This is a genomic window from Rhizobium sp. 01L410, from assembly GCF_056400165.1.
On the sequence record NZ_JBFTST010000002.1, the window covers coordinates 448842 to 538592 of the forward strand.

The 89751-nt window shown below is 60.6% G+C and carries 90 protein-coding genes, 2 tRNA genes and 3 pseudogenes (1 of these 95 cut by a window edge); 52 read left to right on the forward strand and 43 right to left on the reverse strand.

From position 1 onward, the window contains the following. The 5 genes from AC1DV9_RS06725 to AC1DV9_RS06745 all read left to right on the forward strand — a co-directional run. Positions 1-641 carry the 3' portion of an HAD-IA family hydrolase gene (locus tag AC1DV9_RS06725; protein ID WP_477946839.1) on the forward strand. The gene continues 10 nt to the left of window position 1, outside the view, so 641 of the gene's 651 nt are visible here — the last part of the coding sequence; its start codon lies beyond the left edge, outside the window; the stop codon is at positions 639-641. Positions 642-650: 9 nt separating this feature from the next. Next, positions 651-1436 (forward strand): ATP12 family chaperone protein, encoded by a 786-nt coding sequence (locus AC1DV9_RS06730; protein WP_477946841.1) that lies wholly within the window; start codon positions 651-653, stop codon positions 1434-1436. 71 nt (positions 1437-1507) lie between these two features. Next, complete coding sequence (locus AC1DV9_RS06735) at positions 1508-1966, forward strand: hypothetical protein (protein WP_477946843.1); 459 nt, start codon at positions 1508-1510, stop codon at positions 1964-1966. Between the two features lie 32 nt (positions 1967-1998). After that, positions 1999-3531 carry an acyl-CoA carboxylase subunit beta gene (locus AC1DV9_RS06740; RefSeq protein WP_477946845.1) on the forward strand — a complete coding sequence of 511 codons (1533 nt, stop codon included), beginning with the start codon at positions 1999-2001 and terminating at the stop codon, positions 3529-3531. A 126-nt stretch (positions 3532-3657) separates the two neighbouring features. Next, positions 3658-4053, forward strand: a complete 396-nt coding sequence (locus AC1DV9_RS06745) for a DoxX family protein (protein WP_477946847.1) — start codon at positions 3658-3660, stop codon at positions 4051-4053. 38 nt (positions 4054-4091) lie between these two features. Here the strand turns inward: AC1DV9_RS06745 and sugE are convergent, their stop codons facing one another. From sugE to lipB, 10 genes are all read right to left on the reverse strand, one after another. Continuing rightward, complete coding sequence (gene sugE / locus AC1DV9_RS06750) at positions 4092-4406, reverse strand: quaternary ammonium compound efflux SMR transporter SugE (RefSeq protein WP_112387309.1); 315 nt, start codon at positions 4404-4406, stop codon at positions 4092-4094. Between the two features lie 156 nt (positions 4407-4562). Continuing rightward, entirely contained in the window at positions 4563-5396 is an 834-nt protein-coding gene (gene fghA, locus AC1DV9_RS06755) for an S-formylglutathione hydrolase (protein ID WP_477946848.1), read from the reverse strand. Then, positions 5393-5860, reverse strand: a complete 468-nt coding sequence (locus AC1DV9_RS06760) for a YaiI/YqxD family protein (protein ID WP_477946962.1) — start codon at positions 5858-5860, stop codon at positions 5393-5395. Before AC1DV9_RS06760 ends, fghA begins: the two co-directional genes overlap by 4 nt. Before the next feature lie 96 nt (positions 5861-5956). After that, positions 5957-6535, reverse strand: a complete 579-nt coding sequence (gfa, locus tag AC1DV9_RS06765) for an S-(hydroxymethyl)glutathione synthase (RefSeq protein ID WP_112387312.1) — start codon at positions 6533-6535, stop codon at positions 5957-5959. A gap of 104 nt (positions 6536-6639) precedes the next feature. After that, entirely contained in the window at positions 6640-7767 is a 1128-nt protein-coding gene (locus AC1DV9_RS06770) for an S-(hydroxymethyl)glutathione dehydrogenase/class III alcohol dehydrogenase (protein WP_477946850.1), read from the reverse strand. A gap of 122 nt (positions 7768-7889) precedes the next feature. After that, on the reverse strand, positions 7890-9152 hold the full coding sequence (locus AC1DV9_RS06775; RefSeq protein WP_477946852.1) for a zinc metalloprotease: 1263 nt from the start codon (positions 9150-9152) through the stop codon (positions 7890-7892). 111 nt (positions 9153-9263) lie between these two features. Then, the gene (locus AC1DV9_RS06780; protein ID WP_477946854.1) at positions 9264-11273 is read right to left on the reverse strand and encodes an acetyl-CoA carboxylase biotin carboxylase subunit; all 2010 of its coding nucleotides are present in this window, start codon (positions 11271-11273) and stop codon (positions 9264-9266) included. A gap of 101 nt (positions 11274-11374) precedes the next feature. Further along, positions 11375-12067: a hypothetical protein gene (locus tag AC1DV9_RS06785; protein ID WP_477946856.1), complete on the reverse strand. Its 693-nt coding sequence runs from the start codon at positions 12065-12067 to the stop codon at positions 11375-11377. 98 nt (positions 12068-12165) lie between these two features. Then, on the reverse strand, positions 12166-13092 hold the full coding sequence (locus AC1DV9_RS06790) for a DMT family transporter (protein WP_477946858.1): 927 nt from the start codon (positions 13090-13092) through the stop codon (positions 12166-12168). A gap of 57 nt (positions 13093-13149) precedes the next feature. Then, positions 13150-13863, reverse strand: a complete 714-nt coding sequence (gene lipB, locus AC1DV9_RS06795) for a lipoyl(octanoyl) transferase LipB (RefSeq protein ID WP_112516204.1) — start codon at positions 13861-13863, stop codon at positions 13150-13152. A 170-nt stretch (positions 13864-14033) separates the two neighbouring features. On the opposite strand from lipB, the gene AC1DV9_RS06800 reads away from it, so the two are divergent. After that, positions 14034-14118, forward strand: a tRNA-Leu gene (locus AC1DV9_RS06800). Between the two features lie 157 nt (positions 14119-14275). Beyond that, positions 14276-14920 (forward strand): metallophosphoesterase family protein, encoded by a 645-nt coding sequence (locus AC1DV9_RS06805; protein WP_477946860.1) that lies wholly within the window; start codon positions 14276-14278, stop codon positions 14918-14920. Positions 14921-14978: 58 nt separating this feature from the next. Here AC1DV9_RS06805 and AC1DV9_RS06810 read toward each other — a convergent pair whose 3' ends face one another. The 3 genes from AC1DV9_RS06810 to AC1DV9_RS06820 form a co-directional block, all read right to left on the reverse strand. Beyond that, complete coding sequence (locus AC1DV9_RS06810; RefSeq protein WP_112387320.1) at positions 14979-15332, reverse strand: hypothetical protein; 354 nt, start codon at positions 15330-15332, stop codon at positions 14979-14981. A 274-nt stretch (positions 15333-15606) separates the two neighbouring features. Then, positions 15607-16104, reverse strand: coding sequence for a BON domain-containing protein (locus tag AC1DV9_RS06815; protein ID WP_477946861.1), 498 nt, complete (start codon positions 16102-16104; stop codon positions 15607-15609). Between the two features lie 71 nt (positions 16105-16175). Beyond that, positions 16176-16670 (reverse strand): peptide deformylase, encoded by a 495-nt coding sequence (locus AC1DV9_RS06820; RefSeq protein ID WP_477946863.1) that lies wholly within the window; start codon positions 16668-16670, stop codon positions 16176-16178. Between the two features lie 243 nt (positions 16671-16913). Here AC1DV9_RS06820 and mgtE point away from each other — a divergent pair, with 243 nt between their 5' ends. Together mgtE and AC1DV9_RS06830 are read left to right on the forward strand one after the other, a co-directional pair. Then, the gene (gene mgtE / locus AC1DV9_RS06825; RefSeq protein ID WP_477946864.1) at positions 16914-18329 is read left to right on the forward strand and encodes a magnesium transporter; all 1416 of its coding nucleotides are present in this window, start codon (positions 16914-16916) and stop codon (positions 18327-18329) included. Between the two features lie 70 nt (positions 18330-18399). Then, positions 18400-18792 (forward strand): MerR family transcriptional regulator, encoded by a 393-nt coding sequence (locus AC1DV9_RS06830; protein WP_112387324.1) that lies wholly within the window; start codon positions 18400-18402, stop codon positions 18790-18792. A gap of 4 nt (positions 18793-18796) precedes the next feature. Here AC1DV9_RS06830 and AC1DV9_RS06835 read toward each other — a convergent pair whose 3' ends face one another. Both AC1DV9_RS06835 and AC1DV9_RS06840 read right to left on the reverse strand, forming a co-directional pair. After that, the gene (locus tag AC1DV9_RS06835) at positions 18797-19798 is read right to left on the reverse strand and encodes a heparan-alpha-glucosaminide N-acetyltransferase (RefSeq protein WP_477946866.1); all 1002 of its coding nucleotides are present in this window, start codon (positions 19796-19798) and stop codon (positions 18797-18799) included. Then, positions 19799-20566 (reverse strand): DUF599 family protein, encoded by a 768-nt coding sequence (locus AC1DV9_RS06840; protein ID WP_112516293.1) that lies wholly within the window; start codon positions 20564-20566, stop codon positions 19799-19801. 234 nt (positions 20567-20800) lie between these two features. Here AC1DV9_RS06840 and AC1DV9_RS06845 point away from each other — a divergent pair, with 234 nt between their 5' ends. Next, a complete protein-coding gene (locus AC1DV9_RS06845) occupies positions 20801-22207 on the forward strand; it encodes an L-serine ammonia-lyase (RefSeq protein WP_477946867.1) in 1407 nt (468 codons plus the stop codon). Between the two features lie 62 nt (positions 22208-22269). Then, positions 22270-22707: a DUF1489 family protein gene (locus AC1DV9_RS06850; RefSeq protein ID WP_112387328.1), complete on the forward strand. Its 438-nt coding sequence runs from the start codon at positions 22270-22272 to the stop codon at positions 22705-22707. Between the two features lie 4 nt (positions 22708-22711). Here AC1DV9_RS06850 and AC1DV9_RS06855 read toward each other — a convergent pair whose 3' ends face one another. From AC1DV9_RS06855 to AC1DV9_RS06870, 4 genes are all read right to left on the reverse strand, one after another. Further along, the gene (locus AC1DV9_RS06855) at positions 22712-22987 is read right to left on the reverse strand and encodes a hypothetical protein (protein ID WP_112387329.1); all 276 of its coding nucleotides are present in this window, start codon (positions 22985-22987) and stop codon (positions 22712-22714) included. A gap of 112 nt (positions 22988-23099) precedes the next feature. Beyond that, entirely contained in the window at positions 23100-24626 is a 1527-nt protein-coding gene (locus AC1DV9_RS06860; protein ID WP_477946868.1) for a D-alanyl-D-alanine carboxypeptidase, read from the reverse strand. Between the two features lie 121 nt (positions 24627-24747). Next, positions 24748-25500, reverse strand: coding sequence for a hypothetical protein (locus AC1DV9_RS06865; protein WP_477946870.1), 753 nt, complete (start codon positions 25498-25500; stop codon positions 24748-24750). A gap of 240 nt (positions 25501-25740) precedes the next feature. Beyond that, the gene (locus AC1DV9_RS06870; protein WP_112387332.1) at positions 25741-26340 is read right to left on the reverse strand and encodes a transglutaminase-like cysteine peptidase; all 600 of its coding nucleotides are present in this window, start codon (positions 26338-26340) and stop codon (positions 25741-25743) included. 636 nt (positions 26341-26976) lie between these two features. Here AC1DV9_RS06870 and AC1DV9_RS06875 point away from each other — a divergent pair. After that, positions 26977-28017 (forward strand): hypothetical protein, encoded by a 1041-nt coding sequence (locus AC1DV9_RS06875; protein ID WP_477946871.1) that lies wholly within the window; start codon positions 26977-26979, stop codon positions 28015-28017. 57 nt (positions 28018-28074) lie between these two features. Here AC1DV9_RS06875 and AC1DV9_RS06880 read toward each other — a convergent pair whose 3' ends face one another. After that, the gene (locus tag AC1DV9_RS06880; protein ID WP_112387334.1) at positions 28075-28683 is read right to left on the reverse strand and encodes a PilZ domain-containing protein; all 609 of its coding nucleotides are present in this window, start codon (positions 28681-28683) and stop codon (positions 28075-28077) included. 124 nt (positions 28684-28807) lie between these two features. Next, a complete protein-coding gene (locus AC1DV9_RS06885) occupies positions 28808-29443 on the reverse strand; it encodes a PAS domain-containing protein (protein ID WP_310299848.1) in 636 nt (211 codons plus the stop codon). A gap of 278 nt (positions 29444-29721) precedes the next feature. Here AC1DV9_RS06885 and AC1DV9_RS06890 point away from each other — a divergent pair, with 278 nt between their 5' ends. Continuing rightward, positions 29722-30492, forward strand: a complete 771-nt coding sequence (locus tag AC1DV9_RS06890; RefSeq protein WP_477946873.1) for a rhomboid family intramembrane serine protease — start codon at positions 29722-29724, stop codon at positions 30490-30492. Positions 30493-30596: 104 nt separating this feature from the next. After that, complete coding sequence (locus AC1DV9_RS06895; protein ID WP_112387337.1) at positions 30597-31031, forward strand: CBS domain-containing protein; 435 nt, start codon at positions 30597-30599, stop codon at positions 31029-31031. Positions 31032-31046: 15 nt separating this feature from the next. Here the strand turns inward: AC1DV9_RS06895 and AC1DV9_RS06900 are convergent, their stop codons facing one another. From AC1DV9_RS06900 to folE, 3 genes are all read right to left on the reverse strand, one after another. Further along, entirely contained in the window at positions 31047-32021 is a 975-nt protein-coding gene (locus tag AC1DV9_RS06900) for a patatin-like phospholipase family protein (protein ID WP_112387338.1), read from the reverse strand. Between the two features lie 117 nt (positions 32022-32138). After that, positions 32139-32591 carry a phosphoribosyl-AMP cyclohydrolase gene (gene hisI, locus AC1DV9_RS06905; RefSeq protein WP_112387339.1) on the reverse strand — a complete coding sequence of 151 codons (453 nt, stop codon included), beginning with the start codon at positions 32589-32591 and terminating at the stop codon, positions 32139-32141. Positions 32592-32618: 27 nt separating this feature from the next. Then, positions 32619-33233, reverse strand: coding sequence for a GTP cyclohydrolase I FolE (folE, locus tag AC1DV9_RS06910; RefSeq protein WP_112387340.1), 615 nt, complete (start codon positions 33231-33233; stop codon positions 32619-32621). 301 nt (positions 33234-33534) lie between these two features. Between folE and AC1DV9_RS06915 the strand changes: the two genes are divergently transcribed. From AC1DV9_RS06915 to thrS, 4 genes are all read left to right on the forward strand, one after another. Beyond that, complete coding sequence (locus tag AC1DV9_RS06915; RefSeq protein ID WP_477942963.1) at positions 33535-33981, forward strand: iron-sulfur cluster assembly scaffold protein; 447 nt, start codon at positions 33535-33537, stop codon at positions 33979-33981. Between the two features lie 4 nt (positions 33982-33985). Beyond that, positions 33986-34381 (forward strand): membrane protein insertion efficiency factor YidD, encoded by a 396-nt coding sequence (gene yidD / locus AC1DV9_RS06920; RefSeq protein ID WP_477946875.1) that lies wholly within the window; start codon positions 33986-33988, stop codon positions 34379-34381. Next, complete coding sequence (locus AC1DV9_RS06925; RefSeq protein WP_477946877.1) at positions 34378-34902, forward strand: DUF1697 domain-containing protein; 525 nt, start codon at positions 34378-34380, stop codon at positions 34900-34902. Before yidD ends, AC1DV9_RS06925 begins: the two co-directional genes overlap by 4 nt. Before the next feature lie 128 nt (positions 34903-35030). Further along, complete coding sequence (gene thrS, locus AC1DV9_RS06930) at positions 35031-37037, forward strand: threonine--tRNA ligase (RefSeq protein WP_477946879.1); 2007 nt, start codon at positions 35031-35033, stop codon at positions 37035-37037. A 72-nt stretch (positions 37038-37109) separates the two neighbouring features. Here thrS and AC1DV9_RS06935 read toward each other — a convergent pair whose 3' ends face one another. Together AC1DV9_RS06935 and AC1DV9_RS06940 are read right to left on the reverse strand one after the other, a co-directional pair. Further along, the gene (locus AC1DV9_RS06935; protein WP_112387345.1) at positions 37110-37322 is read right to left on the reverse strand and encodes a hypothetical protein; all 213 of its coding nucleotides are present in this window, start codon (positions 37320-37322) and stop codon (positions 37110-37112) included. Positions 37323-37503: 181 nt separating this feature from the next. Beyond that, positions 37504-38604, reverse strand: coding sequence for a hypothetical protein (locus AC1DV9_RS06940; protein WP_477946881.1), 1101 nt, complete (start codon positions 38602-38604; stop codon positions 37504-37506). A 113-nt stretch (positions 38605-38717) separates the two neighbouring features. Between AC1DV9_RS06940 and AC1DV9_RS06945 the strand changes: the two genes are divergently transcribed. The 3 genes from AC1DV9_RS06945 (at position 38718) to AC1DV9_RS06955 (ending at position 41168) form a co-directional block, all read left to right on the forward strand. Further along, on the forward strand, positions 38718-39302 hold the full coding sequence (locus AC1DV9_RS06945) for a nitroreductase family protein (RefSeq protein WP_112518320.1): 585 nt from the start codon (positions 38718-38720) through the stop codon (positions 39300-39302). Further along, complete coding sequence (locus AC1DV9_RS06950) at positions 39302-39907, forward strand: flavin reductase family protein (protein ID WP_477946883.1); 606 nt, start codon at positions 39302-39304, stop codon at positions 39905-39907. The genes AC1DV9_RS06945 and AC1DV9_RS06950 overlap by 1 nt, the downstream gene beginning before the upstream one ends. Positions 39908-40028: 121 nt before the next feature. After that, positions 40029-41168 (forward strand): DUF2336 domain-containing protein, encoded by a 1140-nt coding sequence (locus AC1DV9_RS06955; protein ID WP_477946885.1) that lies wholly within the window; start codon positions 40029-40031, stop codon positions 41166-41168. On the opposite strand, the gene AC1DV9_RS06960 is transcribed toward AC1DV9_RS06955, so the two are convergent. Next, positions 41165-41578: a hypothetical protein gene (locus AC1DV9_RS06960; protein WP_477946886.1), complete on the reverse strand. Its 414-nt coding sequence runs from the start codon at positions 41576-41578 to the stop codon at positions 41165-41167. The two genes, AC1DV9_RS06955 and AC1DV9_RS06960, sit on opposite strands and share 4 nt — an antisense overlap. Positions 41579-41690: 112 nt before the next feature. Here AC1DV9_RS06960 and AC1DV9_RS06965 point away from each other — a divergent pair. Then, positions 41691-42149 (forward strand): annotated as a pseudogene (locus AC1DV9_RS06965) (GNAT family N-acetyltransferase). Here AC1DV9_RS06965 and AC1DV9_RS06970 read toward each other — a convergent pair. Both AC1DV9_RS06970 and parE read right to left on the reverse strand, forming a co-directional pair. Then, on the reverse strand, positions 42150-43346 hold the full coding sequence (locus tag AC1DV9_RS06970) for an AI-2E family transporter (RefSeq protein WP_477946888.1): 1197 nt from the start codon (positions 43344-43346) through the stop codon (positions 42150-42152). It abuts the pseudogene before it with no gap. A gap of 298 nt (positions 43347-43644) precedes the next feature. Continuing rightward, the gene (gene parE / locus AC1DV9_RS06975) at positions 43645-45717 is read right to left on the reverse strand and encodes a DNA topoisomerase IV subunit B (protein WP_112387353.1); all 2073 of its coding nucleotides are present in this window, start codon (positions 45715-45717) and stop codon (positions 43645-43647) included. 215 nt (positions 45718-45932) lie between these two features. Here parE and AC1DV9_RS06980 point away from each other — a divergent pair, with 215 nt between their 5' ends. The 7 genes from AC1DV9_RS06980 to AC1DV9_RS07010 all read left to right on the forward strand — a co-directional run bounded on the left by AC1DV9_RS06980 (position 45933) and on the right by AC1DV9_RS07010 (position 52867). Beyond that, entirely contained in the window at positions 45933-46817 is an 885-nt protein-coding gene (locus AC1DV9_RS06980) for an alpha/beta hydrolase (RefSeq protein WP_477946889.1), read from the forward strand. A gap of 135 nt (positions 46818-46952) precedes the next feature. After that, entirely contained in the window at positions 46953-47723 is a 771-nt protein-coding gene (gene tpiA, locus AC1DV9_RS06985) for a triose-phosphate isomerase (RefSeq protein WP_477946891.1), read from the forward strand. Positions 47724-47813: 90 nt separating this feature from the next. Continuing rightward, complete coding sequence (secG, locus tag AC1DV9_RS06990) at positions 47814-48338, forward strand: preprotein translocase subunit SecG (RefSeq protein WP_477942941.1); 525 nt, start codon at positions 47814-47816, stop codon at positions 48336-48338. Positions 48339-48479: 141 nt separating this feature from the next. Next, positions 48480-50108, forward strand: a complete 1629-nt coding sequence (locus AC1DV9_RS06995) for a CTP synthase (RefSeq protein WP_477946893.1) — start codon at positions 48480-48482, stop codon at positions 50106-50108. A gap of 68 nt (positions 50109-50176) precedes the next feature. After that, positions 50177-50398 (forward strand): antitoxin MazE family protein, encoded by a 222-nt coding sequence (locus AC1DV9_RS07000; RefSeq protein WP_477942937.1) that lies wholly within the window; start codon positions 50177-50179, stop codon positions 50396-50398. Beyond that, the gene (locus AC1DV9_RS07005) at positions 50395-50718 is read left to right on the forward strand and encodes a type II toxin-antitoxin system PemK/MazF family toxin (RefSeq protein ID WP_112387359.1); all 324 of its coding nucleotides are present in this window, start codon (positions 50395-50397) and stop codon (positions 50716-50718) included. Before AC1DV9_RS07000 ends, AC1DV9_RS07005 begins: the two co-directional genes overlap by 4 nt. A gap of 310 nt (positions 50719-51028) precedes the next feature. Further along, positions 51029-52867, forward strand: a complete 1839-nt coding sequence (locus AC1DV9_RS07010; RefSeq protein ID WP_477946894.1) for an ABC transporter ATP-binding protein — start codon at positions 51029-51031, stop codon at positions 52865-52867. 38 nt (positions 52868-52905) lie between these two features. Here AC1DV9_RS07010 and AC1DV9_RS07015 read toward each other — a convergent pair whose 3' ends face one another. Further along, complete coding sequence (locus tag AC1DV9_RS07015) at positions 52906-53994, reverse strand: citrate synthase/methylcitrate synthase (RefSeq protein ID WP_477946896.1); 1089 nt, start codon at positions 53992-53994, stop codon at positions 52906-52908. 84 nt (positions 53995-54078) lie between these two features. Here AC1DV9_RS07015 and AC1DV9_RS07020 point away from each other — a divergent pair, with 84 nt between their 5' ends. The 5 genes from AC1DV9_RS07020 (at position 54079) to AC1DV9_RS07040 (ending at position 60509) form a co-directional block, all read left to right on the forward strand. Beyond that, on the forward strand, positions 54079-55215 hold the full coding sequence (locus AC1DV9_RS07020; RefSeq protein ID WP_477946898.1) for a citrate synthase: 1137 nt from the start codon (positions 54079-54081) through the stop codon (positions 55213-55215). Between the two features lie 135 nt (positions 55216-55350). Next, on the forward strand, positions 55351-55872 hold the full coding sequence (locus AC1DV9_RS07025) for a FecR domain-containing protein (protein ID WP_477946901.1): 522 nt from the start codon (positions 55351-55353) through the stop codon (positions 55870-55872). Positions 55873-55878: 6 nt separating this feature from the next. After that, positions 55879-57741 carry a CHASE2 domain-containing protein gene (locus tag AC1DV9_RS07030; RefSeq protein WP_477946902.1) on the forward strand — a complete coding sequence of 621 codons (1863 nt, stop codon included), beginning with the start codon at positions 55879-55881 and terminating at the stop codon, positions 57739-57741. A gap of 112 nt (positions 57742-57853) precedes the next feature. Then, complete coding sequence (locus AC1DV9_RS07035; RefSeq protein ID WP_112518501.1) at positions 57854-59818, forward strand: DEAD/DEAH box helicase; 1965 nt, start codon at positions 57854-57856, stop codon at positions 59816-59818. Between the two features lie 46 nt (positions 59819-59864). Further along, a complete protein-coding gene (locus tag AC1DV9_RS07040; protein WP_477946903.1) occupies positions 59865-60509 on the forward strand; it encodes a class I SAM-dependent methyltransferase in 645 nt (214 codons plus the stop codon). 33 nt (positions 60510-60542) lie between these two features. Here AC1DV9_RS07040 and AC1DV9_RS07045 read toward each other — a convergent pair whose 3' ends face one another. Then, on the reverse strand, positions 60543-61247 hold the full coding sequence (locus tag AC1DV9_RS07045) for an SDR family oxidoreductase (RefSeq protein ID WP_477946905.1): 705 nt from the start codon (positions 61245-61247) through the stop codon (positions 60543-60545). Between the two features lie 101 nt (positions 61248-61348). Continuing rightward, complete coding sequence (locus AC1DV9_RS07050; protein WP_112387367.1) at positions 61349-61537, reverse strand: hypothetical protein; 189 nt, start codon at positions 61535-61537, stop codon at positions 61349-61351. Between the two features lie 519 nt (positions 61538-62056). On the opposite strand from AC1DV9_RS07050, the gene AC1DV9_RS07055 reads away from it, so the two are divergent. Both AC1DV9_RS07055 and AC1DV9_RS07060 read left to right on the forward strand, forming a co-directional pair. Then, the gene (locus AC1DV9_RS07055) at positions 62057-62515 is read left to right on the forward strand and encodes a MarR family winged helix-turn-helix transcriptional regulator (protein ID WP_477946906.1); all 459 of its coding nucleotides are present in this window, start codon (positions 62057-62059) and stop codon (positions 62513-62515) included. Then, positions 62512-63753, forward strand: a complete 1242-nt coding sequence (locus tag AC1DV9_RS07060; RefSeq protein ID WP_477946908.1) for a multidrug effflux MFS transporter — start codon at positions 62512-62514, stop codon at positions 63751-63753. Before AC1DV9_RS07055 ends, AC1DV9_RS07060 begins: the two co-directional genes overlap by 4 nt. On the opposite strand, the gene AC1DV9_RS07065 is transcribed toward AC1DV9_RS07060, so the two are convergent. Genes AC1DV9_RS07065 through AC1DV9_RS07085 form a run of 5 tightly spaced genes read right to left on the reverse strand, consistent with a single transcriptional unit; the run spans position 63722 to position 69190 of the window. After that, positions 63722-64945, reverse strand: coding sequence for a molybdopterin molybdotransferase MoeA (locus AC1DV9_RS07065; protein WP_477946910.1), 1224 nt, complete (start codon positions 64943-64945; stop codon positions 63722-63724). The two genes, AC1DV9_RS07060 and AC1DV9_RS07065, sit on opposite strands and share 32 nt — an antisense overlap. Beyond that, positions 64942-65442, reverse strand: a complete 501-nt coding sequence (gene moaC / locus AC1DV9_RS07070) for a cyclic pyranopterin monophosphate synthase MoaC (RefSeq protein WP_477946912.1) — start codon at positions 65440-65442, stop codon at positions 64942-64944. Before moaC ends, AC1DV9_RS07065 begins: the two co-directional genes overlap by 4 nt. A gap of 1 nt (position 65443) precedes the next feature. Continuing rightward, positions 65444-66256, reverse strand: a complete 813-nt coding sequence (gene trpC, locus AC1DV9_RS07075; protein ID WP_477946914.1) for an indole-3-glycerol phosphate synthase TrpC — start codon at positions 66254-66256, stop codon at positions 65444-65446. 9 nt (positions 66257-66265) lie between these two features. Further along, positions 66266-67282 (reverse strand): anthranilate phosphoribosyltransferase, encoded by a 1017-nt coding sequence (gene trpD, locus AC1DV9_RS07080; protein WP_477942907.1) that lies wholly within the window; start codon positions 67280-67282, stop codon positions 66266-66268. Positions 67283-67297: 15 nt separating this feature from the next. Then, on the reverse strand, positions 67298-69190 hold the full coding sequence (locus tag AC1DV9_RS07085; protein ID WP_477946915.1) for a peptidylprolyl isomerase: 1893 nt from the start codon (positions 69188-69190) through the stop codon (positions 67298-67300). Between the two features lie 220 nt (positions 69191-69410). Here AC1DV9_RS07085 and AC1DV9_RS07090 point away from each other — a divergent pair, with 220 nt between their 5' ends. Beyond that, a complete protein-coding gene (locus tag AC1DV9_RS07090) occupies positions 69411-69692 on the forward strand; it encodes a hypothetical protein (RefSeq protein ID WP_477946917.1) in 282 nt (93 codons plus the stop codon). Positions 69693-69759: 67 nt separating this feature from the next. Here AC1DV9_RS07090 and AC1DV9_RS07095 read toward each other — a convergent pair whose 3' ends face one another. Continuing rightward, a complete protein-coding gene (locus AC1DV9_RS07095; RefSeq protein WP_112387376.1) occupies positions 69760-70014 on the reverse strand; it encodes a GlsB/YeaQ/YmgE family stress response membrane protein in 255 nt (84 codons plus the stop codon). A gap of 393 nt (positions 70015-70407) precedes the next feature. Here AC1DV9_RS07095 and AC1DV9_RS07100 point away from each other — a divergent pair, with 393 nt between their 5' ends. Further along, positions 70408-70563 carry a hypothetical protein gene (locus AC1DV9_RS07100; protein ID WP_477942903.1) on the forward strand — a complete coding sequence of 52 codons (156 nt, stop codon included), beginning with the start codon at positions 70408-70410 and terminating at the stop codon, positions 70561-70563. Between the two features lie 216 nt (positions 70564-70779). On the opposite strand, the gene AC1DV9_RS07105 is transcribed toward AC1DV9_RS07100, so the two are convergent. Continuing rightward, positions 70780-71136, reverse strand: a complete 357-nt coding sequence (locus AC1DV9_RS07105; protein WP_477946919.1) for a hypothetical protein — start codon at positions 71134-71136, stop codon at positions 70780-70782. Between the two features lie 158 nt (positions 71137-71294). On the opposite strand from AC1DV9_RS07105, the gene AC1DV9_RS07110 reads away from it, so the two are divergent. From AC1DV9_RS07110 to AC1DV9_RS07135, 6 genes are all read left to right on the forward strand, one after another. Further along, a tRNA-Ser gene (locus tag AC1DV9_RS07110) sits at positions 71295-71384 on the forward strand. Between the two features lie 283 nt (positions 71385-71667). Beyond that, positions 71668-72936, forward strand: coding sequence for a hypothetical protein (locus AC1DV9_RS07115; RefSeq protein WP_477946920.1), 1269 nt, complete (start codon positions 71668-71670; stop codon positions 72934-72936). A 364-nt stretch (positions 72937-73300) separates the two neighbouring features. Beyond that, the gene (locus AC1DV9_RS07120) at positions 73301-73651 is read left to right on the forward strand and encodes a hypothetical protein (RefSeq protein ID WP_477946922.1); all 351 of its coding nucleotides are present in this window, start codon (positions 73301-73303) and stop codon (positions 73649-73651) included. A gap of 749 nt (positions 73652-74400) precedes the next feature. After that, positions 74401-74724, forward strand: a complete 324-nt coding sequence (locus tag AC1DV9_RS07125; RefSeq protein ID WP_477946924.1) for a plasmid mobilization protein — start codon at positions 74401-74403, stop codon at positions 74722-74724. Next, positions 74721-75908 carry a relaxase/mobilization nuclease domain-containing protein gene (locus AC1DV9_RS07130; protein ID WP_477946926.1) on the forward strand — a complete coding sequence of 396 codons (1188 nt, stop codon included), beginning with the start codon at positions 74721-74723 and terminating at the stop codon, positions 75906-75908. The genes AC1DV9_RS07125 and AC1DV9_RS07130 overlap by 4 nt, the downstream gene beginning before the upstream one ends. Before the next feature lie 849 nt (positions 75909-76757). Next, complete coding sequence (locus AC1DV9_RS07135; protein WP_477946928.1) at positions 76758-78239, forward strand: Eco57I restriction-modification methylase domain-containing protein; 1482 nt, start codon at positions 76758-76760, stop codon at positions 78237-78239. Here AC1DV9_RS07135 and AC1DV9_RS07140 read toward each other — a convergent pair. Both AC1DV9_RS07140 and AC1DV9_RS07145 read right to left on the reverse strand, forming a co-directional pair. Then, a complete protein-coding gene (locus AC1DV9_RS07140) occupies positions 78217-79071 on the reverse strand; it encodes a hypothetical protein (RefSeq protein ID WP_477946930.1) in 855 nt (284 codons plus the stop codon). The genes AC1DV9_RS07135 and AC1DV9_RS07140 overlap by 23 nt on opposite strands. Continuing rightward, positions 79055-79300 (reverse strand): helix-turn-helix domain-containing protein, encoded by a 246-nt coding sequence (locus AC1DV9_RS07145; RefSeq protein WP_477946931.1) that lies wholly within the window; start codon positions 79298-79300, stop codon positions 79055-79057. The genes AC1DV9_RS07140 and AC1DV9_RS07145 overlap by 17 nt, the downstream gene beginning before the upstream one ends. Positions 79301-79555: 255 nt before the next feature. Here AC1DV9_RS07145 and AC1DV9_RS07150 point away from each other — a divergent pair. After that, positions 79556-79663 (forward strand): annotated as a pseudogene (locus AC1DV9_RS07150) (hypothetical protein); the annotation flags it as partial. Between the two features lie 38 nt (positions 79664-79701). Here AC1DV9_RS07150 and AC1DV9_RS07155 read toward each other — a convergent pair. Beyond that, a complete protein-coding gene (locus tag AC1DV9_RS07155; protein WP_477946933.1) occupies positions 79702-80778 on the reverse strand; it encodes a tyrosine-type recombinase/integrase in 1077 nt (358 codons plus the stop codon). 348 nt (positions 80779-81126) lie between these two features. On the opposite strand from AC1DV9_RS07155, the gene AC1DV9_RS07160 reads away from it, so the two are divergent. The 4 genes from AC1DV9_RS07160 (at position 81127) to AC1DV9_RS07175 (ending at position 85313) form a co-directional block, all read left to right on the forward strand. Continuing rightward, positions 81127-82215 carry a septal ring lytic transglycosylase RlpA family protein gene (locus AC1DV9_RS07160; protein ID WP_477946934.1) on the forward strand — a complete coding sequence of 363 codons (1089 nt, stop codon included), beginning with the start codon at positions 81127-81129 and terminating at the stop codon, positions 82213-82215. A gap of 67 nt (positions 82216-82282) precedes the next feature. Continuing rightward, the gene (locus tag AC1DV9_RS07165) at positions 82283-83476 is read left to right on the forward strand and encodes a D-alanyl-D-alanine carboxypeptidase family protein (protein WP_477946936.1); all 1194 of its coding nucleotides are present in this window, start codon (positions 82283-82285) and stop codon (positions 83474-83476) included. A gap of 144 nt (positions 83477-83620) precedes the next feature. Beyond that, positions 83621-84295, forward strand: coding sequence for a dTMP kinase (gene tmk / locus AC1DV9_RS07170; protein WP_477946937.1), 675 nt, complete (start codon positions 83621-83623; stop codon positions 84293-84295). Then, on the forward strand, positions 84288-85313 hold the full coding sequence (locus AC1DV9_RS07175; RefSeq protein ID WP_477946939.1) for a DNA polymerase III subunit delta': 1026 nt from the start codon (positions 84288-84290) through the stop codon (positions 85311-85313). The genes tmk and AC1DV9_RS07175 overlap by 8 nt, the downstream gene beginning before the upstream one ends. Here AC1DV9_RS07175 and AC1DV9_RS07180 read toward each other — a convergent pair whose 3' ends face one another. Next, entirely contained in the window at positions 85314-86108 is a 795-nt protein-coding gene (locus AC1DV9_RS07180; protein WP_477946963.1) for a sulfite exporter TauE/SafE family protein, read from the reverse strand. It lies immediately after the preceding gene. Positions 86109-86290: 182 nt separating this feature from the next. Between AC1DV9_RS07180 and metG the strand changes: the two are divergent. The 3 genes and pseudogenes from metG to AC1DV9_RS07195 form a co-directional block, all read left to right on the forward strand. Further along, positions 86291-87889 (forward strand): annotated as a pseudogene (gene metG / locus AC1DV9_RS07185) (methionine--tRNA ligase); the annotation flags it as partial. A 9-nt stretch (positions 87890-87898) separates the two neighbouring features. Continuing rightward, positions 87899-88681, forward strand: coding sequence for a TatD family hydrolase (locus tag AC1DV9_RS07190; RefSeq protein WP_477946940.1), 783 nt, complete (start codon positions 87899-87901; stop codon positions 88679-88681). A 4-nt stretch (positions 88682-88685) separates the two neighbouring features. Further along, a complete protein-coding gene (locus tag AC1DV9_RS07195) occupies positions 88686-89507 on the forward strand; it encodes an MBL fold metallo-hydrolase (protein WP_477946941.1) in 822 nt (273 codons plus the stop codon). Positions 89508-89751: the final 244 nt, after the last annotated feature.

Below are 89751 nucleotides of genomic sequence, written 5' to 3' on the forward strand. Positions count from 1 at the left end.
CCCTGTTCGATTGCGACGGCACGCTTGTCGACAGTGCTGCGCTGATCCATGAAGTTATGGCCCGGACTTTCGTGGCCTTCGGCCATCCAAGGCCTGGGATCGAAAGCACCAAGTCGATCATCGGCCTGACGCTCGATATCGCCATTGCCCGGATGCAGGGCAAACCGCATGTCGATGACGAGGCGGTGGCGATGACCGCGCATTACAAGAAAATCTACATGGACGTGCGCGGCGAACCCGGCATGGATGTGCCGCTGTTCGACGGTATCAAGCCCGTCATCGCTGCGCTTGCGGCGCGCGACGATATCCTGATCGGTGCCGTGACCGGCAAGTCCCGGCGCGGCCTCGTCAGCGTTCTTGAGACGCATGGCTTTACCCCGCTTTTCATCGTTTCGCGCACCGCCGACGACTGCCCGTCGAAGCCGCATCCGGCCATGGTGACGGAATGCTGTGACGAAACCGGGATGAATGCTGCGGATACCGTTGTCATCGGCGATGCGATTTACGATATGCAGATGGCGAAGGCCGCGGGCGCCAAAGCGATCGGTGTATCCTGGGGATATGCCAGTGTCGATGAGCTGATTGCTGCAGGTGCCGATGCCATCGCCCATCATCCGAACGACGTGCTCGACCATTTTTGAGGTGACGCCATGCGCGACCTGTTGAACGACCTTTCCGAAGGACTCAGCCATCCCGATCCGATCCGCCGCGCGCAGATCCAGATGAAGAAGCCGCTGCCGAAGCGCTTCTACAAGGACGTTGCCGTTGCCGAACAGGACGCCGGATTTGCGATTCTGCTCGACGGCCGGCCTGTCCGCACGCCCGCCAAGCAGATCCTTGCCGTGCCGACCAAGCCGCTTGCCGATCTGCTCTCTGCCGAATGGCAGGCGCAGGCCGAGGTGATTGATCCGGCGACCATGCCTGTGACGCGGCTGGTGAACACGGCGCTCGACGGTGTGGCGACCGACACACAGGCGGTATTCGACGATATCGTGCGCTTTTCCTCCACCGATCTTCTCTGCTACCGCGCCGACCAGCCGGAGCTGCTGGTGCAGCGGCAGGCCGAGCGCTGGGATCCGGTGCTCGACTGGGCAGCCGGCGATCTCGGTGCGCGCTTCCTGCTGATCGAGGGCGTGATCCATCATGAGCAGCCGCGTGACGCCATCGCGGCTTTCGACGTGACGCTTCGCCGCCATAATAGCGCGCTGGCGCTTGCCGCGTTGCATACGATGACGACGCTGACTGGATCGGCAATTCTGGCGCTGGCTTTTGCCGAGCGGCACCTGACGATGGACGAAGCCTGGTCGCTTGCGCATCTTGACGAGGACTGGACGATCGAGCATTGGGGCAGCGACGAGGAAGCCGAAGAGCGCCGCGCCAAGCGCTTCGAGGACTTCAAGGCGTCGGCGGATGTTTTTTTGGCGCTAAGGGCCTGAAACATATTGCTTTGACCGCCATAATGACGAACTCTGCGACTCCTGATTGGGGATGGGTGCAGGGTTTTTCAATGAAGTGGCTGCGGTTGTGTTTTTGCCAGATAGCGACCATCTGCGCTGCCTTGACCGGCTGCGCCGGCATGGGTTCGAGCGAGCCGCCAGCCCCTGTATATGACGTCAGAAGTGCCGTGGTCCTCGGTGGCCCCGGGATCGCCGGGCCTCTGCTGTCAGGCATCAGTGACCGCGTCAATGCTGCCATCAATGCCACGGTCCGCACCGACGTCTATCCGCGCGTCGTGCTGACGATCCGCATTGTTTCCGTCACCAAGGGGCAGGGCTTCGACAACAACCGCAACGTCGCGAAGATCACCGCCGATGCTGCCTCTGTCGACGACGGGTCGGTGATCGGTGTCTCGGCCTTCGACGTGTCGAGCTTCGCCAACGATCCTGCGATGGCCGATCAGATTCTCGCAGAAGATATTGCCGCGCGGCTTCGCTCGGCATTCAAGCTGACGGCCGGGCGCGGCTGATCAATGCCGCGCTGGCGGCAGGAGGCGTTTTCATGAAGGAAATTCTCGAGGAGCTTGAGCGCCGGCGCGACGAAGCGCGGCTTGGCGGCGGGCAGGCGCGCATCGATGCGCAGCACAAGCGTGGCAAGCTGACGGCCCGCGAGCGAATCGACCTGATCCTCGATGAAGATTCCTTCGAAGAATTCGACATGTTCGTCGAGCACCGTTCCACCGATTTCGGCATGGAGAAGACCCGCTTTGCCGGCGACGGTGTCGTCACCGGCTGGGGCACGGTCAACGGTCGTACCGTCTTCGTCTTCGCCAAGGATTTCACGGTCTTCGGCGGCTCGCTTTCGGAAGCGCATGCCGAGAAGATCATGAAGGTGCAGGACATGGCGCTGAAGAACCGCGCGCCGGTCATCGGTATCTATGATGCAGGCGGCGCACGCATCCAGGAGGGCGTTGCGGCGCTTGGCGGCTATGCGGAAGTGTTCCAGCGCAACGTCCTGGCATCGGGCGTCATCCCGCAGATATCCGTCATCATGGGGCCTTGCGCCGGCGGCGATGTCTATTCGCCGGCGATGACCGATTTCATCTTCATGGTGCGTGATACGTCCTACATGTTCGTCACCGGGCCTGACGTCGTCAAGACGGTGACCAACGAGACAGTCACAGCCGAAGAGCTCGGCGGCGCCTCCGTGCATACGACGCGCTCGTCGATTGCCGACGGCGCCTATGACAACGACGTCGATACACTGCTGCAGGTGCGCCGCCTGATCGATTTCCTGCCCTTGTCGAACACATCGCAGATCCCGGAAATCGAATGTTACCAGCCGGTGACAGAGGCGGACGAGTCGCTCGATACGCTTGTGCCCGCCAACGCCAACAAGCCCTATGACATCAAGGAACTGATCCTGAAGGTCGCCGATGAGGGCGATTTCTTCGAGATTCAGGCGAGCTTCGCCAAGAATATCGTCTGCGGATTCGGGCGCATCGAGGGCTGTACGGTCGGTTTCGTGGCCAACCAGCCGATGGTGCTGGCGGGCGTGCTCGATAGCGATGCATCGCGCAAGGCGGCGCGTTTCGTGCGCTTCTGCGATTGCTTCAACATTCCGCTGGTGACCTTTGTCGATGTGCCGGGATTCCTGCCTGGGACGGCGCAGGAATATGGTGGCCTGATCAAGCATGGCGCAAAGCTGCTGTTTGCGTATGCCGAAGCGACGGTTCCGAAGTTGACGGTGATCACCCGCAAGGCTTTCGGCGGCGCTTATGACGTGATGGCGTCGAAGCATCTGCGCGGCGACCTGAATTACGCCTGGCCAACGGCGCAGATCGCCGTCATGGGAGCCAAGGGCGCGGTCGAGATCATCTTCCGCAAGGATATTGCCGATCCCGAGAAGATCGCGGCGCATACGAAAATGTACGAGGACCGGTTCCTGTCGCCTTTCGTTGCCGCCGAGCGTGGTTACATCGACGAGGTGATCATGCCGCACTCGACGCGCCGTCGTCTGGCGCGCGGATTGAAGATGCTGCGAAACAAGGATCTCTCCAATCCCTGGAAGAAGCATGACAACATTCCGTTATGAGCGAATAAAACTGTCCTTTCAGCTGTTTACGCACTGTCGAAGAAGTGAATAGACGTTGGCATTCCGTGATTTTTCTTGGGAATGGCGACGCGCTAACGCTCTTGCGCCCCTAAAAGGAGAGTCCTTATGTCTGGTATTTTTGATCGCCTGAACGCCTACCAACCCTTCGCGCTGGCTGCGCTCAGAATTTTCACCGCTTTGCTTTTTATCGAGCATGGCACGATGAAGCTTTTGGCTTTTCCCATCCCGCAAGGCGAGGGTGGTTCGCTGCCGCCGCTTTTCCTCGTTGCCGCATTGCTTGAGGTTATCGGTGGCCTGCTCGTTCTCGTCGGCTTCCTGACGCGCCCGGTTGCCTTCCTGCTGTCCGGTGAGATGGCGATCGCCTATTTCATGGCGCATTTCCCGCGCGGCTTCTATCCGGCGGTGAACGGCGGCGGTGAAGCCATCCTGTTCTGCTTCATCTTCCTGTTCCTGGTTTTCGCCGGAGCTGGCGCGCTATCGGTGGACAAGCGCAACGCCTAAAGAAGACGCCGCGGGTTTTGGCCCGCGGCGTTTTTATCTCATGCGGTGAGCTTCAGCCCCGCGATGCCTGCGACGATCAGTGCGATGCAGGCAAGGCGCGATGCGGTGGCGGGATCGCCAAGCAGCCAGATACCAAGAAGGACCGTGCCGACCGTGCCGATTCCGGTCCAGATCGCGTAAGCCGTGCCGATCGGCAGTGTCTTTACCGCCAGCCCCAGAAGCACGACGCTGATCACCATCGAGATAACGGTGAAAATCGTCGGCATGGGTTTGGTGAAGCCATCGGTGTATTTCAGACCGATCGCCCAACCACATTCAAAAAGTCCGGCTAGAAACAGCAGGAACCAGGCCATCTTACTCTCCTTTTCAAGAGCGAGGCCGTCCCCGCGACATTTGCGCCCGAGGGATCGGACGCCGCAGTCGTCTGCGTTGATTTCTATATGCGCGGAGTAACGGCCGAGTTCAAGGTAGGGATTGGCATAGCTGCCATGCCACCCGTTTCTTGCGCCTTACCCAAGCCGCTCGGCATGCCACTTCAAATGGTCGTCCATGAAGGTCGAGATGAAGTAGTAGGAGTGGTCGTAGCGCTCGTGCATGCGGAGCGTCAGACCGATGTCCGTGCCTTTGATCGCCTCTTCGAACAGCCAGGGGCGCAGGCCTTTTTCCAGGAAGCCGTCGGCCTTGCCCTGATCGATCAGGAACTCCGGGAACCGTGCGCCATCGCTTACCAGCGCGCAGGCGTCATACTGGCGCCATTTGGTCTCATCCGTGCCGAGATATTTTCCGAGCGCAGGGGCCGACCAGTCGGCCGTCGAAGGTTCAACGATCGGCGCGAAGGCCGAGCAGCTCCTGAAACGCTCCGGGTTCTTCAGCGCGATGGTCATCGCACCATGGCCGCCCATCGAATGGCCGAAGATGCCCTGACGGCGCATGTCGGCGCGGAACTGTTCGGCGATCAGGGCAGGGAGCTCTTCGGTGATGTAGGTGTACATCTGGTAGTGCTCGGCCCAAGGCGATTCCGTTGCGTCGAGATAGAAGCCGGCGCCTTTGCCCATCTGCCAATTTGTCAGCTCGTCGGCGACATCGTTGCCGCGCGGGCTGGTGTCGGGGCAAACGATGATCAAGCCAAGTTCTGCAGCCATGCGCCGGTATTCACCCTTTTCCATGACGTTGGCATGGGTGCAGGTGAGGCCGGAGAGATACCAGAGCACCGGGCAGGGCTCCTTGATCGCCTTCGGCGGCACAAAGACCGCAAAGGTCATGTCGCAGTTGCAAGCTTCCGAAGCGTGGCTGAATACGCCCTGCATGCCGCCGAAGGCGGTCGCCTGGGAAATGATGTTCATGGCTGATTGTCCGTATTGGGGCTGGCGGCCTTGGCGCGCCGGCAGAGACGATCGAATGTTTCCAGGAACCGTGAGCGGTCCTTGGGGCTGAAGGCGGCGTTGTAGCCCTTGCTCTCGCCGGTCTCGCGAAGATGGGCGCCGAGGTCGCGCATGGCACTCGCCATACCGATATTGGTGTCGTCGAAGATGCGTCCGGTCGGGCCGCTGACGAGCGCGCCGGTTGCGACACAGCGCACGGCAAGCGGTACATCGGCGGTGACGACGACGTCACCTTGACCTGCATGCTCGGCGATCCAGTTGTCAGCCGCGTCGAACGCATTGGATACGATGACGTTCTTCACCATCGGATCGCGCGACGGGCGCAGGCCCGAGTTGGCGACGAAGGTGACCTCGATGCCGAGGCGCTCGGCAACCTTCAGGATTTCCGGTTTGACCGGGCAGGCGTCTGCATCGACATAGATCATGAAGTTCAATCTGTTCTTGCTGGAACGCCACGCGTTACCGCGTAGCGTTCTTTCTTTCGGCTCTCATAGTCCGGCGGCTGCCATCGGTTCAAGATGTCAGGCTTCTTTCAGTGTGCCGGCCTTCTTTGCCACCCAGGTGGCAATGACGTCCATCAGCGTCGGATTGAGGCAGTCGTAGGTCTCCAGGCCGATCTCCCTGAACTTGCCCCGCACGCCCGCCATCGCTGAAGGCGGCGTGCCGGTTTCAATGATCGAGGAGACGAAAGCCGCAAAGCCCGGTTCAGGCCAGCCGCTTTCCTGGAAGCGTTCGGGATGGACGAAATCCAGCCCCTTGAACGCGTGATCGCGCTCCACCGGTCCGTACATGTGAACGCCGCACTGCTTGCAGGCATGGCGCTGGATCAGCGCTTCGGGATCGACGACGTGAAGCTTGTCGCCATTCTCCAGCACCGAGACATTCTCATGCGCCGCCACTGCCACGATCGAGAATGCGGCGCCCTTGGGCTTCCAGCACTTGCTGCAGCCACAGGCGTGGTTGTGCAGCACGGTGCCCTTGACCGCCACCTTCACGGGCTTGTCCGTACAGGCGCAGACAAGCGTTCCGCCGTTGAAATTCGCCTGCCCCTTCTTCACCCCGCCATCGAGCAGCGGGTGTATCGATACCTGGTTTGCCATGTTCAGCTTCTCCTCCTCAGCTGCCCACGGCTCCCAAATCAGGATCGATTTGCGACAAAGCCGCAGGCGATTTCAACGTCGAACCGCATTCCGCATCACTCTCCTCAGTAGACCACGACGCCCCGGATGCTTTCGCCCTTGTGCATCAGCTCGAAGCCCTTGTTGATGTCTTCGAGCGGCATCGTATGGGTGATCATCGGGTCGATCTGGATCTTGCCCTGCATGTACCAGTCGACAATCTTCGGCACGTCGGTGCGGCCGCGCGCGCCGCCAAAGGCCGTGCCCATCCAGTTGCGGCCGGTGACCAGCTGGAACGGACGCGTCGAGATTTCCTGGCCGGCGCCGGCAACGCCGATGATAACAGACTTACCCCAGCCGCGATGCGATGACTCGAGGGCCTGACGCATGACCTTGGTGTTGCCGGTGCAATCGAACGTGTAATCGGCGCCGCCGATCAGGTCGCCGTTGCGCTTCGTCAGGTTGACGAGATAGGGCACGATGTCGTCGCCGACTTCCTTCGGATTGACGAAATGTGTCATGCCGAACTTCTCGCCCCATTCCTTGCGGTCGGGGTTGATATCGACGCCGATGATCATATCGGCGCCGGCAAGGCGCAGGCCCTGCAGCACGTTCAGACCGATGCCGCCGAGACCGAAGACGATCGCCGTGGAGCCGATTTCGACCTTGGCGGTGTTGATGACGGCGCCGATGCCGGTGGTGACGCCGCAGCCGATGTAGCAGATCTTGTCGAAGGGGGCGTCGGGGTTGACCTTGGCGAGCGCGATCTCCGGCAGAACGGTGAAGTTCGAGAAGGTCGAGCAGCCCATATAGTGGTGGATCTTGTCCTTGCCGATCGAGAAGCGCGAGGTGCCGTCGGGCATCACGCCCTGGCCCTGCGTTGCACGGATCGATGTGCAGAGGTTGGTCTTGCGCGACAGGCAGGAATAGCACTCGCGGCATTCCGGCGTGTAGAGCGGAATGACGTGGTCGCCCTTCTTCACCGAGGTGACGCCGGGGCCGACATCGACGACGATGCCTGCACCTTCGTGACCGAGAATTGCCGGGAAGAGGCCTTCCGGATCGGCGCCCGACAGGGTGAAATCATCGGTATGGCAGATGCCAGTCGCCTTCACCTCGACCAGCACCTCTCCGGCGCGTGGTCCCTCTAGCTGAACTGTCATGACCTCAAGCGGCTTGCCGGCCTGAACGGCGACTGCGGCGCGAACGTCCATCGTCTGATCTCCCTCACATGATTTGATGGCGGACATTGGCACGCCGGGTGAGGGAGGCTCAAGCAAAAAGCTTGATCAAAAGACACTTTGTCCGGGATGCGGCAGCGAGTTTGCCGCAAACGTCAGAAGAGGTTTTCGCTCGCGAAAATAATGGCATAGCCGTGCATGGCGATTGCCGCATAGAGCCCGAACGCCACAAGCATCCGCTCGCCGTCATTCATCTCATCAAGCTTCTGGCGCGGCTTGACGGATCCCGAGCCGATCATGCTCAGCAGGATGAAGACAACAAGGCCGGCGATCAGCAGATTGTTCGACAGTCCGATCTCCCAGCCGATCGCCAGAATGCAGCCTGTGACCGCGAAACTTGCCACCATCAGCGAATGACGGGTGCGGAAGATCTGCCGCAGAACCTGTCCGCCGTCGAAGCGATGCATGGGCAGGAGGTTCAGCAGATTGAAGGCGCCGAGGATCAGCAGAAAGACAAGCAGTGGCCGTCCGAAACTGGCAGGCAAAAGGCCATGACCGATCCCCTGGTATGCGGTGATGACGATCTGCACGAGGAAAGCCGACATGCCGGCGCCCATCAGCGCGCAGGCTGCGACCTCGAAGAGATTCTTGTACGGCCGCCCGCCAATGGCGATACCGCCGAGCAGGGGGACGAAGATCATCCGCACTGACTTGTGTCCAAAGGCGCGATAGGCAGCCATATGGCCAAGCTCATGGAGCACGATGACCAGCGTGAGAAAGGTGGAGATCATCAGGCCGCTGACGTTGAGCCCGAAGAATGGCCAGAGCAGCAGCGTCGAGAGGATCGCCAGGCTTGTCTGCACCAACGGACCTTCGAAGTAACCCTGTGGCTTCGAAATGCCGGTTTCCAGCCAGCCCTGCAGCGACCTTACCTCCCGCTGCAGAACGAAATAGCGGAAGAGCAGAAAAGCAAGACCGCGATAGTGGTCGGTCTGACTGATCTCTAGTGTGGACCCTTGGGGCGTTGCCCTGATGATGCGGCTCTCGGTGTAATGCGTCCAGAACTGCGGATCGAGCGTGCTGTCGTCGGTAATCCGGGAGCGGAAGGCATGAACGCCGCCAGCCGGGAGCGGGTCGAGTGCCAGGACGCGGCGCAGCGGCTCTCCATTGCGGTCGAGATGACTGTAAACCTGCTCGACGGATCCAGGACGATGTGCGATCGGCCGGCTGCTGATGACGGCGTGATGCCAATCAGCGGCTTCCCCAGCGGGATTGATCGCCTTCCAGAGCGTGTCAGGCGGACAACGGAGGGTTCTGATGACGCTGATCGTGCGCTGCCCGAGTGGCATACGCATCAACAGCCACAGCAAGCCAAGATTGATCGATAGCAGCAAGCCTGCCGATTGAAGGGCCGTCATTCGCAACTCCGGCCCCAGCCACAGGACGAAAACGGCTCATCATAGAGCGGGCGTCTTAACAAAAATCCTTGGCTTTCAGGCCGTCAGAGGCTGCGGCTGTCCCGGAATGGGTCAGGCGAATTCCATGATGACGGCATCGACGGCCAGGCTTTCACCCGGCTTCGCCTTGACCTTGCCGACGACAAGGTCGCGCTCGGCGCGCAGGACGTTTTCCATCTTCATGGCTTCGACCACCGCCAGCGTTTCGCCGGCCTTGACCTCTTGGCCTTCGGACACCGAGATCGACACGACGAGGCCGGGCATCGGGCAGAGCAGGAGTTTCGACGTATCGGGCGGCAGCTTGACCGGCATCAGCCTGTCGAGTTCCGCGTGGCGGGGGGTAAAGGTCTTTGTGCGGACAGAAAGCCCCTGCCAGTCGATCCGCAAGCCATTCAGGATGGGGCGGATTTGGGCGATGACTTTGACGCCGCCGATCGTTCCGGACCAGACGGGCTCGCCCGGTCTCCAAGTGGTGACAACCTGGATTTCGCTGCCACCTGCATTCATCCCCATGTCGAAGGGGATGGTGACATGGCCTTCCGTCAGCGAGAGGCCTACATAGTCCTTGCCAATCCTGACCACCCAGTCGCTGCGCAGATCGCTGCTGGCCGCACGCAGGCGGTCGGCGTGGCGCTCGCGGCGGCTCGTTTCGATCAGCGATGCCGAGAGCGCGATGGCTGCGAGAGCAGTCTGCTGCCAGCCGTCAGGTTCGGACGGGGCAAAGCCATCGGGATATTCCTCGGCAATGAAGCCGGTCGACAGGCGGCCCTCGCGCCAGCGTGGATGTTTCATCAGTGCCGAAAGAAACGGGACGTTATGTTCGATCCCGTCGACGACGAAGGCGTCGAGCGCCTCGGCCATCGCATCGATAGCCGCCAGCCGGTCCGGCGCCCAGGTGCAGAGCTTGGCGATCATCGGGTCGTAATACATGGAAATCTCGGCACCCTCATAAACGCCGGTGTCGTTGCGGACGATCACGTCGCCCTGCTTGCCTTCTTCAGGCGGGCGGTAGCGCGTCAGGCGGCCGATCGAGGGCAGGAAGTTGCGATAGGGGTCTTCGGCGTAGAGACGGCTTTCTATCGCCCAGCCGTTGAGCTTGATGTCCTTCTGCACGAAGGGCAGCTTTTCACCGGCAGCGACGCGGATCATGTGTTCGACGAGATCGATGCCGGTGACGAGTTCGGTCACCGGATGCTCGACCTGCAGCCGGGTGTTCATTTCCAGGAAATAAAAGTTGCGGTCGCGATCGACGATGAATTCGACGGTTCCCGCACTCTGGTAATCGACGGCCTTGGCAAGCGCGACAGACTGCTCGCCCATGGCCTTACGGGTCTTTTCATCGAGGAACGGCGAGGGCGCCTCTTCGGCGACTTTCTGATTGCGGCGCTGGATCGAGCATTCGCGCTCGCCGAGATAGACGGTGTTGCCGTGCCCGTCGGCGAGTACCTGAATCTCGATGTGGCGGGGATCGACGACGTATTTCTCGATGAAGACGCGGTCATCGCCGAACGAACTCTTTGCTTCAGAGCGTGCCCGGTCGAAACCGTCGCGGACTTCGCTCTCGCTCCAGGCGATACGCATGCCCTTGCCGCCGCCACCGGCAGAGGCCTTGATCATGACGGGGTAGCCGATCTCGCCGGCGATCTTTTCGGCATGGACGGCATCTTCGATGACGCCGAGATAGCCGGGGACCGTGGATACCTTCGCGGCGTTGGCGAATTTCTTTGATTCGATCTTGTCGCCCATGGCGAGGATCGCTTTGGGCTTCGGTCCGATGAAGACGATGCCTTCCTTCTCCAGCGCTTCGCAGAAGGAGGCGCGTTCGGAGAGGAAGCCGTAGCCGGGGTGTACGGCTTCGGCGCCTGTTTCCTTGCAGGCAGCGATGATCTTCTCGGCCACCAGATAGCTTTCCGAGGCCGGGGCGGGGCCGATATGGATGGCTTCGTCCGCCATTTCGACATGAAGCGCGTCCCGATCCGCGTCGGAATAGACTGCGACCGTCAGGATACCCATGCGCCGCGCAGTCTTGATCACGCGGCAAGCGATCTCGCCGCGATTCGCGATCAGGATTTTCTTGAACATGCAGACTCCACCCGAAAAATGCGTCCTGAAGTTCTACGCAGAAACTTCAGAACGCACAATCGTGCGAAAGCCTTGCAGATATTCAGCTTTATGGCGTGGGGTCAGGCGACCGCCTGCTCGTCGTCGACAATTCGTAGCCAGCGGCTGGTGCGCGGCTGGTGATAGTCGCGAAGTTCGAGCGCCCGCATGATTTCCACCCAGCGGGGATGGTTCGAGGCGGGAAGGGTCTCCGTCTCGATCCGCCTGAGAACGCCATGAGTCACCGGAGAAACCGGAATGACACCGCCTTCGCTGACATTGCGCAGCACGCGCATGACGAAATCGATATCCTGGCGGGTGATGCCCTTGCGATCGACGGCGCGCGAAAGCTTGTAGCCGCCGACATTATCGGTGATCGCAAGGCGCAGCTGATCGAGGGCGAAGGCGCGCAGCTCGTCCGGCACATGGGAGGAAATCTCCATGATGTGCAGCACGAGCTCCAGCTCGAGCGCGGAATTGACGACGCCGTCAGTCGCAAACATGCGCATGATCCAGGCAACGTTGATCGCGTCGAGCGAGCCCTGCGGATAGGTGTAATTGACGATGAATCCTGCCAGGTTCTCGACGAAGAACGCGTTCCATTCCTGGCATTTTTCGGGGCAGGAATTGTTGAGAGCAAGCATGACGACGACGTCGTCGGATGTCCGGACGCCGTCCGGAAAGCTGTGCTTGCGCAAAAGGCCGATATCGTCGGCGGCAAGCCGATGCTTTCCGGCGATGACATATGCCGGGAAAGCGAGTCGAAATTCGCTCATTTTTTGTCTCCAGAACCTCATCATGAGGCCGGAGACGGTTCTAGCGCGGGCGAATTGAAGATCCCTGAACAACGACAGTTAACGAAATGCCGCGCCGTTCAGACGGAATTGACAGACTTCGACTGCGCCCGCTCGCGCCAGATGATGAAAAGCCCCGAGGCCACAATGATAGCGATGCCGATCCACTTGGAAAGTGTGGGAAAATCATTGAACAGCGCGTAGCCGAGAACCGTTGCCGAGATGATCTCGAAGTACTGAAATGGAGCAAGCAGCGAGAGCGGCGCCAGGCGGAAGGCGCGCACGATCAGCATATGGGCGTAGCCAGAGATCGTTCCGAGAAGCAGAAGCAGGACCAGACCGAGGACGGACGAGGGCAGCGAAATCTCGAAATCCGGAATGCCTGCGGCTGCACCGCCCGCAAGTGCCACGGACATGAACAGCGTGCCGCCGATGCCGGCCATGGTCTGCATCGTCAGCGGCGAATCGGCATCGCCGATCGCCCGATTCAGGAACAGGTAGAGTGAATAAAGAAAGGCGCAGAATACCGGCAGCAGCGCCTTCAGGCCGAAGATCTCGTAGCTCGGCTGGATCACGATCATCGCGCCGCCGAAGCCGACGACGATGGCCGTCCAGCGCCGCCAGCCGACCTTGTCACCCAGGAACATCGCCGACATCGCCGTCAGCATGAACGGCTCGACGAAATAGATGGCGAAGACATCGGCGAGCGGCATGTATTTGACGGCGACGAAGAACAGCAGGCTGGCTGCGCCGTGTAGCGCGCCGCGCAACAGGTTCATCCACGGACGCTTGGCCGACAATGCCTTCCAGCGGAAGATATAGAGAAGCAGGGGCAGCGTGCAGACCAGCTGGAAGAAGAAGCGGTAGAACGTGATCTGGCCCGGCGACATCGATTCGAACGTCGCCATATATTTGGCGATCGCATCCATGGCCGGCAGGACGATCATGGCGCTGGCCATGATGGCCATGCCTTGGAGCGGGTTCTGGTATGATTGTGGCTGAGACATGCTGCGCTTTCGGAAACACAGCCATCAACCACAGGAACCGCGCCGGATCAATATCACCTAGGCGTCCGAGATGGTTTCTCCGAAAACCGATTCGAACGACTGACGCAGACGGATGTCGACATCTGACATCATCACCGGCAGGCCGAGATCGACGAGGCTTGTGACGCCATAGGCGGAGATCCCGCAGGGGACGATGCCGGTGAAATGATCGAGATCGGGCTCGACGTTAAGCGACAGCCCGTGAAAGGTCACCCAGCGGCGCAGGCGGATGCCGAGGGCGGCGATCTTGTCCTCGCTCATCGTGCCATCCGGCAGCAACGGCTTTTCCGGCCGCCGCACCCAGACGCCAACGCGGTCCTCGCGCCGCTCGCCGCGGACATTCATCGAATCGAGCGTGCGGATGACGACGTCCTCGAGGGCTGCGACAAAGGCGCGAACGTCCTGACGGCGTCGCTTGAGATCGAGCATCACATAGGCAACGCGCTGACCGGGGCCGTGATAAGTGTATTCACCGCCGCGGCCGGTCGCAAAGACCGGAAACCGGTCGGGCTGCACGAGATCCTTGGCATCGGCGCTTGTGCCTGCCGTGTAGAGGGGCGGGTGTTCGACGAGCCAGACGAGCTCGTCGCCGCCATCGGCAATCAACGCCACTTCGCGCTCCATGGTTTCCACAGCTAGCTCATAGGGCACCAGCTCATCGGCGATGCGCCAGCGCACGGGTTTGTTGCCGGCCTGTGGAAACATGGAGAGTTGAAGATCGGTACGCAGCATGGACTTTTCCCTTGCCGCAAAGGCTCAGCGGCATGCTGCTATATGGCCTCGTTTGATAACCAATTCAAATGCTGTGATTTGTTTTGAAAAAATCTGTCATATCGCTCTTGTGCGCCCAAAATGCTTTTGCTACATGCTGCCTCGCCGACGCAAATCGGCTCTACCACGATGCGGTCGTGGCGGAATTGGTAGACGCGCAGCGTTGAGGTCGCTGTGGGGCAACCCGTGGAAGTTCGAGTCTTCTCGACCGCACCAAAGTAAACCCGCTTCGGCGGGTTTTTCTTTTTCTACAGTTTCTTATCTCATTCTGCTGACGTAAAATCTGAGCCGCTGGCAGCTGTTTCGGCGCTATCGACGACTGGCTGCCTCACGCTAGTTATTCCTTTGTCATATCGACAGGGAGCGCGGCGCATTGAGCCTCACCTTTGCCATTGGAGATATCCACGGCTGCATCGGCCCGCTGTTGCGGATCATCGAGCGGGTGGAAGACTATGCGCCATCAGGAAAGGTCGTGTTTCTCGGCGACTATATCGACCGTGGCCCAGATAGCTGTGCCGTCGTGGAGACGCTGATGGCAGGGCCGCGCTCGCCGGACTGGCAATGGATCGCGCTGAAGGGCAATCACGAGGACATGGCAACGGGTGCTCATGATGGGCGGCATAACGAATCGTGGTGGCTGGACAATGGCGGGATCGAGACGCTGACCTCTTACGGCGGACCGGTTCCATCGCCGCACTTGAACTGGATGGCGGCACTGCCGCTTCTACACACGGATCCGCATCGCATCTTCGTGCATGCCGGCGTCAGGGAAGGGCTCTATCTCGAAGATCAGGCGCCGCATGACCTGATGTGGCTGCGCTTCGAAGACGATGTATCAGGTGAGTTCTGGGGAAAGCATCTGGTGCACGGGCATACGCCGTCACCGGCCAATCCGCTAACGACGGGAAATCGCACCAATCTCGACAGCGGCTGCGTCTTCGGGGGAAAACTCTCCTGCGCGGTTTTCGACGATAGTCTACCGGGCGGTCCGGTCACATTGCTACAGGTTCGAGGCTGATCGCTGCGGGGATGAAACAAGAGCCGCATATGCGGCTCTTGTTGCGTTTTCGTCGCGGTCAGTGCGTGCCAACGTCGCGGCAGGCATCGGTATCGGAAGCTCCGCCATCACCGGCTCTGGTCTGCACGCCCGTCAGTTCGGCCGGGTTCTTGCACGGCGGAAGGCGCTGGGCTTCGAGCTTGGAATAGTTGATCTTCTTGGGCGCGGCCATCTTGGTCTGGTACCAGCCGTCGCTGTCATTGGTGTAGTCGTCGGAATAGGCCGGAGGGGCATGTTCGGTGTAGTGAACAGGCTTCGGCGGGCTGATGCGGATCGGGCGGACGTAGCTGTCGTCGTACATGGGAGCGGCGAAAGCGGACGATGCGACGCCAATGGCAAACAGGGCCGCGGTGGCTGCAAGTTTGATTCTCATGTGATATCTCCTCAATCAGTTGTTGCAATCAACAACGAAACGATAACCCTCGGCAGGTACGAGTTCGCTCCTGAATTGAGGCGAAATTGTGGGAGTGTATGGCCAGTGCGGATTACGAATTGTCCATGTAATTCACGATTCTGTGGCGATATTTCACCGTTTTGTGACATAGGTTAGCAGCCTATCAAAACAGCAAAACCCGGCCACATGCGCGGCCGGGTTTATCGAAATGCACAACCCATGAATACATTATTCGTTTCTACAATTATTCAAGCTAATCCTCGTTCGGGATGTGCGAGTCGACGCCTGTCGTCTCAAGACGGTTGCGAACGTGGTGGACGCCATCGACGGAGAGCGCGCCGAGTTCGGCCTTGCGGGCAATTCCGATCGTCCCTACCGAACCTTCCAGCGTGATCGTATGGCCGTCGGCATGGACGTCGATGCTGTCGGCGTCGAGATCAGGAATATTTTCGAGGTTTTCGGAGACGCGGGCTTCCAGATCGTCGCTCTCGCTGCGATCGATCATATCTGCCGTCAGCGAATCCCTCAGACGGTTCTCATTGCCGTCCTCGTCGGTTCCATCGATGCGGAAGCCGCCGTTGCGGTCACGGTCGAAATTGGCTGATGTCTCGCCATAGGCGCCGTTGGCGGGCTTTGCCGAGGATGCGCCGGGGCTGTCGGAATAGGGCCAGCCGTCATCGAGATTGCGCTCCTCGTAGTCGCGATAATCTTCTTCGCGTGAAATGGTGCTCTTGTCGTCGGTCTTCGGCATGATCGTCCTCCTTCAAGGTCATGCTCAAAGAACGCTCATCGGCTGGATTGGTTCGTGGAAGTTTTATGAAATTAGCGGGCGGCCTTTTCCCATTTGCGGATCAGCCGGTCGCGCTTGAGCTTGGAGAGGCGCTGCAGCCAGAAGATACCATCGAGCTGGTCGATCTCATGCTGGATGCAGATGGCGAGAAAACCATCTGCGTTTTCCTCCTTCGTCTCGCCGGTCACGGTGTGATAGCGGAAACGGATTGCGCCGGGCCGGATGACCTCCTCTGTCGCGCCGGGCATGGAGACACTACCTTCCATCTGGCGCAAAGTTTCCGCCGAATACGAGAGGATTTCCGGATTGACATAGGTCCGCACGCCATCGGCCTTGCTGAGTTCGATCACCACCACCCTTTGTAAGATGCCGATATGGGCCGCCGTGATGCCGACGCCGGGTGCGGCCCGCATGGTGTCCAGCAGATCGCCCGCAAGGCTCTGCAGATCGCCGCCGAAGGTGCTGACAGGCGCGCAGACTGTTTTCAATCCGGGATGCGGATAGCGCAGGATCGGGCGGATCGTCATGTTTTCATAAGCTCCTGATATTCGGGTTGCGGAAACTATCGCCGCAACGGCGCATTGTCATCCGCAGACATGGTTTTGGACGCTAGACGCAAGGAGCCAATTCGGTTAGCAGGGACGGGGACTTATGCTGCCGCAACGGCTGGCGGGGTTCGTTTATCCGCTTGTTGAAAATGCCTTTTCCGCCGCCATTCTCGAACGCGGCAGGAAAGCCGTAACTGTTATGATCCTGGATGCGAGGCGCAAATGACGGCAAGCGAAGAAGACGAACGCATCCGCAAGCGTCCAGAGGACGAAGACGCCGACATCTATGACGAGGACGGCAACGTTCGCAGCGATTTTCTAGCGCTGCTCGGTGCGGCAATCGCTGATCGCGACACGATTTTCCTGCGCCAGAATGTGGCGCGCCTGCACGAATCGGAAATCGGCGACCTGCTCGAAGCGATCCAGCCGGATCAGCGTCTGGCGCTGGTGCGCCTGCTCGGCGACGACTTCGACATGACGGCGCTGACCGAGGTGGACGAAGCGATCCGCCGCGAGATCGTCGATCAGATGCCGAACGAGCAGATCGCCGCGGCGATCGGCGATCTCGATTCGGACGATGCCGTCTACATTCTCGAGGATCTCGATCAGGAAGACCGGGACGAGATTCTCGCCCAACTGCCGTTCACCGAGCGGGTGCGGCTTCGCAGAGCCCTCGACTATCCCGAGAGCTCCGCCGGCCGGCGCATGCAGACCGAGTTCGTCGCGGTGCCACCGTTCTGGACCGTCGGGCAGACGATCGACTACATGCGCGAGGAGGAGGACCTGCCTTACTCCTTCACGCAGATCTTCGTCATCGATCCGACCTTCAAGCTGCTCGGCGCCGTCGATCTCGACCAGATTTTGCGCACCAAGCGGCAGAACAAGATCGAAGTGATCATGCGGGAGACGAACCACCCGATCCCGGCCGAGATGGACCAGGAAGAGGCGGCACAGCTCTTCGAGCAGTATGACCTTCTCTCAGCCGCCGTCGTCGACGAGAACGAACGCCTGGTGGGCGTGCTGACCATCGACGACGTGGTCGACGTCATCCACGAAGAAGCCGATGAGGATATCAAGCGCCTCGGCGGTGTCGGTGACGAAGAGCTGTCGGATAATGTCATCTCCACAGTCCGTTCGCGCTTTCTCTGGCTGCTGATCAATCTCGGCACGGCGATGCTGTCTGCCAGCGTCATCGGGCTGTTCGACGGCTCGATCGAGAAGATGATCGCGCTGGCGGTGCTGATGCCGATCGTCGCCTCGATGGGCGGCAATGCCGGCACGCAGACGATGACGGTGACAGTGCGGGCGCTCGCGACCCGCGATCTCGACATTTACAACGCCGGCCGCATCATCCGCAGGGAAGCGACCGTCGGCGTCATGAACGGGGTGATTTTCGCAACCATTATGGGGGCGATTGCCGGCACCTGGTTCCACGACTACCAGCTGGGCATGGTGATCGGCGCGGCGATGATCATCAACATGATTGCCGCGGCATTGGCGGGCATCCTGCTGCCGCTGCTTCTGGACAAGGTCGGTGCCGATCCGGCCATCGCCTCATCGGTTTTCGTGACGACGGTCACCGACTGTACGGGCTTCTTCGCATTCCTGGGGATTGCCACCTGGTGGTTCGGCATTTAACCACGCCAGCCTGCCGAAATTGACTATTACGTAAAAGTCAATATTATTGGCGGGAGAGAGTGGGAATCTGATGCCTGTGAACAAGTATTATAGCATAACGGAGCTGACGCGCGAATTCGGTGTGTCGACGCGCACGCTTCGCTTCTACGAAGACGAAGGTCTGATCCATCCGGAGCGCCGTGGCCGTACCCGGCTTTTCCGTCAGGCGGACCGCAGGCTCATCCAGGAAATCCTGCGCGGCCGGCGTATCGGTTTCACCATCGCCGAGATCCGCGAAATCATCACCGTCTATAAGGAGCCGCCGGGCGAGCTCGGTCAGCTCAAGCTCTTGATGAAACGCGTCGATGAAAAGCGCGAGGACCTGCGCCAGAAGCGCAAGGATATCGACGACACGCTGGCGGAACTCGACAATATCGAGGAATCCTGCCTCGGCCGGCTGGCCGAAATCGGCGTCGGTACCTGAGCCGCTATTGCGGTTCGGATGGAAGCGCCTTGATGCTGCATTGATTGGCGATCGCCTGCACCCGGTCGTCGTCAGCCTTGACGATCCCCGTGTGGAAGGGCTCCAGCAGCTTTTGCCCCTGCATTTCGGTCAGCGTGCATTCGCAATAGACCTGACATGACTTTGCATCCATCCCCTGGCACCAGCCGGGATTGCATTGGCGCATGTGGATTTCGGCGAGATCGGGCTTTGCCGGTGGCATGACGAAGGTCAGTCCGTAAGCGACGGCGATCAGCACCGGCTGGTGGATCAGATAGAATGCCAGGCTGTGACGTCCGCCGCGTGCCAGCAGCGAGCCGCCGGTCCCAAGTGCGGCAAGCTTCTGCGGCAGGCTGGTGCGCAGGGCAACCAGCGCCAGCGTCAAGCCGGACATATAGGCGGCTGCCCAGGGGAAGATCGGCACATAGTCGTTGGAGCGCGGCGGCATGTCGGTAAGACCGATCCACCAGAGCAGCGGCTGGTTGAAGGACGCCGAGCGAAGCATGCCGGGGGCAATGAAGGTATCGGCGATCCAGGCGGCGACCAGGGCGATCGTCACGAGGCCGGTGACGAAGAGCGGCAGGCGCGCGAAGACGACGCCCACCAGCGTCATCGCCGCCATGCAGTGCAGGATGCCGAAGAATATCCACTCGCCGGGCATGGCGATGCGCGTCGCGACGGAGATCAGCAGTGCAGCGCCTGCAATCATCACGAAGCGCTTCCAGAATGACGGCCAGCGGATGCCTGCCTGGCTCGACAACGCCATGCTGAGGCCGGCGATGAACAGGAATGTGGTGGCGATGGCCCGCGCATAGAGCTTCAGCCAGCCGGTCTCGGCGGTTCCGGGCGCCAGATAGCCCATGAACTCCAGGTCCCAGCTGAAATGATAGGTTGCCATGGCGATCAGGGCGGCGCCGCGCAATGTATCGAGGAGGCCGATCCGGGGCGGATGTGCTGGGCTGCCGTTGCTGTCAGCCATCATCGTCATTCACTGTCTCCCGGACAAATCACCGTCGCCGTTTTGCGCTGGGTCGCGGGGAATAGGAGAAAGGTGGAGATTTGATGGCGGCGACACATCCATGATCGCCAGCCGCGCCTCCGAGAAGAACTGCCTGCGCGTCAGCACGAAGACGACTGTCGCCGTCGTTACCATGAAAACGTAAGCGTTGACGAACCAGCCGAGATAGCCGATCGACAGGAAGATCGCTCGCAGGCCTTCGTTGAAATGGCCGCCGGCGATGATGTTCATGCGGATGACACGCTCGGCGGCGCGCTCCGCGGCATAGACGTCGGTCTCGGTGTCGCGCATCATCGGGATCGCGCCGAACAGGATGGTGCAGTAGTTGAAGAGCCGGTAGGACCAGCCGAACTTGAAGAAGGCATAGGCGAACAGTCCCGCCAGTCCGCCGACCTTGAGCTCGAAGCTTACGTGGCTACCGCCGAAAACATAAGGAAGGTCGGCAAAGATGGCGCTGACCTTGTCGGTGGCGCCGAGCAGGGCAAAGCAGCTACCGATCGCGAAGATCGAGGTCGAGGCGAAGAAGGCCGTGCCGTTCTGCAGACCGGCCATGATCTGGGTGTCGATCATCTTCAGGTCGCGGCGCAGCGAATTGTAGATCCACTCGCGGCGGCGCTCGCCCATCGCATGCGTCAGACTGGTGCGCCCGAAGAAGGTCCGGCCGCGGAGAAGCCAGGAATAGCCGAGCCAGGACACGGCAAAGAAGGCAAGCGCAGTATAGTCCGCAAGCGTAAGCATCGATGATTCAACCCCTTGGTCTCCGGCGCCACTCTACATATGCCATGCGATGCTGCAATGACCGGGGACGGCGGCCTGAAGCGATTTCCAGTGGCGCGGCCTTTCGCAAAGCACCGACAGGCATTAAATCCTTCTGCAGCAGTGTCGCGCCGGTCAAACGCGATGTCGGTTCGCCGCGCGCGGCACGTTACGCCCGGGGATAGTCTCGGTGCAGTTCATTATTGGGAAGCAGGCATGTTCCTTTCGGTATTCGATGTTTTCAAGATCGGCGTCGGGCCTTCGAGCTCGCATACGATGGGGCCGATGTCGGCTGCCAACCGCTTCCTCGACCTCATTCTGTCGAACGAGTGGCCGCGCCCTTCATCAGGCGCGCAGGTCGCGTCGATCAAGGCCAGCCTGCATGGTTCGCTTGCCTATACCGGGATCGGTCACGGAACGGGCAGGGCGGTGATTCTTGGCCTGATGGGTGAGGCGCCTGATAGCGTCGATCCCGACAAGATGGACGGCATCATCGAACAGGTGGAGCGCTCCGGCCGCATCACGCCGCCCGGCCACCCCGCGTATTTCTTCCTGCCGAAGAACGACCTGGTCTTCGACAAGAAGCAGACGCTTCCGGGCCATGCGAACGGCATGATCTTTTCCGCCTTCGACAAGGACGACCGGCTGCTGCTGCGCCGCATCTACTACTCGGTCGGAGGCGGTTTCGTGGTCACCGATACCGAACTCGAGCAGATGCGCGCCAAGAAGAAGGCAGCGCCCGGTGCGACCAAGGTGCCCTATCCCTTCGCCACTGCTGCGCAGATGCTGGAGATGGCCGATCGCTCCGGGCTCACCATTGCGCAGATGAAGCGCGCTAATGAGGAGAGCCAACGCAGCCGTGAGGAGCTCGATGCCGGTCTCGACCGGATCTGGGACGCGATGCGCTCCTGTATCGAGCGAGGGTTGAAGGTCGATGGCATCATGCCTGGTGGCCTCAAGGTTCGCCGCCGGGCGCGGCAGATCCACGACAAGCTGCAGGAAGAATGGCGCAGTAACCGCATCAACCCGCTGCTCGCCAACGACTGGCTGAGCGTCTATGCCATGGCGGTCAACGAGGAGAATGCCGCGGGCGGCCGCGTCGTCACCGCGCCGACCAATGGCGCTGCCGGCGTCATTCCGGCTACGATCCGCTACTACGAGCATTTCCATGACGACTGGGACCAGAACGGCATCCGCGACTACCTGCTGACGGCTGCGGCCGTTGGCGGCATCATCAAGCACAATGCCTCGATCTCCGGCGCCGAAGTCGGCTGTCAGGGCGAGGTGGGTTCGGCGGCTGCGATGGCGGCTGCGGGGCTCGCCGCGGTCATGGGCGCGACACCGGCCCAGATCGAAAATGCCGCCGAGATCGCGCTCGAGCATCACCTTGGCATGACCTGCGATCCGGTTGCCGGCCTCGTCCAGGTTCCCTGTATCGAGCGCAACGCCTTGGGTGCCGTCAAGGCAGTGACGGCGGCCTCGCTGGCGGTCAAGGGAGACGGTCAGCATTTCGTTCCGCTGGACGCCTGTATCGAGACGATGCGCCAGACGGGATACGACATGAGCGAGAAATACAAGGAAACCTCCACCGGAGGTTTGGCCGTCAACGTCGTGGAATGCTGAGTTTGTGGACTTCGGGCCGGTAGCGCTTGACGCTGCCGGTCAAAAGGATTTCAACAGCCAGCATGGCATTGCATCTCATCAAATTGTGCGTTGGCGCCGACTCCATCGAGGATCTGCGCGAATGGGTCGCTGAACGTTCTCTGCGGGCGATTGCCGCCGGTCTCGAGCCCCACTCCATCCACACCACCCGCATGGTGCCGAAGCGCGTCGATGAACTTCTCGACGGCGGCTCGCTCTATTGGGTGATCAAGGGGCAGGTACAGGCGCGCCAGAAGCTGCTGGGTATCGAGACCTTCACGGATGGCGAGGGCATCGGCCGCTGCCATCTCATTCTCGGACCGGAGGTCATCGAGACATCGGTTCAGCCGAAGCGGGCGTTCCAGGGCTGGCGCTACTATCCGGAAGAAGACACGCCGCGCGACCTGATGAGCCTTGGCGCCGGTATTGCTGAAATGCCCGCGGACCTGCGCCGCGAGCTTTCGGAACTCGGATTGCTCTAGATAATCACCGAAGCCGCAGCGTGACCGGCGACGTGCCTTCCGGGCACGTGACGTGCAGGTGGATGCGGGCCTCGGGCTGCTGGTAGCGCCAGGCGCGGGCGCCATGGGTCAGCAGAAGATTGATCAGATCCTTGGTCTTGGCCGACTTGGTCGCGCGCGGCCGCCCGATCTCGGCGAGGCGCAAGGCAGCCTCATGAAGCGGGTGCAGGCCGATGCGGGCCGGCTTGCCGGTTGCGCGTCCTTCGGGCGGAAAGCCCGGTACATTTCCATTGATCGCCATAATATTCCCCGTACGCACTAACAATCGAGGTCACGAACTTCGACCAGAACCGCAAACACCGGTTCGGCCGTCAGCGGTGCCGTCAGAAACAGGACTGGCGGCACCGAATATCTCACTGGGCAGCCGCCCAGCACTTGACGCCGGCGCGCTTCAGCGCCTTGCAGGCATTGACCGCGTCACGCTGGTCGTCGAAGCCGCCGAAGCGGGCGCGATAAATCTGTTCACCGTCATTGGCATAGGCGACAGCGAAAGGCTTGGCGGAGCTCAGCGCCTTGCCGCCCTTGGTCTTGGCGTTCTGCAGCAGATCCATCGCTGCATCCTTGCTGGACGAGACGCCGATCTGGACGACCCAGCCTGCCGGACCCTTTTCGGTGACCGGTGCAGGCGTCGCAGCAGCCTTTGCCGCAGGGACAGAAGCCGTGGTCAGCTGATCGACGGAATTGTCGTCAGCCTGTTCCGGCATATAGGCAGGCGCCGGCGTGGGGACGGCAACCGAACCCTTGATCGCAACGGTCTTGACCTTCGTCGGCGACGGCATCTCGGCCGGCTGCTGAGCGGCGACCAGCGGGTTTTCCGTCTTTACCGCAGGTGTGTCGGTGTAAGCGGTCGCCGCAGCGGCAACTTCGTAGCGTGCAGCCGGAGCCGGAGCTGTATGCGGCAATTCGATCTCGGAGGCAGCCGCGACCGGAACTTCAGCCACCGGGGCAGGTGCCCGCGTCGGAGCCGGTTCGGCAATCAGCTTGGTGCCGCCGCGTGTCGAGGCCTTCGGCAGATAGGTGGCGATCAGCTTGCGCATCTGGTTGTCGCGGGCAGGGGTAGAGGCGCCACCCATGACCACGCCAACGATCGAGCGGCCGTCGTCCTGCACGGAGCTGACGAGATTGAAGCCTGCAGCACGGGTATAGCCGGTCTTGATGCCATCGACGCCGCGCACGGAACCGACGAGGCGGTTGTGGCTGCGGATGGTGCGAGTACCGAACTTGAAGCTTTGCGTGGCGAAATAGCCGTAATATTGCGGGAAATGCTGGCGAAGCGCGATGCCGAGGCGGGCCTGGTCACGGGCTGTCGTCATCTGCGCGGTGTTCGGCAGGCCGTTGGCGTTGCGATAGGTGGTGCGGGTCATGCCGAGCGCATGGGCCTTGGCCGTCATCATCTGCGCAAAGCGGTCTTCGCTTCCACCACCGATCATCTCGCCAAGCGCGGTTGCCGCATCGTTGGCGGACAGCGTCACGAGGCCGAGAATGCCCTGTTCGACGGTGATCGAACCGCCGGCGCGAACGCCGAGCTTGGTCGGCGCTTGGGCGGAAGCGTGCGGAGAGAAGGGGACGCGAGTATCGAGCGAAATACGACCCTGCTCCAGCGCCTCGAAGGTCATGTAGAGGGTCATCATCTTGGTCAGCGATGCCGGATACTGAAGACGGTCGGCGTTCTCGCTGTAGAGAACATTGCCGGTCTTCGCATCGACGACGATGCCTGCATATTTCGGATTGGCTGCTTCCGCTTCCGCGGTAACCGATTCGGCAAGAAACGCCGTCGTGGCGATCGCAAGTGCCGCAAGCATCTTCACCAGGAAATTGCCGGACCGCGACGGATGTACGGAGGAGACTGACCTTGACACTATTTCACTCTTCGCTTGCATTTCTGATGTTTTTGAACCGGACCGCACGCCCCTCCGCGGCGATCGTTGACTACGGAAGTTACCGGGGCTGAGTTACCAATCCGTTTATGATTAATCGTTTCTTTCGCCCGTCAGCCGCGTTTTACCGGCTTGTCGCAGAACGGGTCGCGAGACGCGCCTCCACAAAAGAGCGAATAGCGGCATCAATATGGTCCCAATCGTTCAAATGACGGCTGGAGAATCGGTAAAGCACGCTCAAATCCTTGCCGACCTTGATGTCGCGCTGGCAGTCGCCGCTGGTCGCGAGCTCGGGCGATTCGGGCAGGATGCAGCGAACGGCATAGTCGGCCGTGTTCGGGCGCTCTGCCGTCAGCAGGACCTCTCCGGTGTAGCCGGCATCGGCGCGCAGGTTGTGGAGCGTCAGGCCATCGGCATAGGGCTTGGCCGTACCGTCCATCAGATGGGCGTAGATCGGTTCGATTCGCCCGGACATGTCGCGCGACATCGTGCTTTGGGTGATCTGCAGGAAGATGAGGCCGGCCGACTGGGCGACGTCGTCGAAGCGTTCGCGGTCGTTCTTCGTGTAGCCCTGCATTTCCGGCCAGGTCAGATACAGGTCGGCGCGCTCGGAGACGCCGGCATGGCGTTGGCTCGGGAAGCGAATCGTGTTTTCGGAAAGGTTGAGCGTGTCGCGGCCGATCGTGACGCTGACGGCCTGGGTGCTGTCGCTATTTCCTGCCAGCGTGATGTGGCGGCCGAACCAGCGGCCGCCGAGGCTGATCGCAATGGTGAGGACAGCAAGAACGGCAACGGCGGCGGTGACGCGGATGAGGAAGCCACTGGAGAGGATAGGGCTTTCGTCGACTGCGGCGGCATTGGGGGCGAGATGGCTCATGACGGCTCTCAGTCGTTGACCGCCGCAAGAAAAACGTGAGCCGCCGGTGCCTGGATGAATCTGACGGCATCATCAGGTGAGGGTGGTTAATATCGCATTAACCAAAGGGATTCGGGGCGCCCGATAAAGGGCGAGCCGCTCCCGGGACAGCGGGAGCGGCTCTGGGGCGCCGGTCGGGGACGGGGATGCGGGGGACTGACCGGTGCCTGGCTATGGTGCCGGAAAATCCCGGCAGGTCTCTTACTTCACGCTGCCGACGGCAACCGCACGGCCATCCTGAAGCTTCATCCAGCGATTCGGATCATCGGAAGATTGGCGCTTGAGGTAGGTGTATTCGGTATCGGCCCAGAGCATGACCTTGTTGCGCATGTTATCGAGAATGAAGTCGCCGTGGTCGGTGCGGACGGTCAGGACGGCATGGCCTTCGCCATTCGGCTGCAGCACCACGGTCATCAGGAGGTCGGACGGCGAGACGCCGGCATCGATCAGCAGCTTGCGCTTCAAGAGCGCATAGTCCTCACAGTCGCCGACGGTACGCGGGTAGGCCCAGCGCTCTTCCACACCGTAGATCTCCATGTCGGTCATCGGCTGGATCGACGAGTTGACCTGATAGTTGATCTTCAGGATATCCTTCCAGCGTGCTTCGGTGAGAAGTAGCGGGCCGGCGTCACCGGCGGGATTGCTGCAATCGGCCGGATTTTCCTTGCAGAACTGATAGGCGCCGATCGGTGGGCTAGCGTTGCCTGCAAGCGTCATGCTGCCGGGCGCCGCCTGTCCTGTGCCCGTCATGGTGATCATCATGATACTGGCGAAAATGCCGCTCTTGATTGCGTTGAACATTGTCTCTGCCGTCTCCCCGTTTGTTGAGGTGACAATGACATCGACGGTTTTATCCGGCGCAAAATTACGTAGTCAAATTAAGTGCTTAGTTGATTCAAAAGCGGAGAAAACTTGAACGATATTTGAATCGAATACGCATAAAAACCGCAGAAAATTTGCGGCAAATTCGATTAAAATTGCAGCTATTCCCGATACGGGTTCTGTGCCGGAATGGCGCTATTCCGGGGTAAAAGTTAACGGTGGAGTGTTCCGGATTGCGGCTTGTTATCGCGTTGTTAACGCTGCCTTGCAGGCTGATCTTGCCGGATCAGATGCAAGATCGCTGACATAAGGGAGCATTAAGCGCCGAATTGGCCGGTTTTCGCCCGATTCCGGTGAAAATTATTTTTTGAAAAAATGCAGAAATTTTGCCGCTGCATCGACGATAGCAGCGGCGATGGCGCTGTTGTCGAGGGAATGAGCGGCATTTTCGACGATGACGAGCTCGGCTTCAGGCCAGGATTGGGCCGATCTCGGTGGAGTCAGCCAAATCGATCAGCTTCGCATCTTGTCGATTTTACGGGGGATAAGGGATTCAGACGAAGCGAGGGAGCTCATTCACATGCTAGACGTTACGCGTAGCCGCAGGAGAGCTCATTGTTTAAGCAGAAGACGGTTTTCGTGGTTGGTGCCGGCGGCAGTCACGAAGTCGGGCTACCCGTTGGCGATGGTTTAGCCAGAAATATCGCTGATAAGCTGAAACGACCTAGCTCACAATCTTCTGCAGTGCCGGATGAGCGCATCAGAGATGCGATGTACGCACTCGCTGTGGCGGACCAGGATCACAACATGATTCCTTGGTTTACGGCTGCTGAGACCATCGCGAACTCAATGCCACTCGCCATTTCGATAGACAATTTTCTGCACACACACTCAGACAACAAGTTCATTCTCGCGACCGGGAAATTAGCGATTGCTCGATGCATTCTCGAAGCCGAGCAGAACAGTGAAATTTACGCTCAATCGCATGGCCTATTAGACTTTCATTCGCTTCATGAGCGTTACAGGTTCGAGAAACGCCTGCCAAGTTGGCATAATTTACTCTTCAAGATGCTGACCGAAAACGTGAAGCGCAGTAAACTGGGAGAGGCTTTCGAAAACGTCACGATTATCACATTCAACTACGATCGCTGCATCGAACACTATCTGACGCATGCTTTTGCCCAATTCATGGGAATACCTCTGCAGGATGCATACGATGTATGCGCGAATTTGGAGATAGTTCATCCTTACGGAAAGGTCGGCGACTACTTCTTGGAAATGGCTGGTTTCGGCGCCGATGTTCATCGCGACAGATTGATTGCCGTCTCAAAACAGATTCGAACCTTCACCGAACAAGTAACTGAGCAGCAGACCGTCGATCTTATGGCGGCTCGGTTGAACGACGCTGTGAACATTATGTTCCTCGGTTTCTCTTTTGGAGAGATGAATGTTCGCTTGATGGAAACAACCGGGAGAGATGACCAAAAAAACATCGTCGGCAGTGCGTTAGGAATCTCAAAATCTAATCTACAGCATATCGAGCGGGTTATGCGTAAAGCATTGAAATTAGACCATCCGTCCAACCGGCCGTTCAATCTCGAAGACTCGACTTGCCATCAGGTGCTCGCCGACTACTACCGGTTACTCATGAATTAAAGCCGCCTTCTTGCGAGGCGGCCTTGATCGTCGATGGCGATGACAGAAGGATGACGCCTAGAGGAATTCGCGCAGCGTGTCGCGAGATTGCAGCGACAGGAACTCGAGCGCCACGCCTTCGGAGAAATGGCGCACCACGCGGCCGCGCATGTTGCCGAGGCGGATCGCTGTGCCGAGCGGTGGCCGGGCCTCGACGTCGACGGCAGCGCCCGACAGCGAAAGGTCCATGATACGGCAGACATAGCGCGTACCGTCTTCGAGCGTCAGTTCGCTCTTGGTTTCGCGCGGCGTCAGACGGTCGTGGCGGCGGTCTTCCGGCAGGCCAAGTTCGTGCTTGTTGGCGAGCCAGGTCAGCTGTGCCGCAAGCTTCTCGCGCTTCCGTTCCGTTGCATTGATCGACATGGTGAAGCCGCGGGCATCGACGGTCTGCACGTGGCCTTCGACGCGGCCAAGATGGTCGATATAGGCGACGACACGTTCGTTGGCGCGCGGCCGGCCGGGGCAGGTGACGTACATGTCGCCTGGCGACATGTCGATGACCATGCATTCGAACTCTTCGTAGTTCGCAAGCATCAGCCGGCCCTGCATATTGATCGGCACGCGCTGAAAAACACCCTGTTCAGGGCGCGGCGCTCTCTGCGTCTGAGCTTGCTGGAACGAGTGCATGAAAGCGCTTCTTTATAAAATGATATAGTGCGATCTTTACCCGCAACACCTTAACAGAAGGTTGTCTGACGACCTCACATTGCAGCTTCTGGCAAGCATCCGATCTGTATCGTTTCGAGACGCTTCAGCGGGCAGGTGAACCACTGCGGAACGAGGAAACGACTCGCCCCAGAATCGCGCCCAGACCATGCGGTCTTGTGGGTTTGGTGCTCACCTGCCAGCCTGCTTCGGCACTAGCGTCGCCCTGGAAATTCCGCAGCGCGCGGCAGCGGTCGAGCACCAGGAAATCGAGCGGCACGACCTCCAGCCAGCTGGCGACAGTCGTGGCGGCAATGACGCCGAAGAGGCGCTCGCAGTGACCGTCATCCGACCGCAGCGGCATCAGCGCGATCTCGAAGGCTGCGCGGTGGCCGGCGGTGCTGTAACCCGTTACGTTGAGCAGTGCCGGCATCGCATGGCGCATGGCGCCGGCCAGCGTGGCTTCGATGGTGTTGCCATATCCTTCGCCGAACAATGCCGAGAAGCTCTCGTCGCGCAGATCCTGGCCGAAAAGATCGGAAATCTTGGCGCCGGCCAGCCTGAAGGTGACCGGGCCTTCGGCGCTGATCTCCAGTATGAAGAGGCTGGGCAGCATGTGACCCAAAGTGGACGGTTCCAGTTCGGATTTCAGCGGCGCGTCCCGGGTGCCGCGCAAACGGTTCCAGTAGTCGTAAACATCGATGATGGTGTGATGACGCACGGTGCACCCAATCTGTTTCATTACAGTCCAGAATCAGGCCGTCATGGCCTGCTTGAGTGTTATCCTGCGGGTTTCATGCCAAGTCGGGGTCGTTAAGGTTAAAGAACGGTTTCGATTGCCCGCTCCGCCCTTCCATGGGAGATGTCCTGTCATCGCTTCGGAAACGAAGTTCAGCACGAAAGACTTATCGGGCACGGGGTTATCCCGGGGGACGCTCGGCCGCCGTCCGGTTCTGCCGGACGGCTTTTTTTTTACCCGGCGCTCCTGTAAGGCTGTGACCTCGAAACATGAGGGTACAGATGGACGAGCAATCGCCGGGACGGCAGGGCAACGGCGGAGAGCAGCTTCCGGTGAAGCGTGAGCCGATTTTTAACCTGCCGGGCATTCTCGTTGCTACCCTCGGGCTGCTTATCGCCATATATGCTGCCCAGACGCTCTTTCTTTCGGATCAAGCGGCTGGCGAAGTGCTGGAAATTTTTGGCTTCATGCCATCTCGCTATGTGATGCCGTTTTCCAGCCAGGGGTTGGAGTGGCTGTGGAGCCCCGTCACCTATTCGCTGCTGCACGGAAGCGTCGAGCATATCCTGTTCAACGGTCTCTGGCTGATGGCATTCGGAGCACCGGTGATCCGGCGAATCGGCACCGGCCGCTATCTCGCCTTCTGGATCCTGTCATCGATCGCATCTGCCGCGCTGCATGCAGCGCTGAACTGGGGCGATCCGACGCTGCTGATCGGCGCCTCCGGCGTCATTTCAGGCTTGATGGGCGCTGCCTGCCGTTTTGCCTTTCCGGCTCAGCCGCGCCCCGGCGTGCCGGCGCACCTCAATCCGCGGCTGTCGATCGCCGAAACCTTCCGCAGCCGAACCGTCATCGTTTTCACGCTGTTCTGGCTGTTCGGCAACGCGCTGATTGCCGTTGGTGTGCCGCTTATTGGCGACGGCAGCCAGGCGATCGCCTGGGACGCCCATATCGGCGGTTTCGTCTTCGGCTTCTTCCTGTTTCCGCTGTTCGACCGTGCACTACCGCCTTCGGACGAAGGTCAGGACGAGCCGTCCGTATTGCAATCCTGATCGTTGAAGTGCACCATTCCAACTGATCCGCGTTGGGAGGAGAGACCGTCGCGGATGCCTGTGATCCAGTAAAGTGTATCCACTTACGACATAGGAGGTTGCTGATGTCCAACACAGTAAAAGCCATACTCGACCTGAAGGGCCGCGACGTCGTGACGGCTGGTCCGAACACCACCGTTGCCGAAGCCGCCAAGGTGCTCAGCCAGAAGAAGATCGGCGCGATTGTCATCGTCGGCGTGCAGGGCAAGATTTCCGGGATATTTACCGAACGCGACGTCGTTCATGCGATCGCCAAATCAGGCAAGGACTGTCTCGACCAACCGGTCGCCTCGATGATGACCTCGAAAGTGTTCCGCTGCCACGAGGATTCGACCGTCAATGAACTGATGGAGCTGATGACCAGCAAGCGCTTCCGGCATGTGCCGGTGGAGAGCAACGGCAAGCTCAGCGGCATCATTTCGATCGGTGACGTGGTGAAGACCCGCATTGCGGCGGTCGAACGCGAGGCCGAGGAGATCAAGGCCTATATTGCAGGGTAGGTGCGGCGCCGGCCATTACGCGTGGCCGGCAAAAGCTTCCTGCATTCGCTTCAGTTCGGGAAGCCTCAGCGAGGCTTCCTGGTAACCGCGCTCGATTGCCTCGCCGGCGCGATGGAACTCCGAAAGCCCGATATCGCTGAGCCGCGGGTGCAGCGAAATATCCGGCGGGTCGCCCGCCAGACGCGCGCGTGAAATTCGATCCTGAATGATGTTGAAGGCCTGCACCATGACGCCGGTCATGCCGAGACGGGTATAGGGTGTTTCCTCGCGCTTCTGCATTTCCTGCACCGTCAGTCCGGCATTGTGCTTGACGACGGCGGAGCGGCCGAAGAGGTCGTAGTTGAGGTTCACGGCACAGACGAGCGGCTGTTCGTAGCTGCGGCAGACGGAGACCGGCACCGGATTGACGAGGGCGCCGTCGACCAGTGTACGGTTGTTGCTGCGGATCGGCTCGAAGATGCCGGGCAGGGCGTAGGAAGCGCGCAGCGCCGTGATCAGCGAACCATTGGAAATCCAGACCTCGTGGCCGGTATTGACCTCGGCGGCCACGGCGACGAACGGGCGGTCAAGATCCTCGATATTCAGGCCTTCCAGATGCTCGGCCATGCGCTTCGTCAGCCGCATGCCGCCGAACAGGCCGCTGCCGCCGATCGTCAGATCAAGAAGGCTGGCGATGCGGCGCATGGTGAGCGAGCGGGCGAATTCTTCGAGCTCGTCGAGCTTTCCGGCAAGATAGCAACCGCCGACGAGAGCGCCGATCGAGGTGCCGGCGATCATGCCGATCTCGATGCCGGCTTCATCCAACGCCCGCAATACGCCGATATGGGCCCAGCCGCGCGCAGCACCGCCGCCGAGCGCGAGCGCGATCTTGGCTTTCTTCTGTGGTGGTGGGGAGATCGTAGGAACTGTCATATCGGGCAATGTGGAAGACGAACCGGAATCGGATTGGCCAGCTTCAGAGCCCTGACGGTGCAAACTCCAGTTCAGCATGGCTTGCCTCCTCCCGGCAGAACACTCTGTGTTTTCGAAGTGTGTTCCTCTTCCCTTTCCAAATCGTATATAGAGGGCTGATCTGTCCCTATAAGAGGCAAATGCCGCCGTTTTGCGCTATTTCTTATAGACGTCAGCGGGATCGAAATGGCGCTCGTCATCGACGATGTCGAGCATCGGCTTTCCATCCTGCAACGATACGGTCCGATAGAAGCATGAACGCCGGCCAGTATGGCATGTCGCATCGTGACCGGCGACCTCTACTTTCAGCCAGATGGCATCCTGATCGCAATCGGTACGGATCTCCCTGACCGTTTGGATATTGCCCGACGTTTCACCCTTCATCCACAGCTTGCCACGCGAACGGCTGAAGTAGTGCGCCTTGCCTGTCTGGATGGTGAGCGCCAGAGCCTGCGCGTTCATATGTGCGACCATCAGGAGCTCGCCGTCCTGAACGTCGGTCACGATCGCAGTGATCAAGCCGCGATCATCGAAGCGCGGGGTGAAATCCCCCGCGTCCTCGAGCTCGGATTTGTCGTCTGAAGGCGCGTTGAAGGCGAATGGCGTCATCGATCGGCTCTCTTTGTGAAGCCGGTATCAGCGGCCCCGTACCATGGACATGAATCGCGCCTGGTCGGCAGGTTCGGACTTGAAGGTCCCAGTAAAGGTTGTCGTCAATGTGGTCGAGCCCTGCTTCTGCACACCGCGCATGGCCATGCACATATGTTCGGCTTCGATCATGACCGCGACACCGCGCGGACGCAACGTTTCATCGATCGACTTGGCGATCTGCGCCGTCATGGTTTCCTGCGTCTGCAGGCGCCGGCCGAAGATTTCGACGACACGGGCGATTTTCGACAGGCCGAGGACCTTGCCGTCAGGCATATAGGCGACATGCGCCTTGCCGATGATCGGCACCATGTGGTGTTCGCAATGTGAGAAGAATGGAATGTCCTTGACGAGGACCATGTCATCGTAGCCGGCAACCTCTTCAAAGGTGCGGCCGAGCACATCCTCGGCATCCATATCATAGCCGGCGAAGAGTTCACGATAGGCCTTCGCGACGCGGGAGGGGGTGTCGAGCAGGCCTTCACGCGCCGGATCTTCGCCAGCCCAGCGCAGCAGCGTGCGGACGGCGTCTTCGGCTTCTTTCTGGCTCGGGCGGTTGGAATCGCGGCTGTTCTGCGGAAAATTCTTTACGATGGCGTCCATACTGTTCAAGTCTCCTGATCCGCTCGAATGCGGATCGTCTTTCGGACTCGCCAACTGGTATCCCCTGTCAGGAATGTTGCACCTTTGGCAGGCTCCGGGGCTTTCAGGGCGTCGCCCATCCGGCACGGTTTCCCAATCAATCTTACCGGAGGCCATTGCTTTTTCATGGCCCTCGAACGACATACATATAGGAAGACAGCGTCTTCATGTAAGTATGCTAACACGAGACGGTGCGTTTTTTGTTTAAGATACAATGACCACCGAATGAGCCGGTCCACAGTGATCTGGGGCGGAATTGACCATGGACGAGATCTACAACAGCAAAATCCTGGAATTTGCCGGCAATATTGCGCGGATCGGCAGCCTCGAAGATGCCGATGCCAGCGCCCAGGCGCATTCGAAGCTATGCGGTTCGAAGGTGAAGATCTGGCTGAAAATGGATGGCGATACCGTCAGCGATTTCGCCCATGACGTGAAAGCCTGCGCGCTCGGGCAGGCGTCCTCGTCGGTCATGGCGCGCCATGTCGTCGGCGCCACCGCAGGCGAGTTGCGCAAGGCGCGCCAGGATATGCTCGACATGCTGAAGGCCGATGGCGACGGACCCGAGGGCCGCTTCGAGGAAATGCGCTATCTGCGCCCGGTCAGGGATTACAAGGCGCGGCACGCCTCGACGATGCTGACCTTCGACGCCGTCGTCGATGCCATCGGCCAGATCGAGGCGAAGCGCGCCGAGATGGTGGAAGCCTGAGGCGATGTGCGAGTTCTGCTCCCTGCAGCATGACGACGAAGACGAGGGCGGCGCGGCGGCGGCTCCGCAAAAGCCCAAACGCTTCTCCCGCAACTACGCGGGCGCTTTCCCGAAAACGCCGAGCAGGCTCGCAGGGATGGGCTTCATCCGGCTCTACCAGCTGACCCTCTCCGGTTTCATCGGCAATTCCTGCCGTCATATCCCGACCTGCTCCGAATATGGCTACGAGGCCGTCGCCCGCCATGGGCTGTGGGCAGGCGGATGGATGACGCTGTTTCGCGTCGGACGCTGCGGTCCGGGTGGCACGAGCGGGCTCGATCCGGTGCCGGAACGGCTGGAACGGCGATTCCATTGGTGGACACCCTGGCGCTATCTCGCGTTCGGCCGGAAAGCCGCGTGACCGTCTACGTTGCCCTGCTGCACAGTATCGTCCTGGCGCCGGGACGCCGGGTGGTGATGTCCGACCTGCGCGACATGGCCTCGGCGCTCGGCTACCGCAACCCACGCACACTTGTCTCGACCGGCAATATCATCTTCGAGGCACCGGAGTCGCCTACCGGTGATATCGAGAAGAAGCTGGAGGCGGCGTTCATCGAGAAGTTCGGCAAGCCGGTCGACATCATCGTCCGCACCGGCAAGAGCTGGGAGCGGCTGGCACGGTCCAATCCGTTTCCTGATGGTGAGGGCAGCCAGGTGATCGTTCGCGTCATGCGCAAGCCGCTCGATATCTCGGCACTCGACAAGCTGAAGGCCTATGCCGACCCCAGCCAGCGTCTGGCGCTTGCCGATGGCGATCTGTGGATCGATTTCGCCGGCAAGCCCAGCGAATGGAAACTGCTTTCGGCGCTGACCACCAAGCGCATGGGGGCGGGCACGCTGCGCAACTGGAACACCGTTCGCGGTCTGGCCGAGATGCTCTGACAAGACCTGCTTTTTCTTTACTAACAGGCCAAATCCGATTATCAGGCGGCAGCGCTTTGCGTACGGACGCAGCGCTTCATTGCAACCACCCGCATTCGTTGGCGGGACTGGACAAGGAGAATATCGATATGTCCCAATCCGTTTCCCTGACTTTCCCTGATGGCAATGTGCGCGATTTCGCTGCCGGTACGACCGGGCGCGAGGTTGCCGAATCCATTTCCAAGTCGCTTGCCAAGAAGTCCGTCGCCATTGCGATCGACGGCGTTGTGCGCGACCTTTCCGATCCCGTTGTTACGGGCAGAATCGAGATCATCACCCGCAATGACGAGCGCGCGCTGGAACTCATCCGCCACGACGCAGCACACGTCATGGCAGAAGCCGTGCAGGAACTCTGGCCCGGCACGCAGGTCACCATCGGTCCGGTGATCGAGAACGGCTTCTATTACGACTTCGCCAAGAACGAGCCCTTCACGCCTGACGATCTGCCGAAGATCGAAAAGAAGATGAAGGAAATCATCGCCCGAAATGCGCCCTTCACCAAGCAGGTGTGGTCGCGCGAGAAGGCGAAGGAAGTCTTCGCCGCCAAGGGCGAGCAGTACAAGGTCGAGCTTGTCGATGCAATCCCTGAAGGACAGGATCTGAAGATCTACAATCAGGGCGAATGGTTCGACCTGTGCCGCGGTCCGCATATGGCCTCCACCGGCCAGATCGGCAATGCCTTCAAGCTGATGAAGGTTGCCGGCGCCTATTGGCGCGGTGACAGCAACAACGCCATGCTCTCTCGCATCTACGGCACGGCTTTCGCCGAGCAGTCAGAGCTCGACAACTACCTGCATATCCTGGCCGAAGCCGAGAAGCGCGATCACCGCAAGCTTGGCCGCGAGATGGATCTGTTCCATTTCCAGGAAGAGGGCCCGGGCGTCGTCTTCTGGCATGGCAAGGGCTGGCGCATGTTCCAGACGCTCACCGCCTACATGCGCCGGCGTCTGGCCGGTACCTATGAGGAGGTCAATGCACCGCAGGTTCTCGATGCATCGCTCTGGGAGACCTCGGGTCACTGGGGCTGGTATCAGGAGAACATGTTTGCGGTGAAGTCGGCTTACGCCTTTACGCATCCTGAAGACAAGGAAGCCGACAACCGCATCTTCGCACTGAAGCCGATGAACTGCCCGGGTCACGTGCAGATCTTCAAGCATGGCTTGAAGTCCTATCGCGAGCTGCCGATCCGTCTTGCCGAATTCGGCAACGTGCATCGCTACGAGGCGTCTGGTGCGCTGCACGGGCTGATGCGCGTCCGCGGCTTCACGCAGGACGACGCGCATGTGTTCTGCACCGACGAGCAGATGGCTTCGGAATGCCTCAGGATCAACGATCTGATCCTTTCGGTCTATGAGGACTTCGGCTTCAAGGAGATCGTCGTCAAGCTCTCGACCCGTCCCGAAAAGCGCGTCGGCACCGACGCCCTTTGGGATCGCGCCGAAAGCGTTATGATGGACGTGCTGAAGACGATCGAGGAGCAGTCTGAGGGCCGCATCAAGACCGGCATTCTGCCGGGCGAGGGTGCTTTCTACGGGCCGAAGTTCGAATATACGCTGAAGGACGCCATCGGCCGTGAATGGCAGTGCGGCACGACGCAGGTCGACTTCAACCTGCCGGAGCGTTTCGGCGCCTTCTACATCGACAGCAATTCGGAGAAGACGCAGCCGGTGATGATCCATCGCGCCATCTGCGGCTCGATGGAACGCTTCCTCGGTATCCTGATCGAGAACTTCGCCGGCCACATACCGCTTTGGATCGCACCGCAGCAGATCGTCGTCGCGACGATCACGTCGGAAGCCGATGGCTACGGCGCTGAAGTTGCCGAAGCGCTGCGCGAGGCCGGTCTGAACGTTTCGACCGACTTCCGTAACGAGAAGATCAACTACAAGGTCCGCGAACATTCCGTTACGAAGGTTCCGGTGATCATCGTCTGCGGCAAGAAGGAATCCGAAGAGCGGACGGTCAACATCCGCCGCCTCGGCAGCCAGGAGCAGACCTCGATGACGCTCGATGAGGCGATCGAGAGCCTGACCTGGGAAGCGACGCCGCCGGATGTTCGCCGCAAGATCGAGGCGAAGAAGGCCAAGGCCGCTTAAGCCGATTTGGGTGAATACAAGCATGCAAAGGGGCGGCGCTCGATCGAGCGCCGCCCCTTTGAATTTCATGGATCAAATTCCGAGAACGGTTACGCTTGGCGGCGTGAAATCCTTGATCCCCAGTTTCGGGTAATCGCATTTGCGGTCAAACTTGGCCTTCGATACCGTCCGCATGCATTTCGGGTCGGTCTTGAAGGCATATCCGGGCAAACTGACGTACTTGACACTCGGCGCGCAGAGCGCGAGCGCGATACACATCGTCAATGCCGCGCAGATGGTCCGCATGGGACACCTCCTTCGTTCGGCATGACTTCTCGATACGGAACCCCTCCGCACGCGCAACAATCGCATGTCCACCTTCGGGCTTCCATTCGCCTAATCGGATGCAGGTGTTCTGCGCGCGGGCTATGCGCTGCTCATCGGGATGGGCGAGGGGAATGCTCCGTTCAGACGAGGGGAGCAGGCATCAATCGGCGTCTGCGCCGTCCGATCCGCTGTTCGGAACCAGCTGGTCGTAGGACGGCAGCGGCGCCTGCGCCGATTTCTGCGGCGGCTCACCCGCCGCAGAGGGCTGCGGCTCAGGCTGTACGGTCGTTGCGGCGCTGTCCGGCTCCTGTGGCTGGACGTCCTTCATCAGCACTTCGACATCGGTGTTCTTGCCGGCTTCGACCTTGAAATCGCGCTGGTAGATCTTGTCCTTGTTACGGGCTACGGCGGAATATTCGCCTTCGGCAAGCACCATCGTCGGGAAGGCGCTGACGCTTTCGCCGACGCTGTCGCCGGCGGCCGTCAGGATCGACCAGGCGGTGTCGGCGATTGCCTCGCCGCCGGCATCGGAGACGAGCTTGAAGGTGATCTGCGCCGCGCGATGCTGGATCGTCGCTTCCGTCAGCTTGCCGGCCTCGATCTGGATATCGGCGCGGATGACGGCGTTGACGTCGCCATATTCGGAGACGACGTGATAGGTCCCGGCATTCAGACGGACGACGGTATTGGGCGATACATCGGCCATGACGAGGCCACGCTCGCCGTCGTCACGGACTTCGGAAGAGTAGATCGAGAAGCTCAGCTGATCCGGGCGGATGCGGACGTCGGAACCGGATACCGCGTTCAGCAGCAGGCCGCCGGCATCGAGCACCATGACCTGCTTGTCGACCGCGCCGCTCTCGGGCACGTTGACCTTCTTGGTGACGCCGGCGCGCCCGAAGGAGACATTGACGAAGTAATCACCGGGCGCCAGCTGGAACGCGGCGGAACCACCCTTGGCGCTGGCAATCAGCGGCAGCTTGCCGTCGGCACCGGCGATCGGGCTGAAGACATACCAGGAAAGCCCATCTTCGACCGGCTGTCCGTCGGTCGTCAGCTTTGCCTCCATCGGCACTTCATGCAGAAGCGCGCCCGGCGGCGTCGTGCCGGGGGCGATGAAAGCGTTCAGCTTCGGCATCTTGGCCGTGGTGTCGAGCTGCTTGAAGTCCTTGAATGCATCTTGCGCGCCTGCCGAAAACGGCGAGGAGATCACCAGTGCAAGCGCAAGGGCTATCCGCGCAAGGGGCAAAATGCCGGTCATGAGTTTCCTGGACCGATTGACTTTAGAAATCACAGGGGCCACTTCAAGACCAACCCGATGGCAAATTCAAGACCCATCCCCGTTACAGTCCTGAAATTGAAAGTTTCTCCCGCATGAAATCCGATATCAAGCTGATCGATTACCTCAACGTGCGCCGTTCCATTCCTGCGTTCCAGATGTGCGAGCCGGGTCCCGGCAAAGCCGAAATCGAGGAAATCCTTCGCCTGTCGTCGCGCGTTCCTGACCACGGCAAGCTGGCGCCATGGCGCTTCATCGTCTATCGCGGCGAGGAGCGCGTACGGATCGGCGAGGAATTGCTGAAACTTGCTCTCGAAGCCAAGCCTGAACTGTCGGATGAGATGATCCAGGTGGAACGCACGCGCTTCACCCGGGCTCCTGTCGTTGTCGCCGTCGTCAGCAAGGCCGGGCCGCATTTCAAGATTCCGGAATGGGAGCAGGTGATGTCGGCTGGTGCTCTGTGCCTCAACGTCATCTTCTCTGCCAATGCGCATGGCTGGGTGGCGAACTGGCTGACCGAGTGGTTCGCCTTCGACGAACGCGCCTATCCGCTGCTCGGCGTGCAGCCGGGTGAGAAGGTTGCCGGCTTCATCCATATGGGTTCGTCTGAATTTCCGCCGGTCGAGCGCCCGCGCCCGGAACTGACGGAAACCGTAACCTGGGTCGGTGGAGAGAACTGATGTTCTACCGGACGGACGCCAACAAGCATGGCCTGGCGCATGATCCTTTCAAGGCGATCGTGTCGCCGCGGCCGATCGGCTGGATCGGGACGAAGGGCACCGATGGTTCGCTGAATCTCGGCCCCTATTCCTTCTTCAATGCGATCTCGGACCGTCCGAAGCTGGTGATGTTCTCCTCCAGCGGGCGCAAGCACAGCCAGAAGAATGCGGCTGAAACAGGTGTTTTCACCTGCAACTTCGTCAGCCGCCATCTGGTCGAGCACATGAATGTGTCATCGGCGGCCGTGCCCTACGGAACCAACGAGTTCGAGCTAGCGGGGCTGACGGCGCGGCAGGGCGAGATCGTCGACGCACCCTATGTCGCGGAAGCCTTTGCGGTTCTGGAATGCAAGGTGACCGAAATCATCGAGCCGAAGGGGCTGTCCGGCGAGCCGTCCGAGAATGTCATGGTGCTCGGCGAGGTGGTCGGCATCCATATCGACGAGACGATCATCCGCGAAGGCCGCCTTGACATGTCGATCGCCCGGCCGGTGGCCCGCATGGGATACATGGACTATGCGGAAGGCAGCGATGTCTTCGAAATGATGCGGCCGAAGACGCCCTGATGCGCTTGTGCCCTGCGCACAGGGGTTAATGAATATGGTGAACCAATCATAAACCATTTGCCGGTAGCGTTCTCAGAACAAGAGGAGCGTGAAGGAATCACGTTCCGCAGGTTGGGGCGTAATGGTGATTGTAGAGGCATTCCTTCGCTGGGTCGAAACTGCCAAGTCCGGAGACCGGGCACGCGCGGCCAGCGCTCTTGGCCGGGCCTATCTGCAATCCGAGATGCAGCCCGAAGAGCGCAAGGCCGCCGAGATGGCGATGACCTTCCTGCTCGACGATCCGTCGCCTAAAGTCCGCCTCGCTCTCGCGGAAGCCATCGCCTGGTCCGAAGAAGCGCCGCGCTCGCTGATCCTGGCCTTGGCCGAGGACCAGCCGGAAATTGCCTGCCATGCCGTTACCTGCTCGCCGCTGCTGACCGACGCCGATCTCGTGGATCTCGCCGGACGAGGCAGCGAGGTCACGCGGATGCTGATCGCAGCGCGCAGCAGCTTGTCGCGCGCCGTCTCTGCGGCGCTTGCCGAGATCGGCGGCGAGGAGGACGTGCTCTGCCTGCTTGAAAACGAGGGCGCCTCGATTGCACCGCATTCGCTGAAGCGTATCGCCGAAAGGCTCGGCGACTGCTGCGATATCCGCAATCTGCTGCTCGATCGCGAGAGCCTGCCGGCCGATGCCCGCCAGCTTCTGACGCAGCATGTCAGCGATGCGCTGGTGGCGCTGCCGCTCATCCAGGCCGCCATCGGCTTCAACCGTCTGCAACGGATCAGCCGCGAGGCGACGCAGTCTGCCGTGGTCTCGATCGCCGGCGAAATTCAGCCGCGCGAGATCGACGACCTCGTCGAGCATCTGCGCGTCCACGGCCATCTGACGCCATCCTTCCTGCTGCATGCGCTGTGCTCGGGAAAGGTCGATTTCTTCGCAGGCGCCGTCGTCAACCTGACCGGCTGCAGCGAAAAGCGGGTCCGCTCGATTCTCGCGACCGGCCGCATGCATGCGGTTCGCGCGCTGTACGAGACAGCCGGTTTGACGCGTGAAATCAGCACGATCTTCGTCGAGGCGACGCTGCTGTGGCGCGAAGCTTCGCGCAAGGCTTCGGCAACGATGCTTTCGACGATCTGCGGGCGGCTGCTTGAACGCTTCCGCCATCACGGCACACATGACGCGGTCAAGGAACTGCTCGACATGGTCGAGAAGCTGCACATCGCTGAGCAGCGCCAGTCGGCTCGCGCCTATGCCTCGCAGGCGGCGCTTGTCGCAGCCTAGTGGCTAAAGCGCTGGGCGACCCAGGAATATCCGTTTGAAACGAAATGCACCGGCTTGATGAGCGTCTGCTTGATGTCGTCGCCTGTTGGCAGCCCGGCGCGGACGCGCTCGGCAACCCGCACGGCATAGGCGCGTAGACCTGTTGGCTGCGGTTGTTCGACGGCTGGAGCCGTTGCTGTTGCCTGCGCTTCAAGCTTTGCTGTCTCGGGAGCGGTTACGGGCTTCGGTTCCTCGCAGACCGCGATCACCGTCGGATACTTGGCGTTGGTAAAACCCTTCAGCTGCTTTTCCGACTCGGCATCGCACATCGCCACTGTCTGCCAATGCTTGTCCACCGTCGCCACGTAATTGCATTGGGTGACGGAATCGTTGCACCCGAAGATGGTCATGGCGATGAGAACGGCTTGCATATCCGGGATCCCTGGCTATTGAAACTCATGATCTTAGACGTCGCAATTCCAACGGAATAAAGGCGGTTACATTACCATCTCTTCATGCAAGCCGACCGGGAAAACAGAAGCCATGTTAGTGACCGTCACTCTCGAAACGCCGCGCCAGCCTGAAATCATACGCCTGCTCGACATGTCGGATGCCTATGCGGCTTCGCTCTATCCGGCCGAGAGCAACCATCTGGTCGATCTCTCGACGCTGGAACAGCATTCGGTGAGCTTCTTCGTTGCGCGTAATGACGGTGTGGCCGTCGGCTGCGCCGCTCATGTCGAAGCGGGCGATGGCACGGCGGAGATCAAGCGGATGTTCGTCGATCCCTAGGCGCGCGGCCTCAAAGCAGCGAGCCGGCTGATGGATAAGCTCGAGGAGCAGGCAACGAAGAGCGGACTGAAGGCGATCCGCCTCGAAACCGGTATTCATCAGCCCGAGGCGATCGGCCTTTACCGCAAGTACTGCTATGTTGAGATCGAGCCTTTCGGCTCCTATCTTCCTGATCCGCTCAGCCTATTCATGGAAAAGCGGCTCGGCTGATCAGCCCTCGGCTGCCGCGCGCTGCGATGGCGGCGCCTGTTCGTCGATGATGATTTCGGGGCCGGTGCCGTTCTGATCCGAAGTGCGGACCTCGTGCATCCATTCGCGCCAGATGGCGACCAGCAGGGCCATCAGCACCGGGCCAATGAACAGGCCGAGGAAGCCCATGGTCTTCACGCCGCCGACCAGACCGAAGAAAGTCGGCAGGAAGGGAAGCTTGATCGGGCCGCCGACCAGTTTCGGCCTCAGTGTCTTGTCGACGATGAAGAGTTCGACGCTGCCCCAGATGAAGAGCCCGGCGCCGGCGACATGCGAGCCGCTGGCGACCAGATAGATCGATACCAGCGTGAAGGAGAGCGGCGCGCCACCGGGGATCAGCGCCATGATGCCGGTCAACACGCCGAGCGTCACGGGTGAGGGCACGCCGGCGATCCAATAGGCGATGCCGAGCACGATACCTTCGCCGATGGCGATCAGCGTCATGCCCATCACGGTCGAGCTGATGGTTGCCGGAACCACGCGGGAGATCCGCTCCCAGCGGTTCGGCAGGATGCGCTCACCGAGCATGTCGATCTGCTTGGAGAAGGACGAGCCGTCGCGATAGACGAAGAACAGCGCGATCAGCATGAAGAGCAGCGTCAACAGCAGATGGAACGATGCGCCGCCGGCTGCCAGAACCGCACGGTAGATATTGCCGATATTGGCACCGCTGACGGCCTGGATGACTTCGCCCATCGAACCCGGCGTGCCGATATATTTCGTCCAGAGTTCATCGATATAGGGACCGGCAAAGGGCAGAGCGAGGATCCATTGCGGGGTGGGGGCGCCCATGCGGTTGGCGCGGATCGCCCAGGCGACCCATTCGCGGACTTCGCCCGTCGTATAGGTGATGGCAAAGACGATCGGAATGACCAGGAAGGTGATGATCAGGATGATGGCGATGGTCGCGGCGATGGTGGTGTTGCCGCCGACGCGGGAGAGCAGCTTGCGATAGAGCGGCCAGCTGGCAAAGCCGATGACGAGGGCTGCCAGGACCGGGACGACGAAGCCGTAGAAGAAATAGACGCCAGCGGCGACAATCAGGATCAGAAGCCAGCGGGCAGCTGAAATCGAGGGAATGAGAGGCGTGCGGGCATGTGCGGAGGGACCAAGCCACCGCGGCTCGCCTGGCAGTTTGTTTTTATTCGAGAGGCTCACGTCGTTCCCTGCTTTTCTTCTCAACCACGGATATGGGCCATCGTGCCACCGGACGCAAGCATTTCGGCCAGGAAATGCCAGTTGCTCCGGCAGCGCCAAGGACCATGCCTCGGTTGGCATAGCGCTTTGTGCTGAAGCCAGTGTGACGGCAATTTCCTGCCAGAGTGTTGACCGTCAGCGAAAAGATTGATGCGCGCCGCTCAACGAGAAATCGCAAAGGATGGCAGAACGCCAAACGAAAACAGCGCGACGGAACAAATCCGCCGCGCTGTTTCAAAACTCTCTTGGCGACTGCCTCTTAGATATCGAGGTTTTCTGCGAAAGCCGCACGATCCTGGATAAAGCGGAAGCGGGCTTCCGGCTTGGTACCCATGAGGTCATCGACCGCCGTCCGCGTACCCTCGAAATCGATCTCATCGATCAGCACGCGCAGCAATGTGCGCTTGCTCGGGTCCATGGTGGTTTCCTTGAGCTGGGCGGGCAGCATTTCGCCGAGACCTTTGAACCGGCTGATTTCCACCTTCGACTTGCCCTTGAATTCCTTCTCCATCAGCTCCGCGCGGTGTCTGTCGTCGCGCGCATAGGCCGATTTCGCACCCTGCGTCAGCTTGTAGAGTGGCGGAACGGCAAGGAAGAGGTGACCGCCACGCACGAGCTCCGGCATTTCCTGATAGAAGAAGGTGATGAGCAGCGAAGCAATATGCGCGCCGTCGACATCGGCATCGGTCATGACGATGATGCGTTCGTAACGGAGGTCTTCCTCGCGATACTTCGAGCGCGTGCCGCAGCCGAGCGCCTGCACGAGGTCCGAAAGCTGCTGGTTGGCACCGAGCTTTTCGCGCCCGGCGCTGGCGACGTTGAGGATCTTGCCGCGCAGCGGCAGGATCGCCTGATTCGATCGGTTGCGCGCCTGCTTGGCGGAGCCACCTGCCGAGTCACCTTCGACGATGAAGAGCTCGGCGCCGGCAGCGGTGTTCTGCGAGCAATCGGCAAGCTTGCCGGGCAGGCGCAGCTTGCGCACAGCGGTCTTGCGGTTGACTTCCTTTTCCTTGCGGCGGCGAAGGCGCTCTTCAGCGCGTTCGATCACCCAATCGAGCAGCTTGGCTGTCTCGTTGGGATTGTCGGCGAGGTAATGGTCAAAGGGGTCGCGCAGAGCGTTTTCGACGATGCGCTGGGCCTCGACGGTGGCGAGCTTGTCCTTCGTCTGGCCGACGAACTCAGGCTCGCGGATGAAGATCGACAGCATGCCGACTGCAGAGATCATCACATCGTCGGTGGTGATCTGTGCGGCGCGCTTGTTCTGCGTCAGCTCGCCATAGGCCTTCAGACCCTTGGTCAGAGCAATGCGCAGCCCGGCCTCGTGCGTACCGCCTTCTGGCGTCGGAATGGTGTTGCAATAGGAATGAAGCTGGGGATCGCCGCCATACCAGGTGATCGCCCATTCCATCGAGCCGTGGCCGCTGGCCTTCTCGGTCTTGCCGGCGAAGATCTCGCGGGTGACGGTAAAGTCCTTGCCCATCGTTGCCTGAAGATAGTCCTTCAGGCCGCCGGGGAAGTGGAAGACCGCCTTGTTCGGGACATCGGAACCCTCAGGCAAGATGCCGTCATCGCAGCTCCAGCGGATTTCGACGCCGCCGAAGAGATAGGCTTTCGACCGCGCCATCCGGAAAACCCGGCCGGCGTCGAACTTGGCATGATCGCCGAAGATCTGCGGATCCGGATGGAAGCGGACGCGAGTGCCGCGACGGTTATGAACGTCGCCAAGCTCCTCGAGACCACCCTGCGGCAGCCCGCGCGAAAAACGCTGGCGGTAGAGCTTGCGATTGCGGGCGACCTCGACTTCCAGATCGTCGGACAGTGCGTTGACGACCGAGACGCCGACGCCGTGCAGACCGCCCGACGTTTCATAGGCCTTGCCGTCGAACTTACCGCCGGCATGCAGCTTGGTCATGATCACTTCGAGCGTCGATTTGCCGGGAACCTGCGGATGGTTCTCGACCGGGATACCACGGCCGTTGTCGCTGACCGTCAGATAGCCCTGGATATCGAGATGGACCTCAATGAAATTGGCGTGACCGGCAACGGCTTCGTCCATCGAGTTATCGATGACTTCGGCAAACAGGTGGTGCAATGCCTTCTCGTCGGTGCCGCCGATATACATGCCGGGACGCATGCGCACCGGCTCAAGGCCTTCGAGAACGCGGATCGACGAGGCGCCGTAATCATCCGAGGTGGATGATGCGGGGCCGGGGCGGGCGGAAGCGGCGGGTGCTGCCACGACGGGCTTTTCGGCAGGCGCAGCCGGCTTTGCTGGCTCCTCCTGCTTGGGCGCGAGGGGCATTCCGGCGAAGAGGTCGTTGCTGTCATCCATGGAATCGTTCAGATCTTCAATCCTGTTTGGGCAGCCCGTCCGCATGGGCTCGACCCAAAATCACCGCATTTGATGTCATGTTTGCGAATCAGGCAGATTTTGCCAGAAATCGCCTCGTTACGCGACGCCGCCCGATTTGGCGGAATTCTCTAGAATTGGTTTGCGTTGCCGGGCGCGGAATGGCAAGCGGACTTATCTCTGAGGAAAGCGCTCGCATGAAAATGTCCACAAGTCATTGCATGATTGTCACCGCAATTGCGGCCTTTTTGCTGTCCGGCGGGCTGAAGGCCTCCGCAGCCGACGTCTTGCCGCCGTACAAGGACGAGCTGTTTTCGGCCCAGACCGTGCTCCAGACTTCCGATAACGGCGCCTTTGAAACGATCAGCTATGACGAGATGCGCGACATCAACGGGCGCGACCAGATCCCGGAACAGCGCGTCCAGCAGAAATATGTCTCGCTCGGCATTCGCAAGCTGCAACAGGAAGAAACGCTCTCGCTCGATGGGCACCGGATCGATGTCACCAGGGTGGGACCGGCGGAAAATGCGGCCTTTACGGTGATCTTCATTCATGGGCGCGACGGGACGCGCCGGCTCGGTGCCAACGATTTCACCTTCGGCGGCAATTTCAACCGGGTGAAGAACCTCGTGGCCGGCAATGGCGGCGTCTATTACTCGCCGACCGTCAAGACCTTCGACAGCGACGGCGTTGCCAACATCGTCGAGCTGATCCGCTATGCCAGCGAGAAGTCTGGCGGCAGACCTGTCATTCTGACCTGCGCCTCGATGGGCAGCCAGATCTGCTGGGGCGTGACGCGGGATGCGGCGAGCGTCGAGCGGCTGAAGGGCATGCTGATCATGAGCGGCGTCACCGATCCGGATTTTGCCAAGAGCGCCTTCTACAAGGCCAAGCTGCCGATGTACTTCGCCCATGGCAGCCGCGATCCTGTCTATGCCGCGACCGATCAGCAGGGGCTGTTCGAAGCGCTCTACAAGTCCAAGTACCCGACGCGCTTCACGCTCTTCGACACCGGCAATCACGGAACGCCGATCCGGATGATCGACTGGCGCAAGGTGCTGAACTGGATTCTTGCTTCCTAGGCCGTCTGCCGAGACTATTTTAAGCATTTTGAGCGCTAAACCGTCTTTTTCCCTTACGTAAGGGGCGGAAAGCTTTTCATTCGCTGCTGCTTTTGCTAAGGCCGCAGAATACCGGAAAAATGTGGAAGGCTTGGCATGACACCTGACGTGCGTCCGCTCGTGGCGGGGAACTGGAAAATGAACGGTACCCGCGACTCCCTCGACCAGATCAAGGCGATCTCGGAAGGTGTCAAAGGCCCGCTCTCCTCGAAGGTCGAAGCGCTGATCTGCCCTCCGGCCACGCTGCTCTACGTGGCGACGGCGCTCTGCACCGACAGCCCGCTGGCGATCGGCGCGCAGGATTGCCATCAGAAACCGTCCGGCGCCCATACCGGTGACATCTCGGCGGAAATGATTGCCGATTGCTTCGGCACCTATGTGATCGTTGGTCACTCCGAGCGCCGAACCGACCATGCCGAGACCGATCATCTGGTGCGCGCCAAGGCCGAGGCTGCATTCGCTGCCGACCTGACCGCCATCACTTGCATCGGCGAGACCGCCGACGAGCGCAAGGCCGGCCAGACGCTCGATATCATCAAGCGTCAGCTTTCCGCCTCGGTGCCTGACACCGCGACGGCCGAAAACACCGTGATCGCCTATGAGCCCGTCTGGGCAATCGGCACCGGTCTGACGCCGACCGTCGATGACGTCGAGAAGGCGCATGCCTTCATGCGCAGCGAGCTGACGGCCCGTTTCGGCGCCGAGGGCAAGAAGGTTCGCATCCTCTATGGCGGGTCGGTCAAGCCTTCCAACGCCAAGGAGTTGATGGGTGTCGCCAATGTCGATGGTGCACTGATTGGCGGCGCGAGCTTGAAAGCGGCGGATTTCCTCGCCATCTACGGCGCATACACGGAACTCACTGCCTAAATCTGAGCTAAGGGCTTGGAATAGGCGATTGCCTCATGTAAAGAGCGCCAGATTTTATTGGATGCCCGCCTTGCGGGCAGGACTGGACCCATGCAGACCGTATTGATTGTCATCCACCTCATGATCGTGCTGGCGCTTGTCGGCGTCGTGCTTATCCAGCGTTCGGAAGGCGGCGGCCTCGGCATCGGCGGCGGTTCCGGCTTCATGTCGGCGCGCGGCACGGCCAATGCGCTGACCCGCACGACCGCGATCCTGGCGACGCTGTTCTTCATCACGTCGCTCGGCCTCGGCATCCTGACGCGTTACCAGGGCAATCCGACGGATATCCTGAACCGCATTCCGGCAACGAGCGGCGCCGGCAACGGCATTCTCGATTCGCTGGGTGGCGGCGCGGCCAAGCCTCCGGCCAATCAGCCTGCCAGCAACGGCGTTCCGAATGGCGGCGCTGCCGCTCCGGCTCCTGCAGCACCCGCGGCTCCGGCCCCGGCTGCATCCGCGCCTGCTGCAACGGCTCCGGCACCTGCCGCGACGGCTCCCGCCGCCAGCGCGCCGGCCGCAGCACCTGCTACTCCCGCCACCCCGGCCCAGCCGGGCGGCGTACCGACCGGACAATAAACCGGTCAGCGAAATAAACCGCCGGCAGGCCCAAGGGTCTGCCGGTTTTCTTTTGTTCAGATTTCACGCTGGCACCAAAAGTTCTGGAAAAGAATTTTTGGGCTGGTGGAATCGTTTTTGAAAAGGTATCCGGTGACTCCCATGGCGCGATACGTATTCATCACTGGCGGCGTGGTTTCCTCTCTCGGTAAAGGAATTGCGGCCGCGGCTCTCGGAGCGTTGCTGCAGGCCCGTGGATATCGGGTGCGGCTTCGCAAGCTCGACCCCTATCTGAACGTGGACCCGGGCACCATGAGCCCGACCCAGCACGGCGAAGTCTTCGTCACCGACGACGGCGCGGAAACCGATCTCGATCTCGGCCACTACGAGCGCTTCACGGGGCGTTCGGCGACCAAGACCGACAATATCACCACCGGCCGCATCTACAAGAACATCATCGACAAGGAACGCCGCGGCGATTACCTCGGCGCCACCGTCCAGGTCATTCCGCACGTGACGAACGAGATCAAGGATTTCGTCATCGAGGGCAATGACGACTACGATTTCGTCATCTGCGAAATCGGCGGCACTGTCGGCGACATCGAGGCGATGCCGTTCATGGAAGCGATCCGCCAGCTCGGCAACGATCTGCCGCGCGGCACCGCGATCTACGTTCACCTGACGCTGATGCCGTATATTCCGGCCGCCGGAGAGCTGAAGACCAAGCCGACGCAGCATTCCGTCAAGGAACTGCAGGCGCTCGGTATTCATCCCGATATCCTCCTGGTGCGCGCCGACCGCGAAATTCCGGAAGCAGAGCGCCGCAAGCTCTCGCTGTTCTGCAACGTCCGCCCGTCTGCCGTTATCCAGGCACTCGACGTTGCCAACATCTACGACGTGCCGATCGCCTATCACAAGGAAGGCCTCGACAACGAGGTGCTGGCCGCCTTCGGCATCGAACCGGCACCGAAGCCGCGCCTCGACGCCTGGGATGAGGTCTGCAACCGTATCCGCACGCCGGAAGGCGAAGTGACGATCGCGATCGTCGGCAAGTACACCGGCCTCAAGGATGCCTACAAGTCGCTGATCGAGGCGCTGCATCACGGCGGTATCGCCAACCGCGTCAAGGTCAACCTTGAATGGATCGAGTCGGAGATCTTCGAAAAGGAAGACCCGGCTCCCTATCTCGAGAAGGTCCACGGCATTCTGGTGCCAGGCGGCTTCGGCGAGCGCGGTTCGGAAGGCAAGATCAAGGCGGCGCAGTTCGCCCGCGAACGCAACGTTCCCTATTTCGGTATCTGCTTCGGCATGCAGATGGCAGTCGTAGAAGCTGCCCGTCATCTGGCAGGCATCGAGAGGGCCTCGTCGACCGAGTTCGGCAAGACCGAAGAGCCGGTGGTCGGCCTGATGACCGAATGGGTCAAGGGCAACGAGCTGCAGAAGCGCAATGCGGCCGGCGATCTCGGCGGCACCATGCGTCTCGGCGCTTACAAGGCAGCCCTGAAGAAGGGCACCAAGATTGCCGACATCTATGGCTCGACCGATATTTCCGAGCGCCACCGCCACCGCTACGAAGTCAATGTCGACTACAAGGACCGCCTGGAAAATTGCGGCTTGGTCTTCTCCGGCATGTCGCCTGACGGCGTGCTGCCGGAAACGGTCGAATACCCTGACCATCCGTGGTTCATTGGTGTTCAGTACCACCCCGAACTGAAGTCGCGCCCGCTCGACCCGCATCCGCTCTTCGCCAGCTTCATCGAAGCGGCAACCGAGCAGAGCCGCCTGGTCTAGGCGGACACAGCCTGAAAACTTGACAGAACAAGCTGCCGTCTCCATGTTACATGTAACAGGAGACGGCAATGCCTTCGAACGTCAGTGCACGCGTGAAAAAGCGCCGCGATAGCCTCAGGGCCGCGGGTCTGCGCCCCGTTCAGATATGGGTTCCTGACGCACGCTTGCCGGGCTTTGCCGAAGAGTGCCGCCGTCAGTCGGCAGTCGTCGCACAAGCGGATGTTGGTGATCCCGATCTCCACGGCTTCATGGATGCTGCGCTCGCCGACATGGACCTGACCGAAGAATGAACCGCGGCGATCTCGTGACCGTCGCGCTCGCCGGAGACTTCGGAAAGCCTCGCCCCGCGCTGATTATCCAGGCCGACAACTTCGACACAACGGACAGCGTGACGCTGCTGCTGATTTCCGGAACCCTTGTCGATGCTTCCTTGCTGCGCGTGACCGTCCATCCGGACGAGACGAACGGGCTGCGGAAATCATCGCAAGTCATGATCGACAAGACCATGACCGTCCGGCGCAACCGTATCGGCCGAAGCTTCGGGCGGCTGAGCGAGGAGAGGATGATATCGATCACGCGCTCACTAGCACTGTTTCTCGGCATAGCTTGAGCTCTCCTGTTTGGCCCAAATCTCTCCCAAGGAAGCTTCGTCCGTCTGCCGGTAGTCGCAGCAGCAACTTGCTAGCTATGTTCGAAGCGTGTTCCAGAATTCGTGCTGAGAGCGTTCCGGTCTTCACAGACGCAGCCAAAGATGGTAGAGACTGCGCCATCCGCCGGTTTGACCGGCGCGAAGCGTCTCATGGGGAGATTGTTTGATGAAAACCAACGGCACCGAAAACCACAGCTGAACAAGCCGTGCCGTTCGGGCTGGCATGTTCGGTCCACCATCAAACGACATTTCCTGCCCATGGAGGGCCTTCATGTTTCGTCGCTTCGAAAAGCTGACCGATCCTTTCCAAACCTATGCCGAAGAGACGCCGCCCGATAGGGTTTGGCCATTCATCTTCAATACACTGAAACCGCTCCGCCACGTCGCCGCCGCCAGTCTGGCGCTGACCGCCGTCGGCGCGATCCTCGAAGTCTGGCTGATCGGCTATTCTGCCCGGCTGGTCGATATACTGGCGGCGATCCGTCCCGACGAACTCTGGGCGCGTCACGGCGGCGAGTTGCTGTTTGCCGCTTTCCTTTTGCTGGTCATCCGTCCGGTTGCCGCACTGTTTTGCGAAGGGCTTGACGACATCGTCTTCAAGCCGAATGCCGTGGCAATGATCCGCTGGCGGGCACTTCGTCATGTCCAGCGCCAATCGGTCGGCTGGTTCCAGAACGATTTCTCGGGGCGCATCGCTGCACGCGTCCAGGAGATCGGCAACAGCGCTACCGGTGCAGCCTATTGCTTCCTCCACACCATCTTCTACGTGGCGATCTATATCGCCGGGTCGATCTGGCTGATGGCGTCCGTCGATATCAGGCTTATCATTCCGATGCTGGTGTGGGTGGGGCTCTATTTCGCGCTGATGGCCTATGTCATTCCGCGTATCCGGCTGGCCTCGGAGCGTTTCCAGGAGGCGGACTCGGCCTTGTCCGGCCTGCTGGTGGATACGTTTTCCAACATGGACACGATCAAGCTCTTCTCTCGCCAGCGGGACGAGGACCGCGACAGCAGGCAAAATCTGGATGCCGCCCGCCGGGCCTTCATCGCCTCGCAAAAGCTCGAGGTGACGGTCAACAGCAGCATGGTGTTTCTGAGCAGCCTGCTGATGGTCAGCCTGATCGGCTATTCCATAATGCTCTGGCAAAACGGCAATGCGCCGCTCGGCATGGTCGCTGCCGCACTGGCCCTCGGCTTACGGATCACCGCCATGGCCGAATGGCTGCTGGATGCCGTTGCCTCGCTGTTCAACCATATGGGTGCCGCACGCGATCAGCTGCGGCTCATCGCACAAGCGGTCGATATCCCTGATGCGCCTGATGCGGGTGAACTCCGGCTGAACGGCGGGACGCTCAGCTTCAACAATGTCAGCCATCATTACGGCAAGGGGCAGGGTGGCCTGGAGCGTGTCACGCTCAAGGTCGAGGCGGGAGAGAAGGTCGGGCTGGTCGGCCGGTCAGGCGCGGGGAAATCGACGCTGGTCAATCTGGCGCTGCGCTTTTTCGAAGCCGAGAGCGGGCTGATTTGCGTCGACGGTCAGGATATCCGCACCGTTACGCAGGAAAGCCTACGTAACCGCTTCAGCATGGTGGCGCAGAATGCGGCGCTGTTGCACCGCTCGGTGCGCGATAACATCGCCTACGGCCGCGAGGACCTGCCGCAGGCGATGATCGAGGCGGCGGCAGCCAAGGCGCATGCCGACAGCTTCATCCCGGGCCTGCGCGATCAGCAAGGCCGTGCCGGCTATGACGCGCATGTGGGCGAACGCGGCGTCAAGCTCTCCGGCGGGCAGCGTCAGCGCATCGCGCTGGCGCGGGCGATCCTGAAGAACGCGCCGATCCTGATCCTTGACGAGGCGACATCGGCGCTCGATTCGGAAGTGGAAGCGGCCATCCAGGATACGCTCTACGGCTTCATGGAGGGCAAGACAGTGATCGCCATCGCCCACCGGCTCTCGACCATCGCCCGGATGGACCGGATCGTTGTGCTGGATCAGGGGCGGATCGTCGAGGAAGGCCGCCACGAGGAGCTGCTGAGACAGGACGGCATCTATGCGCGCCTCTGGTCGCGTCAGTCCGGCGGCTTCCTGGGGCTCGATTCAGGCAATTGAGAAAAGTGGCCCGGCGTCATAGCGCCGGGCCACCTGTCTTACGCCGCTCTCGGCACGGGACCGACATAGACCGAGCGCGGCCTGATAAGCCGCCCCTGCAGCGCCTGCTCGCGCGCATGGGCAATCCAGCCGACCGTCCGGCCGATCGCGAAGACGCCGGTGAAGGCTTCGCGCGGGAAGCCCAATGTTTCCAGGAGCAGCGCCGTATAGAACTCGACATTGACGTCGAGCGGACGATCTGGCTTGCGCTGCTTAAGGATCGAAAGTGCCGCGCTTTCGACGGCCTCAGCCAGCGCCACGCGGGCGCTATCAACCTGTCCGGTCGCTGTCAGTGGTTTCAGCGCGTTTTTCAGGGCGTCGGCGCGGGGGTCGCGGACGCGGTAGATGCGATGGCCGAACCCCATCAACCGCTCGCCCTTGTCGAGCGCATTGCCAAGCCATGCCTCGGCGTTTCCGGCCTGGCCGATGGCGTCCAGCATATCCAGCACCGGCCCCGGCGCGCCACCGTGCAGCGGGCCCTTGAGGGCGCTGATTGCCGCGAGCACGGAGGAGGTGAGACCGGCCTGGGTCGAGGCGATGACGCGCGAGGCGAAGGTCGAGGCATTCAGGCCATGGTCGGAGATGGTGACCAGATAGGCGTCGAGGGCCGATGTCTGTTCACCGCTCGGAGGCGTACCGTTTAGCATCCGCAGAATGTCGGCAGACTGGGAAAGCTTTTGATCCGGCGCTATCGGGGCCTGGCCTTTCTGCAGCCGCAGAACTGCAGGGAGGAATACGGCGGATGCAGCCATCAGGCGGATGGCGACTGTGCTGCCTTCGCCATCGGGCAGGCGCGCGAGCAGGGCGCGCATGGCATCGACTGGCGGCAGCGCCAGGATCGTGGCGTCGGCCGCTTCGACATGGCGGAATATATCGGCGCGTGCTTCGCCGAGACGCCGCGTCAGGGAGGCTTCATCGAGCGCTTCGGGCATCAGGCCATCGAGCAGCAAAGTCGCGGTGCGCTCGTAGCTGCTGTCGGCGACGAGATCATCCAGCGAGACGCCGCGGATGATCAGCCGACCAGCTTCGCCATCGACATCCGAGAGCTGCGTTTCTGCCGCGACGACATCTTCAAGACCATTCTTCATCAGTGTTTCTCCTTTACCCGATAAAGGATCGGGCTTAGATTAGTTGACGTCAATCTTGATACAATTGATCAATGTGAGGCTCGCATGTCCTGGCTGACGGCAGATGAGGCGCTGGCGCAACTCGGCACCAAACCGCAGACGCTCTATGCCAATGTCAGCCGTGGCCGCATTCGCGCCAAGGCCGATCCTGCCGATCCGCGGCGCAGCCTCTATCACACCGCCGACGTCGCCCGGCTGGCCGAACGCCATGCCGGGCGCCGCAAGAGCGAGACTGTTGCGGCCGAGGCGATCCAGTGGGGCGATCCGGTCCTGCCATCCGCCGTTTCGACAATCATCGACGGCAGGCTTTACTACCGCGGCCGCGATGCAGTTTCGCTGTCGGCCTCGGCAACGCTGGAAGCGGCCGCGGCCGTTCTTTGGGATGCGCCTGCCGTCGAGCTTGCGGGTGAGGCGATCGAAAGCGGCCCGCCTGTCATCCGCAACGCATTCCTCGCCCTTGCCGGCAGAGTGACGCGGGATCTTCCAAGCCTCGGGCGCTCGCGTTCGGTGCTGCGCAGCGAAGCGATCTCGGTTTTCAGCTGTGTCAGCGCCGCGCTCGCGCCCGGTCGCGGCGATTTCGTCCATATCCGTCTCGCCAATGCGTGGGGCAGGCCGGAGGCTGCCGACTGTCTGCGCCGGGCACTTGTGCTTCTTGCGGACCATGAGCTCAATGCATCAACATTTGCCGCCCGGGTCACGGCGTCTTCGGGTGCGTCTCTTTCGGCCGCAGTGCTTTCGGGCCTCTCGGCGCTGACCGGCCCGCTGCACGGCGGCGCGTGGCAGGGCGTTTCCGCGCTCGCGGACATGGCAAGACACGCCGGCGCCGAAGAGGCGGTGCGCCGCGTTCTCTCTCAGGGAAATCCGCTTCCGGCTTTCGGTCATCCCTTGTATCCGGACGGTGACATAAGGGCATCGGCGCTTCTTCAACATTTCGAAATGCCCCGCCTGTTCGAGGAGATCAGGAAGGCAGGCGAAGCGGCGACAGGTGAGAGGGCGAATGTCGATTTCGCCCTGACAGCGATGGCGGAGCGCTTTGCGCTGCCCGGCGAGGCGGCGATGGTGATCTTCGCCCTGGCGCGCACCTGCGGCTGGCTTGCCCATGCGATGGAGCAGGTCGAAGACGGCCATCTGATCCGCCCGCGGGCGCGCTATTGTGGCCCGGCCTTGGTGGCCGGCGGCTAACGCTTGCCAGCGGCTGCGCTTTTCTGCATACGGGATCAAGCTTTTGTTTTATGATGGCGAGCCGGGAAACGGGCCGATCGCCTGCGCAGAGACTGCGCATCTCAGGATTGGCCGAAAGTCATGTGGGGACGTATCATGGGCTTGGTTTCAACAATCCTTCGCGGATCGGCTGCTGCATGCATATTGCTCGCGCTGCCGGTCGTCGCAGTGGCGCAGACGAGCGGCTGCGCGCTGCAGAACGCCGATGGCGGACGCCGGATCCTGCACTGCCCAGGCGGCGTGACAGTCACCGCTGAAGCTGGTGCCGGATTCAATCTTAACGACCGGAATGGCGACGGCAGTCCCGACAGCGCATCGCTGCGGCGCAAGGCGATCCTCGTCGATGTCGACAGCAGCCGTCATACGGGCGGCTTTCAAGTGGTGACGCCACAGGCGATTGCGGCTGTCCGAGGCACGCAATGGGCTGTCGATGTCGGTGGCGGACAGACCTCGGTGCTGGTCGTCCGCGGCGCGGTTGCCGTGCGGCGCCCACAGGGCGATTCCGTCGTTCTTCGTCCGGGCGAGGGCGTCGATGTTCGCGCCGGCAGCAGCGCGCTCGAAGTTCGCCGCTGGCCGCAGGCGCGCGCCGCGGCACTGCTTGCCCGCCTCGGCCTGTAGGATCCCATGCCCCGTCAGAATGTTCTTGTGACCGCCGCGCTGCTTCTGTCCGCGATCTGGGGCGCGTTCCTCGGCTCGGCGCATCTTGGCGGCGGCGCAACGGTTCTCGATCGTCCCGAAGCCTCGCTGACCGATCTCAAGAGCACGCTGATCGGCAGGAGAACGCCGCCACCCGTCGTTACCATCGCGGCGATCGACGACCGGACGGCTGCGGCTCATGGCTATCCGCTCGACCGCGCGACGCTGGCCAAGGCCGTGACGGCTATTGCCGCCTTGAAGCCCAAAGTCATCGCGCTCGATCTGCTCTTCGTCGATCCCGGCAGCGATGTGGCCGATAGCGCGCTGGCGTCGGCGCTTCAGCTTGCTCCGTCTGTGATAGCGGGTGCTGCAGTCTTCCCGCAAAGCGTCCAGTTCGTCGGCAACGAAGCAAACGATCCGCTGGCGGCCATTCCCGTCGCAGAGAGCCTGTTGCTTCCGCAAGAACGGCTTGCCGATGTCGCGGCAACGGGCATCGTCAATGTCTCGACGGACCAGACTGGCGTACCGCGCTTCATCCCGCTGCTGTCGCGCGGCGAGGGGCGTATCGACCCGTCCTTTCCGCTGAAGGCAGCGTCTCTGGCGATCGGCCACGATCCGGCATTCCAGCCCGGCGCGATCGCCTTTACCGACACGCGTATCCCGACCGACACCGGACAGCGCCTGCCGCTGACCTTTTACGGCCCGCGCGGCACCATTCCGACCGTCAGCATCGCCGACGCGCTCGATGGCAAGCTCACCACGCAGGAGGTGGCCGACAAAGTCGTCGTCATCGGCTCCACGGTCACCGGCGGCGGCGATGTCTTTCCGACGCCCTTCGATCCGGTTCTGCCTGGCGTCGAAGTGATGTCGACGGCGATCACGCATCTGGTCGCCGGGGACAGCGTCATCCGCGACCACAATGTCCGCCGATTCGATGCGACCCTTGCGGTGCTCCTGCCGCTTGCCGTCGTCGGTCTGCTTGCCTGGCGGCGCAGCGTCATCGGTTTCGTGATGATCGCGCTGCTGTTCGTCGCCTGGGCCGGCGTCAATGTCGCGGCATTCCGGCAGGGATACTGGCTGAGTGCGGCATTGCCGATTGCAGCCGCGTTGCCACCGGCGCTGATCTTCGGCGCCGCGCAGCTGTTTACCGACCGCCGCCGGGCCCGTCTTTTCGCGGCGCAGAGCGAATTGTTGCAGCGGATCGAAGCGCCGGGCCTCGGAGAGTGGCTGGCCCGAGATCCTTCCTTCCTCTCCCATCCCGTGCGCCAGAATGCTGCCGTTGTCTTCATTGATCTCTCGGGCTTTACCGGCATGAGCGAAGCCGTCGGTGCCGTCGCAGTCCGCGAGATTCTCAGCGGCTTCTTCGAGCTCGTCGATGAAGAGGCGCGCGCCCACCAGGGTGCCATAACCAGCTTCATGGGCGATGGCGCGATGATCCTCTTCGGCCTGCCGGAGCCCCAGCCGGACGATGCGGCGCGTGCTGCGGCCTGCGCACTGTCTCTGGCGGAGCGCACCCGCGCCTGGCTGGCGGCCAACCCGACGCTACCCACCGGCCACAAGGTCGGCTTCAAGATCGGCGCGCATTGCGGTCCCGTCGTCGCATCGCGTCTCGGCACGGGTAACCGGCAGCAAATCACCGCGACGGGCGACACCGTCAACGTCGCCAGCCGGCTGATGGAAGTGGCGGCGGGGCGCGGCTCGGAGATCGCTTTCAGCGCAGCGCTGGTGCATGCGGCCTCTCAGGGCGGTACACCGCCTGCGGGCGGAATTCTTGAGGGACCATTCGAGACGCGCATTCGCGGGCGGGCCGGCGGTATCGAAGTCTGGTTGCGGCGGCAGCAGGCTGCCTGAAACTGGCGCTTTGACTTTTTGCCTGCAAAGGGATAGGAACGCGCCAACCGTTCGGCCGGGCAGATCCCGGCCAAGGCGCGCTTGCGCCTGAAAATTCCGAAAGACAGATCACATGACAGAGATTAACGGCGTCGTTCCGGCGATCGCCAAGGCGTTGTCGAAGCGCGGCTATACGGCGTTGACCCCGGTTCAGCAGGCAATGCTCGACCCGGCGCTTGCGTCGAAGGACGCCCTCGTATCGGCCCAGACCGGCTCCGGCAAGACCGTGGCATTTGGCCTGGCGCTGGCACCGACGCTGCTTCAGGACGACGACCGCTTCGAGCCGGCAGCGGAACCGCTGGCCCTGGTCATCGCGCCGACTCGCGAACTCGCGCTGCAGGTCAAGCGCGAGCTCGAATGGCTGTACGAAATGACCGGCGCGCTGATCGTCAGCTGCGTCGGCGGCATGGATATTCGCAGCGAGCGCCGGGCGCTGGAGCGCGGCGCTCATATCGTCGTCGGCACGCCCGGCCGTCTCTGCGACCATATCCGCCGCCGCGCACTCGATATTTCGTCGCTGAAGGCCGTCGTGCTCGACGAGGCGGACGAGATGCTCGATCTCGGCTTCCGCGAAGACCTGGAGTTCATCCTCGAATCGTCGCCTGACGACCGCCGCACGCTGATGTTCTCGGCAACGGTGCCTGCCGCCATTGCGAAGCTCGCCAAGAGCTTCCAGCGTGATGCGGTTCGCATCTCGACGCAGTCGGAAGAAAAGCAGCATGTCGATATCGAATATCGCGCATTGGCCGTTGCTCCCTCCGATCGCGAGAATGCCATCGTCAATGTGCTGCGCTATTACGATGCCAAGAATGCCATCGTTTTCTGCTCGACGCGCGCTGCCGTCAATCACCTGACGGCGCGGTTCAACAATCGCAATTTCTCGGTCGTCGCACTCTCCGGCGAACTGACGCAGAACGAACGGACGCATGCGCTGCAGGCGATGCGCGACGGACGTGCCCGCGTCTGTATCGCGACCGACGTTGCCGCCCGTGGCATCGACCTGCCGGGCCTCGATCTCGTCATCCATGCCGATCTGCCGACTAACTCGGAAACGCTGCTTCACCGCAGCGGCCGCACGGGCCGCGCCGGGCGCAAGGGCGTCAGCGCCATCATCGTGCCGCTGAATGCCCGCCGCAAGGCCGAGCGCATTCTGGACGGCGCCGGCGTTTCGCCGACCTGGGCCCGCCCGCCGTCTGCCGAAGAAGTGATGCAGCGCGACGACGAGCGGCTGCTTGCCGATCCGATTCTTAGCGAAGCGCAGTCCGATGACGATCAGACGCTCGTCAATCAGCTGATCGCCAACTATGGCGCCGAGAAGCTGGCCGCCGCTTTCGTGCGGCTCTACCGCTCTAATCAGTCTGCGCCTGAAGATATCACCGAAGTGTCGCTCGACGGCGGTGCACGCAAGCGCCGCGACAACGCCGATGGTCCGCGTGAGCCGAGCCAGAAGGGACCGCGCGACGATTTCGGCGCCAGCGTCTGGTTCTCGCTTTCGGTCGGCCGCAAGCAGAATGCCGAACCACGCTGGCTGATCCCGATGATCTGCCGCAACGGCAACCTGACGAAGCGCGAGATCGGCGCCATCAAGATGCAGCCGGAAGAGACCTTTGTCGAAATCGCCGCCGGCAATGCCGAGGCCTTTCTCGCGGCACTTGGACCGAACAAGACGATGGAACGCGGCATTCGCGTCAATCGCCTGAACGGCACACCCGATTTCAGCCGCCCGGCGAACGACCGGCCTGCAGGCAAGAAGGCCTACGAGGCACGCCGCGACGACGCCGTGCGCGACGACCGCCCGAAGGCGAAGTTCAAGAAGGACTTCTCCCCGGAGCAGGCGCCGGCTGGTGGCGAGCGCAGCGACAAGCCCTGGAGCAAGAAGCCCGGCAAGCCGAAATTCGAAGGCAAGCCAAGGGCGGAAGGCCAGAAGTTCGAAGGCAAGCCCAAGTTTGAGGGCAAGCCGAAGTTCGAAGGCCAGAAATTCGAGGGCAAGGGCGGCTTCGCTCCGAAGGGCAAGTTCAGCAAGAAGAAGCAGGGCTGAGGCTGGCGGCAACGCCATCCCGGCCGCTCGATAGCGGGCAGCAGCGATGACGATGATGGCCGGTGCGATGGTTCACGATGTGGAAGCGTTCATACGCCGCAATCTTGAGCTTCGCCCGGCACCATCAGTCCCGGAGATCGCTCTCTATGCCGCCCATCCGGCAAGCCGCCTCGGCCGCCTGCCGGGCAGTGGTGGCGAGCCGCCATACTGGGCCTATCATTGGGCCGGCGGCAGCGCACTTGCCCGTCATATTCTCGACAATCCAGATGTCGTCAGCGGCCGCACGGTGATCGATCTCGGCTGCGGCTCCGGCATCGTTGCGATAGCGGCGGCGAAAGGGGGCGCGTCTCTTGTGACCGCCATTGATACCGACCGCTATGCGATCGCTGTCACGGCGCTCAACGCGCAGGCAAACGGCGTCGTGATCGATATCCTCCAGGCTGACATTCTCGGGGACCCATCACCTTCGGCCGATCTCATCCTTGCCGGCGATCTGTTCTACAATCGCAGCCTCGCGCGCAGGACGTTGCCTTTCCTGCAGCGCTGCACAGCGGTGGGCATTTCGGTGCTGATCGGTGATCCCGGCCGCAAGACGCTGCCGCGCAGCAGGCTGACTGCCGTCGCTGAATACAGGGTCGCGGATTTCGGGGAAGGCGAGGCGAGCGGCGGTATCTACAGGCTCGCGAAGTGAACGGCGCCCGCGTGCAGGCGCCGCTCGATAAATTCACACGGCGCGCGTCAGGCCGCCGTCGACGCGCAGGTTCTGGCCGGTGATGTAGGCGGCGCCGTCGGAGGCCAGGAAGGCGATGGTGGCGGCGATTTCCTCGCTGGTGCCGTAACGCTTCATCGGCACGCTGTCACGGCGCTCTTCCGTCGCAGGCAGGCTGTCGATCCAGCCGGGCAGCACGTTGTTCATGCGGATGTTGTCGCCGGCATAGGTCTCGGCGAAGATCTTCGTGAAGGAGGCCAGACCGGCGCGGAACACTGCCGAGGTCGGGAACATCGCGCTCGGCTCGAAGGCCCAGGCCGTCGAGATGTTGATGATGGCGCCCGACTTCTGCTTCTGCAAGTGCGGCGTGACGAGGCGCGCTGGGCGGATGACGTTCATCAGATAGACGTCCATGCCGCGATGCCAATCTTCATCGGTAATCTCGAGGATCGGCGCGCGCGGGCCGTGGCCGGCGCTGTTGACGAGGACGTCGATGCGGCCCCATTCGGAGACCGCACGATCGACCAGCTTGCGGAGATCGTCGTTCGACTGGTTCGAGCCGGTGACGCCGAAACCGCCGAGTTCCCGGGCAAGCTCTTCGCCTTTTCCAGACGAGGACAGGATCGCCACCTTGTAACCATCCTCAGCTAGGCGCTTTGCGGCCGCGGCACCCATGCCGCTACCGCCCGCCGTCACCAGTGCTACCTTATCAACCGACATGCATGCCTCCATTGCAGACGCGCACCGGACTGGCCGGCGCGCCGTTATATGACGGCAGCCGTGATATCATCCCGGTTCTGCAAAGGCGAGCGCTGCAACGGCTACATTGCGAGCCGGAAGCGCATATCCTCAGGTTCGCCGTTCCGCTCGAAGCGGACAACCAGCTCATCCAGTGCAACGCCGATATCGGCATCGGTCCAGCCCTGGCTTTTCAGACGCAGGAAGATCTCCTGCATGCGGAGCCGCAGGAACACGGCGAGATCGGGATCGGAATCTTTAATCGAACGCATGGCTCTACTCTGAAATCCTCGAAACACGGCTGCAGAAAGAAACGGGCTCGCCACGCGAAACAGGAGGCGAGCCCCTGCCCTCGCAGGTCCGCCGACTTGCATCAGGCACCCGCCAAGACGGCGGGTATAGAATTGAAGGTTCGGAGGCGGATCGGACGCCTCATCGTCAAGTAACCATAAGACGGCATGCGTGTCGCGTGACGCGGCCGTGACACGACCTTTGCGCGAAAGCATCGCTTTTACCTGCATCCTACTGATCTGAAACGGGTCACTCTACGTAATCCCCGCCGAGAACGAGAGACATATTCATGCGGGTATTGATTATCGGATTGGGACTATTGGCAATCATTGCATGGGCCGCAGCCTTCTACATGACATCAGGCGCCTTCTGAAAACCCGCCTTGCGGGTCAGTGTGCTGCGCCCCTTGGGACGATCGACGGCGCGGAAATCGCCATCAATGCGCCTTGCGGAAAAATAGATGATATGTCATTTATTGTGATATCATCGGATATCGCTTCATGCCTCCAGAACACGAAAAGATTGCCGCCACCTTCGGTGCATTGGTGGCGCAGACGGCGCGATTGTGGCGCCGGGCTGCCGACCAGCGGCTGCAGCCCTTCGGTCTGACGGAAGCCACATGGCTGCCGCTGCTGCGGATCTCCCGCTCGGAGGTGCCGATGCATCAAAGAGCGCTCGCGGCATCACTTTCGCTCGATAATTCCTCGGTCGTCCGGCTCATCGACAATCTGGAAACGGCTGGCCTAGTCGAACGCCAGGAGGGCGAGGACCGGCGTTCGAAGGCGATCGTTCTGACCGAGGCCGGGCGGCATACGGTGATCGATGTCGAGTGCATCGCCCAGGGCGTCCGCGAAGAAGCGCTCGCCGGTCTCTCCAAGGCCGACATCGAGACGGCCTTCCGCGTGCTCGAGCATATTTCGAGCGTCTTTTCCCGCAACGGCGAGGAGCCGACACCGTGAATTCTCATCCTGGCCGCATGGCCGGCGCCGAACCGCTGACTGCCCGTAAGACCGTTCCCGTCTGGCTTTTGGCGCTGGTTACCTTCAGCGGCACGCTTGCCATGCATATTTTCGTGCCCGCCTTGCCTGCAGCCGCGACAAATCTTGGGGCGAGCATTGGCGAGATGCAGATGACGGTCAGCCTCTATATTTTCGGACTTGCCGTCGGCCAGTTGATCTACGGACCGCTTTCCGACCGCTATGGACGGCGGCCCGTGCTGATGAGCGGGCTGGTGCTTTACACGCTGGCGGGGTTCGCCGCGCTGTTTTCACCAGGCGTCCACGCGTTGATCGTTGCGCGGTTGTTTCAGGCGCTTGGCGGATGTGCCGGACTGGTGATCGCCAGGGCTATCGTCCGGGACACCTCGACGGCTGACGACACGGCAAAACGGCTGGCGGTAATGAACCTGATGGTCACGGTCGGTCCTGGCCTGGCGCCGATCGCCGGCGGGGCGCTGGCCGCGACACTCGGCTGGCGGTCGATCTTCGTCGCCTTATGCGCGCTCGGCGTTCTCAACATGCTGATGACCTGGAAGATGGTGCCGGAAACCGGCAGGCGCAATGTAGAAGCATCGATGAAATCGCTGAGCCGCGATTATCTCGGTCTGCTTCGCTCGCCCGCCTTCGTCGGTTACGCCATTGGCGGCGGCTGCGCCACGACATCGATGTATGCCTTCACGGCCGCCGCGCCGTTCATCGTCATCAACGAATTGCACCGGCCGGCGACCGAGGTCGGCATCTGCCTCGCGCTGTTGATCTTCGGCTATTGGATCGGCAGCATGATCGCCACGCGGCTGATCGGCAGGATTGCCATGAAGCCGCTGATGCTCGTTTCCAATCTCGTCAGCATCGCGGCTGCGATCGCCTTCTTCGGGCTGGCGGCAACCGGCGAGCTTGGCCTGCTGCAGATGATGGCGGCGATCATGGTTTATACGATCGGGGCAGGGGTGGCATCGCCGAATGCGCTGACGCTTGCCGTCAGCGTCAATCCGAAGGTCACCGGCTCAGCCTCGGGACTCTATGGAGCCACACAGATGGCCGTCGGAGCTGTTTGCACTGCGCTTGCAGGCATCGGCGGCGATCCGGGCTTTGCCGCAGCGAGTGTCATTCTCGGCGCCAGCCTGTTGGCGCAGAGCTGCTTCTGGATCGGCGTGAAAGCCAGCCGGGTCAGGGCAGAAGCGCCGGCCGCAGCAGCATGACGGGGCAGGGCGCGCCGGCCTCAAGCGCGGGCGCATTCGGCGGCCGGATGATCAGGCAATCGGCCTGCGCGAAGATCTTCATCATCGACGAATCCTGCTTGCCGAAAGGCCGTGCACGACGCGTACCATCCGCTGACATCTCAAAGCTGGCCCGAACATAATCCTGCCGGTGATCGTTAGCCGCGAGATCGACCGCTGCCTCGACGATCGCTTCGCGTTTGACCGGTGGCAGCGAGGCGAGCTTGCGCAGCAGTGGTTCGAGGAAGAGCAGGGCGCAGACCAGGCTCGAGACCGGATTTCCGGGCAGACCGAGGACATGGATCCGGCCGAGGCTTCCGACCATCAGCGGCTTGCCGGGACGCATGGCGATACGCCAGAAATCGAGCTGCATGCCTGCCGCTATCAGCGTTGCCTGCACGAGGTCGTGATCGCCGACCGATGCGCCGCCAAGCGTGACGATAACATCGGCGCCGGCGCCCTCGGCCCTGCGTACGGCCTCAGTGATGGCTATGCTATCATCCGGCACGATGCCGAGATCGAGCACCTCGCCACCGGCATTGCGCACGAGCGCGGCAATGCCGAAGCCGCTCGAGGCAACGATCTGCGAAGGGCCGGGCGTGCCGCCGGGTGCCAGCATTTCATCGCCCGTTGCAAGGATCGCCACCAGCGGCTTGCGCAGAACCGGGATTTCGGCATGATTCATGCCGGCCGCGACCGTCAGCCGTGTGAAATCCATGACAGTGCCTGATGTGAGAACCGTTTCGCCGAGACGGAAATCCTGCCCGCGGGGGCGGATATGCTGGTTTTCGCGAACCGGAAACTTGGTGCGGATGCCCCCATCGATCTTTTCGGCGTCCTCCTGAAGCAAAACGCTGTCGGCACTATCAGGCACAGGGGCACCGGTGAAGATGCGGACGGCTTCGCCATCACCAATCGCGCCGTCGAATGCATGCCCGGCCGACGAGGTGCCGACGACGCGAAGTTCGGCACCCGGCTCGGGCGCATCCGCTCGGCGAAGCGCATAGCCATCCATGGCGGAAGAGTTGAAGGGCGGCTGCGTCAGCCGTGCAGCAAGATCGCCCGCCAGCACGCGCCCATCGGCGGCGGCGAGCGGCACGGTCTGCGTATCGGCGATCGGCGAGGCGCTGCTGAGCAGGCGTGCCTGCGCATCCTCGACCGGCAACAGGCTCATGATTGCGCCTCCGGGTGACGGAAGTCGCCGGACTTGCCGCCCGACTTTTCCAACAGCCTGACGCCGCCGATTTCCATCGCCTTGTCAGCGGCTTTCGCCATGTCGTAGATCGTCAGGCACGCGACCGACACGGCGGTCAGCGCCTCCATCTCGACGCCTGTCTTGCCGGTCAGCTTCGCCGTCGCAGTGACCCTGAGGCCCGGAAGCGCTGCATCTTCGGTGATATTGACACTGACCTTGGTCAGCATCAGCGGATGGCAGAGCGGAATGAGGTTTGCCGTCTGCTTGGCCGCCATGATGCCTGCCAGCCGGGCCGTTCCGATGACGTCGCCCTTCTTGGCATTGCCGTCGCGGATCAGCGCCAGAGTTTCCGGAGACATCCGGATATAGCCTTCGGCAGTGGCAATGCGCACGGTCTCGGCCTTGCCGCTGACATCGACCATATGCGCCTCACCGGCGGCATCGATGTGGGTAAGGCCGGGCTTGGCGCCGCTCATGTCATTCAGCCGCGATTGCCGCTTCGCCGAAGAGAAGCGCGCGGGTGGCCGCCGTGACGTCATCCTTGCGCATCAGGCTTTCGCCGACGAGGAAGGTATTGATGTTGAAGGCCTGAAGGCGCTTGCAATCGGCATTGATGAAGATGCCGCTCTCGCCGACCAGCAGCTTGTCCGAAGGCACCATCGCCGAAAGCTTCTCGCTGACGGTCAGGCTGACTTCGAATGTGCGCAGATTGCGGTTGTTGATGCCAAGGAGCGGGGACGAGAGCTTCAGCGCCCGCTCCGTATCCTCTTCGTCGTGGACCTCGACTAGGACATCCATACCGAGCGCAAAGGCTTCGTCCTGTAGACGCTCCGCATCGCTGTCCGTCAGCGAGGCCATGATCAGCAGGATGCAGTCGGCGCCCCAGGCGCGGGCTTCGTGGACCTGATAGGTCTCGAACATGAAATCCTTGCGCAGCGCCGGTAGCGCGCAGGCAGCACGCGCCGCTGTCAGGAATTCCGGTGCGCCCTGAAAGCTTGGCGTATCCGTCAGCACGGACAGGCAGGCAGCCCCACCGTCCTCATAGGCCTTTGCCAGGGCCGGCGGATCGAAATCCGGGCGGATGAGGCCCTTGGATGGGCTTGCCTTCTTGATCTCGGCGATCAGTCCGTAGAGCCCTGCATCGCGCTTGGCGACCAGCGCCTTGTGAAAGCCGCGCGGCGCCGATTGGCCTGCCTGCATTGCCTTGAGATCGGCGAGCGAGACCTTGGCCTTGGCGGCGGCGATTTCCTCGCGCTTGTAAGTCTCGATCTTCTTCAGGATATCGGTCATCGGTCGATCCTAGTCGATGTCGTTGGAAACGGCGATGAGTTTGTCGAGCGCGGCCGCGGTTGCGCCGCTATCGAGCGATTCCTTTGCCAGCGTCATACCCTTGGCGATCGTCTCGGCCTTGCCGGCGACGACGAGCGAGGCGGCGGCATTGGCGAGCGCGATATCGCGGTAGGCATTCCTGGCACCGCCGAGGACGTCGCGGAGTGCCGCAGCATTGACGACACCATCCCCGCCCTTCAGGGCAGAGAGCGTGCAGGGCGAGACACCGAAATCGGCAGGTGACAGCTCGAAGCTGCGGATCTTGCCATTCTCGAGCGCTGCGACACTGGTCTTGCCGGTCGTGGTGATTTCATCGAGACCATCACCATGGACGACCCAGACGCTTTCGGAGCCGAGATCGCGCATGACTTCGGCCAGCGGCAGCACCCACTGCTCGGCGAAGACGCCGAGCAGCTGGCGGCGGACGCCTGCGGGGTTGGTCAGCGGGCCGAGCAGATTGAAGATCGTGCGCGTGCCGAGTTCGACGCGCGATGGCCCGACGTGACGCATGGCCGAGTGATGCTGCTGCGCGAACATGAAGCCAACGCCGGCTTCAGCGATGCAGCGCGAAATCACGTCCGGCGAAATCTCCAGCTTGACGCCGAGAGCGGCCAGACTGTCCGACGCGCCAGACTTGGAACTCAGAGCACGATTGCCATGCTTGGCAACCGGGACGCCGGCACCGGCGACGATCAACGCCGCCAGTGTCGAGATGTTGTAGGTGCCGCTGCCGTCGCCACCGGTGCCGACGATATCGATGGCATCGGCGGGCGCTTCGACGCGCAGCATCTTCGAACGCATCGTCGTGGCGGCGCCGACGATCTCATCGACCGTCTCGCCGCGCACGCGCAGCGCCATCAGGAAGCCGCCGATCTGCGAGGGGGTCGCCTGGCCCGACATCAGGATGTCGAACGCCTGGCGGGCCTCGTCGCGCGTCAGGGGCTCGCGGCTTGCGGCCTTGGCCAGAAGCGGCTTCAGATCGGTCATGCGCTAAAGCTCCTCCTAGCGAACGGTTGCCTGATCGGCGAGCGTCTGGTTGATCGAGGCGCTGTACTGCGTCTGCAGCAGGGTGACCATCTGGTCGAGGATGTCATCGCCGGCCGCATTGGCGACTGCTGCGATCTGCGCATCCTGGTTGTTCAGCGCATCGGTCGTCGGATCGGTGTTGACGTTGGTGACCTTCAGCAGGATCTGCGTGGTCGCGTCGGCGCCGACGGCATTGGCAACGGTGTCGGCCGGACCGCTGAAGGCAGCGCTGACGCCGCCGCGGCCGAGAACGGCATCGTCGGTGGTGCGGCTCACGCCGCTCTTGCTTTCGACGGCAATGCCGAGCGGTGCCGCGATATCGGCAAGCGACTTGCCCTTCTGCGCTTCCTGCTTCAGCTCCTCGGCCTTCTTGGCAAGTTCCAGCTTCTGCTGTTCTGCCGTCCAGTCGGCAACCGCCTTGTCGCGAATTTCGGCAAGCGGGCGCTCGCGCTCCGGCGTGACTTCGCGGACGTCGAACCAGACGTAACCGTCATTGCCGAGCGCAAGTGCGACCGGCTGGGTACCGGGCTCGGTCTTGAACGCTTCGCCGAGCAGCTGCTGTTTTGACGGGATGTCCTTGATCTCGTTGCCGTCCTTGTCTGCACCGGTGGCGTCGATCGCATCGACGACGACGGCCTTGAGCTTCAGCTCTTTGGCGATGTCTTCGAGTGACTGACCGGCGCTGCGCATGTCTTCGATATGATCGTGGACGTTGATGACTTCCTGCGAAGCGTTGACCAGCGCCAGCTGCTTGCGGATGTCTTCCTTGACCTCGTCGAGCGTCTTGACGGTTTCAGGCTTGATATTGGTGATGCGCAGGATCACCGGACCGAAGGCACCATCGACGACCGGCGTCGTACCGCCATTCTTGGTGACGGCGAAAGCAGCCTCGGCAACCGACTGATCGGGAACCTTGTCCTTGGTGAAATCGCCGAGAAGGACGTCGGTCGCGGTCTTGCCCTGGTCGGTGACAAGCTGATCGAATGTTGTGCCGCTCTTCAGCGCCGTCTGTGCGGCGGCGGCGAGGTCCTTGTTGGCGAAGGTCAGCTGTTCGACGGTACGCGTCTCGGGCGTGCGGAAGGTTTCCTTGCGCTTGTCGAAATCTTCGCGGATCTGATCGTCGGTCACCGTCGCGACGTCGGCGATATCAGCCGATTCGAGCTTAAGGTAGGCGACCTTGCGGTATTCAGGCGCGCGGTAGCGGGCCTTCACGCCATCGAACCACTTGGACAGCACATCGTCAGCAGGCGCCTTGATCGGTTCGATATTGGCGTTGGTGAGAAGCAGATAATCGATGTCGCGGCTTTCCTGACGGTAAAGCTTGAGCGCGTCGACCAGGGCGGCTGGCGCCTTGAAGCCGTTGGAGACGGCATCTACGATCTGGCTGCGGACGGCGACCTTGCTGCGCTCGTTGATATAGTCGGCCTCAGGGATGCCCGCATTGCGCAGGCGCGATGTGAAGAGGCTACGGTCGAACTTGCCGCTGACATCCTTGAAAGCTGGATCGTCGCCGATCAGCTGGGCAAGGCGGTCTTCGGAGAGGCCGAGATTCATGTCTGCGGCCAGCTGATCAAGCGAAGCGCCGGCAACCAGCTGCGCAATCGTCTGCTGCTCGACGCCAAAGGCCTTGGCCTGCTCCGGGGTCAGGCGCATGCCGAACTGCTGGCTGAGGCTGGCGACCTGGCGCTGATAGGCGAGGCGGAACTCGTTGACGTCCACTTTCTGATCGCCGACCGTCACGACTGTCGTGCTCGAACCGCCGCCGATCAGCTCACGGGAAATACCCCAGATGCCGAAAGACGCGACCAGGAGAAGCATGAGGAGCTTGGCGACCCAGGTCTGGGCAGCTCTTCTCAGGATATGGAACATCGAAACGCAAACCTCGCATTAGATTCCGCCCATTCACGGGCAAAGCTTTCGACGTTCCTTAGAGCAAAGTAAGGCGGAAATGAAGCGCTATCCGACGAAAACATGACAGCATCCGGAATGGATTTGCGGCGCTTGCGACAGGCAACAAAAGCACACCGGTACCGGAACCTTTCCGGCCCTCACTTCGTTGTTGCGGCATCCGGAAAAATAGGAGCAGACAATGGCCGAACTGAAAACCGCCTCCGCCCAATCGACAGCCGCGCGCGTCAAGGCAGATATCGCCGCCGATGATCTTTCTGCGCAGGTCGCAGCCTTGCGCGAGGATCTGGCCCGTCTTTCGGAAAGTGTCGTCGCCTTGGGGCAGGGCGCCAAGAGCGCCGTGACCGACGAAGCGTCGGTGATGACGGAAAAGGTGCGCGACAAGGTGCGCGAGGAACCGATTTTCGCTCTCACCGTCACGGCCGGCATTGCCTATGTGTTCGGACTGATGAGCCGCCGTTGACGATTGCGAGACAACAAAAAAGCCGGGAGCAAAACTCCCGGCTTTTTTGCGTTCAAATTCCGTGCGCTCAGCGCCGGACCATCCGGCCGATCGCGATCAGCAGGCAGGCGCCGACGAAACCGGTGATAAGATATCCGAGCCAGCCGGCCAGCGGCTGGATATGCAGAAGGCCGAGGATGAAATTGGCAACGATGGCGCCGATGATGCCCAGAATGATATTCATGAACACGCCCATGTTGCTGTTCATGAATTTCTCGGCGAGCCAGCCGGCAAGGCCGCCAATGATAATTGCCGCAATCCAGCCGACACTCTGATCTTCCATAATGATTTCCCTCCTAAGAAAACAACTAAATGAACGCGGAAACTGCAGAAAGGTTCCGTCCCGGTCAGGGCTGCAACAGCGTGACAGGCATATGCAATGCATGCGTGAGCAGCTGGAACAGAAGGCCAGACAACGCCAGGATCGCAAAGCCCAGCGGCATGATCAAACTCTTACTCGACATTTTTACTCACTCCCTTTGCCGATCGAGAATAGATCATCGGCAAAGGGCGGCAAGGTAAATATTAACGGATAGTTAAGCATAAAATTTGAATGAATCGGCGACGATGAAACCGTTTTTTACTTCGCCACGTAAAATATTCCAGGTTGCAAAATTAACGTGCCGTTAATGCATATTAGTGATCATCGATCTATAGCAACCTGGAGGAGACTCAGATGCGTCATTCACATCTCATGGAACATCTCGAAGCCGCTCGAAAGATTGCGGAAGCAGACAATGAAATGTTCGTCGCCTACTTGATAAAAATCGCTAAAGAGGCGGCGCGCAAGCAAGACAAGATGCCGCGCGACAAGCAGGCGATTGCCGCTTGAGACGGTTGCAGCCATAGACAGAAGTGTCCGGAAATACGACGACAGAGCCAAGATTACCGGGCCGCTGAAGCCTTCCACTAGCACTCTGACGAGGCCTCCCGGATCGAAAGGACCAAAATCTCTTTCGATCCGGCAACTTTTGCGGGTTCTCCAGGGCGGCGAAAGTCAAGCGTTATCCAACCGTTCGGGACCGCATTATCCGATAGCGCAGCGCGATTACTGACCGCAGGCGGCAGATTTGCCAGGACTGACGACGTTTCCATCGGCATCGTGCGCAGCCTTCCGCGCAGATCTCCGTTCGCTACGGCAGTCGTTCACGTCGGTGCTGGAGTTCGAATCCCCGCTATTGATGGTGCTGTTCGTCGCGCTGGGATCAATCGTTCCGGGCTGCGCTTTGTCAGTGTCTCCAACGCGGCTACGATCATTAGTGCCGCTCACGCGTGAACCTGAGATCGTCCCGATCGACGAACCGGAGGCGCTCGCGCCGTCCGCAGACACGTTACCGGACTGGGCGAGGGCAAACGTCGCAAGACCCAGCGAGAGAACGACAATGGCTGTAACTTTCTTCAGCACGGACTTCCTCCCTATGCATCGTCAGATGCTCTCCCAACAGCTGACGACCCAAGATGTTCCGCACGCCTGATGGGACAGGTGGGCGCGCTTCCCGCAGCACAGATTTTTATGTCCGGCCCTTGCATTGCAACGCGGCTTTGCGTCATAAGGCGCTCGAAGGAAGAGTGTCCGAGTGGTTTAAGGAACCGGTCTTGAAAACCGGCGTGCGGGAAACCGTACCGTGGGTTCGAATCCCACCTCTTCCGCCACAACCATATGATTGTGTTTGGCAAATTCTGTTGACGAGTTTTCTGGAATTCCCAAGGCTCCCGCAACATTGTCAACATATTCTGCAACAATGCTGCAACTGCAGACGTGTTGCAGAATGCCCGATTTGCTACTGCAGGCTGGAATCGGCGCTTGACCCGTGCGCAAAAGGCGCTGAGCATGAAAAAACCGCCATCGACGGGCTGGAACCCTCAGGCGGTTTTTTAGGTGCGAGTTCATGTTGACCGACAGCGAGACTGCAGTAAAGCCCCGTCACTTTAGCCGGTGACCCGCAGGCTGGGAGATACCCCAGCCAAGTCCCAGGACGAGCGCGCCCAACGGCGTCAACAAATTTGGAAGCCCCGCGCCCTTGCGGACGAAGTTTGGCAAGGCCGGGATCGCGATCGCGCCCTTCGTCTGTCATGGCGTTGCAACGAATATCAGTTTGCCAAGCGCCTGGACCTTCCGCTTGCGGGGTCGGCGAAGAATGTGCGGGCGATGATCTCCGTGGCCGTCGATGCCGTTCACACGGCGCTCCATTTTCCCGAGCTTCGCGTCTCCTGTTCCCGCCGCAATGGCTGGTGGCATGAGACACGGCGCTACCGCGATGCCGATTTCACCTACTATAACGTCGTGCCGGCGATCGATGCCCTTCTGGACGCTGGAATTCTGGTCGACTACGACCTACAGCCCGCAGGCCGATCCACAGGCGTCCAGTCGAGCTACCGGCCCGCCCCATGGCTCGCGGAGATCGCATTGCCAGACCTGCGCTATGAGGTCGGCGAGGTCATCCGAATGAAAGACGTCGAGGGGCGCTTGGTGGATTACCGCGACAATGACAGGACGCGGCGTGATCGCGCCATGCTCGCGAAGATCAATCGCAGCCTCGCAGAAGCCGACATCGGCCTCGATGTTCCCGCAGCCATTCGGGACAGTAATGCGATCCGCCTCGACGGCTATGCCGTGTTCCCTAAGATGACATCTCTGTACAGGGTCTACAAAGGCGGATGGGATCGCGGCGGACGGTTCTACGGCGGATGGTGGCAATCGTGCCGAAAGGCGCATCGGCAACACCTAACTATCGACGGCCAACGCACCGTCGAACTGGACTATCAGCAAATCCATCCCCGCCTGCTCTATGGCATTGCCGGGCGACATCTGGAAGGAGATGCCTACACCATTTCCGGATGGGATCGCGATGTTGTCAAGAAAGCTTTCAATACCCTTCTGAACACACAGGACTTCAAGGAGGCGCGGGGCGCGATCGCCAAGAATCTGGGCACTGACCGCGACACTGCAGAATGGCTGATCCTCGATATCACGATGCGGCACCCGGAGATCAAATCCTATTTCCATAGCGGAGTCGGCATGTCGCTCCAGAATATCGATTCTGAAATCTGTCGTCAGGTTCTCGTGCAGATGTATCGAAATGGCATCGTGGCGCTTCCCGTCCATGATTCCTTTATCGTCGCGGAACAGCACGAGGACACACTTTCGCAGGTTATGCGGACGACGTTCGACACGGTCGCGAAAACAGCCAAAAAACTATTCTGAAACATGAGGATAGTACAGTTATAGACTACAAGCGGCCCCGTGAGGGGCCGCTGTCCTTGGAGGCTTCTTTCTCCGTCAGCGTATATACGGTCACCGATATCACTGGCGCATTCGGGTCATAGGATATGCCAAGGCGTTCCGTCGTAACCCGCTGGGTTCCAATGGACGTAAAACGTCGGATTGTGGCCCGCCAGATGCGTAAACAGGACTGGCATGGGCGGACGTCATACCGTGCTGCCACCCCATCTGACGCCCTTACCTGAGCCAAAGCATAGTGAGGTTAAACTTGACCCAAGCTTTTGCCGACCAGACCCTTCGATAGCGGCGCGATTATTTGAAGCCGCCTAAGCCAGGAGGGAAGTATATGAAGATGTCAGGCCAAGCTCTCAGCATGGGTGCCGTGGAACTCTCGAGCGACTTGAAGGAAGCGGATGGCGCATGGAAACTCGCGCGGCTTGACGCTATCGCACGGATGGATGATCCCGCAATCCGTGAAAACAATCGGTATGTCTTGCGACACATGGTCGGCAACTCGGACGACTATGATGACGGCGGGTTTCTGCTCACCTTCAGCTCCATGGTCTTATTGAAAGACGCCGCGTGGCAAAGAGGGAAATTGGACGCGCAATCCGAAGCCATCAGGTCGGGATACATCCGCGATCCAAGAACTGGAATGCTCTGGAGTTTACACGCCGTACCGTCCGACAGGGAATAGTCTGTCGGACGTCCACGTTCATGGAAGATTACGGCCCGTCAGCAACGGATAAACGTCTCGAATGGGTCCGACATCGTTTTCGGCGCTGGACCCCATCTGGCGGGCCTAGAAACCGCAAATTCAGCCATACGGAATAAAGGTGCTCATTGGCGCTGGCCTAGTCCCGGACATGGTTTCATATCCGGGGTGCGGGATGATAATGGGCGTTACGATCCGTCAAGTTGTCGCCGTCGCGGCCGAGGCTCGGCTTCGCCTGCGCCCGCACCACCCGCTCGGCGAAACTGGACGGCTCTTCACTCTTACGCAGGATCGTTCGATTTTCGAACTGATGCCGATGGTTCGAAAGTCGAACGGATGATGGAAGTTCGAAAATCGAATGAACGCTTAAATTACCCAACCACGGTGACCATCATGTACAAACACTTCATATTTCGGCTCGTGATGTCCCCGCGACAGCCCATCTTTCGACATTCGAAATGAGCGTTTCGAGATTCGAAGTGAATGGTTCGAGTTTCGATCTATTCCTTTCGAAGTTCGACACATGGAAGTCCGCCATCGACACGGTTCCAAACAGTTCGAATCCCGAAGCATATTTGCGCCGGCAGAATCCCCAGCCCATCATTTCCTCAGACAACAGAGAGGGAAAGAGCCAGCAATGGCGTGTGTCCTCACACGCCCTGGTCAGGGGGAGCAAAACTCCCCCGTGAACCCCCTCGGCCCCTATGCGGGGCTGTAGATGGGAGATACGCATGCGCGCGAGGATTGTCCGGGTTCGAACTACCGACACCGAGTTCTCGAAAATGAAGGACATCGCAATCGCGCGGGGTCTTTCGATTTCCCAACTGGTTCGTCGGGCGGCCCTCGGCATCCGCATGCCCGCCCGGACTTTCGACGCCAGCCATGCCGTCTTACTTGCCCAGACGTTGGGTGCAATGGGCCGCGTCGGCGGGAACCTGAACCAGTTAGTGAGGCTCGCTAACTCGGGACGGATCGTGGGGCACCATGGCGAACTCTCCCGCATCCTCGCCGATATCGATGCCCTTCGATCCCGTCTCCGGAAACTCCTGACATGATCGTGCAGACGACGCGCATCCGTCGCGACGGCGGCGTTCGGTACCTTGCCCGCCACCTTCTGGACAAGGTTGCCGAGAACGAATGTATCGACGTCCTCGCAGGAGACCGGCAGGCGCTGGACGATGCCCATGTGCTCGCAACGGTGAAAGGCTGCCGTTACAGCGTCCGCCACCTTTCAGTTTCGCCCGAACGCGCGATGTCGCCCGCACAGTTGTCGGCCTTTATCCGGGCGATCGATACAGAGTTCAGGATCGGCGGAGATCGCCCGCGCCTCGTCGTCCGACACGTCAAGGAAGGACGCGCGCACTTCCATGTCGCGGTGGCCGAGGTTGATCCTATCACCCTCCGGGTTCTCGATTGCCGCAACGATTTCGCCCGCCTTGAAGCCGTCGCTCGTCAATACGAGGCCGAACACGGGGAATTAGTTCAGCCGGCACGTGCCGAAAGACGTCGCCGCAGGACGGAGGGGTTTTCGGACGTCGCTCGGAAACGGGCCGAGCGTGAAAACCAAGACTTCGATCGGACGGCACTCAAGGCAGCCTTTGCCCTTGGACGCGCAGCCTTCCACCTAGAATTGGATCGTCAGCGGCTCGTCATCGCGGAGGGTGACAAGGGCCCCATCCTTACGACGACCAATGGCGCGTTCGTTGCCGCCGGCTGTCGCGCGGTCGGTGTCCGACGTGCCGAGTTCCAGAATTTCATGAAAACGGAGTCCCGCTATGAACAACTTATCGGAAGCCAGAGCGGACGTCCTGGCCATCGTCGCGAGCACGGAAACGTCTGTAGCGCGCCTCCTGCCGCTTCTCTCGTTGCTCGAAACGCCGGAGCAGCCCGACCGGCTCGGTCAAATGCTGGAGGTGCTGCACCTGATCTTGAACATGCAACACCAACAAGCCGTGGTCTTGAAATCCTGCGCCGAACGGCTCGACCGGTTGACGCGTCGGTAGCCGCTGGGCGACGTCGGGAACGACTAGAGCTTTACCGCATCGGAAAGATGGACCTCGACGACCTGTTGCGGCGCGCGCGAGACCTCGCCGCATGGATGACGTCTCTTTTCGAGCCGCAGACCGTGCGTCTGGTCCGACAGATCGCCGATGTCCGGAAGCGGAAATCATTTCCGCCCAACGAACCAAGCCAAGCACCGATTCCCTCTTACAGCTATCTACGGAGACCTTTTCAATGAAAGACGCCAGTTCCCAAAAGAGACGTCGCCGCCGGTCGTGTTACGATCGGCTCCGGATGCATATGATCGAGCGCCGCCGCACTAGGCACGTCAACCCGGCGCAATCCGCCGCGCTACAGCTTCTGGCGTTGTTTTCGTTCGCCTTGCGACGTGCCTCGTCAACGACGCTACCGCCGCCACGTTATGTAGCACCGCCGATGTCGCCACGCCACGCTCAGCGTCTTGATTTGGCACGACGCCTCGACGTCGCGCCCCGTTACGTTGATATCGTGTTGTCGCAAGGTGCGGTCCCTTATGCCCGACTGTTCGAAGACGTCCGCCGCGGCGGCATCGCCCGTCGAGACGCCATGTCGGAACTTCGGAAACGTGTCCCCGAGGCATCGGTAGATTGGCTGAACCATATCGAACGGTGGAACCTCTGGTCTGAGCTCTTAAAGCGCCACGCCAGACAAGACACCGAGGAAGACACTGAAGTTTACATCCTGACATCCACTCTCGCATGGCTCGATCAAAGAGCCAGCAAGGACGATAGCCCATCACTTTGTGTTGCCACGCCTGGAGTCGATGGGGGAGCGTCGGGAAGGGTGTCTGGGCGGTAACGTCAACACCCTAGCGCGCTGGGAGCCTCGTAGGCCACCAATATTGAATTCGGATGAAGCTTGGTCATCCACTATCAAGTTGCGACGCTCGCGGACAAAGAAGGGCGACGGCGAGGCAACCCGATGTCTCAGCGACGGTTTGCAACCCGCTCCGGGATTCGCAAGACGCAAAAGTGTTGAAATCAGCAGTGCCCACTTGAAGCTGGATAAATTCTTATAATAGATGCCTTTAAGTACCGTTGAGGGATATATGCTAGATCGCGCGCTTTACACAGACAGCAACACCCAAGCTCACTATACCAATCGTGGCGGGATTGCCGATTTCATGGGCGCACTTCTGGGCCCTGTCGAGCGAAAAGCGCTCTTGGAACCAGCCGTAGGAAAAGGCGCGTTTTTGGCCCACCTTAGAGGTACACCAGCCAAAATTGATGCTATCGACATAGACGTATCGGCTCTTGAGCACATCAAGGCAGCCTACCATGGAGCAATCAATCTAATTCACGGCGACTTCATCCAGCTGGCAACAGAAGAAGGCCTATTTCGTCCATCAATCTTGAGCCGTTATGATGCCGTTATCAGTAACCCTCCCTATGGCTTGAAGTTTTCGAAAGACTTCAGACGCGCCTTGAAAGAGAAACTTCCGGGATTCTATGTGAGGGAATCTTATGGATTGTTTTTAAAGCTATCGTTGGAGCGATTGGTCGATGATGGTCGATATGTATTCATTGTACCAGATACATTTCTGAGTAGTAACAACCACCTACCACTTCGAAAGTTTCTCGTTGAGCAATTTAGCCCGTCGCATATCGTTCTCTTTCGGTCTCGTTTATTCGAGACCGTTCAATTTGGGTACGGGAGTTTTTGCATCATTGCGGGTGATCGGCGACAAGCCGCTCAGGACGTTCAATGGGCAGATTTTCGGAACGAGACTGCGCTTCCAAACATAGAAAAAGTGGCGTGGGAAACAGAGGGGGCAAGTGAATTTGTCTCCAATACTGGCACGGGGTGGGTGCCTCCATCAAAAAGACGGGCATCCAAGACAAGCCATTCGGTGACCCTTGGAGATATAGCGGAGTGCAGGACGGGGATTTACACTGGCGACAACAATGCCTTCCTCGGCTTTGATCCCTTGAGGCTCCAGCGCAGGGCCAATGGACATCCGATTAATTGGCACGAAGAAGTAAGACTTATCGAGCCGACAGAAGATGAAAAAGCAAACGGATTTTTGAACCCATCCTATGTCCCATTGGTTCGCGGTGGACATCGCGAACCGTTTGAGCAGACATTCTGGGCGATCAAATGGAATCGTGACGCCGTCGAACACTACAGGACAAATAAAAAAGCAAGACTACAGAACGCGCGCTTTTACTTCCGTGAAGGTATTGCCCTGCCAATGGTTACCAGTGGACGATTAACCGCGTCTTATATGAACAACTCGGTCTTCGATCAGGGCGTTGTGGGCGTGTTTCCTGAGAATCCCGACCTTCTGTCGTTCCTATTGCTGTACCTCAATTCAACCCATGTCACGAAAGTTCTAAAAGAGACGATCAATCCGAGCGCGAACAACTCCGCGCGCTACATTTCTCGCATACCGCTTCCAGAAGGGTACATGGAAATGGGCAACAACAATGAGGCGTTTAGGCAAATCCTACTCATACCCGATAGGAAACAGCGCCTTCACGCCATTGATGATGCGATCAGTACGCTTCTTACCAATCAAAGTACTTCTTGACCTCATCAATTTCCGACCCAAGACTGCCCCAAAATTCACCTGTAAGATCGTTCTGAAAATCGATCATCTCTTTTCGTAATTTTGAGATGTTCGATCCCGTAAGCTCGTCTATTTTTTCATATGCTTCCACCCCTGTGTGTACTTCCCAGAGCTTCGAGGATCGGATTCGGTTGAGGTAGTTGTTGTTCTGTTTCTGGCGGACGAGAAAGAGCAGGGAAACGTCAGGATCGTATAGCTTGTATGCGCGCCCAACAGCTAGAAGACGAAGCGTGTTTCCCTTCTCGTTGGAGCCAAACCCGCTTTTGAAGTCGATTACACACAATTTCCCATCAAGTTCGAAAACTTCGTCTTCACGCATATTGATAGGGTCGATGAGGCCAATCAAGTTGCTGAAGTCGTTCTTGATCTCCTTAGGCACCGAAGGTTCGACACGCTGATGTATCTTCGACATCACTTCGGCGAAGTCCGGTGCATCTACTCGCGCAACGCCGGTCCGCACTGGATTTTCCCACGCCGACTTGCAAAATCGTTCCCAAAGCTCGCCCATACGGCGAGATAAGGCCATATACTCATAGGGCCAAACCTTGTTTCGGTATTCGAGATTTGCGACTGTGGTGCAATATTCTAGGACAATGAGCTCGTCTTGCTTTGAGAGCGTGGTTGACCCCAACCCTTTCTCAATGATGCGGCGAGCATCAGCGACTACCACATTGACGGCTTTAGCCTTCTTTCTGATGTCGTCCTTCTGTGCGCCGATCCGCTTAACCGGTTCTAAAACCAACTTTTCGAATTCGTGAAAGAAATCGCTCTTTAGCTTACGAACAACGCTCATCTATACCTCGCATCAATTCTGAGACTGAGGTTTCAAGAGCAGTTGCAAGCTTAACGATGTTGATCAAACTGAGATTGCGTTCGCCTCTCTCGACGCCACCGATGTAGGTTCGGTCGAGTTCAGCTCGGTCGGCAAGTACCTCCTGCGACATCGACAACTTCAGTCGAAGCGCTCGAACATTCGCGCCAAATCTCTTGAGAATCGTTTGGTCGTGCTCCTTGGAAACCATACACGCAGAGTTGAGGAATGATGATGATGAGTCGACGGACGATAAGTATCATTGGTGATAGCGCCCGAAACTATCGGTGAGCTTACGCTGGACGTCTGGCGAGAGAATAAGCTAAGAGCAATAACGGCCACGGGCATCCCCAGGTCGTCGCAAGACGATGAGGTGAAGTGGCGTATAACCAATACTGACCAGGCAGCGTTCCAAGCCGGATGTCTTCGAGGAGACTTCTAAGACTTCAGTCCGTCTCACGAAAGTTGGGAACAGCTAGCCTACCGTGGCGTGCATGTCATCGAAGCCTTCGTAATACGAAAAAGGAATAACGCGCTAGTCGGTCAGAGCCCCTTCTATGTCGCAATAGAGTAGATTCGTTTAGGGAGAGCTTTAATTGAGTTGTCGACGCCTTACCTGTTCTCACCGCCAAAGAGCCTCTCGCGCTGCTCTTCTTTCGTAGGGTTGAGATATCGCATCAGAACAGCCACAGTCTTGTGGCCGGACTGCATCATCAGGGTCTTCAGGTCTGCACCATTCGCCGCCATCCGGCTCAGGGCCTCGTGTCGCAAATCATGGATTCTGAGGTCAGGGCAGCCCGCAGCCTCCCGGATTTTCTGCCACTCATGTTCGGCTGAACTTTTCGTCATCTTGAAGACAGTAGCATCGTCAGGCTCGCCTTCGGCTTGCTGAAGGAGCAAGTTGTAGGCACGGCCGGAGAGAGCTACATATCGATGCTCGTCTCCCTTCACGTTCTCCTCCGGGATTACTATGAAGCCGTATTCTCGCCGCACCCAGCCCGCCAGAATGCTTCGAACCTCTCCCGCACGCATGCCCGTGTCCAAGAGGACAGGAAACAACGCTTGCCATTGACGGTTTTGCCAAGTCTCCCCGTTAAGCGCTGACCATATCCGTTCTTCCTCTCCCTGCCGAAGTCTTCGGTCCCTGCCTGCTCCAGGCTGGGGGATACCCCGCCGCCGCTTTCGGATCGACGCTATTGGATTTGACGTCTGGACAGACTTTTCATGGATCAACCATTCGTAAACTGCGCTGATGGTGTTGAGGTTGTTCCGGATTGTGGAAGCTGCCTTTCCGTCCTCCTTCCGGGCATCGCGATAGGTCACGAAATCGTCGACCGAAAGTTCACGGACGGTCTTCTGTCCGAAGTTTTCCCGCGCCAGCATGTTCAGCATGGCAACCTCTTGTTCAGCCCCCTTCTTCTCGGGGGTGATCTTGTCACGATAGTCCTCAATGGCATCCTTGAACGGACGATCGAGATAGCCCTTCGATGTTCCCGGTTTCGAGTCGAGCCGCGGGTCTTTCCAGGTGCCGAGGCGCATCGCAGACTCTGTTGCATCGATCCAGACTTGGGCGTCGCGCTTGCTCTTGAAGGTGTTCGATATCGACCGAGACTTGCAGGGGCCTTTGAAACTGTCTGGAAGGCGCGCCGTAACCGTCCATTTCCCCGCTCGCTTCGTAATGCTCGCCATGCCGGTTTTACCCATTTTCTGCAACAATGCCGCAACGTATCGCAGAAACAACGAAAAAATGCAAGTTAATCAATCAATTTCCACCGGTCTTGAAAACCGGCGTGCGGGAAACCGTACCGTGGGTTCGAATCCCACCTCTTCCGCCATATGTCTCGCCACGCGAAACACCCCTGATTTAACCATCCGTAAACCATAACGATTAAAATTACCGCTACCGCCGCGATATTGTTCGCAAATTCGGCACATTGGCCACACAATTAAAGTCTCGTTAGGTGCAGGGGCGTAGGCAGGGTTGGTCCGATTTAGGGCACTTGCTTAACCATAACGATCTTTGGCGGCGTGGGACATATGAAGTTGGAATACGGGGCGGCGTCTTTCGCAACGGGTGCGCGGTGGCTGGCGCTGGCAGCGATGTGCGCTGCGGTGACGGCATGCGGAACAACGTCTCAGGCGCCGAAGAAGCGCGCCCACGGGAAGGAATATTTCTCCGAGAAGGAATATGGCGTCAAAGCCAGCCCGCGCGTCGTCGAGGGCGGACCGATCCCGAAGGGGGGCGGGCGCTATCTCGTCGGCAATCCCTACCAGGTCAAAGGCAAGTGGTATTATCCCAAGGAAGACTTTTCCTATAGCAAGACGGGTGTGGCCTCCTGGTACGGCTCGGCCTTTCACGGCCGCCTGACCGCCAACGGCGAGGTCTACGACCAGCTGTCGATTTCTGCCGCGCATCCGACCTTTCCGCTGCCAAGCTATGCGCGCGTCACCAATATCGAGAACGGCTCGTCGATCGTCGTGCGCGTCAACGACCGCGGACCGTATCACGAGGGCCGGATCATCGACCTTTCAAACAAGACGGCCGATCTCCTCGACATGAAGCATAGCGGCACCGGTCGCGTTCGCGTTCAGTACGTCGGCAAGGCGCGCATGGACGGTCATGACATGCCTTATCTGATGGCATCCTACGTGCCAAAGGGCAGCCGTATTCCGGCCGTCGATCCGGGCGGGCAGATTGCCAGTGGCGTGATGGTCGCCTCCAATGACCGCCGCATTACCAGCGATCAGCTGCAGAGCCTGGGAACGCTGACGGCGCCGCAGACGTCACGCGTGCCTGTGCCGATGTCCGCCACGGCTTATGGCGGCGCAACGCCGAGCGCTCGCTACAATGCGGCACCCGCACCGGCGCCATCGGCTTTCGGCACGCTCAGCGCGCCGCAGGGTATGGGCGAAATGATCGTACTGCCGGAAATCGGCCCCGTTCCCTACGAGCGTCCCTATGGCTGGGGGCAGGGGTCTCTGGCGATGGGCTATCAGGAAGACGGCGTTCGGACCGTGACAGTGCCGATCGCGTTCGATGCTGTGATGGTTCGCAACGACGGCCTGACTGAGGAATCGATCCTTGCGTCTTTCAAACGCCAGCAGGCAAAGCAGCCGGCGCGCTAAGACGCCGATTGCGGCAGGCCGCCGCTATCACTAACCTCCAGAATCGATTTCGCGCCAGGGGTTTGCAATGCTGAAGCGTCTCATCGGTTTTTGCGCGGTCGTGCTGTCGGCCGCTTCATCTGCTGCTGCCGCCGAGCCCGCGCCCGCAGGCTTCGTCACCAAGGCGGCGCAGGCCTATATGATTGAGGCTTCGACGGGCACGGTGCTGCTTGCCAAGAACGAGGATCAGGCGTTTTCGCCGGCGTCGCTCGCCAAGCTGATGACGATGGATATCGTCTTTGCGTCGCTGAAGGGCGGCGAGATCACCCTCGACACCGACTATCCGGTCTCCGAATATGCCTGGCGCACCGGCGGTGCGCCGTCGCGTTCGGCGACGATGTTTGCGGCCTTGAAGAGCCGCGTGCGCGTCGAAGACCTGGTCAAGGGCGTCGCGATCCAGGGCGCCAATGACGGCTGCATCATTCTGGCCGAGGGCATGAGCGGCACCGAGGAGAATTTCGCCTCGGCGATGACGCGCCGGGCGCAGACGCTCGGGATGACGAAGAGCATCTTCGGAAACTCGACCGGTCTGCCGGATGGCAAGAGCAAGACGACGGCGCGGGACATGGTGACGCTGGCTGCGGATCTGCAACAGACCTATCCGGCCTATTATCCCTATTTCGCCCAGGCCGACTTCGAATGGAACAAGATCTTCCAGCGCAATCGCAACCCGTTGCTCGGACTGGGGCTCGGCGCCGACGGTCTGGCGACCGGCTTTGCCGAGGGCGAAGGCTTCTCGATCGTCGCCTCGGTCGAGCGCGACGGCAAACGGCTGTTCCTGGCGCTCGGCGGCATCGCCTCCGACAAGGAGCGGACCGACGAGGCAAAGCGTATTCTCGAATGGGGTCTGACCAGCTTCGAAACGCGGCAGATCTTCGCCGAGAAAGAAGTCGTCGGTTCGGCGAGCGTCTATGGCGGACAATCGGGCCATGTCGATCTCGTGGCCAGGACGCCTGTCAGCGTCTATATCCCGGTCAGCAATCCGGACCGGCTGGCGGCGAGGATCATCTATCGCTGGCCGCTGACGGCGCCGGTCGCAGCTGACGCCGAAGCCGGGACGCTGGTGATTTCTGCCGGCGGCCGGGTGCTGCGCGAGGTGCCGCTCTATACGGTGCAGACTATCGCGGTGGGATCGCTGACCAGCCGGGCTGTCGATGCCCTGGTCGAACTCGGCGAATCGATGTTCTTCTCCTGGCTATGGGACAAAGCCGAGCCCACCTGAAGGCCGCATTCTGCCGTGAAATTACCGGGGAAGGCGGAGCTGGCGGGAAACAGCGAGGTTTCGCCCGGGCGCATCTTCGGATAGATAGATCGAGGCGCTGCCGACGTTTTGTCGGCGGCATGTCGGGAATACGGGAAAGTGCTGTTGTCGTCCGGTACGGGATTGTTCGTTACATTCGAAGGCGGTGAGGGTGCCGGCAAGTCGACGCAGATCCGCCGCCTTGCGGAAGCGTTGCGCAGCCGCGGCCATGAGGTGCTGCTGACGCGTGAACCGGGTGGCTCTCCGGGTGCTGAGGCGGTGCGCTACGTGCTGCTGTCGGGTGCCGCCGAAGCCTTCGGAACGCGGATGGAGGCGATCCTTTTTGCCGCGGCGCGCAACGATCATGTCGAGGAAGTGATCCGCCCGGCGCTGCTCGACGGCAAGATCGTGCTTTGCGACCGCTTCATGGATTCGTCGCGCGTCTATCAAGGCGTCACCGGCAATCTCGAACCCGATTTCATCGAGACGCTGCAGCGCATCGCCGTCAATGGCGTGGTGCCTGACTGCACGGTCATTCTTGACATTCCTGCAACAGCTGGACTTGCGCGCGTCAAGTCGCGCAATGCCGACGGACCTGACCGTTTCGAGAAGGAAGAACTGGAGACGCACGAGAAGCGCCGCGAGGCCTATCTCGATATCGCAGCCCGCGAACCGGAACGTTGCCGCGTCGTCAATGCCATGCAGGACGAGGCCGACATCGCTGCCGAGATCCTTGCGATCATCACCAAGCTGATGAGTGGCATTGCGGCCGAAAAGACGCCGGTAGCCGTTCATGAGTGAGGAGCGGCCCGGCCTGCTGGATGGAGCTATCTGGCCGGCGGAAAATCCCAAGCTCTTCGGACATGAGGACGCGGAAGCGTTTCTCTCGCAGTCCTATAGGTCCGGCAAAGGCCATCACGCGATCCTGATCGAAGGCCCTGAAGGCATCGGAAAGGCTACGCTCGCCTTCCGCTTCGCCAATTATGTGCTCTCCAATCCCGATCCGGCGCTGGCGCCGGAGATCATTCCCGATCCCGATCCTGCGTCGCCAGTCAGCCGCCAGATTTCGTCAGGCGCTTCGCACAATCTTCTGCATCTTGCGCGGCCCGTCGATGAAAAGACCGGCAAGGTGAAATCGGCGATCACTGTCGATGAAGTGCGCCGCGCCGGGAAATTCTTCTCGCAGACATCGGGCACCGGCAACTGGCGCATCGTCATCATCGATCCGGCCGATGACATGAACCGCAATGCGGCAAACGCCATCCTGAAGATTCTCGAGGAGCCGCCGAAGCGGGCGCTGTTCCTCGTTCTGTCGCATGCGCCGGGCAAGCTGTTGCCGACCATCCGTTCGCGCTGCCTGCCGCTGAGGCTCGCGCCGCTTGGCGACGATGCGCTGGCTCTGGCACTTGCCAATCTCGGCGCCGCGGTTGACGACCGGGCATTGTTGACGGCGGCGAAGGGCAGCGTAGGAGAGGCGCTGAAGCTGATGAATTACGGTGGCGGCGAGATCATCTCCGCCTATCAGGATGTGCTATCGGCTCAGGGACCGGCGGCGCGGCGCGCCATGCACCGGCTGGCCGATGCGCTGTCAGGCAAGGAAAGCGACACGATCTTCGAATTCTTCGCGAGCCATATCGGCGACGACCTGATGAACCGGGCGCGCCAGGCGGCGAGGGCGGGTGATCTCGGTGCTGCCGAACGGCTTGCGAGGCTGCAATCCGATGTCAACGAGCGTCTCATCGTCTCGGGTGCCTACAACCTCGACCGCAAGCAGACGATCCTCGGTATCCTGTCCGACATCAAGCAGCCCGGCCCTTAATCAGCCTGTCAGCAGTTTCCAGGCGACGACGGCAAGTGTCAGCGCCAGGACGATGCGGATCGTCCGCTCGTGCAGCTTCGGTGCCAGCAGGCTTCCGGCGACGATGCCGGGTATCGACCCGACAAGCAGTGTCAGAAGCATCAACCAGTCGATTTCGCCGATGAACCAGTAGCCCATGCCGCCGATCAGCGTCAGCGGCACGGCGTGAACAATGTCGGATCCGACGATCTCGCGAACGTCGAGATTCGGGTAAAGGATCAGCAGGATGGTGACGCCGAGCGCGCCCGCGCCGACCGACGTCAAGGTCACGAGAATGCCGAGAGCAAGACCGAGAATGACGGTGAAAATCGCGATCGTCAGCGGCCGGGGCGGGGCGCGTTCGCCGATTACCGTACGTGCGAAGGAAAGCACCTGGGCGCGGAAGATCAGCATGAAGGCAGTCACGACCAGCAGCCAGCCAAGCGCAATGGTGATCGTGTGCGCGACTTCGACGCTCTTGCGATCGACGCCGGCCATCAGCCAAAGCATGAGGAGGGCGGCCGGCACGCTTCCGGCGGCGAGTGAGCCGACGATGCGCCAGTTCACCCTGCCATGCATGCCGTGAACGGCGGTGCCTGCCGACTTGGTAATCGCGGCATAGAGTAGATCGGTGCCGACGGCTGTCGCCGGATGAACGCCGAACAACAGCACGAGGATCGGCGTCATCAGAGAGCCGCCGCCGACGCCGGTGATACCGACCAGCATGCCGACGAGAAAGCCGGAAAGCGAATAGAGAGGCTGGAACGTTTGCGGCAGGCTCACGGGGCACACCTTGAGGCGCCTGCGTTGATCGGCTCATGTTTGACGGTCATTGTGCCTCGCCCGGAATTGTCACCAAGGCGTAGAATGCCGGCGAAATCCCGTCAAGCGCAGCAGGCCCGCGAGGCGGTCAAAACGCTGCTGCTTTCGAAACTTAGTGTTTCTCTTCGCCATCACATGCGCTAAGAGCGGCTGACAATTTTTATAGAGTAAGCCGGATGTCCGCCATGACCGACAAGAAGCCCTTCTACATCACCACCGCGATTTCCTATCCGAACGGCAAGCCGCATATCGGCCATGCCTACGAACTGATCGCAACGGACGCCATGGCGCGCTTCCAGCGCCTAGACGGCCGTGATGTCTTCTTCTTGACGGGTACCGACGAGCACGGCCAGAAGATGCAGCAGACGGCGCGTGCCGAAGGCATCACGGCGCAGGAACTGGCCGACCGCAATTCCGGCGAGTTCCAGGCGATGGCGAAGCTGTTGAACGCGTCGAACGACGACTTCATCCGCACGACGCAGGAGCGCCACCACGAGACCTCGCGCAACATCTGGAACCTGATGGCCGACAACGGCGACATCTACAAGGATTCCTACGCCGGCTGGTACTCGGTGCGCGACGAAGCCTACTATCAGGAAGACGAGACCGAAGTGCGCGCCGATGGCGTCCGCTACGGGCCGCAGGGCACGCCTGTCGAATGGGTGGAGGAAGCCAGCTATTTCTTCAAGCTGTCCGAATACCAGGACAAGCTGCTGAAGCATTACGAAGAGAACCCCGATTTCATCGGCCCGTCGGAGCGCCGTAACGAGGTCATCTCCTTCGTGAAATCAGGCCTCAAGGATCTCTCCGTTTCGCGCACGACCTTCGACTGGGGGATCAAGGTTCCCAACGACCCCGAGCATGTCATGTATGTCTGGGTCGATGCGCTGACCAACTACATCACGGCCACAGGCTATATCGAGGACCGGAACGGCCCGCGGGCGAAATACTGGCCTGCCGACGTGCATATCATCGGCAAGGACATCATCCGCTTCCACGCCGTCTACTGGCCGGCATTCCTGATGTCGGCCGGCTTGCCGCTGCCGAAGCGTGTCTTTGCCCACGGCTTTCTGCTCAACAAGGGCGAGAAGATGTCGAAGTCGCTCGGCAACGTCGTGGATCCCGTCAATCTCGTCAATCACTTCGGCCTCGACCAGGTGCGCTACTTCTTCCTGCGCGAAGTCTCCTTCGGCCAGGACGGCAGCTACAGCGAGGAAGCGATCGGCCAGCGCATCAACGCTGACCTCGCCAATGGTATCGGCAACCTTGCCAGCCGTTCGCTGTCGATGATCGTCAAGAACTGCGACGGCAAGATCCCGGAACCCGGTCCGCTGACGGATGAAGACAAGGCGATGCTGGCGGCTGCCGATGCGCTGCTGGCCTCCACCCGCGAGGATATGGGCAAGCAGCTGATCCACAAGGCCGTCGCATCGATCATCGCCGTGGTCTCGGAAACCGACCGTTATTTCGCCGGCCAGGCGCCGTGGGCGCTGAAGAAGACCGATCCGGATCGGATGGCAACCGTGCTCTACGTGACGGCCGAAGTCGTGCGTCAGCTCGCTATCCTGCTGCAACCGATCGTGCCGCAGTCGGCCGAAAAGCTGCTCGATCTCGTTGCCGCGCCTGCGGACAAGCGGGATTTCGCAGCGCTCGGCGAAGCGGGCCGCCTGGTTCCGGGCACCGAGCTCGAAGCACCGACGCCTGTCTTCCCGCGCTACGTGGCGCCTGAGGCGTAAGGACTGCAGATGCTGATCGATACGCATTGCCATCTGGACTTTGCCGACTTCGATGCCGAGCGTGACGAAATCGTCGCGCGCGCGCATCAGTCGGGCGTCAAGCAGATGGTGACGATCTCGACGCGGGTGCGCAAGCTCGACGGCCTGCTTGCCATCACCGAACGCTATCCCTCGGTCTTCTGTTCTGTCGGCACGCATCCGAACAGCGCCAATGAAGAGCTGGATATCCAGACCGAGGATCTCATGCGGCTGGCCAATGCGCATGAAAAGATCGTCGCCATCGGTGAAGCCGGTCTCGACTATTTCTACGACACGCAGACGCCTGAAGATCAGCAGACCGGCTTTCGCCGCCACATTGCCGCGGCGCGCGAAACGCGGCTGCCGCTGGTCATTCACAGCCGCAGCGCCGACGAGGACATGGCGGCGATCCTGACCGAGGAAACAGGGAAGGGGGCCTTCCCTTTCATCCTGCACTGCTTCTCGGCAGGGCCGGAACTTGCCAAGACCGGCGTCGAACTCGGCGGCTACATCTCGTTTTCGGGCATCCTGACCTTTCCCAAGTCGGAAGAGCTGCGCGCGATCGCCAAGACGATCCCGCATGACCGGCTGCTGGTCGAAACCGACGCGCCGTATCTGGCGCCGAAGCGCTGGCGCGGAAAGCGCAACGAGCCTGCTTACGTCGTGAACACCGCCGAAGTGCTGGCCGAGACGCTCGGGCTCAGCTATGCCGACATGGCGGCGATCACGACCGAGAATGCCTTCCGGCTGTTCACAAAGATGCCGAGGATCTAGCCTCGTGGGTTACCGGCGGCGTTTCACCATTCTGGGCTGCGCATCGTCGCCAGGCGTGCCGCGCATCACCGGAGATTGGGGCGCCTGCAATCCCTATAATCCCAAGAACCGCCGGACACGCGCATCCTTCATGGTGCAGCAGTTCGACGATAATGGCGGCGTGACGACCGTCGTCATCGACACCGGATCGGATTTTCGCGAGCAGATGATCGCCGCCAGGGTCGAGCATATCGACGCCGTGATCTACACGCATCCGCATGCCGACCACATCCACGGCATCGACGACCTGCGCGGCTATTTTCACAATGGTCATCAGCGCGTGCCGATCCATGCAAACGCCTTCACCATGGACCGCATCCGCCAGGGCTTCGGCTATTGCATCGAAACGCCTCCAGGCAGCAATTACCCGCCGATCGTCGAGCCGCGGCTGATCGAGACGATTGAGGAGCCGGTGCGCATCTCAGGCGCCGGCGGCACGATTTCGTTCCGGCCGCACGAGCAGCAGCACGGCGATATCATCTCGCTCGGCTTCCGCATCGGCGATGTCGCTTACTGCAGCGATATCAGCGACTTTCCGCCCGAAACTGCAGCGAAGCTTGAAAATCTCGACGTGCTCGTCATCGACGCGCTGCAATATCGCTATCATCCGAGCCATCTGTCGCTCGAGCAGTCGCTGGACTGGATTTCAAGATTGAAGCCGAAGCGTGCGATCCTGACGCATATGCATACGCCGCTGGACTACGACACGGTGATGGGCGAGACGCCGGATCATGTCGAACCAGCCTATGATCAGATGCAGTTCGAAATCGAACTCAGCGATCAGTAAGCGCGCTGAGGGTTGCAAAATGGCGGATTTGTGGGCCTCTTGATCGTAGTCGATATGGCTTTTTGTTCCATAATGTTGATTATGCGATCTTTGTGTGTAGCGGCATTTTAGAGATGCGACATATAGGCTAGTTAGAGATGCGACAGTCGTCGCCTCTTGGGATGCTAGCTGAACGTCAGCATTGGGAAGCAAGACAAGCGACGTGCATCGTGGTCGAGGCCATTTATGTTCGGAGTCGTCATGT

Excerpts from the sequence above, each read along its gene's own strand:
- AC1DV9_RS06730 (WP_477946841.1), top strand. The coding sequence starts at position 651 with ATGCGCGACCTGTTGAACGACCTTTCCGAAGGACTCAGCCATCCCGAT.
- AC1DV9_RS06735 (WP_477946843.1), top strand. The coding sequence starts at position 1,508 with ATGAAGTGGCTGCGGTTGTGTTTTTGCCAGATAGCGACCATCTGCGCT.
- AC1DV9_RS06740 (WP_477946845.1), top strand. The coding sequence starts at position 1,999 with ATGAAGGAAATTCTCGAGGAGCTTGAGCGCCGGCGCGACGAAGCGCGG.
- AC1DV9_RS06745 (WP_477946847.1), top strand. The coding sequence starts at position 3,658 with ATGTCTGGTATTTTTGATCGCCTGAACGCCTACCAACCCTTCGCGCTG.
- sugE (WP_112387309.1), bottom strand. The coding sequence starts at position 4,406 with ATGGCCTGGTTCCTGCTGTTTCTAGCCGGACTTTTTGAATGTGGTTGG.
- fghA (WP_477946848.1), bottom strand. The coding sequence starts at position 5,396 with ATGAACATCATTTCCCAGGCGACCGCCTTCGGCGGCATGCAGGGCGTA.
- AC1DV9_RS06760 (WP_477946962.1), bottom strand. The coding sequence starts at position 5,860 with ATGATCTATGTCGATGCAGACGCCTGCCCGGTCAAACCGGAAATCCTG.
- gfa (WP_112387312.1), bottom strand. The coding sequence starts at position 6,535 with ATGGCAAACCAGGTATCGATACACCCGCTGCTCGATGGCGGGGTGAAG.
- AC1DV9_RS06770 (WP_477946850.1), bottom strand. The coding sequence starts at position 7,767 with ATGGACGTTCGCGCCGCAGTCGCCGTTCAGGCCGGCAAGCCGCTTGAG.
- AC1DV9_RS06775 (WP_477946852.1), bottom strand. The coding sequence starts at position 9,152 with ATGACGGCCCTTCAATCGGCAGGCTTGCTGCTATCGATCAATCTTGGC.
- AC1DV9_RS06780 (WP_477946854.1), bottom strand. The coding sequence starts at position 11,273 with ATGTTCAAGAAAATCCTGATCGCGAATCGCGGCGAGATCGCTTGCCGC.
- AC1DV9_RS06785 (WP_477946856.1), bottom strand. The coding sequence starts at position 12,067 with ATGAGCGAATTTCGACTCGCTTTCCCGGCATATGTCATCGCCGGAAAG.
- AC1DV9_RS06790 (WP_477946858.1), bottom strand. The coding sequence starts at position 13,092 with ATGTCTCAGCCACAATCATACCAGAACCCGCTCCAAGGCATGGCCATC.
- lipB (WP_112516204.1), bottom strand. The coding sequence starts at position 13,863 with ATGCTGCGTACCGATCTTCAACTCTCCATGTTTCCACAGGCCGGCAAC.
- AC1DV9_RS06810 (WP_112387320.1), bottom strand. The coding sequence starts at position 15,332 with ATGAGAATCAAACTTGCAGCCACCGCGGCCCTGTTTGCCATTGGCGTC.
- AC1DV9_RS06815 (WP_477946861.1), bottom strand. The coding sequence starts at position 16,104 with ATGCCGAAGACCGACGACAAGAGCACCATTTCACGCGAAGAAGATTAT.
- AC1DV9_RS06820 (WP_477946863.1), bottom strand. The coding sequence starts at position 16,670 with ATGACGATCCGCCCGATCCTGCGCTATCCGCATCCCGGATTGAAAACA.
- mgtE (WP_477946864.1), top strand. The coding sequence starts at position 16,914 with ATGACGGCAAGCGAAGAAGACGAACGCATCCGCAAGCGTCCAGAGGAC.
- AC1DV9_RS06830 (WP_112387324.1), top strand. The coding sequence starts at position 18,400 with ATGCCTGTGAACAAGTATTATAGCATAACGGAGCTGACGCGCGAATTC.
- AC1DV9_RS06835 (WP_477946866.1), bottom strand. The coding sequence starts at position 19,798 with ATGACGATGATGGCTGACAGCAACGGCAGCCCAGCACATCCGCCCCGG.
- AC1DV9_RS06840 (WP_112516293.1), bottom strand. The coding sequence starts at position 20,566 with ATGCTTACGCTTGCGGACTATACTGCGCTTGCCTTCTTTGCCGTGTCC.
- AC1DV9_RS06845 (WP_477946867.1), top strand. The coding sequence starts at position 20,801 with ATGTTCCTTTCGGTATTCGATGTTTTCAAGATCGGCGTCGGGCCTTCG.
- AC1DV9_RS06850 (WP_112387328.1), top strand. The coding sequence starts at position 22,270 with ATGGCATTGCATCTCATCAAATTGTGCGTTGGCGCCGACTCCATCGAG.
- AC1DV9_RS06855 (WP_112387329.1), bottom strand. The coding sequence starts at position 22,987 with ATGGCGATCAATGGAAATGTACCGGGCTTTCCGCCCGAAGGACGCGCA.
- AC1DV9_RS06860 (WP_477946868.1), bottom strand. The coding sequence starts at position 24,626 with ATGCAAGCGAAGAGTGAAATAGTGTCAAGGTCAGTCTCCTCCGTACAT.
- AC1DV9_RS06865 (WP_477946870.1), bottom strand. The coding sequence starts at position 25,500 with ATGAGCCATCTCGCCCCCAATGCCGCCGCAGTCGACGAAAGCCCTATC.
- AC1DV9_RS06870 (WP_112387332.1), bottom strand. The coding sequence starts at position 26,340 with ATGTTCAACGCAATCAAGAGCGGCATTTTCGCCAGTATCATGATGATC.
- AC1DV9_RS06880 (WP_112387334.1), bottom strand. The coding sequence starts at position 28,683 with ATGCACTCGTTCCAGCAAGCTCAGACGCAGAGAGCGCCGCGCCCTGAA.
- AC1DV9_RS06885 (WP_310299848.1), bottom strand. The coding sequence starts at position 29,443 with ATGAAACAGATTGGGTGCACCGTGCGTCATCACACCATCATCGATGTT.
- AC1DV9_RS06890 (WP_477946873.1), top strand. The coding sequence starts at position 29,722 with ATGGACGAGCAATCGCCGGGACGGCAGGGCAACGGCGGAGAGCAGCTT.
- AC1DV9_RS06895 (WP_112387337.1), top strand. The coding sequence starts at position 30,597 with ATGTCCAACACAGTAAAAGCCATACTCGACCTGAAGGGCCGCGACGTC.
- AC1DV9_RS06900 (WP_112387338.1), bottom strand. The coding sequence starts at position 32,021 with ATGCTGAACTGGAGTTTGCACCGTCAGGGCTCTGAAGCTGGCCAATCC.
- hisI (WP_112387339.1), bottom strand. The coding sequence starts at position 32,591 with ATGACGCCATTCGCCTTCAACGCGCCTTCAGACGACAAATCCGAGCTC.
- folE (WP_112387340.1), bottom strand. The coding sequence starts at position 33,233 with ATGGACGCCATCGTAAAGAATTTTCCGCAGAACAGCCGCGATTCCAAC.
- AC1DV9_RS06915 (WP_477942963.1), top strand. The coding sequence starts at position 33,535 with ATGGACGAGATCTACAACAGCAAAATCCTGGAATTTGCCGGCAATATT.
- yidD (WP_477946875.1), top strand. The coding sequence starts at position 33,986 with ATGTGCGAGTTCTGCTCCCTGCAGCATGACGACGAAGACGAGGGCGGC.
- thrS (WP_477946879.1), top strand. The coding sequence starts at position 35,031 with ATGTCCCAATCCGTTTCCCTGACTTTCCCTGATGGCAATGTGCGCGAT.
- AC1DV9_RS06935 (WP_112387345.1), bottom strand. The coding sequence starts at position 37,322 with ATGCGGACCATCTGCGCGGCATTGACGATGTGTATCGCGCTCGCGCTC.
- AC1DV9_RS06940 (WP_477946881.1), bottom strand. The coding sequence starts at position 38,604 with ATGACCGGCATTTTGCCCCTTGCGCGGATAGCCCTTGCGCTTGCACTG.
- AC1DV9_RS06945 (WP_112518320.1), top strand. The coding sequence starts at position 38,718 with ATGAAATCCGATATCAAGCTGATCGATTACCTCAACGTGCGCCGTTCC.
- AC1DV9_RS06950 (WP_477946883.1), top strand. The coding sequence starts at position 39,302 with ATGTTCTACCGGACGGACGCCAACAAGCATGGCCTGGCGCATGATCCT.
- AC1DV9_RS06955 (WP_477946885.1), top strand. The coding sequence starts at position 40,029 with ATGGTGATTGTAGAGGCATTCCTTCGCTGGGTCGAAACTGCCAAGTCC.
- AC1DV9_RS06960 (WP_477946886.1), bottom strand. The coding sequence starts at position 41,578 with ATGCAAGCCGTTCTCATCGCCATGACCATCTTCGGGTGCAACGATTCC.
- parE (WP_112387353.1), bottom strand. The coding sequence starts at position 45,717 with ATGGATGACAGCAACGACCTCTTCGCCGGAATGCCCCTCGCGCCCAAG.
- AC1DV9_RS06980 (WP_477946889.1), top strand. The coding sequence starts at position 45,933 with ATGAAAATGTCCACAAGTCATTGCATGATTGTCACCGCAATTGCGGCC.
- tpiA (WP_477946891.1), top strand. The coding sequence starts at position 46,953 with ATGACACCTGACGTGCGTCCGCTCGTGGCGGGGAACTGGAAAATGAAC.
- secG (WP_477942941.1), top strand. The coding sequence starts at position 47,814 with ATGCAGACCGTATTGATTGTCATCCACCTCATGATCGTGCTGGCGCTT.
- AC1DV9_RS06995 (WP_477946893.1), top strand. The coding sequence starts at position 48,480 with ATGGCGCGATACGTATTCATCACTGGCGGCGTGGTTTCCTCTCTCGGT.
- AC1DV9_RS07000 (WP_477942937.1), top strand. The coding sequence starts at position 50,177 with ATGCCTTCGAACGTCAGTGCACGCGTGAAAAAGCGCCGCGATAGCCTC.
- AC1DV9_RS07005 (WP_112387359.1), top strand. The coding sequence starts at position 50,395 with ATGAACCGCGGCGATCTCGTGACCGTCGCGCTCGCCGGAGACTTCGGA.
- AC1DV9_RS07010 (WP_477946894.1), top strand. The coding sequence starts at position 51,029 with ATGTTTCGTCGCTTCGAAAAGCTGACCGATCCTTTCCAAACCTATGCC.
- AC1DV9_RS07015 (WP_477946896.1), bottom strand. The coding sequence starts at position 53,994 with ATGAAGAATGGTCTTGAAGATGTCGTCGCGGCAGAAACGCAGCTCTCG.
- AC1DV9_RS07020 (WP_477946898.1), top strand. The coding sequence starts at position 54,079 with ATGTCCTGGCTGACGGCAGATGAGGCGCTGGCGCAACTCGGCACCAAA.
- AC1DV9_RS07025 (WP_477946901.1), top strand. The coding sequence starts at position 55,351 with ATGGGCTTGGTTTCAACAATCCTTCGCGGATCGGCTGCTGCATGCATA.
- AC1DV9_RS07030 (WP_477946902.1), top strand. The coding sequence starts at position 55,879 with ATGCCCCGTCAGAATGTTCTTGTGACCGCCGCGCTGCTTCTGTCCGCG.
- AC1DV9_RS07035 (WP_112518501.1), top strand. The coding sequence starts at position 57,854 with ATGACAGAGATTAACGGCGTCGTTCCGGCGATCGCCAAGGCGTTGTCG.
- AC1DV9_RS07040 (WP_477946903.1), top strand. The coding sequence starts at position 59,865 with ATGACGATGATGGCCGGTGCGATGGTTCACGATGTGGAAGCGTTCATA.
- AC1DV9_RS07045 (WP_477946905.1), bottom strand. The coding sequence starts at position 61,247 with ATGTCGGTTGATAAGGTAGCACTGGTGACGGCGGGCGGTAGCGGCATG.
- AC1DV9_RS07050 (WP_112387367.1), bottom strand. The coding sequence starts at position 61,537 with ATGCGTTCGATTAAAGATTCCGATCCCGATCTCGCCGTGTTCCTGCGG.
- AC1DV9_RS07055 (WP_477946906.1), top strand. The coding sequence starts at position 62,057 with ATGCCTCCAGAACACGAAAAGATTGCCGCCACCTTCGGTGCATTGGTG.
- AC1DV9_RS07065 (WP_477946910.1), bottom strand. The coding sequence starts at position 64,945 with ATGAGCCTGTTGCCGGTCGAGGATGCGCAGGCACGCCTGCTCAGCAGC.
- moaC (WP_477946912.1), bottom strand. The coding sequence starts at position 65,442 with ATGAGCGGCGCCAAGCCCGGCCTTACCCACATCGATGCCGCCGGTGAG.
- trpC (WP_477946914.1), bottom strand. The coding sequence starts at position 66,256 with ATGACCGATATCCTGAAGAAGATCGAGACTTACAAGCGCGAGGAAATC.
- trpD (WP_477942907.1), bottom strand. The coding sequence starts at position 67,282 with ATGACCGATCTGAAGCCGCTTCTGGCCAAGGCCGCAAGCCGCGAGCCC.
- AC1DV9_RS07085 (WP_477946915.1), bottom strand. The coding sequence starts at position 69,190 with ATGTTCCATATCCTGAGAAGAGCTGCCCAGACCTGGGTCGCCAAGCTC.
- AC1DV9_RS07090 (WP_477946917.1), top strand. The coding sequence starts at position 69,411 with ATGGCCGAACTGAAAACCGCCTCCGCCCAATCGACAGCCGCGCGCGTC.
- AC1DV9_RS07095 (WP_112387376.1), bottom strand. The coding sequence starts at position 70,014 with ATGGAAGATCAGAGTGTCGGCTGGATTGCGGCAATTATCATTGGCGGC.
- AC1DV9_RS07100 (WP_477942903.1), top strand. The coding sequence starts at position 70,408 with ATGCGTCATTCACATCTCATGGAACATCTCGAAGCCGCTCGAAAGATT.
- AC1DV9_RS07120 (WP_477946922.1), top strand. The coding sequence starts at position 73,301 with ATGAAGATGTCAGGCCAAGCTCTCAGCATGGGTGCCGTGGAACTCTCG.
- AC1DV9_RS07125 (WP_477946924.1), top strand. The coding sequence starts at position 74,401 with ATGCGCGCGAGGATTGTCCGGGTTCGAACTACCGACACCGAGTTCTCG.
- AC1DV9_RS07130 (WP_477946926.1), top strand. The coding sequence starts at position 74,721 with ATGATCGTGCAGACGACGCGCATCCGTCGCGACGGCGGCGTTCGGTAC.
- AC1DV9_RS07135 (WP_477946928.1), top strand. The coding sequence starts at position 76,758 with ATGCTAGATCGCGCGCTTTACACAGACAGCAACACCCAAGCTCACTAT.
- AC1DV9_RS07140 (WP_477946930.1), bottom strand. The coding sequence starts at position 79,071 with ATGAGCGTTGTTCGTAAGCTAAAGAGCGATTTCTTTCACGAATTCGAA.
- AC1DV9_RS07145 (WP_477946931.1), bottom strand. The coding sequence starts at position 79,300 with ATGGTTTCCAAGGAGCACGACCAAACGATTCTCAAGAGATTTGGCGCG.
- AC1DV9_RS07155 (WP_477946933.1), bottom strand. The coding sequence starts at position 80,778 with ATGGCGAGCATTACGAAGCGAGCGGGGAAATGGACGGTTACGGCGCGC.
- AC1DV9_RS07160 (WP_477946934.1), top strand. The coding sequence starts at position 81,127 with ATGAAGTTGGAATACGGGGCGGCGTCTTTCGCAACGGGTGCGCGGTGG.
- AC1DV9_RS07165 (WP_477946936.1), top strand. The coding sequence starts at position 82,283 with ATGCTGAAGCGTCTCATCGGTTTTTGCGCGGTCGTGCTGTCGGCCGCT.
- AC1DV9_RS07175 (WP_477946939.1), top strand. The coding sequence starts at position 84,288 with ATGAGTGAGGAGCGGCCCGGCCTGCTGGATGGAGCTATCTGGCCGGCG.
- AC1DV9_RS07190 (WP_477946940.1), top strand. The coding sequence starts at position 87,899 with ATGCTGATCGATACGCATTGCCATCTGGACTTTGCCGACTTCGATGCC.